Source organism: Magnetospirillum sp. UT-4, assembly GCF_902729435.1.
Taxonomy (GTDB): Bacteria; Pseudomonadota; Alphaproteobacteria; order Rhodospirillales; family Magnetospirillaceae; genus Magnetospirillum.
This window is the reverse complement of the sequence record NZ_CACVCG010000002.1, coordinates 1-112,834: the sequence shown is the minus strand read 5'-3', so window position 1 is coordinate 112,834 and position 112,834 is coordinate 1. Positions and strand designations below refer to the sequence as shown.

The window sequence follows — 112,834 nt, the reverse complement described above, 5'->3', positions numbered from 1 at the left end:
GCCCGGCTTCGACCTGGCGGCGACCATCCGCGCCCTCGACCTGCCGCCGCTGTCGCCCTATGCCGCCGAGGCGCTGGGGGTCCACCTCAGGACCGGTCAGCTGGATGCCGAGGTGGCCATGGCCTCCCGGCGCGGCAGGCTGGACGGCAAGCTCGACCTGACCCTGTCGCAGCTTTACGTGGCCCAGCCCGATCCCCAGTCCAAGCTGGCGCGTCAGGCCGACATGCCGGTCGAGACCGTGCTCGACCTGCTGCGCGACGGCGACGGGCGCATCAAGCTGGCGATCCCGGTGGCCGGCGATCTCGCCAATCCCGATTTCGACCTGTCCGACGCGGTCAACCAGGCCATCGGCGGGGCGCTGAAGACCACCGTCTTCACCACCCTGAAGGTGGCCTTCCCGGTGGCGGCGCTGATCGGGCTGGTCATCGACGAGGCGGAGAAGCCGCATCTGTCGCTGAAGCCGCTGGCCTTCCCGGCCGGCACCGCCCGCCTGGGCGAGCCCGAGCGCGCCCATCTCGACACCGTCGCCGACCTGCTGGGCCAGCGCCCCGGCCTCAAGCTCAACCTGTGCGGCATTGCCGCCCGCGACAGCGACGGACCGGCCCTGCTGGAGGCCCGGCGAGCCGAGGAGAGCGGCGTGCTGGCCCGCCTGCAGCGGCTGGTCGGAGCGCCGCCCGAGGGCGAGGCGGCGGCCCCCGACCACGACCGTCTGGTCCGCCTCGCCGATTCCCGGGCGCGGGCGGCCAAGACCTATCTGGTGGACCAGGCCGGCATCGAGCCGGGACGGCTGTTCACCTGCCGCTCCAAGGTCGAGGATTCGGCACCGCCACGGGTCGATCTGCTGCTGTAGCAGGGGATGAAAATAAACCGGTTTGGCGTCTTCCCACCCCGTGCCGCCGTCGCTTCAACTGGAGCCCACCTTGTGAGGCGAGCCCGGTGGCGGACAGCCCTGGGTCAAGCCCACGGCTGTCCGGTTTAAATTTCGGCTGGCAATTGCCCCCCTCGCCCGCTTGCGGGAGAGGGGGGCGAGCGCCAGCGAGCCGGGGTGAGGGCGGCGCGCGTCGGCGCGCCCAAGACCTGGAGAAACCAGCGCTTTCGCTGTCGCGAAGCGCACCTCGCGGCGCGCACCCTCTCCCTCCCGTCGCTGTCGCGACGGGCCCCTCCCTCTCCCGCAAGCGGGCGAGGGTAATCCTGTCTACTTCGGCCAGCGTCACCCTGGACGCAGCCGTCACCAAGGGCTCCAGAAGGCAATCCGAAATTTAAACCGGACAGCCCTGGGTCAAGCCCGGCCATGACAGAGAATGAATCCTCACCGCCCCTTGGCGGCGGTGATGAAGGCGCGGATCTTGTCCGGGTCCTTGATGCCGGGCGCGCTTTCGACGCCGGAGGAGACGTCCACCGCCCGGGCTCCGGTCTGCCGGATCGCCTCGGCGACGTTGCCGGCATCCAGGCCACCGGCCAGCATCCACGGCAGCGCGCAGGAAAACCCCTTGAGGATGGACCAGTCGAAGCGGACGGCGTTGCCGCCGGGCAGGTCCGATCCGGCCGGCGGGCGGGCGTCGAACAGCAGGCGGTCGGCCACCGGCAGGTAGGGATCGGCGGCGGCAAGGTCGCCGGCCCCCCCCAGCGGAATCACCTTCATCACCGGCAGCCCGTATTCCAGGCGCACCTGCTCGATGCGCTCGGGCGTCTCGGTGCCGTGGAACTGCAGCAAATCGAGGCGGACCTGCGACACCACCCGGTCCAGCAGGGCATCGTCGGCATCGACGAACAACCCGACCTTGACCGCGTCCTCGGCGATCTGCGCCAGTTCGCCCGCCCAGTCGGGCTCGACGTTGCGCGGGCTTTTGGAAAAGAACACCAGCCCGACATAATCGGCGCCGGCGTCCATGGCGGCTTCCATGCCGTCGGCCTCGGTCAGCCCGCAGATCTTCACCTCGACGGTCATGCCAGCTCCTCGGCGATGCGCCGGGCCGCCTCGGCCGGGTATTGCGCCCCGGTGATGGGGCGGCCGATGACCAGGATGTCGGCACCCCGCTCCAGCGCGTCCCGGGGCGTCATGATCCGCTTCTGGTCGCCGGCCTCGGCCCAGGCCGGGCGGATGCCGGGCACCACCAGGGTCATGTCGCTGCCGACCATGGTGCGCACCGTTTCCACCTCGTGCGGCGAGCAGACCAGGCCGTCGATGCCGGCGGCCTGGGCCAGCACCGCCAGCCGGCGCACCTGGTCGAGCACGCTGCCGCCGAAGCCGACCGCCTCCATGGCGGGCTGGTCGATGCTGGTGAGGATGGTCACCGCCAGCACCTTGGTCGGCGGCCGACCGGCGGCGGTCGCCTCGGCCCGCGCCGCATCCACCGCCGCCTTCATCATGGCGAAGCCGCCCGACGCGTGGATGGTGGTGTAGCGCGGCGCCAGCCGGGCCACCCCCTTCATCGCCCCGGCGACGGTGTTGGGGATGTCGTGCAGCTTGAGGTCGAGGAAGACCGGCAGGCCCAGCGCCGCCACCGCCTCGATGCCGGCGGGGCCGTTGGCGACGAAGAACTCCAGGCCCAGCTTGACCCCGCCCACCAGGCCGGACAGGCCGGCGGCGAGCTCGGCCGCCTGGGCGACGTCGGTGGTGTCGAGGGCGACGTAGACGGGATTGCTCATGACTGTCCCCGGGTTCGAGGCAAAGGCGGGAGGAAGGTCAGGCGGCGTGATGATCGGCCGGCGGCAGGATTGGCGGCGACGTCACGGGAGCCTGGGCGGCGGCCAGCTGGCGCTCCAGGCTTTCGGCGCGGCGCTTCTCGGTGCGGGCGCGGGCGCGGGCGCCATGGCCGCCGGCCCAGGCCAGCAGCACGCCGGCCGCCAGGCCGATGGCCAGGGCGCCCAGCACCGCCAGATAGACCGGCAGGTCGAGCACCCAGGGCAGCGGCCAGAAATCCAGACGCACGTCGTGGCGGTTGGCGACGGCGAAGGTCACCACCACCACGGCGACGGGCAGGGCGAGCAGACGCGCGACGACGCGCACCTCGGGCCTACTCGCCGTCGTCGGCGTTGAGCCGCTCGCGCAGCTGCTTGCCGGTCTTGAAGAAGGGGACCACCTTGCTTTGCACCGCCACCTGGGCGCCGGTGCGGGGATTGCGGCCCTGGCGGGCGTCGCGGCCCTTGACCGAAAAGGCGCCGAAACCGCGCAGTTCGACCCGGTCGCCACGGGCCAGCGCACCGGCGATCTCATCGAAAATGGTGGTGACGATGCGTTCCACGTCGCGCTGGTAGAGATGGGGGTTCTTCTCGGCCAGGCGGGCGATCAGCTCCGACTTGGTCATGTCCGGCTCGTCCTTGGTGAATTCGTGACCATCAAGCCTGCCCAAGCGTCGTCGCGGAGTCAAGGCAAGCCGTTGCGGTGAAATGATTTTTCACAAAAGAAAAGGCCCGCCCCCGGCGGGACGGGCCTTTCCGGTAACGACAGGCGGAGAAGGATTACTTCTCTTCCTGGGCCTTGCGCATGGCGGCACCCAGGATGTCGCCCAGGCTGGCGCCCGAGTCGGAGGAGCCGTATTCGGCCATGGCCTGCTTCTCCTCGTCGATCTCGCGGGCCTTGACCGACAGGGTGACCTTGCGGCTGCCCTTTTCGATCATGGTCACCTTGGCGTCGAGCTTCTCGCCGACGGCGAAGCGCTCCGGCCGCTGCTCCGAGCGGTCACGCGACAGCTCGGCCTTGCGGATGAAGCCGCTCATGCCCTCGACCTGGACCTCGAGACCGTTCTCGGTGACCTGGCTGACGGTGCAGGTGACGACGTCGCCCTTCTTCATGGAGGCGACGGCGTCCTGGAACGGATCCGAGGACAGCTGCTTGATGCCTAAGCTGATGCGCTCCTTGTCGACATCGACGTCGAGCACCTTGGCCTTGACCATGTCGCCCTTCTTGAACTCGCCGATGGCCTGCTCGCCCGACTTGTCCCAGGCCAGGTCCGACAGGTGGACCATGCCGTCGATGTCGCCCGGCAGGCCGATGAACAGGCCGAACTCGGTGATGTTCTTGACCTCGCCCTCGACCAGGGTGCCGGCGGGGAACTTCTCGACGAAGAACTCCCACGGGTTGGACAGGCACTGCTTGAGGCCCAGGGAGATGCGGCGCTTCTGCGGATCGACGTCCAGCACCATCACTTCGACTTCCTGCGAGGTCGAGACGATCTTGCCGGGGTGGACGTTCTTCTTGGTCCAGCTCATCTCGGAGACGTGGACCAGACCCTCGACACCCGGCTCCAGCTCGACGAAGGCGCCGTAATCGGTGATGTTGGTGACGCGACCGACGAACTTGGCCTGCACCGGGTACTTGGCTTCCACGCCCTCCCACGGATCGGCGTCGAGCTGCTTGATGCCGAGGCTGATGCGCTGGGTCTCGGGGTTGAAGCGGATGACCTGGACCTTGACGGTCTGGCCGATGTGCAGCGCCTCGGACGGGTGGTTGATGCGCTTCCAGGCGATGTCGGTGACGTGCAGCAGGCCATCGACGCCGCCCAGGTCAACGAACGCACCGTAATCGGTGATGTTCTTGACCACGCCTTCCAGCACCTGGCCTTCCTTCAGATTCTCGATCAGCTCGGAGCGCTGCTCGGCGCGGGTCTCTTCCAGCACGGCGCGGCGCGACACCACGATGTTGCCGCGCGAGCGGTCCATCTTGAGGATCTGGAACGGCTGCGGGGTGCCCAGCAGCGGGGTGATGTCGCGCACCGGGCGGATGTCCACCTGGGAGCCGGGCAGGAACGCCACGGCGCCGGAGAGATCGACGGTGAAGCCGCCCTTGACGCGGCCGAAGATGATGCCGTTGACGCGCTGGTTGGCTTCGAAGCTCTTCTCCAGCAGGGTCCACGCCTCTTCGCGCTTGGCCTTCTCGCGGGACAGCACGACCTCGCCGTTCTTGTCCTCGTAGCGCTCGACGAACACCTCGACGGCGTCGCCGGCCTTGATCTCGGGGGCGCGGCCGGCGGTGGCGAATTCCTTCAGGGGCACGCGGCCTTCCGACTTCAAGCCGACGTCGATGACGGCGAAGTCGTTCTCGACACGCACGATGATGCCCTTGATGACAGAGCCTTCGAACGAATTGCCGAGTCCGAGAGTCTCGTCCAGCAGGGCGGCGAAGTCCTCGGCCTGGGCCATGGCAGCGGTAGACATTAAGGGGGATTCCTTTCGTTACGTCTTTGTCTGGCCAACCGGTTGGTTCCGGCGGTCTTTAACCAATTCCGATAAAACGACAGACCGCCCCCACGCCGGTGCCGGCGGGGGCGGTCTTCGTCAGGCGACCTGTCTAAACCTTGGACCGGATAAAAGCAAGGGCCGCGGCGAAGGCCTGGTCGGCATCCATATCCGAGGTATCCAGGACGTGGGCGTCGGGCGCGGCGGCCAGGGGGGCGACCGCGCGCGCCGAATCGCGGGCGTCGCGTTCGGTCATGTCGGCCAGCACGGTGGCGAGATCGGTGGCCTGGCCGCGCCCCTGCAATTCCTTGAGGCGGCGCATGGCCCGGGTCTCGGGGCTGGCGGTGACGAACAGCTTCGCGGGCGCGTCGGGACACACCACGGTGCCGATGTCGCGGCCGTCCAGCACCGCGCCGGCGGCCCCCGGCGGGGTGGCGGCGAAGCCGCGCTGGAACGCCAGCAGGGCGGCCCGCACCGCCGCGATGGCGGCGACCTTGCTGGCCGCCTGGGCCGCCTGATCGCCGCGCAGGTCGGCGGCCTCCAAATCGGCCGGCTGCAGCGATTTCGCCACCGCCTCGGCCATCCCGGCATCGGCGGGATCGCCGCGCAGCCGCACCACCTTCATGCCCACCGCGCGGTAGATCAGGCCGGTGTCCAGGTAGTCATAGCCCAACTCGGCCGCGAGGCGCCGGGCCAGTGTGCCCTTGCCGGCGGCTGCGGGGCCGTCGATGGCGATGGTGATGGACATCTGCTTCGTTCCTAGCTGGGGAAGAACCACAGAGGCACAGAGACACAGAGAAATTTATTTCTTCTCCTTCTTTGTGCTCCCTCTGTGCTCTCTGTGCCTCTGTGGTGAAATCTAATCCGCGACGATGTCTGAAATGGCCCCCCCCAGCCCGTTCATCAGGTCGACGAAGCCGGGGAAGCTGGTGTCGATGGCCTCGGCGTCGTCCACCGCCACCGGCTCGGCGGCGGCCATGCCCATCACCAGGAAGCTCATGGCGATGCGGTGGTCGAGGTTGACGGCGATGGTGGCGCCGCCCGGCGGCGGCGCGCCGGTGCCGTGCACGACCAGGGTGTCGCCCTCGGCCTCGGCCTTCACCCCGCAGGCGAGCAGGCCGTTCATCACCGCGGCGAAGCGGTCGCTTTCCTTCACCCGCAGCTCGGACAGCCCGAACATGCGGGTGGTGCCCATGGCGAAGGCGGCGGCCACCGCCAGAATGGGGTATTCGTCGATCATCGAGGGGGCGCGGGCGGCCGGCACATCGACGCCGCGCAGGGCCGAGGCGCGCACCAGCAGGTCGGCCACCGGCTCGCCGCATTCGTCGCGCATGGCGTCGAAATGGATGTCGGCGCCCATCTCGCGCAGGGTCTGGTAGAGGCCGGTGCGCAGCGGGTTCATGCCGACCCCGGAGAGGCGAACCTCGGAGCCCGGCACCAGCAGCGCCGCCACCGCCGGGAAGGCGGCCGAGCTGGGATCGGCCGGCACCACCACCCGCCGCCCGGTCAGTTCGGGGAAGCCGGCGACGGTGACGGCGCGGCCGCCGCCCTCGGCGGCCTCCACCTCGACCTGGGCGCCGAAGCCCCGCAGCATCAGTTCGGTGTGGTCGCGGGTCGGCTCGCGCTCGATCACCGTGGTCTCGCCGGGGGTGTTGAGCCCGGCCAGCAGGATCGCCGACTTGACCTGGGCCGAGGCGACGGGAAGCTCGTAGACCAGGGGCATGGGCGATTGCGCCCCCACCACCGCCATGGGCAGCCGCCCACCCTCGCGCCCGACGAAGCGCGCGCCCATGCGCGACAACGGTTCGGACACCCGCTTCATGGGGCGCGAGCGCAACGAGGCATCGCCGGTGAACACGGTGGTGAAGGGATGGGTGGCGACCAGGCCCATCATCAGCCGCGCCCCGGTGCCGGAATTGCCGAGGTCGAGCACGTCGGCCGGCTCCCTCAGGCCGCCCACGCCACGCCCCCACAGCCGCCACGCCCCGTCATCGAGGCGCTCCACCTCGGCGCCCAAGGCGTGCATGGCGGCGGCGGTGCGCAGCACGTCGTCGCCCTCCAGCAGACCCTCGATGCGGCTTTCGCCCACCGCCAGCGCGCCGAACATCAGGGCGCGGTGCGAGATGGACTTGTCGCCGGGCACCCGGGCGGTGCCGGCCAGCGTCGCGGGGCGGCGGGAAACGAGCGGTCTGGACATCTTCTCTCCGAAAAGCGGGCGGCGCCGGAATCCGGCCCGGCGGGGCTGGCGCCTTTTTCGTTTTGACACACGGGGGCGAACATGGCAAATGCCCCCAACCGGCTTCGTCTTCTTCGGAGCGGACACCGGACGCGAACGAGGTTTAAGGAGGACTTGACGTGGCCAAGCCGGAATGGGGACACAAGCGGACGTGCTCGAGCTGCGGCTGCAAGTTCTACGACATGACCCGCACGCCGATCATCTGCCCCAAGTGCAACGCCACCGTCGAGCCCGACATGCCCTTCAAGGTCCGTCGCGGCGGCAGCGCCGCCGCGGCCGCTGCGGCCGCCGCCGCCGAAGCCAAGGCCGCCGCCGCCCCGGCCGCGGTGCGCAAGGCAGAGGACCTGCTGGAAGGCGACGACCTGGTCGCCATCGAGGACGACGAGGACCTGGTGGAAGGCGACGACGAGGCCAGCGACGAGGACGAGAGCGGCCTGATCGAGGACGCCTCGGACCTGGGCGAGGACGACGACGACATGGCCGAGGTCATGGAGCACATGGACGAGGAAATCGAGGACGAGGTCTAGCACCCGGCCCCGCCGCGGGCAGGCGTTTTTTACGCTTGACCGGCCGGGGCGAAATTCATATGTTCCGCCTCCTGTCGTCGGGTCCCAACCCCGACGGGACAAGTTTCCGGGGCCATAGCTCAGTTGGGAGAGCGCTTGAATGGCATTCAAGAGGTCGTCGGTTCGATTCCGTCTGGCTCCACCAAGATAGAAAACCCCGCCGGGTGACCGGCGGGGTTTTTTGGTGTTGGAGCACGCTGCGGAAAAAATCCGTTCCAGCATCCCGACTCACCTGTCCGTCATGCCCGGGCTTGATCCACGGCTGTCCGGTTTAATTTTCGGAACGCCTTTCGAAGCCCTTGGTGACGGCTGCGTCCAGGGTGACGCTGGCCGCAGTAGACATAATTTCCCTCGCCCGCCAGCGGGAGAGGGAGGGGCCCGTCGCGACAGCGACGGGAGGGAGAGGGCGCGCACCGCCAGGTGCGCTTCGCGACAGCGAAAGCGGCTGTCTCTCCAGGTCTTGGGCGCGCCGACGCGCGCCGCCCTCACCCCGGCTCGCTGGCGCTCGCCCCCCTCTCCCGCAAGCGGGCGAGGGGGGCAATTGCCAGCCGAAATTTAAACCGGACAGCCGTGGGTCAAGCCCGGCCATGACGAAACGAGCGGAAGGACGAAATTTCCGGCTCGCGGGTCAGCGCGGCGAGCAGCAGAGAGGTGTCGAGGGAATTCAATACCGGTCCTCGTCGCGCATGCGGCGGACCATGTCGGCCGCCGGCTCGGGCTGCTCCGGCATGGCGGCGGTCAGGGCCTGCAGCTCGGTCGGGCTCACCGGCCGGAGGGCCGGCTCCGCCGCCTCCAAACGCGCCACCGGCTTGCCGTGGCGGGTGATTGAATTCATGACCGGCCTCATGACCAGATAATTGGTCAAATCTAGCACGACGGCGCCGCCCGCGACAATCGCGTGGCGGTCGGCTACCCTTTTTCCATGCCCGCCTTCCACCCCATCCCCGACACCCTGCCGGCCGTGCCCGGGGCCTATGTGCTGCTGGTCGAGCTCGCCGAACCGGCCGCCGGGCTGACCGCCGGGCGCTATCTCTATTGCGGCAGCGCCAAGGGGCCGGGGGGCATCCGGGCGCGGGTGGGGCGGCACATGCGCCGGGGCAAGGCTTTGCGCTGGCACATCGACCGGCTGACCGAGGCCGGGCGGGTACTGGGGGCCTGGGTGTTTCCCGGCGGCGACGAATGCGCCCTGGTGGCGGCGCTGTCGCATCTGCCGGTGCCGGTTCCCGGCTTCGGCGCCAGCGATTGCCGCTCCTGCCCGGCCCATCTGCTGGCCTGGCCCGAGGGGGCCGAACTGGCGTTCAGGCGTCCAGGGCCGCCCTGAGATCGCCGTCCGGCGCCGGACCGTCCCAGCCGTCCAGACGGACCAACTCGGCCAGCTTGAGGCGCTGGCGCCAGCCCTTGGCTTCCAGCTCGGGGCCGGGGCGCAGGCCGCTGACATGGCCGATGCACAGATAGGCCACCGGCACGATGGTTTCGGGGATGCCCAGCGCGGCGCGCAGGGCGTCGGGCCGGAAGATGCTGACCCAGCCCACCCCCAGCCCCTCGGCGCGGGCCGCCAGCCACAGATTCTGCACCGCGCAGACGGTGCTGTAGAGGTCCATCTCCGGCATGTGGGTGCGCCCCAGCACCACCGGCCCGGCGCGGTCGCGGTCGCAGGTGACGCACAGGTTCACCGGCGCATCCAGGATGCCCTGCAGTTTCAGCGAGCGGTAGAGGCCCTGGCGGTCCTCGGGGAACATCAACGCCGCCTCGGCGTCGGCGGCGCGGAAGGCGTCGTGGACGCGCCGCTTCACCGCCGCGTCGCGCACCACCAGGAAGCTCCACGGCTGCATGAAGCCGACCGAGGGGGCGTGGTGGGCGGCCACCAGCAGGCGGGCCAGCAGCTCGTCCGCCACCGGGTCGGGCAGGAACTCGCCGCGGGTGTCGCGGCGGGTGAAGATGGCGCGGTAGAGGGCGGCGCGCTCGGCGTCGGAAAACCGGTCGGCCGGCAGCATTTCGGCTTCTTCCATGGAAACATCCTTCGCCGCGGAGGATGCCGTTCTAGCGCAGGCCACCCGTTCGGTCCAGCCCGGGCGGGTGTGGTCAGACCAGTTGGGCGGCGCTAGGATGGGGCCATGACGACCAAGCTCACCACCCTCATCTTCGACGTCGACGGCACCCTGGCCGAGACCGAGGAGGCCCACCGCCAGGCCTTCAACCGCACCTTCGCCGAATTCGGCCTGCCGTGGGATTGGGACCAGGCCCTGTACAAGGTCCTGCTCAAGACCTCGGGCGGCAAGGAGCGCATTCGCGCCTTCGTCCAGGGCCACGACCCGACCCGGCTTGACGCCGGCCTCGACGACCTGATCGCCGCCCTGCACAAGCGCAAGACCGCCCTCTATACCGAGACGGTGGCGGCCGGCGGGGTGCCGCTGCGCCCCGGCATCGCCGCGCTGATCGAGCAGGCCCGCGCCGCCGGCCTGACCTGCGCCGTCGCCACCACCACCACCCGGGCCAACGTGCTGGCGCTGCTGGACGGCGCCACCCTGGGCGCCGGCCACGACTGGTTCGCGCTGATGGCGTGCGCGGACGACGCGCCGGTGAAGAAGCCGGACCCGCAGGTCTACACCTTCGTCCTCGACAGCCTGGGGCGCGATCCGGCCGAATGCCTGGCCATCGAGGATTCGCGCAACGGCGTCCGCGCCGCTTTGGCCGCCGGCCTCAAGGTGGTGGTGACCCGCAGCGCCTATACCGACGAGGACGACGTCACCGGCGCCCTGGCTGTGTGGCCGGACCTGGGGGGCGTCACGCTGGACGATCTGCGCGGCTTGCACGCCAGGGCCTAGAGCGCGATGACATTAGGTCGGCGCACGGGGTGCGCCGACCTAATGTCTGAATCCGCCTCTAGGGTCCGTACTCAATTAGGGTGTGGCCTGCGCCGAGACGAATTTACCCTCCCGGTGCGGGAGGTGGTCTAAAATCCTATCTTCGCCCCCTGAATCGGCTGGCGGTCCGTCCCCCATGTCTGAGGCTCGGCGCCGGCCAGCCCGGCGCAACCCTCGACTGGGACATGCCGTGGGGCGGACCGCCAGCCGATTCAGGGGGCGAACATGGGGTCTACCGGTTCTTGAAGGCGGGGCTGCGCTTCTCGACGAAGGCGGACATGCCTTCCTTCTGGTCGTCGGTGGCGAAGGTGGAGTGGAACAGGCGGCGTTCCAGCTTGACGCCCTGGGCCAGCGAGGTCTCGAACACGGCGTTGACGCATTCCTTGGCCATCAGCACCGTCGGGCGGCTCATGGAGGCGATGCGCTCGGCCACCTTGATCGCCTCGTCCAGCAATTCGCCGACCGGGACGATGCGGCTGACCAGACCGGCGCGCTCGGCCTCGGCGGCGTCCATCATGCGCCCCGTCAGCACCATCTCCATGGCCTTGGCCTTGCCCACCGCGCGGGTCAGGCGCTGGGTGCCGCCGGCGCCGGGAATGATGCCCAGGGTGATCTCGGGCTGGCCGAACCGGGCGTTCTCGCCGGCCAGAATGAAATCGCACATCATCGCCATCTCGCAGCCGCCGCCCAGGCAATAGCCGGCCACCGCCGCCACCACCGGCTTGCGGCAGCGGGTGACGCGCTCCCAGCCGTTGGTGATGAAGTCTTCCAGATAGGCGTCCATGTAGGACTTCGACGCCATCTCCTTGATGTCGGCGCCGGCGGCGAAGGCCTTGTCCGAGCCGGTCAGCACGATGGCGCCGATCTCGTCGTCGGCCTCGAAGGCATCGAGCGCCCGGCCCAGCTCGGCGACCAGCGCGTTGCACAGGGCGTTCATGGCCTTGGGCCGGTTCAGGGTGATCAGGCCGACCGGGCCGCGGGTCTCGACGATGATGTTCTCGTAGGGCATGGACCTCTCCCGGGTCATTCGGGTGAAATGGAATAGTGAACCACCAGCAGGCGCCCGTCGGGGCGAGCCTCCAGGCGGAGGATCTCGGTGTCGCGGCGGTATTCGGCGTCTGACACCCGGCTCCAGCCCAGCTGCGGCAGGGTGGCGCCGTAGAACGACAACACCTCGGCCGCCTGGACCGGTCCCTTGGCGTAGGCCTCGACGATGCGCCCCTGGGGGGTGTCGAAGGCCACACCGACGCCTTCGATCTCGGCGAGGCCGGGGGCCAGCGGCAGGTCCTCGAGGGCGGCCAGGAATCCTTGCGCGCGGGCCGGGCCGAAGACCAGAACCGGGAGGAGCGCGAGGGCGCCGAGGATGATGCGACATCTCCGCATGGCGAATAGGCCTATAGCATCAACGCTGCTTCTTGGCACAGTAGAAAGTGGACCGTCCGGCCTGGACGATGCGCCGGACGCCGCCGGTCCGGGCGACGTCGCAGACACAGCCCGGGCAGGCCGCACCCTCGCGGTCGTAGACGGCGAAGGAATGCTGGAAATATCCCAGCTCGCCGCTGGGCCGCACATGATCCTTCAGTGACGAGCCGCCGGCCGCCACCGCCTCGGTCAGCACCGCCTTGACGGCCGGCACCAGCCGGGCGATCTCGGCCGGCTTCAGCGAACCGGCGCCGCGGGTCGGCAGGATGCCGGCGCGGAACAGGCTTTCCGAGACATAGATGTTGCCCAGCCCGGCCACCAGGGTCTGATCCAGAAGCGCCACCTTGATGGGCGTCGCCTTGCCGGCCAGGCGGGCGGCCAGCACGGCGGGCGTGAAGGCGTCCTCCAGCGGCTCCGGCCCCAGCCCGGCCAGCAGCGGATGGGCGTCGAGGGCGTCGGTCCGGCACAGATCCAGCAGGCCGAAGCGGCGCGGGTCGCGGTACACCACCAATCCGCCGTCGTCGCTGTGGAAGTCGATGTGGTCGTGGGGCCCGGGCGGCGCGTTGCGCCCCGGGGCGATGACCATGCTGCCGCTCATCCCCAGATGGCCCAGCATCACCAGCCCGCCATCCAGCCGCACCACCAGATACTTGGCGCGCCGCCCCACCGCCTCGACCAGCCGTCCGGCCAGGCGCTCGGCGAAGCCCTCGGGCAGCGGCTTGCGCAAGGTCTGGCGGCGGCACTCGACGCGGGCGAAGCGGCGGCCAAGCCACACCGCGGCAAGGCCCCGGGCGACGGTCTCGACTTCGGGCAGCTCGGGCATGGGGGAACAGTGGCCGAGGTTGCGGAGTGTGTCAAAGGGGTCTCGCCTGTCCCGCCCACTTCCGCTATCGTGCCGCTCCATGACCGACGACCAGCGGCCGGGCCAGCCCGGCACCACCCATTTCGGCTTCAAGACCGTGCGCGAGGACGAGAAGGCCTCGCTGGTGCGCGGCGTGTTCGATTCGGTGGCCGCCAAGTACGACCTGATGAACGACCTGATGAGCGGCGGCATCCACCGCCTGTGGAAGTCGGCGTTCCTCGACTGGTTGCGGCCGCAGGGCAACCAGACCCTGCTCGACGTCGGCGGCGGCACCGGCGACATCGCCTTCGGCTGGAAGAATCGCGGCGGCGGCCCGGCCATGGTCTGCGACATCAACCGCGAGATGCTGGCGGTGGGCCGCGACCGCAGCTATGACCGCAACCTGATCGGCAATCTCGGCTGGATCTGCGGCGACGCCGAGACCCTGCCGGTGGCTGATTCGTCTGTCGATCGCTACACCATCGCCTTCTGCCTGAGGAACGTCACCCACTGGGACCGCGCCATCGCCGAGGCCTACCGGGTGCTGAAGCCCGGCGGCCGCTTCATGTGCCTGGAATTCAGCAAGGTGCAGCTGCCCGGCCTGCGCGAGGCCTATGACGTCTATTCCTTCCAGGTGCTGCCGCGCATCGGGCAGATGGTCACCGGCAACCGCGAGGCCTACCAATACCTGGCCGAATCCATCCGCCGCTTCCCGCCGCAGCAGGAGATGGCCGAGATGGTGCGCGCCGCCGGCTTCGAGCGGGTCGAGGTGCGCAACCTGTCGGGCGGCATCGCCGCCATCCACTCGGGTTGGCGCCTGTAGATGATCCGCGCCGCGCGCAACCTGCACCGCCTGTTCACCATCGCCCGCGTGCTGGCCCGCCACGACGCGCTGGAGGTGGTCGATCTGCCGGTGGCCGCCTTCGCCTCGAAGCTGTTCCGCCTGGGCCAGCCGCCGGTGCACGAGGGCCGGCCGGGCCAGCGCCTGGCCGCCGCTCTGGTCGAGCTGGGTCCCACCTTCATCAAGCTGGGCCAGGCCCTGTCCACCCGCGCCGACCTGCTCGGCGAGGAGATGGCGGCCGATCTGTCCGAGTTGCAGGACCGCCTCGCCCCCTTCCCCGCCGCGGAGGCGCGGCGCATCGTCGAGACCGAGCTGGACGCCCCGCTGGCCGAGATGTTCCTGTCCTTCGACGACCAGCCGGTGGCGGCCGCCTCCATCGCCCAGGTCCATTTCGCCATCACCGCCGACGGCCAGGAAGTGGCGGTCAAGGTGCTGCGCCCCGGCGTCGAGCGGGCCTTCGCCCGCGACCTCGACCTGCTGCGCTGGCTGGCCGAATGGGCCGAGTTCACCCAGCCCGGGCTGCGCCGCCTGAAGCCGCTGGAAAGCGTCGAGACCTTCGCCGAATCGGTCCAGCTGGAAATGGACCTGCGCTTCGAGGCGGCGGCGGCGGCCGAACTGGCCGAGAATTTCGCCGGCGACGAGACCTTCCGGGTACCGAGCGTGGACTGGGTGCGCACCGCCCAGCGGGTGCTGACCCTGGAGCGGGTGGCCGGCATCCCGGTGGACGAACGCGACGCCATCGTCGCCGCCGGCCTCGACCTCGACGCGGTGCTGAAGAAGGCGGCCGAATCCTTCTTCAACATGGTCTTCCGCGACGGCTTCTTCCACGCCGACATGCATCCCGGCAACCTGTTCGTCGACAGCGACGGCAACCTGGTGGCGGTGGATTTCGGCATCATGGGCCGGGTCGATGAACGGACCCGGCGGTTCCTGGGCGAGATGCTGCTGGGCTTCCTCAACGGTGACTACCGCCGCGTCGCCGAGGTCCATTTCGAGGCCGGCTTCGTGCCGGCCGACAAGAGCGTCGACAATTTCACCCAGGCCTGCCGCTCCATCGCCGAGCCGATCATGGGCCGGCCGCTGCACGAGATCTCCATCGCCCGGCTGCTCGGCCAGATGTTCCAGGTCACCGAGCAGTTCGCCATGCAGACCCAGCCGCAGCTGCTGATGCTGCAGAAATCCATGCTGGTGGCGGAAGGGGTGGGGCGCACCCTCGACCCCTCGGTCAACATGTGGGAACTGGCCCGGCCGCTGATCGAAGGCTGGATGATCGACAATCTGGGGCCGCAGGCGCGGGTGAAGTCCACCGTGGTCAACGCCGTCGGCGCCCTGGAGCGGCTGCCGCGCATGCTGGCCGAGACCGAGAAGGCCTATACCGCCATGATGAACGGCGGGCTGAAGCTGCATCCCGACACAGTCAAGGCCATGCGCGGCGAATCGGGGCGCCGCTCGGCGCCGGGCTGGGTCCCGTGGGTCCTGGCCGCCATCCTGGCGGCAATGCTGGTGCTGAAATAGCCCCGACGGCAACCCCGCCGCCGCGCCATCGTCCGCGGCGGGCGCCGCCCCGCTCCGGTGGGACTCAGGGGGCGGAGAAGAACGCGCGGCCGATTTCGGCGATCTCATCCACCGCCGCCGCCAGCAGGCGGGCGCCGTGCTCCGGCTTGGCCAGCGAGGGGTCCGAACCGATGCGGCCATCGGGGAAGCGGGCGCGGAAATCGGCGGCCGAGTGAAACGGTGCCCGCGCCGCGATGCGCGGCTTCAAGACCCGCGCGTCGGCGGTCTCGGGGAACAGGGACCAGGTCACCGCCACCTCGGGCGGGGTGGCATGGCTGCCCACCGCGTCGCCGTACAACTCGGCCGACAGGCGGTCGATGCCCGCCAGCTCCCACCAGTTCACCAGACGGGTGCGGAAATCGGGGCGCGGGCTCCAGCCGTCCAGCACCATCTGGGTCTCGGCGAAGGCCGCCGACAGGGTGGCGGCGTTGCCGCCGTGGCCGTTCACCACCAGCACCCGGGCGAAGCCGTGGCGGGCCAGCGACAGCAGGCAATCCTCGAGCAGTGCCAGCAGGGTCGAGGGCTTCAGCGTCATCGAGCCGGGAAAGGCCATGTGGTGCTGTGCCATGCCCACCGGCAGGGTGGGCGCCACCATGGCCTCCAGCCGCTCGCCGACGCCCCGGGCGATGGCCTCGGCGCACAGCGCATCGGTGCCGATCAGGCCGGTGGGACCGTGCTGCTCGGTCGAGCCGATGGGCAGGACGACCGCATTCGAGCGGGCGAGATAGGCCTCCACCTGGGGCCAGGTGCACAAATGCAGCCGCATGGGCTCCTCCGTCTGCTTCCACCTTGTCCCACGACCGTGCCCCGCTTGCCTAGCCCGCGAAGGAGGTACCGGAAGGAACATAACGAACTTTTCATTTTGCGCGGGCGGCGAACATTGTAATAATTGATCCCCACAACATCTTGTGGCAGGGAGGGGTTATGGACGATATCGATTGCGCAGCGGAGCGGGTCGAGGCTTTCAATGAAGTGGCCCTTAAGGCGGTGCTGTCGCGCATGAGCGGCCCCGCCTCCACCGGCATCTGCAAGGCCTGCGGCTGCGATATCGAGGCGGATCGCCTGCGCGCCAACGCCTTCGCCCGCCATTGCCGGGAATGCGCCGACGAAATCGAGGCGGAAACCCAGCGCAAACGCCGCTGCGGCCCGCGCTGAGCGGCCGCCACAATGAGGAAAGCCGTCCCGGGGGGGACGGCTTTTTTCATGCCCGAAGGGATCGGGTCCGGCGATGGGCCACCGAAAACTACCGCGCCCCGAAGGCCGGGGCGGCAGCGGCGGCCGGGGCGGCGGCGCCGGCCCGGGTGGTGGCGTAGATGCCGCGCTGCTCGGGCACCGGCTTGAACTTGTCGGAGATGCCCAGCACCGTCTCGGCGCCGCCGAGATACAGGAAGCCGTCGTCGGGCACCACCCGGCTGATGTTCTCCAGCACCCGGCTCTTGGTCGGCTGGTCGAAATAGATCAGCACGTTGCGGCAGAACACCACGTCGAACTGGCCCAGCGTCTTGAGGTCGTGCAGCAGGTTGTACTCGCGGAACTGGACCATGGCCCGGATGGCCGGGTCGATCTGCCACATCTCGGCGTTCTTCTTGAAGTACTTCACCAGGAACTGGATGGGCAGACCGCGCTGCACCTCGAACTGGGAGTACATGCCGGCCTTGGCCTTTTCCAGCATCTCGGTGGAGATGTCGGTGCCGACGATCTCGATCTTCCAGCCCGACAGCCTGGCGGTTTCCTCCTTGAGGATCATGGCCAGGGAATAGGCTTCCTGGCCCGACGAGCAGGCGGCGGACCAGATGCGGAAAGTCTTCTTGGCGGCGCGGGCGGCCAGCATGGCCGGCAGGACCAGGTCCTTGAACTGGTCGAACGGCTTGATGTCGCGGAAGAAGAAGGATTCGTTGGTGGTCATCGCCTCGGTGACCTCGCGCAGGAGGTCCTCGCCGGCGGTGCGCAACGAGCCCACCAGATCGTCCAGGCTTTTCAATCCGCGCTTGCGGGCGACGGGGGTGAGACGCGATTCCAGCAGGTAGGCCTTGTCGCGGGTGATCACCAGGCCCGAACGGTCCTTCAGAAGCTTGGCGATGAAATCGAAATCCTCGGGCCGCATCTCTTCAGCGCCTCGTCGCCAGCTTGATCATCCACGGTGCGATGTCGTTCAGGGGCAGCACCGCCGAGCAGATGCCGGCCTGGGCCGCCGCGCCGGGCATGCCCCAGACGACGCTGGTTGCTTCGTCCTGGGCGATGACCGTACCGCCGTTCTGAACCACCACTTGCCCCCCCTTGGCCCCGTCGGCGCCCATGCCGGTCAGGATCGCCGCCAGCACCCGCTTGCCGTAGGCGGTGGAAATGCTGCGCAGCATGGGATCGACGGCGGGGCGGCAGAAATTCTCGGGCGCGTCCTTGGTCAGGCGCAGCACCCGGTCGGGACCGCGGGTCTCGACCAGCATGTGGAAGTCGCCCGGCGCGATGTAGACCCGCCCGGGCCGGATGACCTCGCCGTCCTGGCCCTCGCGCGCCTCCCACCCCGACACCCGGCTGATGTGCTCGGCCAGGATGGTGGTGAAGGTGGCCGGCATGTGCTGGGTGATCAGGATCGGCTGCTTGACGGTGCCGGCCCGCATGGTGCCGAGCACGTTGAACAGGGCCTGCGGGCCGCCGGTCGAGCTGCCGATGGCGATCACGTCGGGCGGTTCCGGCGTGTGGGTGCGCAAGGTCGGCGGCGTCACCGGGTGCAGCAGCGAAACCTTGGCCGGGGCGGGCGTGGCGGGGCGCGGGGCGCCGGGAGCGGCAGGGGCCTGGCGCGCCTTGCGGTTGGGGTCGCGCTGGCGGGCCTGGCCCAGGGCGCGCACCTTGCCCAGCAGTTCCGACTTGAAATCCATGCCGCCGGCCAGATCGCGGGTGGCGGTGGGCTTGGGGATGTAGTCGGCGGCCCCCATCTCGAGGGCGCGCAGGCTGACGTCGGCGCCCTTCAGGGTGAGCGTCGATTGCATGATGATGCGGGCGCCGGGATCGATCTTCAGCAGCTTGGGCAGGGCGGTGAGGCCGTCCATGATCGGCATCTCGATGTCGAGCAGGATGACATCGACGTCCTGGCGCTCCAGCGCCGAGCAGGCCATCTGGCCGTTGCCGACCGAGGACACCACGGCGATGCCGGAATCTTCCTCGAGGATGCGGGTGACCAGGCCGCGCACCACCGCCGAATCATCGACCAGCATCACCCGAATCTGGTCGCGGGCGGCGCTGGCGGCGGAAGTGGCGGTATCAATGGGCATGAACAGGGAATCCTTGACCGGTACGCGCGGCCTAGAGCAGCCCGACCTGCGAGAACTTGGCCTGCAGGATCTCGCTGTCGAACGGCTTCATGATGTACTCGTTGGCGCCGGCCGTGATGGCTTCCTGGATGTGCTCGATGTCGTTCTCGGTGGTGCAGAACACCACCACCGGCTTCTGGCCGCCGGGCAGCTTTCTCAGCTCGCGCAGGAATTCGATGCCGTTCATCACCGGCATGTTCCAGTCCAGCAGCACGGCGTCGGGCATGGACGCCTTGCACTGGTCGAGGGCCTGCTGTCCGTCCTCCGCCTCGGCGGTAGTGAAGGTCAGCTCGTGCAGGATCTTCCTGGCCACCATGCGGATGACCTTGGAATCGTCGACGATCAGACAGGATCTCATGCCCTCTTTGCCTCCAACTGGCGAAAACGTCGGCCGTGGGCCGCCGACGCCTGCTCGATCATATCCCCTCGAAAGGGCCGTTACTATTCGTTCTTATTGAAATCCAGAAGCTTGCCGACATCGAGGACCACCAGCAGCTTGTCGTCCAGCCGGTAGATGCCGGCCGAGAACTCGCGCCACATATGATCCAGGGTCGGCGGATTGCGTTCGAACTTGACGACCGGCAGCGACAACACCTCGCCGACCTGATCGACCATCAGGGAATACAGTTCGCCGTTCTGGTCGCACACCACGCTCATGCCCGAATGGTCGCCCGAGGTGCCGGGCAACCCCAAGCGCAGGCGGACGTCGATGGCGGTGACGATGCGCCCGCGCAGGTTCAGCGACCCGGCCACCTCACGCGGGGCCAGGGGGATGCGGGTGATCTTCTGCGGCCCCAGGACGTCCTGGACGGTCAGCACCGGAATGCCGAACATCTGGCCGTCGATGAACATGGTCACGTAATCCTGGGTCTCCTGGGCAGCCAGCTCGGCGCCAGGACGCTTGGTGGCGGGGACGATCTGGTTCATGCGGCACCTTTGAGGGTGGCGAGGGTCGTCGCGATGGTCTGGAGCAGCGAGTCACGGTCGAACTTGGCGACGTAGTCGTTGAAGCCGACCATGCGTCCGCGTTCGAAGTCCTTCTCGGTGGCGTGGCTGGACAGCGCCACCATGGGGGTGGCCTGCCAACGCCCTTCGGAGCGTACCGCCACAGCGAAGTCGAAGCCGTTCATGCCCGGCATCTCGATGTCGCTGATGATCATGTCGAAGTCGTGGCCATGCTCGCGGAGCGCCAGCGCCCGGTCCGGCGCCTCGACGGAGATCACGTCGTAGCCGGCCACCGACAGCAGCGGTGTCAGCAGGTTGCGGAAGAACGGGCTGTCATCGACCAGCAGGATGCGCGGGTTGGGCGCTTCCTCGGTGGCGTATTCCTTGTCGGGCCGGCCGAACCAGTCGCCGAAGGCCTGCGGCAGGTAGTAGCCGGCGTCGATGATGGTGGTGGCCTTGCCGGCGATGACCGCGGTGCCGATGACGCCGGGATTGTGGGCGGTCAGCTCCACCTTCAGGCGATCCTCGATGATGTCGACGATTTCGTCGACCACCAGGCCCATGGTGCGGTCGCGGTCCGAGAACACCAGCACCGGCTGGCGGCCCTCGCCACGGAACTGGCTGCTGCCGTCGATGGCCACCAGCGGCATCAGATGCCCGCGGTACTGCACCATCGGCTTGCCGTGGCTGTATTCGATGGTGGCGCCGTCGATCTCCTCGAGGCGGGCGACCAGGGCCAGCGGCACCGCCTTGAGGTCGTCGCCGCCGGCGCGGAACACCAGCAGAGAGGTCTTGGTGTCGCCGTGCAGTTCGCGCACCACCGCCTGTTCGGTGCCCTGGCTGCCGCCGCCCATGATGCCGGATTCGCCGGTGGCGCCGGCGATGCCGTTGGGGTCGAGGATCATGATCACCGAGCCGTCGCCGAGGATGGTGTTGCCCGAGAACATGGAGATGTGGCGCAGGATCGGGGCCACCGGCTTGACCACGATTTCCTCGGTGTCGAAGACGCGGTCGACGATGATGCCGAAGGTGTAGGTACCGACCTGGGTGACGACGATGAAGGTTTCCTCGTTGCCGCCGTCGCCCAGGCGCAGCAGGTTCTTCAGGGAGACCAGCGGCAGCAGCCGGTCGCGCAGGCGCAGCACCGGCGCGTTGTTGATGGTCTCGATGCCGTGCTCGGAATTGTTGGTGACGCGCACCAGTTCCAGCACGCTGATCTGCGGGATGGCGAAGCGCTCGCCGGCCGCTTCGACGATGAGCGCCGAGACGATGGCCAGGGTCAGCGGGATCTTGATGACGAAGGTCGAGCCCCGGCCCGGCTGGCTCTTCAGCTCGACGGTGCCGCCGATCTTCTCGATATTGGTGCGCACCACGTCCATGCCGACGCCGCGGCCCGACACGCTGGTGACCTTCTCGGCGGTGGAGAAGCCGGCCTTGAAGATGAACTGGTAGATCTGCTGGTGCGGCATGGTGTCCAGCTCGGACTCGGTGGCCAAGCCGTTGGCGACGGCCTTCTGCTTGATCCGGTCCAGGTTGAGGCCGCGGCCGTCATCGGAGATCTCGATGATGATGTGGCCGCCCTCGTGGAAGGCGTTCAACACCACCTTGCCGATTTCCGACTTGCCCGCCGCCTTGCGCTCCTCGGGCCCTTCCAGGCCGTGATCGGCGGAGTTGCGCACCATGTGGGTGAGCGGGTCCTTGATCAGCTCGAGCACCTGGCGGTCCAGCTCGGTCTCGGCGCCCAGCATCTGCAGGTCGATCTTCTTGTGCATTTCGACCGACAGATCGCGGACGATGCGCGGCAGCTTGGCCCAGGCGTTGCCGATGGGCTGCATGCGGGTCTTCATCACCCCTTCCTGGAGGTCGGTGGTGATGTGGGACAGGCGCTGCAGCGGCGCGGTGAATTCCGAATCGTCGCGGCCGCGGACCATCTGCAGCAGCTGGTTGCGGGTCAGCACCAGCTCCGAGACCAGGGTCATCAGGTTCTCGAGCAGCTCGACGTTGACCCGGATGGTCTGGGCGGCGACCGCCGATTCCTTGGCTTCGCCCAGGGCTTCGCCGGAAGGCTTGTTGGCCACCGCCGGCGGCGCCGCGGCGGCGGGCACTGGCACACTGGCCTTTGGCGGCTCGGGGGCCTTTGGCGGCTCGGGCGCCGGGGCCGGCGCCGGTTCAGCGGCAGCGGCGGCAGCGGCGGACGCCGCCTTGGCGGCCTCCTCCTTGGCGCGTTCCTTGGCCATCTCGGCCAGCATGTCGACGTCGGACGCCGCCTTCTTGCCGGCGGCATAGGCGGCCTCGACCTCGGCCAGCAGATCGGCGGCGACCGGGAATGAGGGCTCCTCGGCGGCCGGTGCGGCGGCGGCGGCGGCGGCGGCCTCGTACTTGCCCTCGGCCATGGCGTTCAGCTTGGCGATGAGGTCGCCGTCCTCGCCCTCGGGCTCGCACTCGTTCTGCTCCAGGTGGCCCAGGATCAGCTTGATGCGGTCGATGGCCTGCAGGATCAGGGTCACCGCGGTGGGGGTGACCTCGAGCTCGCCGTCGCGGAACTTGCCCAGCACGTTCTCGGAGGCGTGCGCCACATGCTCCAGGCGCGGCAGGCCGAGGAAGCCGCAGGTGCCCTTGATGGTATGGACCAGACGGAAGATGTTCTGGAGGATGGCCGGCTCGGGGTTCTGTTCGAGCTTGACCAGTTCGACGTCGAGAACGGAAAGGCTTTCCGAGGTCTCGGTCAGAAATTCGCTGAGGAGATCATCCATGGCCGACTCCAGCTTCACACATCTATCCGCTGCCGGACGCTACAATTCGCAACCATACGCTCAAATCACACGGGCAGCGAATTCGACTAATAACACGGTCGGATAGGGTTTAGAAGGACCCACGCCGCCGACACATTACTTTCCCACAGCCGACGCCGCCACCGACAGCGTCACGCCGCCCGAATCCACCGCGACCCGCAGGCCGCCGGCACCCTCCGCCAGGGCGCGGGCGAACAGCGCCTGGGCGGCGCGCGGGCCGGCGGGCGGCTTGTCTTCCAGCAGCACCTCGCGCGCCTCGTCGCCCAGCAGCGCCCGCTCGCCGGCGGCGGTGACGGCCAGTCCGGCGCCGTCGGCGCGCACCGTCAGGCGGCCGCCGCGCGGCAGGGCGTCGCGGCCCAGCAGCAGCAGGTTGAGCAGCAGGCGGGCCTCGGCGCCACCCAGGGCGGGCGGCTCCACCCGCCAGTCGAGGGCGAGGCCGAAGGACGGCCCGGTGGTCAGGGTGGCGAGATAATCCTCGACCAGATCGCGCAGCCGTTCCGCCGGTTGCGGCGTGCTGGCCGCCGGACCGAGGGCGGCGCGCAGCAGCTTGAGGCGGGTGGCGGCGCCGGCGGCGCTGGCGGCGACCAGCGCCACCGTCTCCTCATCGACCTTGCCGCCCAGATCCTCGAACAACTCGGCTCCGGCCGCCGCCGCCCCGACCGGTCCGGACAGGTCGTGGCAGACGCGGGCGCACAGCAGTTCGGCAAGCGACAGGGAATCCATCCGCGGGCGAATCTTTCTTTCGATGGCTGGACCAAAGTATCAGTGATCATACCGCCTGCGAAGACTCAATTCCGCCCGCGCCGGGGCGCGCGAAAAGCGAATCAGCGCACCGTGTCGAGCCAGGCCTGGGCCATCAGGGCGTGCCACAGCTCGCTCTGCCAGCTCTTGCGGCCCGAGCGGTGGTCGCGCCACATCCCGGCGATCAGCCCGGCATCGAGCAGGCCCTGGCGCTTCAGCCGGTCCTCGGACAGCAGGTCGTCGGCCCAGTCGCGCAGGCCGCCGGCCAGCCAGCGCCCGACCGGCACCTCGAACCCCATCTTGGGCCGGTCCACCAACTCGCGCGGGACGTAGCGGTAGAGCACGTCGCGCAGCACCGCCTTGCCGACGGCGCCGTCCATCTTGAAGCCGGTGGGCAGGCTCCAGGCGAAATCCATCACCGCGGCGGCGAGGAAGGGCAGCCGCGCCTCCAGCGAAGTGGACATGGTGGCGCGGTCGGTCTTCACGCACAGATCGTCGGGCAGGTAGGCCAGGGCGTCCAGCACCATGGTCGCCAGCGCCGGATCGGCCAGCACGCTAAGGGGCAAGGCCTCGCCGTCGAACACGGTGGCGGCCGCGCCCGCCCCGGGTACCGGCGCCGGCATGCCGCGCCATCGCGAATAATGCAGCCCCAGCAATTGCGGCTGCGAGCCCGCCGCCAGGGTCTCGGCCGCCTTGGCCAGGCGGTAGCCGGGATAGGAGCGGCGCTTGCGCCCGAACCGCAGCGCGGCCCCGGCCACGGCATTGAGCGGAGCCGCCGGCACCAGGCCGAGCAGCCCGGCGGCGAACCGGCGCAGCGGCGCCGGCACCCGCTCGAGCCGCCGCCAATCCCTGGGGATCGAGCGGTAGATGCCGTAGCCGCCGAACAGCTCGTCGGCGCCGTCGCCCGACAGCGCCACCGTCACCGCGCGCCGCGTCACCTGGGCCAGCAGGCAGGTGGGCAAGGCCGCCGGGTCGGCGAAGGGTTCGTCCCAGATGTGGGCCAGCGCCGGCACCAGGGCCAGCGCCTCGGCCTCGCCGATGCGCACCTCGGTGTGGCGGGTCCCCAGATGGGCGGCGACGATGCGGGCATGCGGGCTCTCGTCGTAGCCGGCCTGGTCGAAGCCGATGGTGAAGGAATGCACCGGTGTCGCCGACTGGCGCTGCATCAGCGCCGCCATCAGCGAGCTGTCGATGCCGCCCGACAGGAACACCCCCACCGGCACGTCGGCCTGCATGCGCAGGCCCACGGATTGGCGAAGCAGCTGGTCCAGCCGGTCGGCCGCCTCCGCCCGGGTGCCGGTGAAGCTGCCGGCCAGGGCCGCCGCCCGGTCCATGGCCGACCAGTAGGGGCGCAGGCGGCGCTCGGGACCGCGGATCGACAGCACCGAGCCGGGCGGCAGCTTGCGGCACGAGCGGTGGATGGTGTGTGGGGCGGGAATCCAGCCCAGCCGCATGAACAGGGCGAGGGCATCGCGGTCGATGGCGCCGTCGAAGCCGGGATGGCGCCGCAGCGCCTTCAGCTCCGAGCCGAACACCACGCTGCCGCCGGCCTCGGCCCAATACAGCGGCTTCTCGCCGATGCGGTCGCGGGCGAGGTGCAGAATGCGCTCGGCGCGGTCCCACAGGGCGATGGCGAACATGCCGTCGCAGGCGGCCAGGGCGGTCTCGATCCCCCAGCGCGCCACCGCCTCCAGCAGCACCTCGGTGTCGGAATGGCCGCGCCAGGGATGGGGCTCCAGCCGCGCCCGCAGCTCGGCGTGATTGTAGATTTCGCCGTTGAAGACCACCGCCCAGCGGCCATCGGCCGAATCCATGGGCTGGTGCCCCTGCGGCGTCAGATCGAGGATGGCGAGGCGGCGGAACCCCAGGGCGATGCCGGCCGCGTCGTCGGCCCAGGCGCCGTCGTCGTCGGGGCCGCGATGGACCAGCGTGGCGGCCATCTCCCGCACCGTCGCCAGCCGGTCCGGGGTGCGCGCGTCGATGTCGAGGAATCCGGCGAAACCACACATGGCGGCGACAGTAGCGGCGAGCCGGCGCAGGGGCCAGAGCGTTTTTCAAGCCCACTTCTGTCCGGTTTAATTCTCGGCTGGCCCATGCCCCCTCGCCCGCCTGCGGGACCTTTGCGAAATCCGGGCCGGGGACGCCTAATCCTTCGAGACAGCCCTACGGGCTTCCTCAGGATGAGGCTTAATACTTTGAAATCATTAAAGCCCTCATCCTGAGGAGACCGCGCCAGCGGTCGTCTCGAAGGACGCGGCCGACACCAAGGGCTCCCGAAGGCTCTCCGAAATTTAAACCGGACAGAAGTGGGTCAAGCCCGGGCATGACGGACCATCTCGACAGCCTAATGTGAATCGCCGCCGCCGGCAGACGGATGCTTGACCTTGTGGACCAGCGGCATCAGCGCCAGGCCGAAGGCGAAGATTCCGGCCATCAGCATCAGCACGTCGGCGAAGGCCATGGTGGTGGCCTGCTGGCGGGCCAGGTTGGTCAGCACGGTCAGCGCCGCCCGGTCGGGATCGCCGGGGATCAGGGTCGCCATGCGCTCGGCCAGGCTGGACAGCCGGGTCACCGCCTCCAGGTTGCCGGCGGTGACCGATTCGGCCAGGCGGGCGTAGTGCAGCGCGAAGCGGTCGCCCAGCACGGTGGTGATGGTGGCCAGGCCGATGGCTCCCCCTAAGTTGCGCATCAGGTTGTAAAGGCCCGAGGCGTTCTGCACCTCGGTCGCCGGCAGATGCCCCAGCGCCACCGCGTTGATGGGCACGAAGCAGAACATCAGCGACATGCCGCGCACCGCCTGGGGCAGGAACAGCTCCCAATAGCCCCATTCGCTGGTCAGGGTGTGGTTGAGCCACAACCCGGTGCCGAACAGCGTCAGCCCCATCGCCAGCATCAGCCGCAGGTCCATGTGCCGGGCCAGGTTGCCGGCCAGCGGCGCCGACAGGAACTGGAACAGGCCGGTGACCATCATGGTGATGCCGATCTCCAGCGCCGAATAGCCGCGCACCCGCCCCAGGAACAGCGGCAGCACGTAGACCGAGCCGTACAGCCCGATGCCGATGACGAAGCTGTAGAAGCACCCCACCGAGAAGTTGCGGTCGCGGAAGGCGCGGATATCGACCACCGGATTGGCCACCTTCAGCTCGCGCCACAGGAAGGCGATGCCGGCCGCGGCGCTGACCAGGCTGAGGACGGCGATCTTCGGCTCCTCGAACCAGTCGTCGCCGGGGCCTTCCTCGAGCACGTATTGCAGGGTGCCGAGGAACACCGCCACCAGCACGATGCCGGCCACGTCGAAGCCCTTCAGCATCTCGAGGCGCGGCCGGTCGACGCGGACGAAGGCGAACACCAGGGCGGCCACCACCAGCCCCGGCACCACGTTGATCAGGAACAGCCAGTGCCAGCTCAACACCTCGGTCAGCCAGCCGCCCAGGGTGGGTCCGAGGGTCGGCGCCATGGTGGCGGTCAGCCCGATCACCACCGAGATGGCGGCCTGGCTGCGCGGCGGGAACAGCATGAAGCTGGTGGCGAACACGGTGGGGATCATGGCCCCGCCCAGGAAGCCCTGGATCGCCCGGAACACGATCATCGATTCGATGTTCCAGGCGAAGGCGCACAGCACGCTGGCGCCGGTGAAGGTGAGGCAGCTGGCGAGAAACAGCCAGCGGGTCGAGAACACCCGCGCCATCCACCCCGACAGCGGGATCATCACCACCTCGGCGATCAGATAGGCGGTCTGCACCCAGCTGATCTCGTCGGCCGAGGCCGACAGCCCGGCCTGGATCTGGGCGATGGAACTGGCGACGATCTGGATGTCCAGGATCGCCATGAACATGCCCAGGATCATGGCGAAGAAGCCCAGCTTGTCGCGCCACGAGGGATCGCGGTCCTCGGGGCGGACGGAAAAGCGGGGATCGGCCGCGGCGGTCACGGGATCGGGCCGGTGCGCACCCGCACCACCGCCGACAGCCCCGGCGCCAGACGCCCGTCCAGGGGATGGCCGGCGGGCAGGCCGATGCGCACCGGGACGCGCTGCACCACCTTGGTGAAGTTGCCGGTGGCGTTCTCGGGCGGCAGCAGGCTGAACTTGGCCCCCGAGGCGGGCGAGAAGCTGGCCACCCGGCCCTCGACCACGGTGCCGGGGAAGGCGTCGAATTCCAGCAGCGCCGACTGGCCCGGTCGCATGGCGGCCAGCTGGGTCTCCTTGAAATTGGCATCGACCCACAATCCGGCCAGCGGCACCACCGCCAGCAGGTGCTGGCCGGGCCGCACATACATGCCGGCCCGCGCCACCCGGTTGCCGATCACCCCGTCCATGGGGGCGCGGATGGTGGCGCCGTCCAGGTCCGAGCGGGCCAGTTCGAGCTGCGCCCTGGCCTGCTCGAGCTGCGCCGCCGCCACCGCGCGTTCGGATTCCAGGACCGCCAGCTGGCGCTCGGCCTGGGTCGCCTGGGCGCTGGAGCCCTTCAGCCCGGCCTCGGCCTTGGCCGCCTCGGCGGCCTGGGCGTCCAGGCGCTGGCGGCTGGCGAAGTCCGACGACGCCAGCTGCCGGGTGCGCTCGAGATCGGCGCGGCTGCGGGTGACGTCGGCCCTGGCGGCGGCGATGCCGGCCCCGGCCTGGGCCATGGCCGCCCGCTGAACCGCCGCCCGGTCGTCGAGCTGCTCCAGCGCCGCCTGGCGTGCCGCCACCACCGCCTCGGCCTCGGCGACGCGGGCGGCGAAATCGCGGGGATCGATGCGCACCAGCACGTCGCCGGCCTTCACCGCCTGGTTGTCGCCCACCTCCACCGCCGCCACCAGCCCCGCCACCTTGGGCGCCAGGTTGGTGATGTCGCCCTCCACATAGGCGTCGTCGGTGGTCTGGACCAAGCGCCAGTCGGCGTACCAGCGCCAGCCGGCGAAGGCGGCGGCGGTCAAGGCCAGCAGGGCGACGACGGCAGGGAGGCGCTTCTTCATGGCCGCATCCTGAGAAAACTGAACTGAACGGTTCAGTATTAATATTACTGCGCTGCGAAATCAAGTCCGCCCGCGCCTGTCCCTGCCTGCGGTTGTGCCCGGCCCGCGGGCGAGATAGTCTGGGCGCCGGGACAGCGACGGGGGAAACCGATGCGCGGCAAGTCCGCCCTGGCTTTGGCGATGGTGCTGCTGACGGTGCCGGCGGCGGCGGCCGAGCGGCTGCAGGTGCCGCAGCTGGCCGGCTGGAAGGTGGTGACCGGGGTGGTCGACCGCGCCGGCGAGGCCACCGACCTGATCCCCGCGTCCGAAACCCCCGAGACCTGGACCCGGCGGGCCACCGTCCAGGGCTTCCGCGGCGTCGGGCTGACGGTGGCCGGGTTCCTCGACCAGGTGGTGGCCAAGACCGCCGAGGTGTGCGACGGCGCCGCCGCCGGGCCGGCCAGCCTGGGCACCGTGTCCGGCGCCGAGGCGGGTTCGCGCACCGTCGCCTGCGGCAGCTACAAGGGCGACGGCCGCGGCAGCTACACCCTCTATTACGCCATCCGCGGCCGCGAGGCCTTCTACGTGGTCAGCCGCTCGTGGCGCGGCGCCCCCTTCGCCGTCGGCACGGTGCCGGTGCCGGCGCCGGAGCTGGCGGAATGGGCGGCGTGGGTCCACGGGCTCGACCTGTGCGACACCCGCGACGCGAACCGGCCGTGCCGTTGATCCCCAGTGTGGCGATTCTGAAATCAGCAGCACTGTGCCTGTTTCAGAATCACCACACAATTCAACACGGTAGTGGCCTGCTTATCCCCGAATTTCGCCATGCGAAATTCGGGGGCAGGACACTAGCAAGCGGGCCGGAATTGGCGTAAAGAAAGCGGGCCCGGGGTAAGGCAAGGGTTGTGGACCGGTGGACGCTGCGATCTCGGACTTTCTGGACGGCTTGTTGCGCGAGTGCCGCGATCTGGCGGAGGACTGGCGCCACCGGCGTCCGCCCGGGCTCGACGCCCGCCTCGCCCGGCTGACCTGCTGGACCGCGCTGGCCCGCGCCCTGCCGGCCGATCTGGACGGCCCCAACGGCCCGCGCATCGACTTCGAGCCCGCCACCTATCGCCGCCTGTGGGGCGAGGCCCGCGCCCTGACCCTGCTGGCGGCCAGCGGCCGCCCCGAAGCCGGGGCGGTGCCGGCCTTGGTCGAGCGCCTCTACGCCGCCATGGCCAGCCGCTTCGAGCCGCAGGTGGCGTGGAACCATCCCGATGCCCGCGACGCCGTGGCGGCCTGGGCCGAGCACCACTTCGCCGGACCCGAATCCGATCCCGCCCGCGCCGCCGCCGCCTATCTCGACTTCGTCCGCCTGGCGCCGCTGTCGTGGGGTGACGAGGCAATGGCGGCGTTGCTGGCCGCCGTCCTGGCCGGGCCGAAGGGCGCCCCGATGCTGCTGGTGCTGACCTATGCCGAGCGGGCCGAAGAGGGCTACCGCCATGCCCTGGAAGCCGGCCTCGACGGCGACGTCGCCGCCTGGATGGCGTTCTACCTGGGCCAGGCCCGGCGGGTGCTGAAGCGGCTTCCCGCCCTGGCCGAGGGCACCGAGACCCTGCGCCGGCGCTGGGTCGATCTGTTCGCCCGCGCCCCCATCGAGACCTCGGCCGGCGAAACCCTGGCCGAGGTGCTGACCGCGCTGCCGGTGATCACGCCCGCCTTCATTCCCGATACCGGCACCCCCGGCGAGGTGCTGCGCGACGCGCTGATCATGCTGGTCGCCGCCGACGACGCGGTGGAACTGCTGCTGCCGGGCCAGGGCTTCACGGTCCTGCCGCGGGCGCTGCGCCTGCTGGTCCGGTAGGACGGGAAACGTCGGGCGCAGGGGACGCATCCGAGAGATTGCGCGGAAAGGTCATCACGAAGCGGGCGCCGGGACCGGGGCCGGGCTCCAGAGCGACATGGCCGCCCATGGGGCCGGTGACCAGGTTGTAGACGATGTGCAGCCCCAGCCCGGTGCCGCCCGAGCCGCGGCGGGTGGTGAAGAAGGGGTCGAACACCCGGCCGCGGAATTCCTCGGGAATGCCGCTTCCGTCGTCGCCGTAGGTCAGCCGCACCGTGTCGCCCTCGCCCGCCTCGGCGGCGATGGTGAGCCGGCCGGACTGGCCCTCGTCATAGCCGTGCACCACCGAATTGAGGATCAGGTTCGACAGCACCTGCGACAGCGCGCCGGGATAGCCGTCGATTTCGAGCCCGGGCGGGCAATCCACGCCGATCGCGTGACCGGCCTGGCGCAGCCGCGGCCCCAGGCTGACCAGGGTTTCGTTGATGGTGTCGGCAAGATTGAAGCGGCGCCGCTCGGAGGTGGTGCGATCGACCGCCACCTGCTTGAAGCTGCGGATCAGCTCGGCCGCCCGCTCGCAATTGGCCTGGATCAGCCGGGCGGTGTCGTCGGCGGTGGCGAGGTAGCGTTCGAAATCGTCGACGGCGATGTCGTCGGCCTCGAACATCCGGCGCAGCCCGGCGGTGGCGTCGGACAGGTGCGAGGCGCAGGACAGCGCGATGCCGACGGGGGTGTTGATCTCGTGGGCGACGCCGGCCACCAGGGCGCCCAGCGAGGCCAGCTTCTGGGCCTGCACCAGGGTCTCCTGGGCTTCCTTCAGGCGGGCCAGGGCCTCCTCGGCCTCGGCCCGGCGCCGCGCCAGCTCCTGGTTCAGCTGGTTGAGCTGGGCATGCTGGCGGTCGCTCACCCGCACCAGCCGGCGCTGCTCGCGCACCGAACGGGAATAGGCGTCGGTCAGCGCCGCCAGCCCGTCGCGCAGGGCGGGATCGGCGGCGGTGTCCAGCCCGGCGCGCAGCTGCTCGGCGGCGGCCAGGGCGCGTTCCTCGGCATCGAACAGGTTGAAGTCGGCGGCCTTGGCCACGGGGTCAGGCCGCCGCCGCGGCCACCAGATTGAAGGACACGTGCTCGAGGTCTTCCGAGAAGTCCTCGCCGAACTCCTTCATGGTGTCGTCGTCGGGGGTGAAATGCCAGTTGACCTCGATGCGCACGCCGCGGGCGGCGGCGGTCTCCATCATCTGGAACATGTTCATCAGCGCCTTGGCGCTGGAGCTGTTGAAATAGATCAGCTCGAAATCGAACCGGAGCGAACGGCCGTCGGCGCGGCCCAGGAAATCGTCCAGGGCGGCGAAGACCGGACCGAAGACCGCCGAGGCGTCCTCGGGATAGGATTCCCCCCTCAGCGACAGCACGCCGGCGTCGAAATCGAAGTCGACCTCGGGGGAACGTTCGGTGGCGGCGATCCTGAAACTGTCCATGCACCCCTCAGATGGAAACTTTGAGGCAGAAGAAGTGACGCTCGGCGTCGATACGGTCGAAGTCGAACTCGATGGGGGCGCTGGCGCGGCGGGCGATCTCGATCAGGCCGATGGTGGCGCCCTTGCTCTGTTCCTCGGGCGGCTCGCGCAGCTGTTCCTTGTAGTAGGCCTTGATGGCGTCCTTGTCCATCCCCTGCAGGTGGGCCAGGCGCTCGCGCAGGCGCGGCACGTCCTCCTCCAGGATGGTATTGGCGCAGACGATGAAGAAGTGGCCGTCCTCGCGGCCGATGGTGACCATGCCCGAGGACAGCTCGATGGCCTTGCCGATGTCGCCCTGCACCTTCTCGGCGGAATAGCGGATGATGTTCTGGGCCTGCTCGATGAATACCGAGAACACCTTCTTGACGGTGTTCACGTCGGTCTCGTCCAGGGTCATCTTCTGCCTGAGCGCGTCGCCCAGGGAATAGAGGATGCCCTCGGACATGTATCCCGAGAACGAGAACACGATCCCCTTGGCGTCCAAGTCCGCCTTGAATGCGCGATAGCCATGGGCAAGCATGTCCGCACCCTCGATCCGTCAGCCCTCTCCGGGCTCCCCCACCTTAGCAACCCTGGTGCGGGGGCTCAAGCCGATCCCCCACCGGTCTTGCCCAGACGCAGCGTGAAAATGGCGCCGCCGCTCGGAGCGTTGCCGGCGGCGATGCTGCCGCCGTGCAGCTCGGCGATCTGGCGGACCATGTGCAGGCCGATGCCCGATCCCGGAATCAGGGTGGCGTTGGCGGCACGGTAGAAGCGGTCGAAGATGCGCCCGAGATCGCCGGCGGGAATGCCGATGCCGTGGTCGCGCACGCCGATCACCGCGCCGTCGGGCCCCGAACGGGCGGTGATCTCGATCGCTCCCTCGGCGGAATACTTGACCGCATTGCCGATCAGGTTGTTGAAGACCATGGCCAGCAGGCTGGGATCGCCCCAGGCCGGCAGGGCCGCGGGGGCGTCGAGGCGGAACTCGCGCTCGGGGGCGGCGGCACGGTGATGGTCCACCGCCGCCGCCAGCATCTGGGCCAGGTCGATGGCCTGCGGCTGCGGCACCAGCCGTCCGGAATCCAGTTGCTCGTCGGCCAGGCAGGTGTCGATCAGTTCGATCAGCCGGCGCACCGCGCCGCGCACGGTGTCGAGCCGGGGCAGCATGCCGGTGTCGCCGCGCTCGGCGCGCAGGGCCAGCATCTGCGCCGCCGAATCGATGATCGCCAGGGGGGTGCGGAATTCGTGGCTGACCATGGACAGGAACTGGCGCAGGCGACCCTTGGCCTCGGTCTCGCTGGCCAGGGCGGCCTCGACCTCCGCCTTGGCCTCGGCCAGGTCGGCGGTGCGCGCCACCACCTTGCCCTCCAGCGAGGCATTGAGCGCGGTCAGCTCGGCATTCAGGCGGGCGATGGTGACCAGGTCGCGCCACGCCCGCACCGCCCCCACCAAAGCGGTGAACAGCTTCTGCGCCGTGAGCTCGGCCTTGCTCTTGTAATCGTTGACGTCGTAGCCGATCACCACGTCGCGCTCGGGGGCCTCGCCGGGCTGGCCGGTCCTGAGGATGATGCGCAGGGTGCGGTTGCCCAGATCCTCGCGGATGTGGCGGACCAGCTTCAGGCCGGCATCCGGGGTTTCCATCACCACGTCGAGCAGCACCACCGGGATGTCGTCGCGCCCGGCCAGAAGAGAGGCCGCCGCCGCCGCGGAATGGGCCGAGAGCACCTCGAAGCCGCGCCCGTCCAGCTCGAAATCGCGCAGCAGCACGCGGGTCATGGCATGGACCTGATCGTCGTCATCGACCACCAGCACCGGCCAAGGTGGCGGCGAAGGCGTAGCCGATGCCGTGCACCGCCTCGATGGGAAGGTCGCGCCCCAGCGTCTCGGCGCCCTTGGCGCGCAGGCGGCGGACCATGGAATCCACCGAACGGTCGCCCGGGTCCCACTGGCGCTTGCCCAAGGCCTGGAATACCGCGTCACGCGACACCGGCTCGCCCGGGCGGTCCACCAGCAGGGCGATGAAGGTGCGCTCGTTGGCGGTCAGCTTGACCATGCCGCCATCGGGGCCGACCAGCGCCCAGGCCACCTGGTCGAAGACCCAGTCGCCGGTTGCCGCCGGGGTGAACGGCGACGGCGAGGCCGGGGCGGGCGACGGCGCCGGTGCCTTCAGGCGCCGCGCCAGGGTGCGCACCTGCGCCTCCAGCTCGCGCAGCTCCACCGGCTTGACCATGTAGACATCGGCCCCCACCTCGAGCCCGACCACCCGGTCGACGTTCATGCCCCGCGCCGTCAGCATGATGATGCCGACCTCGGACGCGTCGCGCAGGCGCTTGGCGATGGAAAAGCCGTTCTCGCCGGGAAGGTTGACGTCAAGGATGACGATGTCGCAGCCGCCGCCGGTCCAGACGCGGTCGAGCTCGGACCCGTCGCCGCAGCCTGCGGCTTGATGGCCGCAGCCGGACAGGTACTCGACCATGTCCGCCCGCAGCGATGCTTCGTCCTCGACAACGATTATCCGGGCCATGCCTTCCCACCCCGAAACCGCACGTATCCTACGGTAGATCGGTCGCCCATGTGTGGACAATATGCATGCACGGTTTGTCACGGGTCGGGGCGCCGGCGGCGCCTCGCCGCGATCCCACAGCTTGGGCGCCTCGCCGCGTTCCTACAGCTTGGGCACCACGATGCGTTCCACCAGCTTGACCAGCAGGCGGTCCATGCGCGCCGCCCAGACCGGATCCGCATCGATCAGCTCGCGGCAGCGGCGGAAGGCGCGCAGCACGGTGGTATGGCTGCGGCCGCCGAACACCCGCCCCAGCTCGGGCAGCGAGCACGAGGTCAGCAGGCGGGCGTAGTACATGGCGGCGATGCGGGGCTTCCACAGGCGGTGGTCGCGCGAGTGGGTCATCATCTCGCGCTCGGACAGGCCGAATTCGGCGGCGACGGAGGTGATCACCTCGACCACGAAGGGATCGCTGACCCGGTAACGCAGCGGCGCGCTGGGGCGCATCTCAACAAGAGCGAGCGACATCTGGGAACCCCCTTCAACACGGCATCTTTGTAGTAATTGTGCGCATGTGCGCTTGCAGCACCACCCGCAACTTGAAGCGGGTTGTGACGGGATGTGTTCGGGTCTTTGAACGGAAATTGAAAATCCTGAACGGATTATGACGCGCCCAGCAAGCGGTCGGCGGCCGCCACCAGGGCGGCGCGGGTCCCGGCCTCCATGGCCGAGTGGCCGGCATCGGGGATCACGGTCAGCCGCGCCTCGGGCCAGGCCCGCGCCAGATCGGCGGCCGAGACCGGCGGGCAGATGACGTCGTAGCGGCCCTGCACCAGTTCGGCCGGCAGGTGGGCGATGCGGTCCATGCCGTCGAGCAACTGGCCGGGGGCGAAGAAGCCGTCATGGACCATGTAATGGCATTCGATGCGCGCCATGGCCAGGGCGGCCCCGGCATCGGCCTCGGGCATGTCGGCATGGGGGATGAGGCGGCAGCAGGCCTCCTCGTAGGCGCACCACGCCCGCGCCGCCGCCAGATGGACGTTCGGGTCGGGATCGACCAGGCGGCGATGATAGGCGGCCAGCACCCCCTCGGGATCGCCCGCCACATGGGCGGTGAAGCGGCGGTGCGCCTCGGGGAAGAAGCGGCCCATGCCGTCCAGGAACCACTCCACCTCGAACCGGCGGAACAGGAAGATGCCGCGCAGCACGAAGCCGGTGACGCGGCCGGGATGGGCCTGCCCATAGGCCAGCGCCAGGGTGCTGCCCCACGACCCGCCGAACAGCAGCCACGATTCGATGGCGAGGTGGCGGCGCAAGGCTTCCATGTCGGCGATCAGATGGGCGGTGGTGTTGGCGGTCAGCGACGCCTGCGGCCGCGACCGGCCGCAGCCGCGCTGGTCGAACAGCACGATCTTCCACCGCTCGGGGTCGAAGAAGCGGCGATAGGGCGGCGCCGTCCCGCCGCCGGGGCCGCCATGGACGAACAGTGCCGGCCGGCCGCGCGGATTGCCCGACATCTCCCAATAGAGCTGGTGGCCGTCGCCGACCGGCAGCATCCCGGAGGCGAAAGGCTCGATGGGCGGGAAGAGATCCATGCGCATGACGCGTCCGTCGGGGCGGGGGGGGCCATTGTGCTGGGGTTGACGTTCCCGCGCAACCCGCCTAAACCGCCCGCCATGGATGTTGACCTGTTCGACTTCGAGCTGCCCCGCGCGCTGATCGCCGAGCGCCCCGCGACCCCCCGCGACGCCGCCCGGCTGCTGGCGGTGGACGGCGACACCTTGGCCGATTGGCGGGTGCGCGACCTGCCCGGCCTGCTGCGGCCCGGCGACGTGGTGGTCAGCAACGACACCCGGGTCATCCCCGCCCGCCTGCAGGGCCGTCGCGGCGAGGCCGGCATCGAGGTCACCCTGCACCAACCCATCGCCCCCGAGTCCTGGGCCGCCTTCGCCCGCCCGGCCAAGAAGCTGAAGCCCGGCGACACCATCGTCTTCGCCCCCGGTTTCGCCGCCGAGGTCACCGCCAAGGGCGAGGCCGGCGAGGTCGCCTTGCGTTTCGATCGCGGCGGCGCCGACTTGATGGCGGCGCTGGAGCAATGGGGGCGGATGCCGCTGCCGCCCTATATCCGCAAGGGCGAGGCCGACGAGCGCGACCGCGCCGACTACCAGACGGTATTCGCCGCCCGCGCCGGCGCGGTGGCCGCCCCCACCGCCGGGCTGCACTTCACGCCCGACCTGCTGGCCGCCATGGACGCCGCCGGGGCGCGGCGCCTGACCGTCACCCTGCATGTGGGGGCCGGCACCTTCCTGCCGGTGAAGGCCGCCGACACCCGCGACCACCGCATGCATTCCGAGCACGGCGTGATCACCCCCGAGACGGCCGCCGCCATCAACGCGGCGCGGGCGGCCGGCGGCCGGGTGGTGGCCATCGGCACCACCGCGCTGCGGCTGCTGGAAAGCGCCGCGGCCGAGGACGGCACCGTCCACCCCTTCGATTCCGCCACCGACATCTTCATCACCCCCGGCTACCGCTTCCGCGCGGTGGACGTCCTGATGACCAACTTCCACCTGCCGCGCTCGACCCTGTTCATGCTGGTCGCCGCCTTCGCCGGGCTGGAGCGCATGAAGCGGGCCTACGCCCACGCCATGGAATCCGGTTACCGCTTCTATTCCTACGGCGACGCCTGCCTGTTGAAACTGGAAAACCCGCCGCGCATCGGCTAATATGCACGGAGGTAGCAGGCGCCGGGGTGCCACCCGACGCCTGCCGCTCCTAGGCTTTGGTCACTGTCAGACGCACGAGAGTGCGCCAGAACCGGACTTGGAGCACCAGGAGAAAGCGCATTTTCGTCATGCTCTTTCCTCCTCAGACGGCGGCCCGGCCAATTCCGAGCCGCCGTCGTCATTTTGTGCCCCCGCTGCCGTTCCCACAAGTTTCAGTATGCAATCCAGCATGACCGCCGCCTTTTCGTTCGACCTTCTCGCCACCGACGGCGCCGCCCGGCTGGGGCGCATCCACACCGCCCACGGTGCCGTCGATACCCCGGCCTTCATGCCGGTGGGCACCGCCGGCACGGTCAAGGCCATGCTGCCGGCATCGGTGGCCGCGACCGGGGCCCAGATGGTCTTGGGCAACACCTACCACCTGATGCTGCGCCCGGGGGCCGAGCGGGTGGCGCGCCTGGGCGGGCTGCACCGGTTCATGGACTGGTCCGGCCCCATCCTCACCGATTCCGGCGGTTTCCAGGTGATGAGCCTGGCCAAACTGCGCAAGCTGACCGAGGAAGGGGTGGCCTTCCAGTCGCATATCGACGGCTCGAAGCACCTGCTGACCCCGGAACGCTCCATGGAGATCCAGCGCCTGCTGGATGCCGACGTCACCATGGCCTTCGACGAATGCACCCCGTTCCCGGCGACGCCGGACCAGGCGGGGCAAAGCATGCGCCTGTCCATGCGCTGGGCGGCGCGCTCGAAGGAGGCCTTCGTCGAGCGTCCCGGCTACGGCCTGTTCGGCATTGTCCAGGGCGGTATCTACCCCGATCTGCGGGCGGAATCGGCGGCGGCGCTGACCGCCATGGGCTTCGACGGCTACGCCGTGGGCGGCCTGGCGGTGGGCGAGGGCCAGGAGCTGATGTTCGCCACCCTGGAAACCACCACGCCGCTGCTGCCCGCGGATAAGCCCCGCTACCTGATGGGGGTGGGCAAGCCCTCGGACATGGTCGGCGCGGTGCTGCGCGGCATCGACATGTTCGACTGCGTCATGCCGACCCGGTCGGGGCGCACCGCCCAGGCCTTCACCCGCCGCGGCACGGTGAACCTGAGGAACGCCCGCCACCAGGACGATCCCCGGCCGCTGGACGAGGAATGCGGCTGCCCGGCCTGCCGCCGCCATTCGCGGGCCTATCTGCACCACCTGATCCGGTCCGAGGAGATCCTGGGACCGATGCTGCTGACCTGGCACAACATCCAGTATTACCAGGACATCATGCGGGGCCTGCGGGCCGCCATCGCCGAAGGCCGCGCCGCCGCCTTCGCCGCCGCGATGCTGGCGGCCGAGGCGGCCGGCGACATCGAGCCCTTGTGAAAGGACGACCATGACCGACAGCGACCGCGAAGCGCGAATACTGAAGATGGTCGAGCGGTTCTACGACATCGGCAACGCCGACCCCATCCTCGCCCCGGTCTTCGCCGCCGCCATCCACGACTGGCCCGACCACATCCGCATCGTCGCCGATTTCTGGTCCCATGCCCTCTACGGCACCGGCCGCTATCAGGGCAGCCCCTTCCCCGCCCATCTGCGCCTGGATTTCCCTTACGAAGCCTTCGCCGCCTGGCTGGCGGCCTTCGCGCAGGCGACGTCGGAGGTGTTGACCCCCATGGAGGCGGAAACCGCCATGGGCCGGGCGCGTCACATGACCCACAGCTTCACCGTCGGCCTGTTCCCCTATACCGGCGCCGACGGCACCCCGGCGCGCAAGCCGGCGGCGGGGTGATCAGACGCTGAGCCGCGTCGGCCCCTGTTCGTCGGGGCGCAGGTCGATCCAGCGGCCGCCGGCCTGGAAGGCCACGCTGCCCTTGGTCCCCACCAGCTCGGACGAGTCGGTGAAGATGGCCATGATGTCGCGCCGGACCCGCTCGGGCAGCGGCTCGCCGGTGCGGATGATGAGGTCGAACAGCTTCTCCTCGCGCCGCACCAGTCCGTCCATCTGCAGCCGGCCGAAGCAGCTGAGATCGAAGTCGATGACGAAGCGCTGGTCGTTGCCGGCGGTGCCGGCGCCGTTTCGCTTGTCGTCGCCGGCGCCGCGCACGTACAGGCGCACCGGCTCGATGGGTCCGCCGCCCATGAACGGCAGGGTGTAGGCCCGCCATTCGCCGCCGCCGGCCGGGCGGCCGCCTTCCGCCGCCAGGCCGTCGAGGTCGGACTTGACGCGGTCGGCGAGATCGCGCCGCCCCGCCTTGTCGAGGGCGCGGGCGGCGCCATCGCCGAACAGGGCACGGGTGTCGCCGCGCTGGACGGCGCCGGCGAACACCGCCAGCCCGGCGGCCAGACGCGGCCCGGCCTGGGGAATGGTGCGCAGCAGGGTCTCCAGCCCCTGGCGGTCGTCGCCGGCGGACAGCACCCGCACCGCCTCGTCCATGGCCGGCCAGCCGGCGGCGGTCAGGCCCTCGGGGCGGGCCGGGCCGGGTGCCGAAGGCGGCGGCGGCAGCGGCGGCCCGACCACCTCGAGCTTCAGCGCGGTGCCCGCCGCCAGATCGGCATGGGTGGGCAGGGCCAGGGTGCCGATGGCGGTCTGCACCACCGCCTGGCCGCCGGGCGGATGGGCGATCACCGTGCCGGACAGCACCGGCGGGGCGGAGGCCGGGGAAATGGGGGCCGGCGGCGGCGTGCCGGTGGCCGGAGGCGGTGCCTGCTGCGTCACCGGCGGACCGGCCGGGGCCGGGGCCGGGGCCGATGGTGACACGGGGGCCGGACCCGGCGCCGGAGCGGCGGCGGCCGCGGCGGCCTGGGGCACCACCCCGGCGATGCGGACGGTGAGCTGGGTCCCGGCCGGCAGATCGGGCGGCAGGAAAGCGGTGGCGGCGCCGGCCGGCGGCGCGGCGGCCGGCGTGCCGGGGGGCGACGGCGCGGCGGCGGGGCGGATCACGGTGGCGGTGATGCCGGCCGGCGCGGCGGCGGCCGGAACCGTCACGCCCGGCATGGTCACGCCCGGCGCCGCCTGGGACGCGGCAGGCGTGGCGGCGGCGGGCGAGCCGGCGGCGTTGGTGGCGGCGCCCGCGGGCAGCAGCAGCCCGGGCAATCCCGGCAGGGTGCCGGCGCCCACAGCCGGCATGCCCGGCAGCAGCGCCCCGGCCAGCGGCCGGCCGTTGATGGCCAGCAGGCGCAGCTGCGGCTCGCCGCCCTGCAGCGAGGTCTGCAGCAGCAGGCGCGCGCCCTCGGGAATGGGCGGCAGGACCTGGCCGGGCAGCGCCTTCAGCTGCACCGGTCCGGCGGCGGTCTGGGCCAGGATGAGTCCCTTGGCGGCGCGGGCGGTGGCCAGCGCCTCCAGGGTTGTGCCGGGCGGCATTTCCAGGCTGCCGGACTTCAGCGCCAGCGCCACCACCGCGCCCGCCGAACCCGCCTGGGTGAGCGGGACCGGGGGAGCGGCGGGAGGCGGCACCGACGACATCGGGCGCCCCGTCAGCGCGCCGGGTTCAGCAGGCGCTCGACGATGGCCTCGACATCGGCGGCGGCCTCGGAATTGGGCGAGCGGATGAGGATCGGGGTCTGGTTGCGGATGGCCTCGCGCACCTTGAGGTCGCGCCGGATCACCCCGGCCAGGGGCGGGCTGATCTTGAGGAAGCCCTCGCAGGCCTTGAGCAGGGTGTTGTAGATGCGCTCGCCCTCGCGGGTGGAATTGGCCATGTTGACGACGATGCGCATGTCGCTGCCCGGCCGCTCCATGTGGGTGACCTTGATGAAGGCATAGGCGTCGGTCAGCGAGGTCGGCTCGTCGGTGGTGACCACCATGATGGTGCCGGCCTGCTGGGCGAAGTTGCGGGTGGTCTTCTCGACGCCGGCGCCGAGGTCGACCACCACCTTGTCGTATCCGCCCGACAGCACCACCAGGTCGTCGCCCAGCATCTGCAGGCGCGACAGCGGGATGTTGGCCAGCGTGCCCGAGCCGGAGCGGCCGGCCAGGATGTCGAAGCCGGCCTCGGGGAAGTTGACGGTGGCCTGGTTCAGCGTCAGCCGCCCGGCCACCACGCTGCCGAGGTCGGTCTTGGGCATCAGGCCCAGCTGGATATCGACGTTGGCGAGGCCGAGATCGCCGTCGAACAGCAGCACCTTGCGCCCAGCGCGGGCCAGGGCGTGGGACAGGGTGATGGCGAACCAGGTCTTGCCGACGCCGCCCTTGCCCGAGGCCACGGCGATCAGGTTCTTGCCGCGGAGCCGCTGGGCCGGACGGGGGGCCAGGGAGGGGGCTTCGGATGCCGTCGTCATGATACGGTTGCCTCGTCGGTCCAGAAGGTTTCGTCGCGGTGTTCGGGGGCGGCCGCCTGGGGCACGATCAGGCGGGCCAGCGAGATGGCGGAGATGGGCGACAGCCCGTCGGCCACGTGCGGGCTGGAGGAGACGTCGCACATGGCGAGCTGGCCGGCCTCGGCGCAGGCCAGCATGGCGCCCAGGCGGCGGGTGGTGTCGAGGCGGCTGGTGAACAGCCGGGCGGCACCGACGGCGGCGAAGGCCTCGCCCATCTCGCCCGCCTCGGCGACGTCGCCGCCGGCCGCCATCACCATCACCGGCTCGACGTCGGCGGCCTCGGTCAGCGCCTGCAGGTAGTCCATGTCGGTCTGCTTGAACGGATTGAGCCCGGGCGAGTCGATCAGCACCAGGTCGAACATGCCCGCCGCCGAATCCACCGCCTTGCGCAGCGCGTCGGGGCCGCGGGCGCGCACCAGCTCGATCTGCAGGATGCGGGTGAAGGCGGCCAGCTGCTCGACCGCGCCGGCGCGGATGTTGTCGCAGGTGATGATGCCGACCTGGCGCTGCTTCAGCACCGAGCGCGCCGCCAGCTTGGCCACCGCGATGGATTTGCCCGAGCCCGGCGGCCCCACCAGCATGAACGGGCGCGGCGCCGAATGCTCGGGCAGATGGGCGAAGGAGAAGCCGGCCTCCAGCGCCGCGGCGCAGGCCAGCGTCGGGTCGGGAATCCCGGCGGTGCGGGCGGCGTTGGTCAGCCGCTCGACCAGACGGGGCGGCAGGCCGTGGGTTTCGAGGGCGCCCTTGACCGCCTCGGCGGCGGACGAGGGCACCTCCGCCTCCAGCATCTCGGCCACCGCCAGGTCGGCATCGGCGGGCTCGAGGGCGGCGGTGATGCGCACCCCCTTGGACCCGGCGGCGCGCTGGGTCGAGACGATGATCGCCTCGTCGCCCAGTTCCAGGCGGACCATCTCCATGGCCTCGGCCATGGTCGGCGCGGTGAAGGATTTCAGGCGCATTGGGCAGCCCCCATCGCGACGGCCCTCGTCCTTCGAGACGCTTCGCTCCTCAGGATGAGGGCCTTTAACGCAGCCTCATCCTGAGGAGGCCTCGAAGAGGCCGTCTCGAAGGACGAGGCGGGGGCAAAGGTCGACGTCGTCATATCTGCCCCAGCGTCTTGATCTTGGCCTTGGGATGGATTTCCGCCTGGCTCATCACCACGGTGACGGGGCGGAAGCGTTCGATGATGGAGCGCACGTAGGGGCGGATCATCGGGCTGGTCAGCAGCACCGGGGTCTCGCCCTGCATGGCGAAGCGCTCGAAGGTCTGGCGGGTGCGGTTGATGAACTCCTGCAACTGCGACGGCGGCATCGACAGCTGCTTCTCGTCGCCCTGGCCGACCAGCGATTCGGCGAAGGCTGCCTCCCATTCCGGCGACAGGGTGACCAGCGGGATGAAGCCGGCGGGGCCGGTGTTGTTGTCCGAGATCTGGCGGGCCAGGCGGGCGCGCACGTGCTCGGTGATCATGGCGACGTTGCGGGTATGGCCGCAGGCTTCCGACACGCCCTCCAGGATGGTCGAGAGGTCGCGCACCGAGATGCGCTCGCCCAGCAGGTTCTGCAGCACCCGCTGCAGCCCGCCGATGGTGATCTGGCTGGGGATCAGCTCGGCGACCAGCTTCTGGTGCTCCTTGTCCAGCTCGTCCAGCAGCTTCTGGGTCTCGGCGTGGGACAGCAGCTCGGACATGTTGTCGCGGATCACCTCGGTGATGTGGGTGGTGATCACGGTCGGCGGATCGACCACGGTGTAGCCGCGGAACAGGGCCTCCTCGCGGTTGGTGGCATCGACCCACATGGCCGGCAGGCCGAAGGTGGGCTCCTTGGTCTTCTCGCCGGGCAGGGTGATGTCCTCGCCGCGGGGGTCCATCACCAGCAGGTGGTTGGGGCGCAGGTCGCCGCGGCCCGATTCCACTTCCTTGATGTAGACCACATAGGTGTTGGCCGGCAGCTGCATGTTGTCCTGGATGCGCACGCTTGGCATGACGAAGCCCATTTCCGACGCCATGGCGCGGCGCAGGGACTTGATCTGGTCGGTGAGCTTGACGCCCTTGGGGTTGTTGATCAGCTGCAGCAGGCCGTAGCCCAGTTCCAGCCGCACCATGTCGATCCTGAGCGCCGTGGCGATGGGTTCCTCGGCCACCGGCGCGGCCTGGCGCGACCGTTCCTCGGCCTCGACCGCCTCGCGCTCGGCCTTGGCGCGCTGGGATTTGTCGAGGAAATAGGCCGACACCCCCATGCCGATTCCCAGCATGGCGAAGGGCAGGAACGGCATGTTGGGCACCACCGCCATCAGCCCGATCAGGCCGGCGGCGGTGCCGATGGCGCGCGGATAGCCGCCCAGCTGGGTGGCCAGGGCGCGGTCGACGGATTCCTGCACGCCGGCCTTGGTCACCAGCATGCCGGCGGCGACCGAGACCAGCAGCGCCGGAATCTGGGTGACCAGGCCGTCGCCCACCGTCAGCTTGGTGTAGATGTCGGCGGCCTGTGAAAACGACATGCCGTTCTGCGCCATGCCGATGATCATGCCGGCGATGACGTTGATGGCGGTGATCAGCAGGCCGGCGACGGCGTCGCCGCGGACGAATTTCGAGGCGCCGTCCATGGCGCCGAAGAACTGGCTTTCCATTTCCAGTTCCTTGCGCCGCGCCTTGGCGGTGGGCTCGTCGATCATGCCGGCCGAGAGGTCGGCGTCGATGGCCATCTGCTTGCCCGGCATGGCGTCCAGGGTGAAGCGGGCGGCGACCTCGGCGATGCGGGTCGAGCCCTTGGTGATGACCACGAAATTGACGATCACCAGGATGGCGAAGACGATGATGCCGATGACGAAATTGCCGCTCATGATGAAGCTGGCGAAGGCGGCGATGACCTGGCCGGCGCCCTCCTCGCCCTCGTGGCCGTGGGCCAGGATCAGGCGGGTGGAGGCCAGGTTGAGGGCCAGGCGGATCAGCGTGGTGAGCAGCAGAACGGTGGGGAACGAGCTGAACTGCAGCGGCTTCTCGATGAAGATCGAGACCATCAGCACCATCACCGAGACGGTCAGCGACAGCGCCAGGCCGATGTCCAGCGCCCACGGCGGCAGCGGCAGGATGAGCACCGCCATGATGACGATGACGCCCAGCGCCAGCATGACGTCGCCGCGCCTGAGCGCGGAATTGAACCGCCCCCACGCTTCGCGCGCCTGACCGGCGCCGCCTTGCGCTGCTCCCTCGGCCATGATCGTCCCCTAGCCGCCCGCCGCGTTGGTCACGACACCGCCCTTTCCTCTGCCCCGGAAGGCGGCGGCACCGGCACGCCCTCGTCGGCATAAAGCTTCAGCTTGTTCCTCAGCGTGCGGATCGAGATGCCCAGGATGTTGGCCGCGTGGGTGCGATTGCCCAGGCAATGGGACAGGGTGTCGATGATGAGGTCGCGTTCGACCTCGGCCACCGTCTTGCCGACCAGACCCGAAGTGCCGGCCCCCGCCACCACCGAGGCGGCGGTGCTGGCCACCTGGGCCACCACCGGGTCCTGGCCATGGCCCCCCCCGCCCAGCGGCGCGCCGGTCAGCAGGATCGCCTCGGGCCCGATCTCGGCGCCCGAGGCCAGCAGCACGGCGCGGTGCATGGCGTTCTCGAGCTCGCGCACGTTGCCGCGCCAGCCGTGCCGCACCAGCATCTGGCGCGCCTCGGCCGACAGCGGCCGGGCCGGCAGGCCGTTGACCTCGGCATATTTCTTGGTGAAGTGCTCGGCCAGCACCGGAATGTCGAGCGGGCGCTCGCGCAGGGACGGCAGGGCGAGATTGACCACGTTGAGGCGGTAATAGAGGTCCTCGCGGAAGCCGCCCTGGCGGACGTAATCCTCGAGGTTGCGGTTGGAGGTGGCGACGATGCGCACGTCCACCTTGACCGGCTGGCTGCCGCCGACCCGGTCGATCTCCCGCTCCTGGATGGCGCGCAGCAGCTTGGCCTGCAGGCGCACGTCCATTTCCGAGATCTCGTCCAGCAGCAAGGTGCCGCCGCCGGCTTCCTCGAACTTGCCGATGCGGCGCGCCACGGCGCCGGTGAAGGCGCCCTTCTCGTGGCCGAACAGCTCGGATTCCAGCAGGTTCTCGGGGATGGCGGCGCAGTTGACGGCGACGAAGCGGCCCTTGGCGCGCGGCGACTTGTTGTGGATGAAGCGGGCCATCAGCTCCTTGCCGGTGCCCGATTCGCCGGTGATCAGGATCGAGGCGTGGCTGCCCGCCACCTGCTCGGCCAGCTTCATGGTCTGGGCCATGCGCGGGTCCTTGAACACGATGGCGTGGCTGTCGGCGGTGACGGCGGCCAGCACCGCGGCGATCAGCTCGGCGTCGGGAGGAAGCGGGATGTACTCCTTGGCGCCGGCCTTGATCGCCCGCACCGCCGCCGAGGCGTCCGAGGCGATGCCGCAGGCGATGACCGGAATGTTGATGCGTTCGGCTTCCAGGCATTCGATCAGCTTGCGGACGTCGCGGCGGACGTCGATCATCACCAGGTCCGCGCCCTGCGCGCGCAGCGCCTCCAGCCCCTGCTCGACGTCGTCGGCGATGGCGACCTTGGCGCCGCGGGCCATGGCGATCTGGCTGGCGGCGCCGATCTGCCCGTCCATGGCGCCGATGATCAATAGACGCATGCGTCAATCCCCCGTCCGTCGGCCGCGGCCCGTCAGCCTCGGTCCGTCTTGATGATTTCGGTCATGGTCACGCCCAGGCGATCCTCGACCACCACCACCTCGCCGCGGGCGACCAGGCGGTTGTTGACGTAGATGTCGATGGCCTCGCCGACCTTGCGGTCCAGCTCGACCACCGCGCCGCGGCCCAGCTTGAGCAGCTGGTTGACCTGCATGTGGGCCTTGCCCAGCACCGCCGACACCTGCACCGGGATGTCGTAGACCGCCTCGAGATCGCGCGCCGAGCGCGGGCCGTCCATGTCGCCGGAAGGCTGCGGCTCGTCGCCCTCGGTCTTGAAGTCGTTCAGGTCGAAATCGGCCATCCCACTGTCCTCCTCGCGCCCGGACCCTTACGTCCCGGCGAATTCATCATGCACGCATTCGGCGTCGATGCCCGCCTCGGGCTGCGCCAGGGCGCGCTCGACGCAGGCCTCGATATCGGCCAGCAGGCGGGCCTGGTCGCGTTCGGCGCCGCCGTCGGTCCATTCCACCCGGGCGTCGCCGGGGGCCAGGCGCATGTCCGCCTGCACCACCACGCGGCCCTCGAATCCCTGGCCCTCCGCCGCCTCCTCCAGTCGCGCCCGCACCGGCTCGACCAGCGGCTCGGCGACGCGGACGATGATGCGCGGTTCGTCCAGGATGTGGGCGACCACCTCCTGCACCACCTTGGCCACCTCGTCGAAGGCGTGCTTCTCGCACGCCGCCGGCAGCATCTTCTTCAGCACCGCCATGGCCACCCGCACCGCGTTGCGGGCGTTGAGGTCGTTGGCGTCCTCCTGCTGGCGGAAGACGATCTCGAACTGCCCGGCCAGGGCGGCCATGGCGTTGGCGACGATCCGCTGGGTCGCCTCGGTGGCCTCGGCCAGGCCGTGCTGGCGGCCCTCCTCGAAGGCGGCCTCGCGGGCGAAGTTGAGCTCCTCCTCGGTGAAGGTGGGCGGCGGCGGCAGCTCCTCCTCGGGCTCGGCCGCCAGCGCGTCCAGCTCCGCTTCCATTTCGTGCTGCGGCCGCTGCTGCGGCGGCGGCTGGCCGAAGTCGAGGTCGAACATGTATTTCCTGTATGCCATCGGTTAGTACACCAGCTCGTCTTCCTCGCGGCCCTCGGAAATGACGATCTGGCCCGAGGCGGCCAGCTCCTTGGCCATGACCACGATGAGCGCCTGGGCCTGGTCGACGTCGCGCAGGCGCACCGGACCCTGGGCCTCCATGTCCTCCTTCAGCATCTTGCCGGCGCGCTCGGACATGTTCTTGAAGAACATGTCCTTGATGGCGTCCGAGGCGCCCTTGAGGGCCATCGCCAGCTTGTCCTTCTCCACCTGGCGCAGCAGGGTCTGGACGCCGCTGGCATCCAGGCGCACCAGATCCTCGAAGGTGAACATCAGCGCCTTGATCTTCTCGGCCGATTCGCGGTTGCGCTCTTCCAGGGCGCTCATGAAGCGGTTCTCGGCGTTGCGGTCCAGGTTGTTGAAGATGTCGGCCATCATCTCGTGGGCATCGCGGCGCTGGGTGCGGGCCAGGTTGGTCATGAATTCGGTGCGCAGGGTCTTTTCGACGCCGTCCAGCACTTCCTTCTGCACCGCCTCCATGCGCAGCATGCGCATGATGACTTCCATGGCGAAGTTCTCGGGCAGGATGGCGAGCACGCGGGCGGCGTGGTCGGCCTTGATCTTGGCCAGCACCACGGCGACGGTCTGGGGGTATTCGTTCTTCAGGTAGTTGGCCAGCACCGCCTCGTTGACGTTGCCCAGCTTGTCCCACATGGTGCGGCCGGCGGGACCGCGGATTTCCTCCATGATGGTGGAGACGCGGTCCTTGGGCAGCGACTTCAGCAGCAGCCGTTCGGTGCTCTCCATGGAGCCCACCAGCGAGCCGGTGGAGGACAGCTGGTCGGCGAATTCCACGAACAGGCGCTCGACCAGGTTGGACGACACCGTGCCCAAATTGGCCATGATCTGGGAGAGTTCCTTGATCTCCTCGTCGGCCATCATCGAGAACAGCTTGGAGGAATGCTCCTCGCCCAGGCTCAGCATCATCATCGCCGCCTTCTGCGGGCCGGTGAGCGAGCGGTAGTCCTCCTTCATGCGGGCCATGGCACGCTCCTCCTACTGAACTCAGGCTTCCTGGTACAGCCAGCTGCGGATGATCGCCAGCGCTTCCTCGGGGTGCTTGTCGACGATCTCGCCGATCTTCCTGATGGACGAGGCCTTGACGCGGCCTTCCACCTTGTCGATGTCGATCAGCTCGTCGGCGATCACCTCTTCCTCGCCGCCCAAGGCGGGGGCCGGGGTGGGCGGGGCGCCGGGGCCGGTCAGCTGCGGCACGCCGGCGCCCTCGGCGGTCAGCAGGCGCCGCCCGTCGGGGCCGACCTGACCCTGCATGCTCTCGATGGCCCGGCTGATGAGCGGGCGCAGCACCAGCAGCAGGAACAGGATGGCGACCACCGACAGGCCGAGGTTGGAGGCCATCTTCTCGACGAAGTCGCGGCGCATGCCGAAGATGAACTCGCCCGGCTCCTCGGCGGCGTACTGTTCCTCGCCGCCGGCGAACTGCATGGAGATGACCTTGACCTGGTCCTGGCGGTCGCGGTCGAAGCCGATGGCGTTGCGCACCAGGTCCTCGAGCTTGGCGATCTCCTCGGGGGTGCGGTCGCGGTAGGTCTTGGTGCCGTCGGCGGCGACGTCGTAGACGCCGTCCACCAGGACGGCGGCGGTGACGCGGCGGATCTCGCCGATCTCGCGCACCACGTTCTTGACCTTCTTGGAGATCTCGTAGTTGACGGTCTCCTGGCTCTTGGCCGCCTTCGAGGACGACTTGGCCCCGGACGAGGCGGCGCCGGGATCGGGCAGGTTGTTGGTGACCGAGACGTTGGGCTGGTCGCCCTCGGAGCTGCTCTCGTCCTCGTTGACCGTGACCTGGCTGCGCACCACGCGGCTTTCGGGGTCGTAGGTCTCCTCGGTGGTGACGGCGCGCGACAGGTCCATCTCGACCGACACCTCGGCGCGCACGCGGCCCGGACCGAGCGAGCGCTCGAGCATGCTCTCGACGGTGCGGGCCAGCCGGCCCTCGGTGTTGAGCTTCAGCTCCTCGGCGGTCTGGGCGGCGACCTCCTGATCGTTGTCGAAGCCCTTGGCCAGCAGCGTGCCCTTGTCGTCGATGATCGAGATGCGGCTGGGCTTCATCTTGGGCACGGCGGCGGCGATCAGGTGCTGGATGGCGGTCACCTGGCCGCGCTCGAGCCGGCCGGTGCCCTTCATCTTCAGGATCACCGAGGCGCTGGGCTCGTTGGCCTCGCGGGCGAAGGCCTCGCGCTTGGGCAGCACCAGGTGGACGCGGGCGCTCTTCACCCGGTCGATGGCGCGGATGGTGCGGGCCAGCTCGCCCTCCATGGCGCGCACGTAGTTGATGTTCTGCTGGAAGCTGGTGGTGGCCAGGGCGTCCTGCTTGTCGAACAGCTCGTAGCCGGCGACGCGGCCCGTCGACGGCATCGCCTGCTCGGCCATCTTGACCCGCAGATCCATCTTGCGGTCCTTGGGCACCCACACCTCGGTGCCGTCCTTGCGCACCTCGTAGGGGACCTTCTCGGCCGACAGCTTGTCGACGATGGCCTTTGAATCGGCCAGGTCCAGCTCGCCGTAGAGCAGCTCCATCTGGGGCGCGGCGACCCGGCTCATCAGATAGATGAAGAACCCCAGGATCGAGACGCCGACGCCGGCGATCGCCGCCAGGCGCATGGGCCCCAGGCCGCGCATCATCTGCAGGAACGCGTTCACGTCGATACCATCCGAGCCGCCAGTCACCGGGGCGTACGCCCACACGGTGCCAGCCTATTCCCCGCAAGATTTATGGATGGTTAATGGGTCGGCAAGAATTGCCTATCGGGCGCCCCGAACGGGCGGATTCTCCACCCGGCATAGACGGCACGGGGATTGCTTGAACCAGGCGCGAAGCATCCAAGATTGAAGCCCGATGACCACCGCCGCGCAGGACCCCAAAGGCTATTACGCGACCCTCGGCATCGCCCCCGGGGCGGGGCTCGACGCCATCCGCGCGGCCTATCGCAGCCGGGTCAAGCTGGTCCACCCCGACCGCGACCCCAGCGCCGCCGCGCGTGAGGAATTTCAAGAGCTTGTCGAGGCCTACCGGGTGCTGAAGGACGGCGTCTACCGGGCCGAATACGATTCCACCGGGGTGCCGCCGCTGATCGACGACGGCGACGACTGGCCGGCCCATCCCTATGCCTGCTCGACCTGCGGCAAGGTCACGGCGCAGCCCCGCTACGTCATCTTCCACTGGGTCAAAAGTTACCTGGTCTGGGTCCGGCGCGGCCGCACCGAGGGAATTTTCTGCCGGGACTGCGCCGACCTGGCCGCGGTGCGGGCCAGCACCGCCAGCTGGGCCTGGGGCTGGTGGTCGCCGCCCGGACTGGTGCTGACGCCGCTGGCCCTGGTGCTGAACATGCTGGGCGGGGTCAAGCCGCGCCACGTCAATGCCCGGCTGCTGATCCGCCAGGCCCGCGCCTTCCTGGCGCTGGACGAGTACGAGCTGGCGCGCGGCCTGGCCCGCCAGGCCGAGGCCTTCGCCCATCGCAGCGTGCACCAGCGCCAGGTCGAGGAGCTGCAGCGGATCACCGGCATCGACGGGCGGCGGCTGAGGGACCGCTGGGCGTTCTGGGCCGGCGGCGCCTTCGCCGCCCAGGCGCTGCCGCTGGCGGCGCTGGCGGCGGTGCTGGTGCTGGCCGGGCTGATCGCCACCAAGCCGTGGGACCAGCCGGTGGCCACCGCGCCGGCCGGAATCGTGGTCGAGGCGGCCGGCATCGGCGACATCCGCCATGTCGCCGTCGACGACCTCAAGCTGCGCCAGGCGCCGCTGGAGGGGGCGCCGGTGCTGACCCTGCTCGACCGCTTCACCACCGTGCAGGTGATCGGCCTGCAGGGCGACCCGGAATGGGCCGAGGTGCGCTCGCCGGCCGGGGTGGTGGGCTGGGTGCAGCGGCGCGCCCTCTATGCCGGCCCCGGCTCGCTGCACAAGCACGAATGGTGCGCCGCCAATCTGGGCAGCCCGCCCCAGGGCGGCGAGGCGCTGGTGCGCCGCGCCACCGGCGAGCACCGCCTGCTGATCCACAATGACAACCGCCGCGACGCGGTGGTCAAGCTGAAGACCGTGGCCGGGGTGACGGTGGCGTCGTTCTACGTGCCCGCCACCCACCATATCGGTGTCGGCGGCATCCCGGACGGCACCTTCCGCATCGAGTTCTCGACCGGAACCAAGTACTCGCGCGCCTGCGGCGTGTTCACCGGCGAGGCGGCGGCGGGGCTGATGCCGTTCACCCTGAGCTACAAGCAGGTCACCGCCTACCGGCCGCGCACCATCCCCGAGATCTCGCTGCTGGCCGCCCCCACCGACCCGCGCCGGCCGCAACCCCTCGACCTCGACCGCTTCGCCGAGGATGACTGAAATCAAGCAGAAGCGTGGAGACACAGATAAACACAGATGATTTAGAACAGATTTTTTATCTGCGTTTATCCGTGTTCATCTGTGTCTTGAAAACCTAGGTCTTCAGCCTCCCGCCTCGGCCTCGTAACGCTTGAGCTTGCGCCACAGCGAGGCGCGGTCGATGCCGAGCACGCGGGCGGCGACGGTCTGGTTGCCGCCGACCTCTTCCAGGACCCACAGGATGTATTCCCGCTCCCGCTCCTCCAGCGTCTGCAGCCGGTTGCTGCGGGCCTGGGCCGAGGCCGAGCGGATGCTGGGGGGCAGGTGGCGGGCCTCGATGGTGGCGCCGTCGCACACCGCCGCCGCACCGCGCACGATGGTGTCGAGCTCGCGGACGTTGCCGGGATAGTCGTAGCCGGCCAGCAGTTCCAGCGCGTCGTCGGAGATGGCGGCGATGGGGCGGCCGGTCTCGGCGGCGGCGCGGGCGAGGAAATGCAGGGCCAGGGCCGGGATGTCCTCGCGCCGCTGGGCCAGGCTGGGCAGGGTCAGGGTCACCACCTTGAGGCGCAGCAGCAGATCGGGGCGGAACCGCCCGGCCTTGGCGAAGTCGTCGAGGTCGGCGTTGGTGACCGCCACCACCCGCGCCGCCGCCCCTCCCTCCTCGCCGTCCAGGGCCAGGGCGAGGCGGGCCTGCAGGGCCGGCGGCAGCGCCTCGACCTCCTCGATCAGCCGCGTGCCCTCGAGCTGCCGCTCGCGGCCGAACAGCAGCGCCTCCAGCGCCGCCTCGTCATGGGCGGTGCAGCGCACCAACTGGAACGACGCCTCGGGATGGGCGCCGGTCTGGTGGAGGAAGCGGGCCAGGGCGCGCCGGCCGCTGCCCGCCTCGCCGACGATCAGCACCGGGCAGTCCAGCGGCGCCACCTGGGCAGCGGTCTGCAGCAGGCGGCGGACCAGCGGCACGGCGGTGATGAAAGCCTCCTCGCCGGCCTTGGCCTCGGCCAGCGAGGAGAGCTGGCGGCGGCGGCGCACCCGGTCCAGGGCCTCGGCGACGACGCGGCGCACCTCGTCCAGGCGGTAGGGCTTGGCGACGTAGCTGAAGGCGCCGGCGCGCATGGCCTCGACCGCCGAATCGACGGTAGCGTAGCCGGTCACCACCACCACCTCGGTCTCGGCATTGGCCTCGCGCGCCGCCTTCAGCACCTGCATGCCGTCGACCTTCTCCATGCGCAGGTCGGTCAGCACCACGTCGAAGCTCTCGCGCCCGATCAGCGCCAGCGCCGCCTGGCCGCTGGAGGCGCCGCTGACCTGGTAGCCGGCCTTCTTCAGGACGTGCTCCAGGTTCTTCAACGCCACCTTCTCGTCATCGACGACCAGCAGGCGTCCTTGGCTTTCCATCTCACTCCCCAACTGCCGGTTGGACCGCCATACTGTTGTCGCCAAGGGGCAGCCGGATCAAGAACGACGTTCCTTGTCCGGGGGTGCTGGTGACGGTGATGCGGCCGCCGTGCTTGGCAATGATGTCGTGGACGATGAACAGGCCCAGTCCGGTGCCCTTTCCCACCTCCTTGGTCGAAAAGAACGGCTCGAAGACGCGGGCGAGTTCGCGGTTCTTGATGCCGCAGCCGTTGTCGCTCACCTCGATCAGGGCCTCGCCGCCCTCCTCGCGGGCACGGATGGCGATGCGTCCGCCGGGGCCGATGGCCTCGGCCGCGTTGCGCACCAGGTTGATCAGGGCCTGCTGCAGGCGCCGGTTGTCCGCCGGCACCGTGAATTCGGCGGGAATGTGAACGTCGATGGCCGCCGACGCGGGAAGCGAGGCGCGCACCAGCGCCAGCGTCTCCTCGACCAGCGGCCCCAGCGGCACCGGCTGCTTGCGGGCGGCATGGCTGCGTCCGAGGTCGAGCACCGACGCGACGATCCGCCGGGCGCGTTCGGTCTGCTCGTCCATCTGGGCCAGATGCTCGCGCACGAATTCCGGATCGGGCTGCTGCTCCTCGATCAGGATCTGGACGGAACTGGAGATGTTGGACAGCGGGTTGTTGAGCTCGTGGGCGATCCCCGAGAGCATCACCCGGAGCGAGGCCAGCTTCTCGGAATCCAGGTGCTCGCGCACCGCAGCCAGCGGGCGGGTGACGTTGTGGCGCAGCAGGTAGCCCGTCGCCACCAGCATGGACAGGCAGCCGACGATGATGCCCAGCACCCACATGCGGTTACTGCCCGTGGCGCGGTGCAGGGCGGCCCGCCGGCTGGCCGCCAGCTGTTCGGTCGCCACCGTAAGGGCCTTGCCCTCGCCGCGCAGGGCCGCTTCGTTGGCGGCGCCGGGAGCTGCCGCGCAGGCATCCAGCGCCTGAACGTAGAGGGCGAGGCGGGCGCGAAGCTGATCGGGCAGGCCGCTGCCGTCGATGCCGGACAGGGTATCGGCGTGCTCGACCAGCAGGCCCGCCACCGTCTCGCCCAGGGAACGGCTCTGCTGCAGGTCGCCGCCGTCGCGATAAAGCAGGTAGTTCTTCTCGAACCGGCGCATATCGGCGACCGCATCGACCACCGCGGCGATGGCCTCCTCGGCGGCCATGGCGCGCTCGACCCGCCACAGCTCATAGGCGGCAAGCAGGGACAGGCCGACGACGAAGGCGGCGACCGCGGCGAAGCCGACGATGATCTTGTGGCGAAGCGAGTTCACCATGCCATGGTCGCATGCCCCCCCGAAGGGCGGCAAGCAGGGTCACCACGAACAGGGCGCCGGGGGTTCGGGGCGCAAGAAATGCGTTTCATTTCCCCCCATGATGGAGATGCGAGATGCATCGTCATGGGCTGGTTCAATCGCCGCCCTCGCGCCGCACGCGGATGCGGGAGCGGGCCTCGACCAGTTCGCGGCCCATCTTGCGGATGTCGTGCAGCAGGGTCTCGACCACCAGGATGACCAGATCCGGGGTGCGGTTGAGCTGGGCCTTCAGCGCCGCCTTCGAGATGGCCAGGCAGGTGGTGTCCTCGATGGCGCGGGCGGCGGCCATGCGCGGCTCGCCGTCGATCAGCGCCATCTCGCCGAAGACGCCGGCGGCGGCGACCTCGCCCAGCCGCACCGGCTGGCCGCCCACCTCCTTCTCGATGGCGACGCGGCCGCGCTGGATGACATAGGCCTCGTCGCCGGGCGCGCCCTCGGCGAAGATGCTCTCCCCGGCCTTGAAATGGCGGTAGAGGATGCGGTCCGAGCCGTCCTGGCGGTCGGCAAGCTGCGCCTCGGCCTGGGCGCGGCGCACCATGGAATGGGCGACTCCCGGCGGCACCGCCACCAGCGGCGGCGGCGCCGGCAGCGGCGGCGAGGTGCGGCGTTCGCCCTGGTCGGGGGGCACCAGCGCCACCGTGCGCCGGCAGGGGCCGACATAGGACTCGGCGGCGACGAAGGGGCGCGGGTTGACCAGGGCGTCGCGCAGCCGGCGATACAGCGATTCCGCCGAGGCCGGCTTGACCAGCAACTCGGTGATGCCGGCCGCCCGCGCCGCCGCCACCGCCGCCGGCTCGGCGGCCTCGGACAGCATCACCACCGGCACCGCCGCCCGTCCGGCGACCCGGCCGCGACGCAACGAGCGGGTCAGTTCGGTGCCGCCCGCCGGCGCCACCTCGGCGTCGACCAGCACCACGTCGATGCGTTCGGCCTCCAGCGCCGCCACGGCGGCATCGCCGTCGGCGGCCTCGACCACCCGGCGGACCCCGAAGGATTGCAGCGCCGAACGCAGGAAGGCGCGGCCATAGGCGTTGCCGTCGACCACCAGCACCGTCACCGGCCCGAAATCGATATCGACGATCATCGCGTCCCCCTCGCCGTATACCCGCCGACTTGTGTTCTAAACCCGAATCCCAGCGCGGCCAAGGGGCTGGCCGCTTGACGGCGGTCAAGGTGGAGGGCTATGACCGTTTGGAGAATCCCGGCCGACTTTTGGGGAAGCGTTGGAACCATGATGGAAGCGCAGTCGCGGCCCGGCCTTCGGCCCATGACCCCGCCGTTCACGCCGGTGCTGCTGCTCGGCCTCGCCCTCGGGCCGGTGCGCCCGGCGCTGCTGCAGCCGGTGTTCGACGCCCTGCTGCGGCTGGTGCGCCGCCGCCACCCCGACATCCTGGAGCGGATGGAGCCGTTCGCCGACCGCCTGGTCTGCATCGACCCCATCGACCTGCCCTTCGCCCTGCTGCTGGAGCCGAAACCGGCCGAGCCCAGCCTGACGGTGCGCCGCTTCGTCGATCCCGACGAGGTCCACGCCACCATCCGCGGCCCGCTCGAGACCCTGATCGCCCTGGCCGAGGGCAAGGTCGACGGCGACGCGCTGTTCTTCTCGCGCCAGCTGGTGATCGAGGGCGACACCGAGGTGGTGGTGGCGCTCAGGAACGCCGTCGATGGCGCCGGCATCGATCTGGTGGCCGATTTCGCCAGCCTGTTCGGCCCGCTGGCCCGCCCGGCCGAGCGCGCCGCGGCGGCGGCCCTCGACCTGGCCGGAAGCCTCCGTTCGGGCGTCGAGACGGTGCGCCAGGCGCTGATCGGGCCGGCGTTGCAGAGCGCCCAGTCCCAGGGCGCCCGCCTGGCCGAGCTGGAGGCCGAGGTCAAGGCGCTGCGCAAGGCGGCGCGGCGGGGGCTGGCGTGATGGCGGAGCTGCGGCGCCCCGAACTGGTTTGCCCCGCCGGCACCCCGGCGGCGCTGAAGAGCGCGGTCGATGCCGGCGCCGACTGCGTCTATGTGGGCTTCCGCGACGAGACCAACGCCCGCAACTTCCCCGGCCTCAACTTCAGCCGCAAGGAGCTGGAGGAAGGCATCGCCTATGCCCATGACAAGGGCGCCAAGGTGCTGGTGGCCATCAACACCTTCCCCCGCGCCGGCGAGCCGGAGCTGTGGCACCAGGCGGTGGCCGATGCCGACCGCCTGGGCGCCGACGCCGCCATCCTGGCCGATATCGGCCTGATCGCCCACGCCGCCCACCGCCATCCCGGCCTGCGGCTGCACCTGTCGGTCCAGGCCGCCGCCTCCAACCCCGATTCCATCCGCTTCTACGCCGGGCGCTTCGGGGTCAAGCGGGTGGTGCTGCCGCGCGTCCTCACCGTCGCCGAGATCGCCGCCATCAATCCCCAGATCGCCCCGGTCGAGACCGAGGTGTTCGTGTTCGGCGGCCTGTGCGTCATGGCCGAGGGGCGCTGCGCCCTGTCCTCCTACGCCACCGGCCAGTCGCCCAACATGAACGGAGTGTGCTCGCCGGCCAGCCACGTGCGCTACGTCGAGAGCGCCGGCGGCACCACCTCGCAGTTGGCCGGCTTCACCATCAACCGCTTCGGCGCCAACGAGCCGGCCGGCTATCCCACCCTGTGCAAGGGCCGCTTCATCGCCAACGGCACCGCCAGCTACCTGTTCGAGGAGCCGACCTCGCTCAACACCCTGGGCATGCTGCCCGACCTCATCAAGGCCGGGGTCACCGCCTTCAAGATCGAGGGCCGCCAGCGCGGCCGCGCCTATGTGGCGGCGGTGGTGCAGGCCTTCCGCGCCGGCATCGACGCGGCCATGGCGGGACGGCCGCTGCCCGACATCGATCTCGACCGCATCACCGAGGGCGGCCGCCAGACCACCGGCGCCTATGAGAGGGCGTGGCGATGAACGGCGACCGGCCGCTGTCCCCCGCCCACCTGACGCTGGGTCCGGTGCTGTTCAACTGGGCGCCCGAGGCCCTGCGCGACTTCTATTTCCGCATCGCCGACGAGGCCGACGTGGATACCGTCTGCGTCGGCGAGGTGGTGTGCTCGAAGCGCACGCCCTTCTTCGCTCCCTTCCTGCCCGAGGTGATCGAGCGCCTGGCCGCCGCCGGCAAGGAAGTGGTGCTGTCCTCGCTGGCCCTGATCATGACCGGGCGCGAGGCCGAGCAGGCGCGCGAGCTGGCGGCCGGCGGCGGCTGGCTGGTCGAGGCCAACGACGTCTCGGTGGCCGGCATGCTGGCCGGGCGGCCCTTCGCCGTCGGCCCGCTGGTCAACGTCTACAACGAGGGCACCCTGGCCTATCTCGAATCCCTGGGCGCCATCCGCACCTGCCTGCCGGCCGAGCTGCCCGCCCCGGTGATCGGCACCCTGGCCAAGGCGGCGGCCGGCGAGATCGAGGTCCAGGCCTTCGGACGCATCCCGCTGGCCATCTCGGCCCGCTGCTACCACGCCCGCTCGCGCAAGCTGGCCAAGGACGGCTGCCAGTACGTCTGCGCCGAGGACCCCGACGGCATGGCGGTCGACACCCTGGACGACGAGCCGTTCCTGGCGGTCAACGGCACCCAGACCATGTCCTACCATTACCTCGACCTGCTGGGCGAGCTGGCGGCGTTGCGCGCGGCCGGCGTTCGCCGCTTCCGGCTGTGGCCGCAGATGGTGGACATGGTGGCGGTGGCCCGGCTGTTCCGCGACACCATGGCCGGCACCGTCGATCCCGACGATTCCTGCGCCCGCCTCGCCACCCTGTGCCCGCGGGCCGAATTCGCCAACGGCTATGTCCACGGCCGCGAGGGCCACCTGATGGTCGAGGCCGGAAGGTAAACTGGCAGTCTTGTGACGGTGCCGCGTCCCCGGCATACTAGGCCCCGGGGCACAGCCCGATCCCGCGCCGTGGATTTGCGCGGGCGACGGCGTCGCATCGGGGAACGGAGATGGCAGCGGCCGGCAGCGCGGACGACACGGAAAGCACCGTCGTCAAGTTCGAACACAAGTTCTTCCAGTCCTTTGAGGACCTCTACTTCCGCCTGACCGATGTCGGCGAGGCGGTGGCGGTGGTCAAGCTCGCCGACAACGAGGCCATTCTGGGCTTCGACGGCATCAAGCGCGAATTCGGCCTGACCGCCGAGACCGCCGATGGCCGCATGCTCGACAAGGTGGCCGAGGGCCTGGCCTTCGTGCGCGGCCTGCGCATCGGCGACGAGCTGCCCAAGGAAATCCTGACCCGCGAGGCGTCGTGGGAACCCACCGAGCGCCACCGCCGCATCGCCCACCAGCGCCTGACCATGCAGTTGGTCACCTGGCTGACCGGAAACGAGCACATCTTCACCTCGCCCGAGGAGTTGATGCAGGTGGCCGAGGACCCGCAGGTCAAGAAGAACATCAGCCTCGCCTTCTCCGAGGCGGCCGAGGAACTGGGCCTGGGCCGCGACAACCGCGAGGAGGTGGTGAAGTACATCGAGGCGCTGGCCAAGGAGCTGGCCTATATCGAGGCCGAGCGCGACCTTTTCGCCGAGGTCAAGAAGGTGGACGAGAAGGTCCAGGGCTTCCGCCGCCTCTATTCGTCCGACCGCGGCATGATCGAGACCACCGACCAGGTCGCCCGCCTGTCGCAGCGGGCGCTGAAGGTGTTCCAGGACTATTTCGACCAGGTCGACGCCCAGACCGGCGAGATCCTGGCCATGCTGAAGAACATCGACAACCAGGTCGACTACATCCGCTCGGTCCGCGACGAACTGTTCCGCCGCCTGCTGCCCTGGGAGGACATCGTCCGCGTATGGAAGTCGATCTTCGTGGTGCGCTCGGACGATAACATCCTGCGCATCCGCGACCTCTACCAGTTCCTGGCGCCGCGCTTCATGCAGGTCAACGACTGGGTGCTGGTGACCAAGCGCGGCTTCGAGAAGAAGAAGAACATCGGCGGCGTGCTGCGCTGGTAGGCGGGGTCCGACGGCAAGCCGGCGTTTTTCCGCCCCCCGTCAGGTCGATGGACCGAGGCGCGGCAGCGACACCATGAAGCGGGTGCCGCCGTCCGAAGCCGGCTCGATCCAGATGCGTCCGTGGTGGTGCTCGACGATCTTGCGGCAGATGGCCAGGCCCATGCCGTTGTCCTCGACCCACACCAGCCACTGATCGGCCTCGGCCCGGCAGCCCACCGCGATGCGGCGCGGGCGGTCGTCGCGGTGGCGGCCGGTGCGCGAATAATCCAGCAGGTCCAGGATCAGGCGCAGGCAGCTGGTCACCATGCGCAGCGGCTAGAGCCGGATGCTATCAGGTTGAATCCGCCTCTAAATCAATAAATTAGAGTGCGATTCAGACATTAGGTCGGCGCACCCCGTGCGCCGACCTAATGTCATCGCGCTCTAGCGCAGGTGGTGCGAGGCGACATAGGCGGACTGTTCCAGCTCGGAATTGATGCGCGCCAGTTCGGTGGCCGCGCTTGACCTCGGTCCAGCGGTCGAAGGAGCGCCGCGGCAGGCTGAGGGCGCCGGGCCTGTGCACCGGCTCGCGGGCACAGACGTCGCCACCCGGACCGAGCAGGGCGTGATTCGGCGATGGCACACCACCGCCGCCGTTTCACATCCATTTACATAACGATGGTATTATATTCGGCCGAGGCATCCGCATTGGGGGAGAAGGGCAGATGGCCATGCTTTCACGCCGCACCGTCGTCACCGGCCTGACCGCGCTTCCGCTTGCCGCGGCATTGCCGTTCCCGGCCCGGGCGGCCGACGAGCTGCTGATCTTCTGCGGCATCACCATGGTCAAGCCGATCAAGGAGATCGCCGGCCTGGTCGAGGCCCGCCACGGCACCCGCTTCACCATCAGCCAGGGCGGTTCCGAGGATCTGTACTCGGCGCTGAAACTGGCCCACCAGGGCGACATCTACTTTCCCGGCGCGGCGTCCTACCGCCAGCAATTCCTGGGCGACGGGCTGCTGGGCGAGGCGGTGCCGGTGGGCTACAACGTCGCCGCCCTGATGGTCGCCAAGGGCAACCCCAAGCGAATCAAGGCCGATATCGGCGAGTTGCTGCGCCCGGATCTGGCGGTGGTGGTCTGCAACCCCGAGACCGGCAGCATCGGCGCCGAGACCAAGCGCATCCTCGACCGGGCCGGCACGCTCGACAAGGTGATGGCGCGCTCGGTCTTCCTCGCCACCGATTCGCGCAACCTGATCCAGGCCATGAAGAACCAGCAGGCGGACCTGATCCTGAACTGGCGCGCCACCGCCTTCTTCCCGGAGAACCGCGAGATCGTCGACGTCATCGACCTCGATCCGGCGATCTCCCAGCCCAGCAAGCTGGAGCTCAACCTGCTGACCTTCTCGAAGAATCCCGATGGGGCGCGCCGCTTCATGGCGCTGGCGGCCTCGCCCGAGGGACAGGCGATCTTCCGCCGGCACGGATTCCTCGACGCCGCCATGCGCGGCGACACCTAAGGCGGACCTCGGCGGATGACGGACACGACCGGGTTCCACCCGCTGGCCCGTCTCGGGCTGATGCTGCTGTCGTTCCTGATCGGCTTCATCCTGCTGATCGGGACGCATCTGGTGTTCTCGGAACTGATCGAGGAGCAGGACCGCTCGAGCCGGAACGAGAAGGCGCGGCTCGCCATCGGCGAGCTGATCATCCAGGACATCGCCCGCATCGAATCCAGCATCTACCGGCTGGCCACCATCACCAATCCGCAAAGTCTCGACCTCGCCCGCGACGAGACCAAGGCGCAGATCCTGGCCATGGGCCGCCGCCTCGACGTTCTCGAGGACGGCGGGACGGTGGTCGAGGTGATCCGCCTGAACATGGAGGACCGGGAGGAAATGTCCCGCTCCATCCAGTACGCCGTCCCGGAGGTCCGCCAGGGCGTGCTGCTCGAGATCGTCGAGCTGCGGCCCAAGCTGTTCGAACTCGACCGTCGCGTGAACGCGCTGAACGCCATGCTGGTCGAACGCAACCGGCTGCTCGCCGAGGGCGCGGCGCTCGAGGCCATGGCCCGGGTCCAGACGGAACTGCGCAAGTTCTCGTCGCAGCTGCTGCGCATGCGCGAGAATGCCGGCCGGCTGTTCTTCCAGGCCAGCGAGCGCCTGGAGGCGCTGGAGGCCGAGATCGCCTCGCGCAAGGCCCGCTACCGCATCATCGAGATGGCCATGGTCGCCGCCACCATCCTGGCGGTGCTGGCCCTGGCCGCACTGGTGTCGAAGCAGATCCTGGACGCCAACGCCACCCTGGGCAGCACCATCGACGATTTGCGCCGGGCCAAGATCGACGCCGACGCCGCCAGCCAGGCCAAGTCGGAATTCCTGGCAACGGTGAGCCACGAGATCCGCACCCCCATGAACGGCATCATCGGCATGACCAGCCTGCTGCTGGACACCGAGCTGTCGCGCGACCAGGCCCATTACGCCAACACCGTCCGGGTGTCGGCGGAATCGCTGCTGTCGATCATCAACGACATCCTGGACTTCTCGAAGATGGAGGCCGGCAAGCTGGAATTCGAGGTGACCAGCTTCGAGCTGGCGCCGCTGGTGGAGGGGGTGGTCGATATCCTGGCGCCACGGCTGCGCGAGAAGGGCATCGACCTGGCCTATGCCCTGCCCTCCGGGTCGGACGGCCTGTTCCTGGCCGATGCCGGCCGGCTGCGCCAGGTGCTGCTCAATCTGGCCGGCAACGCGGTGAAGTTCACCGATGCCGGCGGCGTCGCCATGCTGTTCGACCTGGCCCCAGGCGTCGCCGGCGTGCCGCTGCTGACGGTGAACGTCCGCGACACCGGCATCGGCATCCCCGAGACGGCCAAGGCCAGGCTGTTCGGGACCTTCACCCAGGCCGAGGCGTCGACCTCGCGCCGTTTCGGCGGCAGCGGCCTCGGCCTGGCCATCTGCAAGCGCCTGGTCACCGCCATGGGCGGCCATATCGGCTTCGACAGCCGCGAGGGCAAGGGCAGCACCTTCTGGTTCGAGGTGCCGCTGCCCCGGCATGACGGGCCGGCGAGCGTCCCGGCGCAGCCGCCCCTGGCGGGCGCCCGGGTGCTGGTGGTGGAGCCGCTCGACCTCGCCCGCGAGACCCTGGAACGGCAGCTCGCGACCTGGGGCGCCGAGGTGGTGGCGGCCCCCGACGCCGCCGCCGCCGCCGCCCTGGTGCGGACGGCGCGCGAGCGCGGCGCGGCGGTGGACGCGGTGCTTTGCGCCCATCCCCTGGCCGGCATGACCGCCCTCGACTTCGCCGCCGTCCTGCGCGCCCACCCCGCAACCCGGGCGCTGCCGGTGCTGCTGGCCAGCGCGGTGCCGCCCGCCGACATCGTCGCCGCCGCCGCGTCCGCCACCATCGCCCAGGTGATACCCAAGCCCATCCGTCAGGCCTCGCTGCTGGCGGCGCTGCTGTGCGCCCTGGGCCGCGGCACCGTGGCGGGCGGCGGCGGCCCGGCGCCCCAGGCCGAGGAGGACGTGCCACCGGCGCAACCGCTGCGCATCCTGGTGGCCGAGGACAATGCCATCAACCAGCAGGTGGCGGTCGGGCTGCTGACCAAGCTGGGCCACCGCGCCGACGTCGCCGGCGACGGTGGCGAGGCGGTCGGCCTGGTCGCCTCGGGCGACTACGACCTGGTCCTGATGGACATGCAGATGCCGCGCGTCGACGGGCTGGAGGCGACCCGCCAGATCCGCGCCATGGCCGGGGCGAAGGCGACGGTGACCATCATCGCCATGACCGCCAACGCCATGGCCGCCGACCGCGACGCCTGCCTGGCGGCGGGCATGAACGACTTCATCGCCAAGCCCATCGACCGCCGCCGCCTGGCCGCCACCCTGCAGCGCTGGGGCGAGGGCGGACGCCCGCCGCCGCCGCCGCGGCCGGACAAGGCGCCGGCGGCCGAGGCCGACGACGGCGACATCGACATCGACATCGAGCCCGAGGTGGATGGGGAGGCCCAGGACGAGTTGTGCGACGCACTGGGGGTGGAGGACTTCCGCGACCTGCTGAAGCGCTTCCGCGACGGCCTGCCCGGCCGCGTCGCCGCCATCGAGACGGCGGCCCAGACGCCCGCCGCCCTGGTGCCGGCCGCCCATGCGCTGAAGGGGGCGGCGGTCAATCTCGGCTTCATCCGGCTGTCCGGGCATTGCAGCCGCATCGAGGCGGCGGCCCGGGACGGTCAGCCGGCGAGCGCCGAAACCATCGCCGAACTGAAACGCCTGGCCGGGCGGGTGCAAGCGGCCATCAGCCGGCCGGTTTAGCCACACCCATCCGGGTGACGACGATCAGCAGGTCGTCGCCGCAGGACTCGACGCTTTCCAGGAACCGTTCGCCGATATGGGCGGCCAGGCCGGGCCCGCCCGGCCACTCGCGCACCCGTTCGGCGACCCAGGCCTGGACCTCCTCCTCGGGCGGATCGCCGGGGAAATGCTCGATCAGCGCGTCGCTGAACCACACCACCCGGTCGCCTGGCGCCACCGCGACCTCGCGGTGCTGGCGCGGCGGCGATTCCAGCAGACCGAACGGCAGGCCCGAGAGGTTCAGCAGATCGACGCCGCCGTCCTCGCGCACCAGGACGGCGTCGCGCAACCCGCCCGAGACCCATTCGATGCGGCCCCGCGCGGCATCCAGCACCACGGCGACGGCGGCGACCAGCCCGGGCAGATCGCGCCGCAACAGCTTGAGCCGGCGGTCGAGATGGGCGGCAACCGCGACCGGATCGTCGATGAAATGGGGCGGCGGCAGCAGCAGCGTGTGGACGCCGAAGGCCCGCACCGCCGCGGCGATGCCGTGGCCGGAAACGTCGGCCAGCAGCATGGCGGCGCGGCCGTCGGGCAGCGGCCACAGATGCCACAGATCGCCGCCGATGGTGGTGCAGGGGCGGATGAACCAGTCGGCGTCGATGCCGGCGGCGGCCAGCCCGGCCAGGGTCTCCTGATGCGGCATCAGCGCCTTGGCCACCAGCCAGGCATCGGCCAGCTCGCTTTCGACGCGGGCCTGGTAGGCCCGCAGCTCCCGCGACATGCGGGCGTTGGCGGCATGCACCCTGACCCGCGCCACCAGCTCGCGCGCCTCCAGCGGCTTGGAGATGATGTCGGTGCCGCCCGCCCCGAACGCGTCGAGCCGGTCCTGGCGGTCGGTCAGCGCGGTCTGGAAGATCACCGGCAGCTCGGCCAGGGCGGGCGTGGCGCGGATGTGGCGGCACACCTCATAGCCGTTCATGCCCGGCATCATCACATCCAGCAGCACGCAATCGGGGACGGTGGCGGCCATCACCGCCAGCGCCTCCTCGCCGCCGCCCACGGCGATCACCCGGCCGCAGCCGGCCCGCTGAAGGATCTGGGTGATGAGGGCGCGGTTGATCTCAAGATCGTCAACCACCAGCACGGTGACGCCGTCCAGGCCCGGCTGGGCGGACGGGATGCGCGACGAGGGCGACGAGGGCGACGACACGGGGAACTCCGGCGGGTCAGACGGCGGGAGAGTAGCACCACGGCGGCGCGGGCGGAATGCCGAGGCTGGCGCATGGGTGGGACGACGGCAAAGGGGGTTTGCCGATCGGCGCCGCTCGCCTATAACGGTGGAATCCTTGCCGCCGGTTAGGGGATCTCGCGTGAGGACGTCCGTCTGGGTCGCCGTCGTCTGCCCGCCCACAAGGCGGGTGCTGGTCGCCAAGCGCGCCCAGGTGGCCCGCAATGCCGGAATGTGGAACTTCTTCGGCGGCGGCCTCGACCGCGGCGAGGTGCCCCTGCGCGCGGCGCGGCGCGAGCTGCACGAGGAGGCCGGGCTGCTGGTGCCGCCCAGCCGGCTGGTGCCGCTGGGCGCGGCGGTGACCACCGGCAAGCGCAACCTGCTCTACGGCCTGTCCCTGCCCGAGGAATTCGAGCCGGTGCTCAACGAGGAGAGCGACGAGGGCCGCTGGCTGCGCCTGACCGAACTCAAGTCGCACCATCCCCTGCACGAACCCACCCGCTACCTGGTTCACCATGTCGAGGCCTGGCTGCTGTCCCTGGGCGGCGGCCGCGCCGTCATCGGCACCGCCCCGTCCACCCTGGGCGGCGGCGAACGCCGCGTGGCGGCCGGCCTGGGAACGGCGGCCGGCCCGGGATCGGCCTGACGTGGACGAAAGCGCCCCCGGCTTCTACGGCAGCTATGCCAGCTACAAGGGCTACGTCACGCCCGCGCTGGGGACCAAGCAGATGCGCCGCTTCGACGCGCTGGTGTGGGACCCGGGCGAATGCCGGGCGGACATGCGCTTTCTCGAGATCGGCTGCGGCACCGGCGCCTTCCTGGCCTATCTGGCGGCCAAAGGCTGTGGCGAGTTCCTCGGCATCGACCACGACCCGGCCCTGGCCGCGGTGATCCCCGAAACCGCCCGCGACCGCTTCCGCTGCCAGGACCTGCGCCAGGCGCTGAGCCAGGCCGGCCCGGGAAGCCTGGATCGGGTGGTGGCGCTGGACGTGCTCGAGCATTTCACCCCCGACGAGGCGCTGGATCTGGTGGCGGCGGTGGCCGGGGCGCTGGCCCCGGGCGGGCGGATGATCGTCAAGGTCCCCAACGCCGCCTGTCCGTGGGGACTGCAATACCAGTTCGGCGACCTCACCCACCGCACCGCCTTCACCCCGCTGTCGCTGCGCCAGCTGGCCGACGCCGCCGGCCTGCGGATGATCGCGGCGCGCCCGGTGCGCCAGGGCTCGCGCCGGCGGCTGTTCACCGACGCCCTGGTCCATCGCTTCCTGTCCTGGGCGCTGCTGACCCCGCCGGAGATCTGGACCGCCAACCTGGTGGCGGTGTTCGAGGCGGGGGAGTAAGGGGACAAGGGGAATTCCCCCCATCCAAAACAGAATCGCCCCGCTGCCCGGGACGTAAGTCCCGGGGCGGGGCGATAAAACCCGTGCCTTCGCCGTCAGATGATGGCGACGGTGTCGGCCTGCGGACCCTTCTGGCCCAAGGTGGTGGTCACGCGGACCCGCTGGCCGCTTTCCAGCGCCTTCAGGCCCGAGCGCTCCAGCGCCTTGATGTGGACGAACACGTCCTTGCCGCCTTCATCGACCTGGACGAAGCCGAAGCCCTTCTCGGCCGAGAAGAACTTGACCGTGCCCTCGACCGTCTGGCTGGGGCCGCGATCGGCGCGCGGGGCGCGCGGAGCGGTGGCGGCGGCGGTCGAGCTGTCGATCTCGTGCACCATGACCACCTGCGGGCCGCGGTTGCCCTGGCCGAGATCGCACACGATGGTGGCGCCTTCGGCGATCTGGGTCATGCCGGCACGCTCGAGCGCCGAAATGTGCAGGAACGCATCCGGGGTACCGTCGGCCGGAGCGACGAAGCCGAAGCCCTTCGAGGCATTGAACCACTTCACGGTGGCGGTCACATTCGCCTGGGTCACCGCCTGGCGGTCGAAGCTGCTGGGTGCAGCCATGCGCGGGGGACGCGGCTCGTAGCCGCCCATGTCGCCGCCAAAGTCGTCCCGCCGTCCGCGATCCCGCGAGCGGCCACCATGATTATCTCGGTTCCATGCCATGTGTCGTTCTCATCGATAGAAAAAAAACATAACCCACGCTCACGCGTGGGTCATCCCGGCCCTTGCCAAATGGCGCGAAGCACGGTCTGAACCTATATCATTACCCGAGAATCTCGCCTGCGCCTAGGGGCTTGCGACGAATCCCCCGGAATCGCCCTATTATTTTTCGATGACGGCCGCCGCGTCCGCCTGCCGCCGGGGTTGATCTGATTCGATCATCCGCTTGTGCAGCCAACGGATGATGGCCACCGTGATGATCGCCGAAAACACCACGTCGGACAGGAAGTGCCCGCCCTGGGCGATGCGCACGAATCCCACCATCATGCCGAACCCTAGGGCCGCCGCCACCGCCGCCGGACGCCAGGCGGGCGGTGCCAGCAGCGCCACCGCCACCGGCCAGAACCCCAGCGCGCCGTGACCCGACGAGAACGAGCAGTTCCTGTCGCACTGGTCCGACAGCACCAGCGGCGGCACGAAATAGTTTTCGCCGCCGAACTCGCGGATGGTGGACGGGCGCGGCCGCCCCCACGAATCCTTGAGGATAAGGTTGACCACCAGCCCCGGACCCAGCGCCATGGTCAGGGCGAGATAGGCGGCGACCCGGCCGGTGATGCCGAAGATGGCCTCCTTCAGCCACAGCCCCGCCGCCCACACCACGCCGACATAGCCCAGGCCGGCGAACAGGAAATAGGGCATGGAGCGGCGCACCCATTCGTAGAAGGGCTCGCTGCGGGCGGGAAACATCTTGCGTTCGGGCAGGTAGAACCAGCCCGACACCGTGAGGTCGATCTGCGGCAGCAGGATCAGCGGCACCACCAGCGCCGCCGTCCAGCGCCAGGGATGGGCCTCGATGGAGTGCCACAGGCGCGCCAACGGGTTGGTCATCGGTCGTATCCCTTGAACCCGGCCAGCCGCCAGACCGTCAGGTCGCGGGCATAATCGGCATGGATGGGGACGTGGATGTCGGCCAGCTTCTCGACGGTGGCGAAGCGCCGGGGCAGGTCGCCCGGGAGCAACGAATCCTCGGTGACGAAGATGGTCTCGGCGGCGCCGGCTTCCAGCCGGGTGGTCTGGTCGAAATGGTCGCGGACGGCGCCGGTGGGGTTCCACTTGACCGCGTCGAAGGGATGCGGCCGGACGTAATAGGTCAGCGTCGCCAGCACCTTGCGTTCGTCGGCCAGCAGCCGGGCGCCGGGGTGGGCGGCCAGGATGGCGGAGACCTGACGGCCGACCTCGTCCCAGCCCTTGATCCGCTTCTCGATGTCCCAGCGAGCGCTGTCGGGCAGCCCCAGCACCGGGCGCAGGGCGTCGAGATTGACCACCAGCCCGGCCGCCGCCAGGTGCAGCGCCACCGAAAGCGCGGCCAGGCGCGGCGCCCGCGCCGCCAGCCAGGCCGACACCAGCAGGGTGGCGGCGACATAGGCCGGCGCCGTCCAGTTGGCGTTGGCGCGCGACAGCAGGCTTTCGGCGGTCATCACCGCCAGCACCGGCAGCGCGAAGGCGGCGAGCAGGCGGACGCGGCGGTCGGCCCCGGCGCGGAAGGCCGGCACCAGCGCCGCCGCCAGCACGGCGATCAGGATGGGGCCGAACACCGCCGCCTGGCCGAGGACGAATTCCGCCAGCTTGTCGGGATGGAACAAGCTGCCGCCCAGATTGGCGTTGTCGCGGGTATGGGCGTAGGAGACGAAGCCGTTGGCGGCGTTCCACAGCCCGTTGGGGGCGTAGACCAGCAGCCCGAGGCCGAGCGCCAGCCACGGCCCGCCGCCCCGGAGCAGCCGCCGCGCCTCGCGGTCCCAGGCCAGCCAGACCGCCAGCGACAGCACGAAGAAGGCCATGGCGTATTTGGCCAGCAGGCCGATGCCGAAGGCCAAACCGAGCAGCACCCACCAGCGGTTCGGACCGGGGCCGGCGCGTTCGGCCTCGACCAGGAACAGCAGCGCCGCCGCCCAGGCCAGCAGCAGGAACGGATCGGTGGTGATGACCAGGGACGACAGCGACACCGCCGGCAGCGAGATCCACGCCGCCCCCGCCCAGGCCCCGGCGCTGCCGCCGAACAGCCGCCGGCCCAGGCTCACCAGGACCAGGGCGGTGCCGAGATGGGCCAGGGCCGAGCCCAGCTTCACCGCCCCCTCGCCGTCGCCGAACATGGCGGTGGTGGCGGCGATGACCCAGGCCACCAGCGGCGGCTTCGAGTAGTAGCCGAGCTGCAGGGTCTGCGCCCAGGCCCAGTACTGCGCCTCGTCGAACGACAGGTTGGGCGGGTCGAAGGCCAGCAGCGCCAGGCGCCACAGGGTGACCAGGACGATCAGGCCGTAGGCCAGGGTTTCGGCGCGGCGGGACGGGGCGGCCACAGACATGGGCTGAGGGATTATCATCCCGCCGGAGGGAAGGCAATTGTCAAGGCCGGGGCCGCCCCCCCTCAGGCCGCATCCGGGGTCTTGGGCAGCGCGAACGAGAAGGTGCTGCCGGTGCCGGGCTGCGATTCGACCCAGATGCGGCCGCCGTGGTGCTCGCAGATCTTGCGACAGGCGGCCAGGCCGATGCCGGTCCCCTCGTACTGCTCGTGGCTGACCAGGCGCGAGAACACCCCGAACAGCCGGCCGATCTCATTCTCGGCGATGCCGATGCCGTTGTCGGTCACCGAGATCACCCAGTGGTCGCCGCCGTCGCGGCACGCCACCGCGATCGCCGGCGGCGCGTCGGGGCGGCAGAACTTCAGCGCGTTGGCGATCAGGTTCTGGAACAGCCGCTCCATCTCGGCCTCGGAGCCGATGACGGCGGGCATGGATTCGGGCAGGGACACCGTCGCCTCCGCCGCCTCGATGTCGGCGCCCAGCCCCTGCACCGCGCGGTCCAGCGCCACTGCCAGATCGACCTCGGCCGGACGGACCCCCTCGCGCCCGATGCGGGAATAGTCCAGCAGGGCGACGATCATGCGGTCGAGGCGGGAGGCGCCCTTGACCACGAAATCCAGCCACTCCTTCTCTTCGGCGTCGCAGCGGTCGCCCAGCTTGCGGGCCAGCAGGGTGACGAAGCCGCTGATGGTGCGCAGGGGCTGACGCAGATCGTGCGAGGCGACATAGGCGAAATGTTCGAGCTCGTCGTTGGAGCGGCGCAGCTCCATCTCCATGGTCTTCTGGCGGGTGATGTCATCGACGACCCAGACGATGCCCAGATCCGGCGCGTCCGGATTGATCATCCGGGCGGCGACGTGGACCCAGAGGCGGGGGCCGTTGGCGCGCTCGATCTCCAGATCCGCCCGGAAGGTCTCGCCGGCCAGCAGCTGCGGATAGGCGGCGCGGCCGATCTCGTCGTACTGGGCGTCGGAGCGGTAGATGGCCCGGGTGGTGTTGCCGATCAGCTGGTCGCGGCCGAGGCCGACCATGGCGCAGAAGGTGCCGTTGACCTCCCGCACGGTGCGGTCGGGGGCCAGGATGATGATCCCCGCCGGGGTGTTGTCGAGGATGGCCTGCATCTTGGCGGCCAGGTCGTGGACCTCGTGCTCGCGCCGACGGCGGTCCACCAGGCTGTCGCGGAAGGCGATGACCGCGTTGGCCATCCGGCCGATCTCGTCGGTACGGGCGCTGGGCGCCTGCGCGATGCCGACATTCCCCGCCGCCAGGGCCTGCAGGTCGCGCTGGATGTGGCCCAGCGGGCGCAGCAGGCGGATGATGATGACGTAGAGCGCCGCCAGCCCGACCACCAGCGCCACCCCGCCGGCCGCCAGGGACAGCGTCATGCGCCGCTCGGCACGGGCGGCGTGGGCGGCGGCGAAGGTCGCGCTCTCGGTGGTGGCAGCCTTCAGGAACCCGGCGATGGAATCCAGCGCCGGCACCGCGGCGCGGGTGTACTCGGCGGTGGTGACCGGCGGCGGCCCGCCGTCCCGCGACGCCTTGATGACGGCGTCCTCGACCGGCCGGAAGCGCCGGAAGAATTCGGTATCGACCGCCGCCAGCGCCTCGGCCAGCCCGGTGCTGCGGGTCAGCTCGACCTCGCGCCGCAGCGCATCCCAGGCGGCGTCGCCGCGCCCGCGCAGGGCCATGGAATCGGCCAGGGTGGCTGCGTCCAGCGGCTTGCCCGCCAGGGCGGCGGCATAGCGCGACGATTCCAGCCCGACCGCCTCGCGCAGGTCGAAGGCCAGCAGCTTGATGCGGCTCAGGTCGCGGAAGGCCGGCAGGAAGCGGTCGCGCTGCTGCGCGGTGGCGGCGACCAGCCCGGTGATGTCCTTCAGGAAGGCGGTCAGGGCGCCGACCCACCGCTTCGCCAGATCGGGCGGGCGCTGCTCGCGCGGCAGCGCCATGGCCGCGTCGGCTTCCAGCCGCAGCGCCGCAACCCGGCGATGGCCGTCCTGCACCGCCGCCAGGTCCGGTCCGCCATTGTCGCGCAGCAGGGCGAAGGCGGCGGCCAGGCCCTCTTCCGAGGCCTGGCGGCGGGCCGCCAGGAAGGCGCGATTGTCGTCGCCCACCGGGCCGGCGGCGGTCAGCACGACATTGGTGCGGCCGCGCTCGAAGGCCAGGTTCTGGGCCGCCTGCAGCAGATTGTCGACGGTGGCGTTGACCACCAGCATCTCGCGGGCGCCCTGGTGCTGGGCCCACTGGCCCGACACCTCGCGGGCGACGAACACCGCCACCACCGCCACCAGTGCCGCAACCAGGATGGTGACCAACACCCGCGACGAATATCGCAGTTTCGTCCAGACCACTGTGCCGACCCCCAAAGCCGCCCTGTCCCGGGCGGCCTCCCGTGTATCCCGAATGCTATACGCCCGTGCCCCGATGGGGAAGCGCCAAGCTGTGCGTTCCGCCTCAGTCGTGGCTGCGGTGCATGGCGAAGGCGATCTTGTCCACATAGGCCAGGATCAGCGCCGAGACCACGAAGGCGAGGTGGATCACCACCAGCCACAGCAGCTTGTCGTTGGCGATTTCCTGGGCGTTCACGAAGGCCTTCAGCAGGTGGATCGACGAGATGGCGACGATGGAGGCGGCCACCTTGATCTTCAGGGTGCCGGCATCGACCTTGCCCATCCACGACAGCTGGTCGCCGCCGCTCGCCGCCTCGATGCGCGAGACGAAGTTCTCGTAGCCCGACAGCACCACCATCACCACCAGGTTGGCGACCAGAGCGAGGTCGATCAGGCCCAGCGCGGTCAGCACCAGATCCGCCTCGGTCATGGCCGGCAGGCGCGGCACCAGATGGACCAGCTCCTGGAGCAGCTTGAAGCCGAATGCCAGCAGCAGCAGCGTCAGCCCGACGTAAAGCGGGGCCAGCAGCCAGCGTCCCCAGAACAGGAACCGTTCGATGGTGGTCTCGACCAGGCCGGCGGCCGGGTTCCGTTCGTGGGACATGGCCTCCCCCTTCTCGTGGCGCGGCCACCTTGTACCCCAGGTTGCGCCGGCGCGGAAGGGGGAGGCGAGGCCCTCAGTCGCGGTCCATGTCCTCGACCAGGCCGCGGATGCGGGCGCGCATGTCGCTCAGCTGCAAAGACAGCCGGGTCAGCACGTCGGCGACGGCGTCGGCCTTGCGGGCGAAGGCCAGCTGCTCGGCTCCGTCCGCCCGCACGGATCGGGCGCCGGACTCGATGCGCGACAGCAGCAGCGTGGACATGCGCGCGGCGTTGGTGAGACCGCGCAGATGCCAGGTCAGGGAATTGGCGTCCAATGCGGGAAAGGGCACCACGGTGCCAGGAGAAGCGGTCATTCCAACCCTCCCAGACCCCTCGTGTCCCACCCCCGAAATCCGCAGGACGAAATTCGGGGATAAGCAGGCCACGACTTTGTTGAACCGTGTGGTGATTCTGAAGTTCGCAACCTGCTGCGAATTTCAGGATCACCACACCACGAGCCGGGATCGGCTCGGTTCGGGATATGTGGGGCGATGATCGCGGTTTGTCGCCGAAATGTCAAATTACACCCGGTCGCGCCGGGGTCCGTGCCGCCATGCAGGAATAACGTGGGACGGTTTAACGATTCGGTCGCGGTCCCGACATCGGCCTGCCATGGACTCCCGCTAGAGTCGGCCCGCTTTCCGTATGGGATGGATGGCAGGAGGCGGACGATGAAATCGGTGAAGATCGGAGCGCTGATCACGGTGCTCGGCGCGGTCCTGGTGGCCACCCTGATCGGCCTGGTGGCGACCAGCGTGGTGACCATCGAGCGGCTCAAGGTGGGCGGCCCGGTCTACGGCCGGATCGTCGATGTCAAGGATCTGGTGGCCGACATCCTGCCGCCACCGGCCTACATCATCGAGTCCTACCTGGAAACCACCCTGGCCCTGAACGATCCGGCCTCGGCTCCGGCCCGGGCCGAGCGCCTGAAGGTGCTGCGCCAGGATTACCAGACCCGCCAGGCCTTCTGGTCGGCCCGCGAGATGGACCCGGTCCTGCGCGAGAAGCTGACGGTGGGGTCCCATGCCTTCGTCGAACGGTACTGGACCGAACTCGAGGGCACCTTCCTGCCCGCCCTGGCGGCGGGCGACGACGCGGCGGCGCGGCAATCCTACGGCGAGCTCACCCGGCTGTACGGCCAGCACCGGGCGGTGGTCGACGACGTCGTCGCCGGCGCCAACCGCCTGGGCGCCGAGACCGAGGCCTATGCCGCCGGCCAGGTGTCGGGCCTGACCGCCCTCGAATACGCCGTCGCCGCGCTGGCCCTGGCGCTGGCCCTGGGCGGCGTCGCAGTGCTGATGCGCCGCGTCATCCGGCCGCTGGTGGCCATGACCGGCACCATGGTCGAGCTGGCCGGCGGCCGTCTCGAGGTGGACATCCCCGGCCTCGGGCGCGGCGACGAGATCGGCGCCATGGCCGGGGCGGTCGAAATCTTCCGCCGCAACGCCGTCGAGCGGCTGCGCCTGGAGGCGGCCGAGAAGGAGGCGATCGCCCGCCGCGCCCGCCGCCAGGAGCGCATGGACGACCTGACCCGGGTGTTCGACCAGGCCGTCGTCGCCGTCATGGGAACGGTGGCCGAGGCCGCCGCCCGCATGGGCGAGCTGGCCCAGGCCATGAGCGCCGGGGCGGACGAGACCGAACGCCAGTGCGCCGCGGTGTCCTCGGCCACCGAGGAGGCCAGCACCAACGTCGCCACCATCGCCGCCGCCGGCAACCAGATGACGGCGGCGATCCAGGAGATCTCGGCCCAGGTCAGCCGCTCGGCCACCATCTCGGCCAGCGCCGTCGAGGAGGTCACCGCCACCAACCACAAGATGGAGGCCCTGGCCGCCAGCGCCGCCCGCATCGGCGAGGTGGTGGGCCTGATCAACGACATCGCCGGCCAGACCAACCTGCTGGCGCTGAACGCCACCATCGAGGCCGCCCGCGCCGGCGAGGCCGGCAAGGGCTTCGCCGTGGTCGCCAACGAGGTCAAGGCGCTGGCCAACCAGACCGCCAAGGCCACCGGCGAGATCGGCGCCCAGATCCAGGCCATCCAGGCCGAGACCCACGGCGCGGTGGACGCCATCCAGCGCATCACCGGGGTGATCAACGAGATGAGCGAGATGGCCTCGGCCATCGCCGGCGCCATCGAGGAACAGGGCGCGGCCATGCAGGAAGTGGTGCGCAACATCGATTCCGCCGCGGTCGGCACCCGCGAGGTGGCGGCCAACATCTGCGACGTGGTGGAAACCGCCGGGCGCAACGGCGCCATGGCCCACCGGGTGGAGACGGCGGCGCGCCAGCTGCTGGGCGAGAACGACAGCCTGCGCCGGTCGGTCGAGGACTTCCTGGGCGGCGTCCGGGCGGCGTGAACCGGAAAGCGGAAGGCCCGACTTCGTAAAAAGCCGGGCCTTCCTTCGGGTGGATTGGTCGAGGTCGGGGAACCGCTTCCGCCGCTTTCGCGGCCTTGGCTGTTTCCCAGCCCTTTCCGCTCCATCCATGACAGGGAGATGGGGCGTGCCGGACCGGGGCGCCATCACCCCGAGGCGGTATGCCTAAAGCCGCGAATCCTTCAGCAGCGGTTCCAGCACCGTGCGCAGGATGGATTTCTGGCCGACGATGACCGAGGCGGTGCCGACCATGCCGGGGCGGATGGCGTGTTCGCGGCCCCTGCCGTCCTTCAGCCGCGACTGGTGCACGGCGATCACCGCCTTGTAATAGGTGGCGCCGGTGCGGGCATCGTCGAGGGCGTCGGCGCCGACCATGGTGACCTCGCCGTCCAGGCTGCCGAAGCGGAACGGGTCGAAGGCGGTGAGGCGGACCGAGGCCGGCAGGCCGGTGCGGACATGGCCGATATCCTGGGGCGGAACCCGGGCCTCGACCACCAGCACGTCGTCCAGCGGCACGATGTCGAGCAGGGTGTCGCCCGGCTTGGCCACCTGGCCGACGCTGGTGATGGCGCTGAACTTGACGATGCCGTGGACCGGCGAACGCAGCTCGCTGCGCACCTCGCGGTCGCCGGCCACCGCCATGGTCATGCCGAGGGCGCGGATCTCGTTCTCCACCTTGGCGATCTCGTCGAGCACCCCGGCCCGCCAGCCGCGTTCGAACTCGGCCAGCTTGGCTTCCGATTCGCGCAGCTGGGCGCGCAGGCGCTCGACCGATTCCCTGATGGTGGCGCGGTCGCCCTGCAGCGTCAGCTGCTCGCGTTCCAGGCGCATCACCTCGTCGCGGCCGGCGACGCCGGCTTCCAGGGCGCGGGTCTTGATCGCCATCTCCTCGGCGATCTTGGCGACGGTGCGCGACAGGCCGTCGCCCCGGGTCTCCATCTCGACGATCTCGCGGCGGCGACGCTCGATCTCGCGGCTGATCACGGCGATCTGATCGGTGCGGTGGGCCAGGCGCTCGCTGTGGACGGCGACCTCGCGGCGCATGGTGTCGGCATCGACCTTGACGTCGGCCGGCCAGGAAATGGCGGCGGTGCCGGCCAGGTCGGCCTGCAGCCGGGCGACCCGGGCCTTGGCCGCCGACCACCGCGCCCAACGCTCGGCGTAGTCCTGGGCGCCCTGGGAATTGACCAGGCGCAGCAGCACCGCGTTCTCCTCGACCTCGTCGCCCTCGCGCACCAGGATCTCGCGCACGGTGCCGCCCTCGTAATGCTGGATGTGGCGGACCTGGCTGGAGGGCTCGACCCGCACCGGCACCGCCACCACATCGTCGATGTCGAGCACCGCCGCGCCGCCCAGCAGCACCGCGAAGGTCAGGGCGGCCCACACCAGCAGGGCGGTGGCCGAGGCCGGGGTGAGCCTGGGCGCGGTGCCGAACACCGGATCGCGGAAGGCCGAGGCGGCGGCGCTGACAGTGCCCTTGCGCGGCGTTTTCCGGGTCATGCCCGCACCCCCGCCCGCGCCGCCTCGACCGCGCCGAGGCGGCCGCGATTCATGGCGACGGTGCGCCGCGCCAGGGTCAGCACCGCGGCGCGGTGGCTGATCAGCACCAGGGTGCGCCCCTGCGCGATCTGGTCGAGCACCCCGACGACGCGGCGCTCGCTGGCCTCGTCGAGGCCGTTGGTGGGCTCGTCCAGGATCATCACCGGGGCCGGGCGCAGGCAGGCGCGGGCCAGGGACAGGAACTGGCGCTGGCCGCCCGACAGGTTGCGGCCGCCATCGGCGACCTCGAATTCCAGGCCCATGCCCGGCGGCATCACCTGCTCGGCGCCGAGGGCGGCCAGCAGCGCCACCATGGCCTCGTCGGACAGGGTGCCGTCCAGGGACAGATTGTCGCGCACCGTGCCCGAGAACAGCAGCGGCGTCTGCGGGCAGGTGGTGACGTGGCGGCGCAGATCGGCGGGGTCGAGGGCGGCGAGATCGACGTCGTCCAGGCGCACCCGCCCCTTCTCGGGCGTCAGCATGCCGGTGAGCAGCTTCTCCAGCGTGCTCTTGCCCGAACCGGGCGGGCCGACCACCGCCAGCCGCTCGCCCGGGGCCAGCGTCAGCGAGACCTCGGACAGCGCCGGATGGGCGGCGCCGGGATAGCGCACCACCACCGCCTCGACCGTCACCCGGCCCTCGGCGGTGGGCTTGTGCACCAGTTTGCCTCGTCCCCGCTCGGTCGGCCGGCTGGTGGCCTCGCGCACCGATTTCAGCGCCACCAGCGCGGCGATGCCCTGGGGCACCACCGCCAGGATCTGCATGGTGGCGCCGGTGAAGCGGGTGGCCAGCATGGTGGCGGCGATGATCACCCCGGCCGACATGCCGCCCTGGATGGCCTCCCAGCCGCCCAGGCCGACGGCGCCCAGCACGGCGAGATTCTGCGCCAGCAATCCCAGGTGCCCGCGCCAGGCCGCCAGGGTGCGGATGGCCCGTGTGGTGGCGGCATGGGCCAGCGCGGCATGGCGGAAGCGCGCCTGCAGCAGGGCCGAGGCGCCGATGCGCCGCGCCGCCTCGGGGTCGGCGAAGGCCTCCCAGCTGGCCTGGTTGCGCCGCGCCGAAGCCGCCGACAGCGAGCGCTGCAATTGCCGCTGGCGGTGCAGCGTCAGCAGGTTGAGGGCGGCGATCAGCAGGTTCATGGCCACCACCGCCGCCGCCACCATGGGGTCGCACAGCAGCAGCCCGATCAGGAACAGCCCGAGGAAGGGCAGGTCGGCCAGCAGCGATACCGCCGCCGCGCCGAAGCCGTCGCGGATGGTGTCGTAATCCTGCAGCAGCCGCAGCAGCTGGCCGGGCGGCGGCGTCGCCCCCTCGTAGCGGGTGGCCAGCACGCGGCGATGGGTGGCGGTGGCCAGGCGGATGTTGCCGGCATGCAGCGCGTCCTCGACGAACAGCGCCCGCAGGCGGCGGAACGCCTGCTCGAACAGCGCCGCCGCGGCGAAGGCGGCGGCCATCACCAGCAGGCTGCGCAGCAGCCCGTGCGGCAGCACGCGGTCATAGACCTGGGCCGAGAAGATGGGGGCGGCCAGGGCCAGCAGATTGGCCAGCAGGCCGGCCAGGGCGGCCCGCCACACGGTGGGCCGCCACGAGGCGAGCAGCGCCCCCAGCGAGGTCGGCACCTGGGTCTCGTCCTCGTCCAGGCGCGGGCGCACGAACAGCACCGGGGCGGCGGCCAGGCCGGGGATGCGCCGGCTCAGGACCAAAGCGCCCTCGGCGGTGAAGGCGATGCAGGGCATCAAATCGTCGGGCAGGGCGCCGGGATCGGCCACCATCTCCACATGGGCGGCCAGGCCGAAGCGCTCCAGCGCCTCGGTCCAGGCCTGCTCGAACCCCTCGGCGCGGCTGGCCCGCACCGCCTCGGCGAGGGCGGTGGGCGACACCGGCTGGCCCTGCTGGCGCAGGCACTGCGCCACCACCTTGGCGTCGCGCTCGACGCGGTCGGCCTTGGGTTTCATTCCCGCCCCTTGGCGCCGCAATCGGGGGCGGCGGGGGCCAACTGGGCGCAGATGCGGGTGGCCTCGGCGGCATCGGCGGCGGTGGCGAACAGGCGCACGAAGCGGCCGCGCGAACCCAATTCGACCGGCTTCATCATCGGCTCGCCGGAGAGGGCCGGATTGCGCTGGCGCAGATCGGCCCAGACCTGGGCGGCGCGCGCCTCGTCACGGTACGAGGCGAGGTAGACCAGCTGGCGCGGAGCGGCGGGAACCGGCGGCGGCTGGATGATGGCCGGTTCCGGCATCGGCGGGGGTTCGAGGGCGGCCTGGGGAATCAACGCCATCGGCGGCGGCGCGGGTGGCGCCGGCGCCGGCATCTCGACCACGGTGGCGACCGGCTCGGGCGGCGGCGGCATCTCGACCACCACGGCCGGCTCCGGCGGCTTGGGTTCCGGCGGCTTCACCATCTCGACGGGCGCCGGCTCGGGCGCCTTCGCCATCTCGACCGGCGCCGGCGCCGGCACATTGATTTTGGGTTCCGGCGCCTTGGCCACCGACGGCGGCTCCTGCAGCGGATTGCGGCCCAGCGCCGAATCCCGCTTGGCCCGCGCCCCCTCCAGGTCGGAATAGATGAGCAGGCGGCGCAACGAGGACAGGGTGCTGGCGGCCTGCGCCTTCATCTCCTCGATCTCGCTGCCGCTGCCGGTCTTGCGGGCGTCGCCCGACAGCTTCCTCAGGCGGCCATCGACCTCGGCCATCTGCTCGGTGAGGCGGAATTCGCGGTAGGCGTGGCGGTACAGGCTGTCGGCCACGTGCACCTGGGTCATCACCGCCATGGCGGTGGCCATGCGCCGCGCCCGGGTGATCTCGGCAGTGGCCTTGGCGTTGCCGATGCGCCGCGGCGCGCTGATCAGATCCGACAGGCTCCACGCCACCTTGAGGCCGGCATCGGCCCACATGGAATTGCGGACGAACGAGCTGGAATCGAAGTGGCCGCCCAGGAACGGGCCGATGCCGGGCACCGTCTTCAGCATCTCGGCGCGCACTTCGTCGACGTCGATGCGGAACTGGCTCTCGTCCACCCGCAGCTCGGGCCGGCCGGCCAGCGCCTCGGCGACCAGGGCGTCCATGTCGGAGCCCGGCTCGCGCACCGTCAGGCCGCCATCCTCCTCCTCCAGCTCCACCAGCCGGAAGCCGGCCGACGAGGTCAGACCCATCAGGCCGGCCAGCTCGGCCCGCGAGGTGGCGGTCTGGCGCTGCATCTCGGCGATCTGGCGCAGGTTGTCGATGATGGCGCGCTGGTGATTGAGCAGCTGCTTGGGATCGCCCACCTGCGCCACCTCGGCGGCGCGGGCCTTGTCGACCGAGTCCTGCAGCCGGTTTTCCAGCGCGCGGTAGCGGCGCTCGGCGGTCTCGTTGACCACCGCCCGCCAATAGGCGATGCGCACGTCCTGGACCAGCACGTGGAGGGCGCGGCGGCGCTTCTCGCCGGCGATGATGGCGCGGTCGTCCTCCTCGCCCGAGCGCAGCACCGCCAGCCCGAGATCGACCATGTTCCACGACAGCGACAGATCGGCGGTGGTCGAGGCGCGGTCCTCGGAGGTGCTCCAGTCGTCGGAGGTGACCCCGGTGCCGGTATCCTTCGAGGTGGTCTCCTTGACCCGCGAGCGCACGGTGGCGGCGCCGCTGAGCGACGCCTGCGGCAGCATGGCGTAGCGGGCGAGCTGGGCCTTGCCGGCGGCCAGCTCGGTCTCCATGGCCTTGACCCGCAAATCGAGGTTGTGGGTCACCGCCAGGCGCACCGCGTCATCGACGGTGAGCGCCCGCGCCGCCAGTTCGGCCGGCAGCTCCTGGCGATGGCGGGCCAGGGCGGTGGACAGGTCGCTCAGCGGCTCGGGCACGGCACAGGCGGCGAGGCCGAGACCGGCGCAGGCCAGCAGGGCGACACGGGAGACGCCGGAAAAGCGCGACAAGGGACAACTCCTGAACCGCGAACGGACCGAAAGTATGGTAAGGATTTCTATACGGATAAGTTAACATAATGCCAGCTGGTTCAGGCTTTGCGTTGATAACCTGCCTTAACCGGGGCAGAATAGGCTCCCAAAGGGTCCGCGACGTCGGACCCGTTGATGCGTCAGGGCAACCAGAATGGCAGACCCGCGTTCGCAGGCACCGGCTTCCACCGCCAGGATCGGCTGGATCGAGACGATCCGGGGCGACGCCACCGTGCGCCACGCCGACGGTCGCGTCGAAATCCTGAAGAAGGGCGACGCCCTGCTGCAGGGCGACACCGTCAAGACCACAGACGGCGCCGAGATCGGCATCGTCTTCATCGACCGCTCGACCTTCCATCTGGGCTCGGGCGGCGAGGTCACGCTGGACGAGTTCGTCTTCGATCCCACCGCGCCGCAGAATGCCACCGCCACCCTGTCGCTGCTGAAGGGCGAGTTCTCGCTGGCCTCGGGCCAGGTCGCCCATGCCGCGCCCGGCGCCCAGAAGATCGTCACCCCGAGCATGACCATCGGCATCCGCGGCACCACCGTGGCCGGCGAGGTCGCCGCCGACGGCTCGGTGTCCATCGCCCTGCTGCCCGACCGCGGCGGCACGGTCGGCGAGATCGCCCTGACCTCGGCCGCCGGCGAGACCGCGGTGGTCAGCGCCCCCGGCCAGGGTGTCTCGGGCTTCTCGGGCGGCGCCATCCAGGTCGCCGCCGTCGATCCCGGCCGCTTCGCCGCCGCCGCCGCCGCCCTGCCCCCGCCCGACGCGCCGCCGCCGCCGGCCATGCAGAACGTCCCCACCGCCCCGGCCCAGCCGCAGGCCCCGGCCGGCCCGGAAAAGGCCCCGGCGGCCGAAGCCAAGGCCGAGGGTGCCGGCGGCGAACCCAAGGGTGAACCGAAGGGCGAGGCCAAGGCCGAGCCCCAGGCGGCCGAGCCCAAGCCGACCGAACCTCAGCCGACCGAACCTCAGCCGACCGAACCTCAGGCGGCCGAGCCCCAGGCGGCCGAGCCCCAGCCGCCGCCGCCGCCGCTGCTGGCGCCGGACCCGGTGATTCAGGTGGAGCCGCCCCCACCGCCGCCGCCGCCACCACCGCCACCGCCGCCACCGCCGCCGCCGCCGCCGCCACCACCGCCTCCTCCGACGCCGGACCCGACGCCGCAGGAGACCGGCCGGGTCATCGACGGCTATGTCGATGGCGCCACGGTATTCCGCGATGCCGATGGCGACGGCGTGTTCGATGCGGGCGAGACCTCGGCCACCACCGCCGCGGACGGCAGCTTCTCCATCGCCGCCGGCAGCGGCAACCTGGTCGCCACCGGCGGCACCGACACCGATACCGGCCAGCCGCTGGCCATGACCCTGACCGCCGCCCAGGGCTGGGCCATGATCACGCCGCTGACCACCCTGGCGGTGGCCATGAATCCGGGCGATCCGGCGGCCGGCATGGCAGACGTGAAGACTGCGCTGAACCTGCCCAACGTCGATCTCGGCAGCTACGACCCGGTGGCGGAGCTATCGGGGGCGTCTCCCACCACCGCCAAGGCGGTGCTGAAGGCCGGGGTGCAACTGGCGACCACCGTCTACGTGCTCGAGGACGCCATCAACGCCTCGGCCGGGCCGGGCAGCGTCACCGCCGGCGATGTCATGGACGCCATCGCCACCCAGGCGGCCCTGCTGGGCGCCGGCTTCGACCTGGAGGACGCGGCCAGCCAGACGGCGGTGGTCAACCAGGTGGTGAGCGACACCAGCATCACCCTGCCCGACCCGGCCGCCAATATCGGCGCCCTGGCCGCCAACGCCCAGGCCACCATCGGCGACGCCTTCGCCGCCGACACCTATACCGGCGCGACCTCGGCGGCCTTTCTGAGCGGCTCGTTCACCTCCAGCCTGGGCACCCTGGTCGGCATCGACATCTCCAACGCCGCCGACGTGGCGGCCAACCTGGCGACCCTGAGCAGCGCCGGGCTGACCCAGTTCACCCTGACCAGCGGCAGCGGCACCCTGACCGCCGCCGACGCCGCCGGGCTGCACTTCACCCCGGCCGGCGGCGCCATGACGGTCACCGACAGCGTCGCCAACATCACCACCTACGCCGCCCAGTTCGACGGCATCTCGGTGGTCGATCCCAACATCGCCAGCGCCAGCTTCGACGCCGACACCTACACGCTGCTGGCCGACGTGCTGACCAATTCCGGCGGCACCCTGACCGTGACGGTGGATGCCACCCATGCCCTGACCGGCGGCGTCTCGATCGCGGCGGTGGATACCATCACCGGATCCGCCGGCAACGACGTGCTGAACGTGGCGGCGCTGGGCGACACCATAATCAACCTGGGAACCGGCAACGATTCCTTCTACGCCGTCACCCAGAGCGGCTATGGAATCATCACCGTCGATGACTGGTCGGCGGCCGATTACATCTCGGTCGGCAGCTTTTCCGGCCCGACGGCCAGGCTGGTGTTCAACCAGACGGCGTCGGTGGACACCGCCGACAACACCATCTTCGAGGTCATCAATTTCGAATTCATGGGCAGCGGCGCCAGCACCTTCACGGTGGACAACGCCTATGTCTCCGGGCTGGGCACGCCGTGGGTGGCGGTCTGGCAATCGGGCACCGGCACCCTGACCATCGATGCCAGCGCCCTGGCGGTCGGGAATTCCGCCCTGGTGGCGGTCGGCGACGGCACCGGCGCGGTGGCCTTTACCGGCGGCGCCGAGGTCGACAAGGTCGATTACAGCGCCAGCGCGACGCCCATCGTCGCCGACTTCACATCCGGCACGGTGACGCGCGGCGCCACCACCGACACCATCAGTGCGGTAGAGGTGATCGATGGCACCACCGGCGCCGATTCCTTCGAATTCGACGGCAGCGCCCCGGCGGAGGTGTCCGGCGGCGGCGGCGCCGACTACTACCTGTTGACCGGCCTGGGACCCCAGACCGTCAGCATCCACGGCAGCGGCGGCAGCGGCACGCTGTATGTGGCCATCGCCGACCACGGCGACGACTACGCCTTCGACTCCATCGAGTACGACGGCAGCGATTACATCATCAACATGACCGGCGGCAGCGCGGTGATTGTGGACCCGGGCAGCGGCTTCAACATCGAGGGCCGGGCGCTGGTCGGGGCCGGCGCCGAGACCGGCGCCAACGACATGGTGGTGGCGAAGGCCGGCGACACCGCGCTGCTGGGCGGCTTCGGCGACGACACGCTGGTCTGGGTGTCGGGCGTCGCCACCATGGACGGCGAGGCCGGCACCAACGAGGCCGATTTCCGCAAGGCCACCAACGCCGTCACCCTCGACCTCGGCACCGGGACCGGCACGGTCGGCAGCGATGCGGTGACGGTCAGCAACGTCACCACACTCATCGGCGGCAGCGGCAACGACGCGCTGACCGGCGGCACCGGCGACGAGCGGTTCCAGGGCCGAGGCGGCAGCAACGTCATCGACGGCGGCACCGGCATCGACACCGTTTCCTACACCGACCGGGCGGCGGCGGTGACGGTCAACCTGGGCACCAGCAGCGCCATCCATGCCGGCGGCACCGACACCCTGACCAACATCGAGGTGGTGGTCGGCTCGGACTTCGCCGACAACATCACCGGCGACGCCAATGCCAACACGCTGTCCGGCGGATACGGCAACGACGCCCTGTACGGTGCCGTCGGCGCCGACTCGCTGGAGGGCGGGGCCGGCGACGACGTCCTCTACGGCGAGGACGACAACGACACTCTCGACGGCGGCATCGGCGACGATACTTTGGTCGGCGGCGCCGGCAACGACACCCTGACAGGCGGCGAGGGCGACGACAGTTTCACCGGCGGCACCGGCGCCGACCAGTTCGTCATGGAGCATCCCTCCACACTGCAAAGCGACACCATCACCGATTTCTCGGTGGCCGACGGCGACACCATCGCCAACGCCTATGCCTCGCCCGGGGCCTATCGGCTGGACTCGGCCACGGAAATGGTGGCCCTCGATACCGGCTACCTAGGCACCATCATCTTCGGCGTCGGCAGCGACAACATGACCACGGCCGAGTTCAACAACTCGTTCGGCGTCAATTCCGGCTCGCTGATGTCCGAGATCGACAATTCCGCCGGCCTGACCGGCACCACCTATTCCGACCTGCTGGTGCTGGCCGGCACCACCGCGGGCAAGGTCGCCGACGGTGGTGCCGGCTACGACGTCATCCAGGACTTCTCGGGCAATTCCAACACGCTGTCGGGCGGCGCCGGCGACGACCTGCTGCAGGGCGGGGCCGGCGACGACCAGCTCACCGGCGGCAGCGAGGCCGACACCTTCGTCCTCGACATGGTGGGCAAGGATACGGTCACCGACTTCGCCGTCGGCTCCGACGTGCTGGCGCTGTCGGATGCCCAGTTCGGCCTGGGCTCCAGCGGCACCCTGGCGGCGTCGGATTATGTCGAGGCCGGCAACGCCAATGCCATGAGCGCCACCTTCCACGATTACGGCGGCACCGGCGACGGCATCATCGCCATCGACGACGGCGGCGGCGGGCTCGACATCTGGTACACCACCAGCATGGAAAACGCATCGACCGCCAATTCGACCCAGATCGCCCATCTGGACAGTGTCGATACCTCGGCGATCGACAACACCAGCTTCCAGCTGGCGGTCTGATTTACAATCCGTTCAAACGCACCTGGAACTGTGTTCATCCCACATACCCTATGGTATAGGCTGTTCGGATAGGCGACGGGGTCGGGCATGGGGTTCCTTCGCGGCTTCGGCATTCGTGCCAAGCTCATTCTCATCTTCGTGGTGATCAAGGTCATCCCGCTGCTGGTGCTGGCGCTGTTCGCCTGGCAGGGGCAGCAATGGCTGGCGGCACGGGTGTCGGAAAGCGTGGTCGGCATGACCCGCAACATGCGCGACACCATCGACCTGGTCGCCAACACCACCACCCAGTCGGCCATCAAGGCGCTGGACGATTCGGCGCGCGAGGCGCTCGAGCGGCTGACCACCGACACCGCCCGCACCGTGGCGCAATTCCTGTACGACCGCGACAAGGACGTGCGCTCGGCGGCGCGGGTGGCGCCCTCGGCCGAGGCCTACCGCCAGTTCCTGGCCGAGCGTACCCGCGCGGTGGAACGCCACCATCCGTGGGTGCTGACGCCCGACGGCGCCAAGTGGGTGCCGGGGCCCGAGGCGACGCCGCGCTACGACCTGCCGGCGGTCGAGCCCTCGGTCGAGGACAACCGCAAGAACTTCAACTACCGCCCGCCCGAGGATGTCGGCCTCACCTTCGAGAAGCCGCTGTTCCTGGAGATGACCTTCATCGGCCTGGACGGGCGCGAGAAGGTGAAGGTCACCACCTCGCCGCTGATGGCGCCCGAATTGCGCGACGTGTCGCGGCGCGAGAACACCTTCGTCAGGGCCGAGACCTACTACGCCGCCCTGAAGGCGCTGAAGCCGGGCGAGATCCACGTTTCCGACGTCATCGGCGCCTATGTCCCCAGCCGCGTCATCGGCCCCTACACGCCGAAGGCGGCGCAAGCGAAGGCCATCGCCTTCGAGCCCGAGCAGGCCGCCTTCGCCGGCACCGAGAACCCGGTGGGCCGTCGCTTCCAGGGCCTGGTGCGCTGGGCCACCCCGGTGGTCGAGAGCGGCAAGGTGACCGGCTGGGTGACGCTGGCCCTCGACCACGACCACCTGATGGAGTTCACCGACCACATCCTGCCCACCGGCGACCGCTATTCGCCGATTCCGGACGCCGCATCGGGCAATTACGCCTTCATCTGGGACTACAAGGGCCGCTCGGTGGTCCATCCGCGCCACTACTTCATCACCGGCTACGATCCCCAGACCGGCGACCCGGCGGTGCCGTGGCTGGATGCCGACCTGCACGCCCAGTGGAAGGACAGCGGCAAGCCCTATGCCGAATTCATCGCCACCGCGCCGACCTTCCATGAGCAGTCGCTGAAGAAGAAGGGCGCGGTCGAGCTGGTGAAGTCGGGCAATCTCGGGCTGGATTGCCGCTACCTCAACCACGCGCCGCAATGCATCGGCTGGATGAACCTGACCAGCCAGGGCGGCTCGGGCTCGTTCGAGATCTTCTGGAGCGGGCTGTGGAAGCTGACCACCGCCGCCACCATCCCCTATTACACCGGCCCCTACGCCAAGTCGCCGCGCGGCTTCGGCTTCGTCACCATCGGCGCCAATGTCGATGACTTCCATGCCGCCGCCACCAAGGCCAAGGCCGAGACCGACGCGGTGGTGGCCCAGCGCGACCTGGAACTGCAGGCCAATCTGGACAGCGTCATGGCGCTGATCTCGACCCAGGTGGCCGACATGGCCCGCCAGCTCACCGGCTCGACCCTGGTGATGACCGTCATCGTGGTCGGCATCGCCATCTGGATGGCCTCGTTCCTGACCCGCCGCATCACCGCCATGGTCCACGGCATCCGCCATTTCCAGCAGGGCGACCTGTCCCACCGCCTGCCGGTCCACGGCCAGGACGAGATGGCCAACCTGGCCCAGTCCTTCAACGCCATGGCCGACAGCGTGCAGGAGTCCATCGTCACCCTGCAGGACGCCAAGCACCGGGCCGAGGAAGCCAGCCGCATGAAGAGCGAGTTCCTGGCCAACATGAGCCACGAGCTGCGCACCCCGCTGAACGGCATCATCGGCTTTTCCGAGCTGATCCGCGACGAGGCCGGCGACGACGAGACCCGCGAGAACGCCGACATCATCGAGCGGTCGAGCCGGCACCTGCTGGAGTTGGTCAACTCGATCCTCGACATCGCCAAGATCGAGGCCGGGGCGATGGCGCTCAACGCCGTCGAGACGCCGCTGGCACCGCTGGTCACCGAGGTGGCGGCGGTGCACCAGCCGGTGGCGGCGGCCAAGGGCATCGGCTTCGAGGCGGTGCTGGCCGGGGATCTGCCCGCCACCATCGCCACCGACCCGCTGCGGCTGCGCCAGGTGCTGCACAATCTGCTGAACAACGCCGTCAAGTTCACCACCCAGGGCAAGGTCGGGCTGGAGGTCGCCGTCGGCGAGCAGGGCATCGTCTTCACCGTCGCCGATACCGGCCCCGGCATACCGCCCGAGATGCAGGACGCGATCTTCGAGAAGTTCCACCAGGGCGACGCCTTCCTGACCCGCTCCCACGGCGGTACCGGCCTGGGCCTGACCCTGGCGCGCAACCTGGTGCAGCTGATGCACGGACGCATCGGCGTGCGCTCGACGGTGGGCGAAGGCACCGTGTTCGAGGTGGTCCTGCCCATCGCAGCACAGGAGGAGAAGGGGTGAAACGGGCATTGGTGGTCGACGACAACGATGTCAACCGCGTCCTCGCCTGCCGTCTGCTGGGCAAGGCGGGCTGGGAGATGGCCGAGGCCGAATCCGGCGAAGCCGCGCTGGCGGCGCTGGCGGCCGGCCCCTTCGCGCTGATCCTGCTGGACGTCAGCATGCCGGTGATGAGCGGCGAGGAGGTGTGCGCCCGCATCCGCGCCGAGGGGCTGGGCGGGGACGGGATGAAGGTGGTGGCCTACACCGCCCACGCCATGCCGGAGCAGGTTCGCGCCCTGCTCGATATCGGCTTCGACGCCGTCCTGTCCAAGCCGGTGTCGCGCGACCGTCTTGCCGCCACCCTGGCCGAGCTTGGCCTGTCGTGAGGTCCGTAATGAACGCCGTCCTGCGCATCCTGATCCTGGCCGTCGCCTTGTGGGCCGGCCATCCCGCCGCCGCCGCCGAGCCGCCCAACCCGGGCGGCGTACGGGCGCTGACCCTGAAGGCCGCCGCCCTGGTCGAGGCCCAGGGCCTCGACGCGGCGCGCGAGGCCTTCCTGGCCGATGGCGAGTTCAAGCACGGCGAGATCTACGTCAACGTCATCGACACCAACGGCACCTGGCTGATCTATCCGCCCCACCCCCGGAACGCCGGCAAGTCGGTGCTGAACGTCAAGGATGCCAACGGCAAGCTGCTGGTGCGCGAGATCGTCGCCACCGCGCTGGACAAGGGCGAGGGCTGGGTCGAGTACCACTGGCTGAACCCCGCCACCAACCGCATCCAGCCCAAGCAGACCTTCGTCAAGCACGTCCCCGCCCGCGGCGTCATCGTCTATATCGGGCTGTACCGGTAGGCGGGCGGCCCCCGCCGTCATCGCCGGGCTTGACGAAAAAATGGTTCTTCACGGACTGGCGGGGAGTCCTAAACCATAATGGACGTCGTCCCCGCGCAGGCGGGGACCCAGGGGTGCACCGACACCGTGTCCGCGACTCCTGGGTTCCCGCCTGCGCGGGAACGACGGGTGGCGCTTTCGGACCTACTCCCCGCCAATCCGTGATGAACCGAAAAAAAGGGGGGCGGCGGCCGCGTTTCGCCTCGCAGCTCGGGGCCCGGCGAGGGCAATCTAAAACGTCTCGGAATTGGTGACCTCGACCGCCTGCCAGACCATGCCGAGGACGCGGTCGATCTCCTCGACGGTGGCGTCGTCGGCGACCTGCGGCAGCGGCATGTCGATGCCCTCGGCCTCCAGCAGCTCGCGCGCCTGGGCGAAATAGAAGTCGCGGTATTCGGCGGTGGTGCGGAAGCGGGCGTTGAAGGCGCGGTCCACCGCCTCGCGCAGGGCCAGCAGCTCATCCTGCTCGGCGGCGGTCAGCATGCCCTCGCGGGCCAGCAGCTCGGCCTGGCGGGTGCGTGCCTCCTCCAGGCGGGCGCGCCAGTTGGCATCGTGGTGGGGCATCAGGCGGATCGTCGCGGCTACCATGGGCGAAGCATAATCGGCCCCAACGGCGCTGTCACCCCACCGGCGCCGTCACCCCGGCGGCGGCACCCGGCCGCGCCACGGCAGCAGCGCCGGCACCCGCGCCCGGTAGTCCAGGTAGGCGCCGCCGTACAGGGCGACCAGCTTGCGTTCCTCGGCCCAGGTGCCGAGGAGCAGGTACAGGCTGCCCCACACCGCCGTCGCCAGCCCCAGCGGATTGAAGGCGCCGCCCCACAGGATGAGGAAGCCGGCGGCGTAGAGCGGGTGGCGGACATAGGCGTGGGGACCGTCCAGCCGCAGGCCTTCGTCCTCGCTCTCGCCCCTCAGCTGGGCCAGGCCGCCCAGCCGGCCGAGGTCATAGAATCGGGCCGCCCACAGCAGCAGCCCCCAGCCGACCAGGTGAACCACGCCCATGCCCGCCGCCAGCCAGCCCGGCAGCGCGAAGGCCGGGCGGTCGCCCAGGGCGAAGCCCCCCACCGCCATCACCAGCGCCACCTGCAGCACCGCGACGATATTGTATGCAAGACGGTAGCGCCGCCCCAGCCACGGGCGCAGCCTGCGCTTCACCGCCGGCAAGGCGAGGCCGGAATGGCCGAGGGCGAAGGCGGCCCAGGCCAGCGCGTAGGCCAGGTGGGCGCTCACCCGTCATCCTCGTCGTCGAGGCCGCCGCGGTCGATCACCGCCACCAGGCGGGCGGCGCCGAACTTGCCCGAAACATCGAGTTCGGCCGCCTTGGCCAGCACGGCGCGGCCATCGGCGGTCAGGCCCTGGCGGGCCAGGCAATAGCCCAGCCCCACCAGCGCCTGCAGGTACAGGCGCGGCCACGGCTCGATGCGGCCGAAGCCGGCATCATTGGGGCGCACCTCGGCCCAGTCGGGCGGCAGCTGCAGGCGGCGGGCGGCCAGGGCCAGCACCGCGCGGGCCTGCTCGACGGCCTCGTCATAGCGGTGGCGGTAGAAATGGAACTTGTAGGCGCCGATGCGCGCCGCCAGCGCCTCGGGCGCGGCGGCGACAGCGGCCTCCACATGGGCGGCGGCGGCGGCCTCGTCGTGCCACAGGCCGGCGGCCAGGGTGAGCGCCGCCCGTGCCGGCTCGGGGATGTCGAGCGGCAGGCCGGGGGAATCGTCCTCGATCATGGCGGGACCTTGCGGGTTGCGAAGCGGCGGCGGACCCCCACCTTGTAGCGCGATCCGGCGCCCGGGTCGATTCCCGCTTGACGCCCCGGAGCGGCGCAACTATAAACGCGCCTTCGATTTTGCGACGAACCCTTGCCCACAGGTTTTGATCCATGGCCCATCATAAGTCGGCTAAGAAGCGCATCCGCCAGACCGAGCGCCGCACCGAAGTCAACCGCGCCCGCGTCAGCCGCATCCGCACCTTCGTCAAGAAGGTCGAGCTCGCCATCGCCGGCGGCAATACCGAGGAAGCCCGTTCCGCCCTGATGGCCGCCGAGCCCGAGCTGATGAAGGGCGCCCAGGCCGGCGTGCTGCACAAGAACACCGCTTCGCGCAAGGTGGCCCGCCTGGTCGCCCGCGTGAAGGACATGAAGCCGCTGGCCTGACCGGCGGACATCTCCGCGTTCCGAGGGGGCCGCGCCACTGGCGCGGCCCCCTTGTTTTTGCGAGTCCGGCGGGATTCCCGGCAGAGCCGGAATGCAAGCGAAAAATTTCATTCGTTCCCGATCCGGTCCTGTTGTCAGTAACGGAGGGCGCCGCTAGAGTCCGATCCCTCCCGGCACCATTGAAGAAAATTGCAAGCAATTTTACGGAAGTATTCGAGTTATTCTAAAAGCTTCAAACTTATATTTGTCGCGCACCCATATCTTTTGTCATGCTTTGGTATTCGTTTTCTGATTCTGGTTTACTTGCTTAGGTCAGAGGGGTATTCCTGAACGGTCGGAACGGTCCGCTGGTGGCGGCCGCACCGGCCGCGGATGCGGCATCGCGCCGGTCCGCGAAGGCCTGCCCGATATGGAGGGGGGAATGTCGTCTGTTCGGTGGAGCCGGGTCCGGCTCAAGAGTCGTCTCCGACGCCAAGACTTCGCTGTGCGTCAGGTGGCTTGAGAGCAGACTTCGGGGGCTTGAAATGACCAATTCCGAGTGGGATCGCATCGTGGGGCGCCTGCGCGACGAAGTCGGCGACGCCGCCTACCGTTCCTGGCTGCGCCCCATCACCTGCCAGGGGGTGAACGACGGCTCGGTGCGCCTCGGCCTGCCCACCCGCTTCATGCGCGACTGGGTGGCCACCCACTACGCCGAACGCATCCGCAGCCTGTGGGGTGCCGAAAATCCCGCCATCCGCGCCGTCGAGGTGGTGGTCGAGGGGACCCGGTCGGCTACCGCCCTCGCCCCGGCCCCCGGTTCTGCGCCGGCTCCGGCGCCGCAATGCGCCGCGCCGGCCAAGGTCATCCCCATGCCCCAGCCCGACACCGACGACCTGGGGGCGCAGCTCGACCCGCGCTACACCTTCCGCAACTTCATCGTCGGCAAGCCCAACGAATTCGCCCAGGCCGCCGCCCAGCGCGTCGCCGAGGCCCGGGCGGTGTCGTTCAACCCGCTGTTCCTGTACGGCGGCGTCGGCCTGGGCAAGACCCACCTGATGCACGCCATCGCCTGGCACATCCGCGAGCACAACCCCGAGCGCCGGGTGCTGTACCTGTCGGCCGAGAAGTTCATGTACCGCTTCATCCGGGCGCTGCGCAGCCAGGACACCATGTCGTTCAAGGAGCAGTTCCGCTCCGTCGACGTGCTGATGGTCGACGACGTCCAGTTCATCGCCGGCAAGGACGCGACCCAGGAGGAGTTCTTCCACACCTTCAACGCCCTGGTCGACCAGGGCCGCCAGATCGTGATCTCGGCCGACAAGTCGCCGTCGGACCTGGAGGGCATGGAGGAGCGGCTGAAGTCGCGCCTCAATTCCGGCCTGGTCGCCGACATCCACGCCACCACCTACGAACTGCGCCTGGGGATTCTGCACTCGAAGGCCGAGCAGATGGGCGTGGTGGTGCCGCAGAAGGTGATGGAATTCCTCGCCCACAAGATTTCCAGCAACGTCCGCGAACTGGAAGGGGCGCTGAACCGCGTGGTCGCCCATTCCCAGCTGGTGGGCCGCGCCATCACCCTGGAAACCACCCAGGAGGTGCTGCACGACCTGCTGCGGGCCTCGGACCGCCGGATCACCATCGAGGAGATCCAGAAGCGGGTGGCCGAGCATTTCAACATCAAGCTCTCGGAGATGTCCTCGGCGCGGCGCTCGCGCCAGGTCGCCCGGCCGCGCCAGGTCGCCATGTACCTGGCCAAGCAGCTGACCAGCCGCAGCCTGCCCGAGATCGGGCGCAAGTTCGGCGGCCGCGACCACACCACCGTCATGCATGCGGTGAAGAAGGTCGAGGAGCTGAGGGATTCCGACCACAACTTCTCCGAGGACGTGGAACTGCTGCGGCGCATGCTGCAGGGATGACCCCCGGGCGCGCGGGCATGTGATCATCACCCCGAATCCGCTTTGAGGCCCCGGCGCCTGTGATATACTGGCGGACCCTGCCGCAAGGGGGGGAGCAGGCATCAAGAACCGGATCGTCCACAACGCCATGAAGCTGACCATCGAGCGCGCCCAGCTGCTGAAGTCGCTGGCCCATGTGCAGAGCGTCGTCGAACGCCGCAACACCATCCCGATCCTGTCCAACGTCAAGCTCGAAGGCCGGCCCGGCTCGCTGTCGTTGAACGCCACCGACATGGACCTCGACATCGTCGAGACGGTCGCCGCAGACGTGGCGCGCCCGGGCGCCACCACCGCCCCCGCCCACACCTTCTACGAGATCGTGCGCAAGCTGCCCGAGGGCAGCCAGGTCGAGCTGGAATACCAGGCCGAGGACGGCCAGCTGACGCTGCGCTCGGGCCGTTCCAAGTTCTCGCTGGCCTGCCTGCCGGTCGAGGACTTCCCCGTCCTGTCGGGCGGCGAGCTGCCGCACACCTTCGTGCTGTCGGCGGCCGAGCTGAAGACCCTGATCGACCGCACCCGCTTCGCCATCTCGACGGAAGAGACCCGTTATTACCTGAACGGCATCTACCTGCACGGCGCCGCCGGCCCCAACGGCGACGTGCTGCGCGCCGCCGCCACCGACGGCCACCGCCTGGCCCGGGTCGAGATCACCCTGCCCGAGGGGGCCGCCGGCCTGCCCGGCGTGATCGTGCCCAGGAAGGCGGTCAACGAGATCCGCAAGCTGATCGACGAGACCGAGGCCGAGATCACCGTGTCGCTGTCCGAGACCAAGCTGCGCTTCGCCTTCGGCGACGCGGTGCTGACCTCGAAGCTGATCGACGGAACCTTCCCCGATTACGAGCGGGTGATCCCCGCCGACAACGACAAGATCCTGGACGTCGACGTGGAAAGCTTCGCCAAGGCGGTGGACCGCGTCTCGGCCATCTCGACCGAAAAGAGCCGGGCCATCAAGCTGGCCCTCGAGAAGGGCACCGTCACCCTGTCCGCCTCCAGCCCCGAAAGCGGCAGCGCGGTCGAGGAGATCGAGGCCCAGTTCGAGGCCACGCCGCTGGAGATCGGCTTCAACTCGCGCTATCTGCTCGACATCCTGTCCCAGGTGGAGGGCGACACCGCCCGCTTCGCCATGGCCGACGCCGCCAGCCCGACGGTGGTGCGCGACCTGGCCGATGCCAGCGCCATCTACGTGCTGATGCCGATGCGGGTGTGACCACGGACCCGGAGGACGCCCAGGACGCGTCGCGCCGGCTGGCGGTGCGGCGCCTCACGCTGACCGATTTCCGCTGCTATCCGTTCCTGCGCCTGGAGGCCGATCCGCGGCCGGTGGTGCTGACCGGGGCCAACGGCGCCGGCAAGACCAACCTGCTGGAGGCGCTGTCCTTCCTGACCCCGGGCCGCGGCATGCGGCGGGCGACCCTGTCCGAGGTGGCGCGACGCGAGGCCCAGGATGGCGCGCCGTGGGCGGTGGCGGCGGTCCTGGACGGCCCCGGCGGGCCGGTGGAGATCGGCACCGGGCGCGAACCCGGTTCGGAACGGCGAACGGTCCGCATCGGCGGTAGCCCCGCCAAGGCCCGCGAGCTGGACGGCATCGCTTCGGCACTGTGGCTGACCCCGGCCATGGACCGCCTGTTCACCGAGGGGGCCGGGGGGCGGCGGCGCTTCCTGGATCGCCTGGTGTTCGGCCAGGACCACGGCCACGCCGCCGCCGCCGCCGCCTACGAGCACGCCATGCGGGAACGCACGCGGCTGCTGAAGGCGGGAGGCGGCGACGCCGCCTGGCTGACGGCGCTGGAGGACGCCATGGCCCGCCACGGGGCGACCATGGCGGCGGCCCGCAACGCCGCGGTGGCGCGCCTGGATGCGGCCTGCGCCGAAGCGGTGGGGCCGTTCCCGGCGGCCCGGCTGGCCCTGGCCGGCGAGGTCGAGGGCTGGACCGCCGAAGGCGGTGCCGCCGCGGCCGAGGACCGCCTGAGGGCCGCCCTGTTTCGCGCGCGCGCGCGAGACGAGGCGGCGGGGGCGGCCACCATCGGCCCGCATCGCACCGATCTGGCGGTGCGGCATGCGGGCAGGGATTTGCCGGCCGGGCAATGCTCGACCGGCGAGCAGAAGGCGGTGCTGGTGTCCATCGTCCTGGCCCAGGCCCGCGTGCGCACGGCCCTGTCCGGCCTGGCGCCGCTGCTGCTGCTGGACGAGGTGGCGGCGCACCTGGACGCCACCCGGCGCGCCGCCTTGTACGACGTGCTCTCGGGCCTCAACGCCCAGAGCTGGATGACCGGAACCGACGAACGCACGTTCGAAAGCTTCGGCGAGAGGGCCCAGTATTTCCGCGTCGAGAGTGCGACGGTAGTTAAGAATGATTTTTTGCCCACAGATGAACACCGATAAACACAGATAATCGACGAGTGTTTTTCTATCCGTGTTTATCTGTGTTCATCTGTGGGCAATGACAGGAAGGTTTAAGAGACCATGACCGAGCCCATGACCCAGACCCCCGAAGCGGCCGAGGAATACGGCGCCGGATCCATCCAGGTGCTGCGCGGCCTGGAGGCGGTGCGCAAGCGTCCCGGCATGTATATCGGCGACACCGACGACGGCTCGGGCCTGCACCGCATGATCTACGAAGCGGTGGACAACGCCGTCGACGAAATCATGAACGGCTATGGCGACCGCTGCGAGGTGGTGCTGAACGCCGACGGCTCGATCCGGGTGTCCGACAACGGGCGCGGCATCCCGGTCGACATCCATCCCGAGGAAGGCGTCTCGGCGGCCGAGGTGGCGCTGACCAAGCTGCATGCCGGCGGCAAGTTCGACCAGAATTCCAACCGCATCTCGTCGGGCCTGCACGGGGTCGGCATCTCGGTGGTCAATGCCCTGTCCGAATGGCTGGAGCTGCGCATCTGGCGCCAGGGCAAGGAACACTTCATGCGCTTCCGCATGGGCGAGCCGGAATCCCCCCTGGCGGTGGTCGGCGCGTGCGGCGACCGCACCGGCACCGAGGTGATGTTCCTGCCCTCCAAGGGCACCTTCTCGCACACCGATTTCGACTTCGCCACCGTCGAGCACCGCCTGCGCGAGCTGGCCTTCCTCAACAGCCGCGCCACCCTGACGCTGCGCGACGAGCGCCATCCCGAGATCCGCGAGGCGCTGCTGCACTACGACGGCGGCGTCCAGGCCTTCGTGCAGTGGCTGGACCGCTCGAAGGAAGCGCTGCATGCCCCCATCCTGGTGGCGGCCGAACGCGAGGTGGTGCGGGTCGAGCTGTCGATGGAATGGACCGACAGCTACCACGAGACCTGCCTGTGCTTCACCAACAACGTGCCGCAGAAGGACGGCGGCACCCACCTGGCCGGCTTCCGGGCGGCGCTGACCCGCACCGTCAACAAGTACGCCAATGAATCGGGCATCGCCAAGAAGGAGAAGATGGCGCTGTCCGGCGAGGACATGCGCGAGGGCCTGACCTGCGTGCTGTCGGTCAAGATGCCCGACCCCAAGTTCTCCAGCCAGGCCAAGGAGAAGCTGGTGTCGTCCGAGGTGCGTCCGCTGGTCGAGGCGATCGTCGCCGACAAGCTGTCCGAATGGTTCGAGGAGCATCCGCAAGAGGCCCGCAAGATCGTCGGCAAGGTGGTCGAGGCAGCCGCCGCCCGCGAGGCGGCGCGCAAGGCGCGCGAGCTGGTGCGCCGGCCCAGCGGCCTCGACATGGCCACCCTGCCGGGCAAGCTGGCCGACTGCCAGGAGCGCGACCCGGCGCTGTCGGAACTGTTCATCGTCGAGGGCGATTCGGCCGGCGGCTCGGCCAAACAGGGGCGCAACCGCGCCAACCAGGCGATCCTGCCGCTGAAGGGCAAGATCCTCAACGTCGAGCGCGCCCGCTTCGACAAGATGCTGTCCTCGGCCGAGATCGGCACCCTGATCGCCGCCCTGGGCACCGGCATCGGGCGCCCCAGCGAAGGCGATTCCGACCCGGCGGGCTTCAACATCGCCAAGGCCCGCTACCACAAGATCATCATCATGACCGACGCCGACGTCGATGGCAGCCACATCCGCACCCTGCTGCTGACGTTCTTCTTCCGCCAGATGCCCGAGATCATCGAGAGGGGCTATCTCTACATCGCCCAGCCGCCGCTCTACCGCGCCAAACGCGGGCAGTCCGAGGTCTATCTCAAGGACGAGCGGGCGCTGGAGGAATACCTGATCGACGGCGGCCTGTCCGACGCCGTGCTGCGCCTGGGCGCCAAGGACGGCAAGGGCGGCGCCCAGGTCGGCGGCGCCGAATTGCGCGCCCTGACCGAGCAGGCGCGCGGGGTGCGCGGCCTGCTGGGGCCGCTGTCGCGCCGGGTGCCCATGCGCATCGTCGAGCAGGTGGCCATCGCCGGGGCGCTGAACCCCGCCCTGCTGACCGACGCTGCCGCCGGCACCGCCATGGCCGCCGCCGTGGCGACCCGGCTGGACGCGCTGGAGGCGGTGATCGAGCGCGGCTGGCAGGGCGAATGGGTGGAAGGCGACGGCTGGCTGTTCCGCCGGACCTTGCGGGGCGTGTCCGAGACCCACGCGGTGAATTCCGCCATCGTGCGGTCGCAGGAGGCGCGCCGCCTGATGGAGCAGGCGGCATCCCTGCGCGAAGTGTTCGCCGACGCCGCCACCCTGCTGGTCAAGGACCGCGAAGTCCCGATCAGCGGCCCGGTGGCGCTGCTGTCGGCGGTCATGGACCAGGGCAAGAAGGGCATCAACTTCCAGCGCTACAAGGGCCTGGGCGAGATGAACCCGGAACAGCTGTGGGAAACCACCCTCGACCCCGCCGCCCGCTCGCTGCTGCAGGTCCGCGTCAACCACGCCGACGACGCCGAGGAGGTGTTCTCCACCCTGATGGGCGACGTGGTCGAACCGAGGCGCGAATTCATCCAGACCAACGCGCTGAAGGTGGCGAATCTGGACGTGTAGTGGAAGGGGCGCAATGGGGCGATCAGAGAGCATTATCTCGCTGGTGCAATTGGCCCCGGAGCAATTTCCTGCTTCATCACAACTGCACGGCTACGCCGAAGATCTCGCCAATATCCTCAACGAGGACGAGGAACTTGGGTTCGCGCTGGGGCGGACCAAGCATGCCCCTCAGGAAACCGCCCAGACCGTTCTCGCGCATGCCCGAAAGTGGTGCGTCAAGCACGACGCCATCTTCTTTGCAGTCGTTCACGACCAGCGGGCGGCAATCGGCACTATCAGCCTGAGCCACATGGATCTGCAGAGCAGGACCGCGAGCATCGGCTACTGGATCGGGACACGCTTCCAGGGGCACGGCTACGGAGGGGCGGCCTTCCGTAATCTGGTTGCGTTCGCCCGGACACTTGGCGTCCGTTTGCTATCCGGGCAGATCGGGGCCGCCAATCATGCATCCCGACAAATCTGGGAGCGCAATGGCGCAGAGATCGTGCGCGACGGCACCACGCTGAAGGCCACTCTCCTCATTGAACCGTAGGCGAACGGGGCGTTTCCAGTCGCATCCCCGTCAAGTTGTTCCGTATATGTTCTTGACAAGGGCGTGAGGAATATATACCCTTATGGCGCTGGGATTGCTGCCAGCCCCTGGAATGGAGATGTGTCCCAATGTCCTGGTTCAAGCTGAAGGAGCCCATGGGCTCGAGTTATCGCGTCGATCCTGTCGACATCAAGAACACCAAGCGCGCGCTGAACGTGCTTGGCTATTACAACGTCCCGTCCCATCGCGGCATCGACGATTGGACCGATGACGCGATGTTCGATGGCATCCGCCGCTTTCAGAAGGCCAATGGCCTGAAGGTGGACGGATTTATGCGCCCGGGCGGCCCCACCGAACTGGCTTTCAATCGACTCATCCAACGCCAGTCCGTGGGTTCGCCCCGCTTCGCCAATATCGGCGACATCGAGCTGGCGAGCATGTGTGCCTGTACGGCGAGCGACGACAATCCGTGGGGCTCCGGCCCTGACGACGATCTGCGCTTCTGAGCCGGATGCTATCAGGTTGAATCGCGAGGCGATCCAACCTGATAGCATCCGGCTCTAAGATCAAGGACTTAACTGACGCCGCTTTGCACGTTATCTGTCACCCGACACGTGAGGCATGACATTTGTACCGAGAAGCAATTTAACTGATAACGCCCTCTAGGATTTCTGCGCCTTTCCGGGCGGCGTCGTCCTCCCTTCTTACGAAATCTCACATGAGGCCTGCGGGGGCCTGTCACCCGACATTCAGGCCTTCACCGCCGCCAGGAATTGCTGCACCTCCTCGCGCAGGCGGCCGGCGTGGCCGCCCAGGGATTCGGCCGAGGCGGCCACCATCTGGGCGGCGTGGTCGGCCCGCTCGGCGGCATGCAGCACGTCGGCGATGTTGGCGGTGACGCTGTCGGTTCCCTGCGCGGTGTCCTGGACGTTGCGGCTGATCTCGGCGGTCGCCGCCTCCTGTTCCTCCACTGCCGCCGCCACCGCCGACGAGATCTCGTTGATGCCGTCGATGCGCGAGACCACCAGGCGGATGGCATTGGCGGAATCCTGGGTCACCCGCTGGATGCCGCCGATCTGCTCGACGATCTCCTCGGTCGCCTTGGAGGTCTGGTTGGCCAGGTTCTTGACCTCGTTGGCGACCACCGCGAAGCCGCGCCCGGCCTCGCCGGCGCGGGCCGCCTCGATGGTGGCGTTGAGGGCCAGCAGGTTGGTCTGGGCGGCGATGCCCTGGATCAGCTTGACCACCTCGCCGATGCGGGCGGCCGAACTCAGCATGCCTTCCACCAGGCCGTTGGTGCGCTGGGCATGCTCCACCGCTTCGCGGGTGGCGCCGGCCTGGGCGTGAACCTGGCGGGCGATCTCGCGGATCGAGGCGGTCAGCTGCTCGGTGGCGGCGGCCGCCGACTGCACCCGTCCGGCGGCGTCATGGGCGGCGTCGGCGACCACGCCGCTGCGCGACATGGTCTCGCTCACCACTTCGGTCATCACCCCGGCCGAGTCGAGCAGCCGCCCCGACCCGTCGGACACCTCTGCGACGAAGGCCGACATGCGGGCGTCGAACGCCGTGATGGCCTGTTCCTTGCGCAGCATGGCCTCGACCCGGGCCTGGCTTTCCACCCAGCCCTCGGCGCCGGTCAGTTCCGAGGCGATCAGCTTCTCCTTGAAGAACTGGACGGCGCGGGCCATATCGCCCAGTTCGTCGCGCGCCCCCTGGCCGGGGACGTCGACGGTGCGGTCGCCCTCGGCCAGGCGGTTGGTGCAGCCGGTCAGCGCCAGCAGCGGCGGCACGATGCCGGCGACGATGACCATGGCGCCGACCACCACCGCCGCCACCACCAGGCCGAGGAAGGCGGCCAGGCCCCACAGGGTACGGGAAAGCTCGCCCAGGCGGCGCTCGGCGCCGGCGATCAGGGCGGCGGCGGCCTCGTCCTCCAGCGCCTTCATCTGGTCGATGCGCACGGTGGTGGCCTTGAACCACTCGGGCGCCTTGATGTCGCCGGTGGTGCCGGTGAACGGGCTGGCGATGGCGACGTCGCGCCATTGCGCCACGCCCTTCTCGGCCTCGCTTTGCTGCAGCTTCAGCAGCCCGGCGATCAGCGGCGGCGCGGCCAGGCGGCGGAAGCTGTGGAAGAAGGCGCTCTGCTCCGCCCACAGCTCGACCAGGCGGCGGTGCAGGGCCGGCGCGAACTGGCCGGCGGCGAAGCCGGCGGAACCGACCGCCCGTTCCTGTCCGGCGCGTTCCTTGGCGTTGATGATGGCGGTGTAGGCGGCCATCTCGCGCACCGTCTCGGGCTCGTCGGCCATGTGCACCAGCGCCTCGACGGCGGCGATCTGGTTGGCGATGGCGCCGGTGTAGAACTTGATCGCCTGCGGCGGCGGCATGGACAGGGCGGTCACGCCCTCGCGGGTGCCGCCCAGTCCGTCGAGGTCGGCCAGCGCCACCGTCACCTGGCGGGCGATGTCGGGAGCCAGCTTCGGCAGCGCCGCGGTGGCGGCGGTGCGGAAGGCGGCCAGCCGGGTGTCGGTGGCCTGGCGCTGGTCGCCCAGCTCCGGCCCGAACTGGGTGCCCTTGCTGCCCAGGAACAGGGCCGAGGCGCCGCGTTCCTTCTGCATTTCGTGGATCAGCGCGCTGCTGACGGTGCCCAGGCGGGCGAGGTCGAGAATGGCGGTCTGGCGTCCCACCCTGGCCGCCGAATCGGCCAGCGAGATCGCCGCCATGCCGAGGATGACCAGCAGCGGCACCGCCACCAGCAGCATGATGCGGGTCTTGAGGCGCAGCACGTCGGTCCGCCGCGCCAGGATCGACAGCAAGCCGCGACGGCGGTGGTGGCCGGCGACGTCGGCCACCCCCTTCTCGCGGAAGAACTCGCGCATCTTGAGGTCGTTTCCGACCACGTGGTTGATGAACCACGCCTTGAGGAAATCGAGGACGGCGCGGGCGGCGCGCTCGTCGGTGCCGAGCATGCGCTCCAGCTCGCCCAGCTTCTCGGCGGTGGTGCCGTGCTGGTCGGCATGCTCGTCGAAGCCGGGATAGCCGGTCCGGCGCAGCAGATCCTCCTCGCGGGCAAAATGCTCCTGGACGTGGCGGCGCAGGCTTGCCATGGCCTGGCCCAGCACCTGGGCACCACGGTGGTTCTCCACCGCCTCGTGCAGGGTGTTGATGAGGTCGACGATTTCGCGGTGATCGGCGTCGAGAACCGATACGCCGACCGACAACTCGTCGGTCCACGCCAGAAGCGCCATCGGGTTCCTCCCATGTCGTCCGGTGATTAAGACCCGGTTACCCTTTTTATTGGGTAAAGAGGATATCACATTCGAAACTGGCCGGAAGGCCGGCCGGGCTATTCCTTATGGATGGGAAACCTCAGCTTTCCTTGGGCTGGCGGGTCCGGAAGGCCTCCAGCATCGCCGTCTTGACGTCGGACGAGCGGGCGTCGGGGAAGGAATCGGCGAGGATGTCCCAGACCCGGCCGTTGTTCAGCACCTCGCGCCCGAAGGTGTCGAGGTCGGCGGCATTCTCGTCATCGAGCATGGCGCCGATGATGGCGGTCATGCGGTCGCGGTTGGCCTGGTCCATGGCGGGTCCTTGTGGTCGGCGTCGGCCCAGCCTACCTTGGGCATCCCCCCGTCCGCCACAAGGACCTGTCATGACCGCACCCGCCGCCATCGGTTTCGTCACCGTCTCGGACCGCGCCTCCAGCGGGGTCTACCAGGACCTGGGGGGCCCGGCCATGCAGGAGTGGATCGGCAAGGCGCTGACCTCGCCGTGGCGGGCGGTGGCGCGCCTGATCCCCGACGAGCAGGCGGTGATCGAGGCGGTTCTGCGGGAACTGGCCGATGTCGAGACCTGCGCCCTGATCGTCACCACCGGCGGCACCGGCCCGGCGCCCCGCGACGTCACCCCGGAAGCCACCGAGGCGGTGTGCGAGCGGATGATGCCGGGCTTCGGCGAGCTGATGCGGGCGGTCAGCCTGACTATGGTGCCCACCGCCATCCTGTCGCGCCAGACCGCCGGCATCCGGGGCCGCTCGCTGATCGTCAACCTGCCGGGCAAGCCCAGCGCCATCGCCGATTGCCTGGCGGCGGTGATGCCGGCCATCCCCTATTGCATCGACCTCATCGGCGGTCCGTTCCTGGAAACCGACCCGGCCTTCTGCGCGGCGTTCCGGCCCAAGCAGAAGTAGCCACTTGACCGCGCTCAAAGTGCTCGCGCCCGGCGCCGCGCCATAAACGCCGATCGGCACCGGCAGGAGAGCGGCGGCAATGCGGGCGTGGGCGATGGTGGTGGTGGCGGCGATGCTGGCCGGACCGGCGGCGGCGGATGCGCCGGCTCCGGTGACGCTGCCCAACGGCAAGACCTGGACCTATGACGCCGAATCGGGGCGCGACATCATGCGCACCTGCGCCGCCTGCCACGGCGAATACGGCGAGGGCGGCGGCGGCGGGGTCTATCCGCGCCTGTCGGGGATGCACCCCGACTACCTGGCCGAGCAGCTGCGCCGCTTCAAGTCGCGGGAGCGCGAGAACATTCCCATGATCCCCTACGCCACCGAGCGCGAGCTGCCCGAGAAGGACGTGCTCGACGTCTCCCATTACCTGGCCGCCATCAAGCCGCCCCGGCACCCGCCTTCCGACGCGGTGGCCATGGACGCCTTCGAGCGCCTCAAGCTGGCCAAGCAGGCGGTGCAGATCCCGCGCGAGCCCGGCGATGTCGAGGCCGGGCGCAAGCTCTATGACGGCGAATGCATGGAATGCCACGGCCGCGACGGCCAGGGCCGGGTGAGGAAGCCGCCGCTGGCGCAGCAGCACGTCAAGTACCTGCGCGCCCAGATCGACCTGTTCCTGACCGGCCGCCGCCCGCACGACGACGTCGACGAACTGATCCGCCCCAAGACCGAGGCCGACTGGCGCAATCTGTGGGCCTATGTCTCGACCTTGGATGATTGAGGTTTGCCCTTGGAGCACGTCTCGTGCGCAGGCGCTTCCACCGCGATCGGCAACACGGATGGGCACGGATGCCACGGATGGGGGTGATGACGCGCGTCGCGCGCCAAGCCCCCCAAAATCCGTGCCCATCCGCGGCCGGCGCAGCCGGTATCCGTGCCATCCGTGTTGCCATGGATGACTGCCAACGGCTTGACCGGACAGGCGTGGGCTTGACCCGCCCATGACAATGGACTGTGCTTCGGGTTTCAGGCTCGACGCTCCGAGCTTGACGCTTCGCCCAAGCTTCCATATGTCACGGATGGATTACGAAGAAAGGTCCGTCCGGCCATGGCCGTGCTTCCCATCCTGACCGCTCCCGATCCCCGCCTGAAGCAGAAGGCGGCCGCCGTCGCGGCCGTCGACGACCAGGTGCGCCGGCTGATGGCCGACATGTTGGAAACCATGTACGACGCCCCCGGCATCGGCCTGGCGGCGCCCCAGATCGGGGTCGGCAAGCGGGTGATCGTTCTCGATATCGGCAAGTCCGAGGAGGACCGTTACCCCATCGAGATGGCCAATCCCGAGATCGTCTGGGCGTCGGACGACGACAATTCCTATGAGGAAGGCTGCCTGTCGGTGCCCGAGCACTACGCCCAGGTGGTGCGTCCGCGCGCCGTGCGGGTGCGCTATCTCGACCGCCAGAACGAGATCCGCGAGATGGAGGCCGACGGCCTGCTCGCCACCGTGCTGCAGCACGAGATGGACCACCTGGACGGCGTCCTGTTCATCGACCACATCTCGTCGATCCGGCGCAACATGATCCTGCGCAAGCTGCTGAAGTCCAAGAAGGAAGCGGTGCCGGTCCGGTGAACTACCGCCTCGCCTTCATGGGAACGCCGGACTTCTCGGTGCCGATCCTGGCGGCGCTGATGGAGGCCGGGCACGACGTCGCCTGCGTCTATTCGCAGCCGCCCCGCCCGGCGGGGCGCGGCCACAAGGAACAGCCGACCCCGGTCCACGCCTTCGCCGCCGCCCGCGGGCTGGAGGTGCGCACGCCGAAATCGCTGAAGGGGGCCGAGGCGCAGGCCGAGTTCGCCGCCCTGGACCTGGACGTGGCGGTGGTGGCGGCCTATGGCCTGATCCTGCCCAAGGCGGTGCTGGACGCGCCGCGCCTGGGCTGCCTCAACGTCCATGCCTCGCTGCTGCCGCGCTGGCGCGGCGCCGCCCCCATCCAGCGCGCCATCCAGGCCGGCGATTGCGAGACCGGCGTCACCATCATGCAGATGGACGAAGGCCTGGACACCGGCGCCATGCTGCTGATGGAACGCCTGCCCATCACCGCCACCACCACCGCCGCCGGCCTGCATGACGCGCTGGCGGCCATGGGGGCGCGGATGATGGTCGATGCCCTGGCCCGCCTGCCCGACCTGGTGCCGGTGCCGCAGCCGGCCGAGGGCATCACCTATGCCGCCAAGCTGGCCAAGGACGACGGCCGCCTCGACTGGAGCCGCCCGGCGGCCGAGCTGGAGCGCCAGGTGCGGGCGCTGAACCCGTGGCCGGGGGTGTGGTGCGAGCTGGCCGGCGAACGCCTGAAGGTGCTGGCCGCCGAAATAGCGGATGGACGAGGCGCCCCCGGCACCGTGCTGGACGATGGCCTGAGCGTGGCCTGCGGCGCCGGCGCCCTGCGCCCGACCCGGGTCCAGCGCCCGGGCAAGGCCCCCATGAGCACGGCCGAGATGCTGCGGGGATACGCGGTGCCCAGGGGCACGGTGCTGGGGTGACCGGCGAGGGAATGATCCGCCAAATGCCGGATGCAACCTCTCCGCGGCTTGGGTACACTCGTTCCATGATGACCGTGCCGGACTCGCTGCTGCAGACCATCATCGAGGTCTATGCCCCTCGGCGCATCGTGCTGTTCGGCAGCCAGGCCCGCGGCGACGCCGGCCCCGACAGCGACCTCGATCTGGTGGTGGTGCTGGACGACGATGCGCCGCCGGAAGCGCTGTCGTGGCGCAACCGCAATGCCGCCCGCAAGGGCTATGCCGGAGCGGTGGACATCGTCCCCTGCCGCGAAAGCGTGCTGGCGGAGCGCGCCCTGGCCGCCGGCTCGTTCGCGGATACCATCCTCCGCGAAGGCCAAGTGATCTATGAGCGGCATTGATGCCCGGCGGGGCGAGGCCGCCCGCTGGTTCGCCAAGGCCGGCGAGGACCGCCGCTCCGCCGAGCTGTTGCTGGCGGACGACCCGCCCCTGCTCCACCCGGCCGCCTTCCATTGCCAGCAGGCGGGCGAGAAGCTGATCAAGGGGCTGCTGGTCGCTGCCGGGCAGACCATCCCGAAGAGCCATGATTTGTGGCGGCTGGCCGCTCTGGCGGTGCCGCTTTATCCCCAGCTCGCGGCCGACATCGAGGCCGTGTCCGATTTCACGCCCTGGGGCACCGGCACCCGCTACCCCGACCTGGAAGCGGATCTCGGCATCGTGCCGCAGGATATCCGCGACGCCCTGGACCGGCTGAAACGGTTTCACGGCAACGCCATGACGGTGGTGGATTGACCCGACAGGCTTTCTGGCATGCCCCGCTACAAGCTTCTGATCGAATATGACGGCGGCCCCTTCGTCGGGTGGCAGCGCCAGCGGGCCGGGCTGTCGGTGCAGGGGGTGCTGGAGGCGGCCATCGGGCGCTTCTGCCAGGCCGAGGTGACCGTGCTGGCGGCGGGGCGGACCGATGCCGGGGTTCATGCCGCCGGGCAGGTGGTGCATGTGGACCTGCCGCGCGACTATCCCGCCGACACCGTGCGCGACGCGCTGAACTTCCACATGAAGCCGCATCCGGTGGCGGTGCTGGCGGCCGAGGCGGTGGGCGACGATTTCCACGCCCGCTTCTCGGCCACCGGGCGGGCCTATCTCTACCGCCTGCTCAACCGCCGCGCCCCGGCGGTGCTGGAGCGCGGACGGGCGTGGTGGGTGGCGACGGCGCTGGATGCCGGGGCCATGGCCGAGGCGGCGCGCCATCTTCTCGGCCACCACGACTTCACCACCTTCCGCGCCTCGGAATGCCAGGCGAAAAGTCCGGTGAAGACGCTGGACCTGCTGGAGGTGAGCCGCGACGGCGATCTGATCCTGATCCGCGCGGCGGCGCGTTCGTTCCTGCACCACCAGGTGCGCAACATGGTCGGCACCCTCAAGCTGGTCGGCGAGGGCAAGTGGCGCCCCGACGACGTGCGCGCCGCGCTGGCGGCCCGCGACCGCGCCCGAGGCGGCCCCACCGCCCCGCCCGAGGGGCTGTACCTGACCGCAGTGCGCTACTGACCCGTCACCACCTTGACCATGTAGCACGCCACCTCGCCGTAGCCCGGCAGGAGGCCGCATTGGTGGCGGTGGAAGTCGTGGCGCTCCCAGAAGCGCCAGCTGCCGCTGACCGCGGTCAGCGCCATGCGGTCGAAGCCGTGGGCGCGGGCCACCGCCACCAGCATCTCCACCATGGACTCGGCGAGGCCCTGGCCGCGGGCATCGGGCAGCAGGGCCAGATCGTGCAGGTACAGGCAGTCGGGGGCGTCCGGCAGCTCCAGGATGCTGTCCAGCAGCGGCACCTGGCCCAGCCGCCAGGGATGGCTGAAGCAATAGCCGACCCGCTCGGTTCCGGCCGCCGCGGTGAAGCAGCCGGCGGGAAAGCGCACCAGCCGGCTGGCGAAGGCGCGGCCCGATTCGGGGTGGTCGGGGTGGACCCGCTCGGCGATCTCCAGCACCGCTCCCAGGTCGCCCGAACTCATCGGCCGCCACCCGGCCTCGCGCGCCACGGCCTCAGCCCCCGGCGACGCGATCGGTCACCGCGTTGGTGAGGCCCGACAGCAGCACGTCCAGCAGCACGATGCCGGCGGCGGTGGGCAGCCCGACGTCGAGCGCGACATGGGCGATATAGGCGCGATAGACCAGCAGGATGACGGTGATGCCCTGGACCAGCATCAGCAGCACCGGATGGGGCATCAGGGTGACGGCGGCCGCCGCCGGCAGCAGCACCGCGATCTGCACCACCGCCGACCAGTTGTAGGCGGCGATGTAGCGCATATAGGCGGGCCAGCGGTCCAGGCTGTCGGCGACCACGATCATCACCAGGGGAAAGGCGGTCCAGTCGATGACGTAGGCGATGGCGTGGGCGAGGCCGATGCGGAAGGTGAAATCCTCGCCGAACCCGCCGCCCAGCAATTGCAGGGCCACGAAGGCCGGCGCCACCAGCACCGCCGCCCAGAACGAATGCCAGTACCCGGCGGGCGAGCCGTCGATGCGCTGCAGCCCCTGGGGCCGGCGCCGCGCCAGCTCCCAGGCGCCGGAAACGCCCGCGGCGACCACGTTCCAGCGAATCATCCCGCCAGGCGCTCCAGCACGCCCTGGTAGATGCGGGTCAGCGCCTCGAGGTCGGCCACCGGCACGTTCTCGTCCACCTTGTGCATGGTCTGGCTGACCAGGCCGAATTCCAGCACCGGGCAATGGTGCTTGATGAAGCGGGCATCCGAGGTGCCGCCCGAGGTGGACTGCTCCGGGGTCAGGCCGGTGACCGCGCGCGCCGCCTCGGTCACCGCCGCCGACAGCGGCCCGGGCTCGGTCAGGAAGCTCTCGCCCGAGATCTCCACCGCCATCTCGTAATCGCCGCCGATGCCGTCGCAGGTGCGCTTCACCCATTCGGTCAGCGAGGCGCCCGAATGCAGGTCGTTGAAGCGGATGTTGAAGCCGGCGCGGGCCTGGCCGGGGATGACGTTGGTGGCCGGATTGCCGACGTCGATGGTGGTCAGCGCCAGGGTCGAGGCCTGGAAATGGGCCGAGCCGTGATCCAGCGGCGCGGCGGTCAGCGCGCGCAGCATGTCGAGCAGGCGCGGAATCGGATTGTCGGCGAGGTGGGGATAGGCGGCGTGGCCCTGGGTGCCGAACACCGTCAGCCTGACGTTCATGGAGCCGCGGCGGCCGATCTTCATCATCTCGCCCAGGCGGGTCGGGTTGGTGGGCTCGCCGACCAGGCAGCAATCGAGCGTTTCGCCGCGCGCCACCAGCCAGTCCAGCACCTTGACGGTGCCGTCCACCGCCGGGCCTTCCTCGTCGCCGGTGATGAGGAAACTGATGGAGCCGGCCGGCTCGCCCGCCTCCAACCGGCGCGCCACCGCCGCCACGAAACAGGCGATCGCCCCCTTCATGTCGGCGGCGCCGCGGCCGAACAGGCGGCCCTCGGCCACCGTCCCGGAGAACGGATCGAGGGTCCAGGCCCCGCCCGGCGGCACCACGTCGGTATGGCCGGCGAAGCAGAAGTTCGGCCCCTTGGCGCCGCGCCGGGCATAGAGGTTGCGGATCAGCGGCCCGCCGGTGGCCGAATCGACGGCATGGCAGGCGAAGCCCAGCCGCTCCAGCCAACCGCCCAGCAGCGCCATGGCGCCGGCATCCTCGGGCGTGACGCTGGGCCGGCGGATCAGCTCGGCGGCAAGGGCGACGGGGTCCTTCAGGTCGATCACGGCGGATCCTCGAACATTGGCTTCGTCGCATTCGGGCCTCATCCTGAGGAGCACCCCTGGAAGGGGTGCGTCTCGAAGGGCGAGGCCCGCCGCGGGATGTCCGTGGCCCGCCCCATCCTTCGAGACGCCTGCTTTCGCAGGCTCCTCAGGATGAGGCTACGGAGAGATCAATCGCGCAGCAGCTCGTTGATGGAGACCTTGGAGCGGGTCTTCTCATCGACGCGCTTGACGATGACCGCGCAATACAGGCTGGGGCCCATTTCGCCGTTGGGCATGGGCTTGCCCGGCATGGCGCCCGACACCACCACCGAATAGGCGGGAACGCGGCCGTACATCACCTCGCCGGTGGCGCGATCGACGATCTTGGTCGACTTGCCGATATAGACGCCCATGGACAGCACGGCGCCCTGCTCGACGATGACGCCCTCGGCCACCTCGGCCCGCGCCCCGATGAAGACGTCGTCCTCGATGATCACCGGGCCGGCCTGCAAGGGCTCGAGCACGCCGCCGATGCCGGCGCCGCCCGAGATGTGGACGTTGCGGCCGATCTGGGCGCACGAGCCGACGGTGGCCCAGGTATCGACCATGGTGCCGGACCCCACATAGGCGCCGACATTGACGAAGCACGGCAGCAGCACCGCCCCCGGGGCGATGAAGGCGGGCCGGCGCACCACGCAGCCGGGCACGGCGCGGAAGCCGTGGGCGCGGAAGGTGCCCTCGTCCCAGCCCTCGAACTTGGTGGCGACCTTGTCGAACCAGGTGGCGCCGTTGGGGCCGCCGGGGATGGGGCGCATGTCGTTGAGGCGGAAGGACAGCAGCACGGCCTTCTTCAGCCACTGGTGGGTGACCCACTGGCCGTCCACCTTCTCGGCCACCCGAAGATGCCCGGTGTCGAGCATGCCCAGCGCGGTCTCGACCGCCTCGCGCACGGCGCCGGTGGTCTGGAGGTTGACGCCGTCGCGCGCCTCCCAGGCGTCATCGATGGTCTTTTGCAGGTCGGCGAAGCTCATGGTCCCCTGTCCACTGTCGAGATTGGAATATCTGCCGCGCACCATAGCGCGTTGTCAGGTCAAGTCAAAGCTGCCCATCGGGGCGGGCCAAGGCGAAGCCGCCCTAAGGGCAGGCGCCCTCCAGCCACGCCACCAGATCCTCGGTGACGTGGTGGACGTGGGCCAGGTCGTCCTCGTCCTGGCTCACCACCTTGAAGTCGGGGTGGTTGTCCTGGCGCACCCACACCGTGGTCATGCCGATGGCCGCCGCCGGCTTGAGGTTGCGGTGGATGTCCTCGACCATGGCCGCCCGCGCCGGGTCGATGCCGAAGCGATCCACCATGGCGCGGTAGCAGGCCGGGTCGGGCTTGGGCACATAGGCGGCGGCGGCGATGTCGAAGATGCCCTCGAAACGGCCGGCGATGCCCAGGCGCTCCATCACCTTGACGGCATGGGCGGCGGAGCCGTTGGTGAAGATGAACTTGCGTCCCTTCAGCCGGGCCAGCGCCGCATCCAGGGCCGGGGCGGCGTCGAGCACGGTGTGGTCGATGTCGTGGACGTAATCCAGGAATTCGTCGGGCTCCAGCCCGTGCACCAGCATCAGCCCGCGCAGGGTGGTGCCGAACTCGCGGTAATAGCGCTTCTGCAGGGCGAAGGCCTGGTCCAGCGGCATCCCCAGCCGTGCCGCGATGAACTGGCGCATGCGCACGTCGATCTGCGGGAACAGACTGGACGATGCCGGGTACAGGGTATTGTCGAGATCGAACACCCACGCCTCGACATGGGCGAAGCCGTGGGGGCGGAATTCGGCGGCGGTCTGCGGTACCATGGGCAAGCTTTACCCGAGCGGCGGTGGGCTGCACAAGCGTCCTCACTTTCCGCATCGTTAACCCCGCTTCGTTATGGTAAGCAGGCAATCGTTGGAGCGGGCAGGGAAGTGAGCGGGGCAATGAGCGCGTCGCCCGACAGCAGGCGTGGCCGTCAGGTCGAACCGGGTCTCCGGTCGGTGGTGCTCGGCCAGGGCGGGCTGGCCGCCTATCCCGGCGCCGCGGTGGTGCTGTCCCGCAACGGCGCCGTGGTGGCCGCCAACGAGCGCGCCGAGACCCTGCGCGCCGCCCTCGCCGCCGGTCGGGTGCCGGGCCTGGAGCGGCTGCTGGCCAGCGCCGCGGGCGATGTCCGGATCCAGGTCGAGACGCTGCCGGCGCCCGGCGGCGGCTCGGTGATCCTGGAGCTGGTGGCGCTGCCCACCGACGACAACCACACCCTGCTGCTGGGCCGCGACATCACGCTGGAGCGCAACCTGCGCGCCGCTTTGGTGGAATCGCGCCAGCGCTACAAGGACCTGGTCGAGATCAGCTCGGACTTCGCCTGGGAGGTCGGCCCCGACGGCCGCTTCGCCTTCGTCAGCCCCAAGGGGGCGCTGGGCTTCTCGGCGGACGAGCTGGTCGGGCGCGAGCCGGCGGATTTCGTCGCCTCCGCCGATGACAGCCAGGGCACCTCGCCGTTCTCCGCCACCATGCCGGTCGAGGACGTCGAGATGTGGATGAACCAGAGCGACGGCAGCCAGGCCTGCCTGCTGTCCTCGTCGACGCCGCTGTTCAACGAGGCCGGGGAATGGACCGGCGCCCGCGGGGTGTGCCGCGACGTCACCCAGGAGCGCCTGCGCGACGCCGCCCTGTCGCGCGCCAACAACCGCGAGCGGCTGCTCAGCTACATCGTTCGCACCATCCGCGACGAGGTCGATCCCTCGGACACCCTGCGCGCCGCCGCCGAGGCCACGGCGCGGGCGCTCGGCGCCTCGGGCTGCCAGATCTTCCGCATCCTGGGCGATGAAGGCCGAACCTTCCAGCCCGCCGCCCAGTTCGGCACCTGGGGCGACGACAAGGCGGTGCTGGCCGCCTTCGCCGCCGCCGACCATTTCGACGACGACCTCAAGGGCTGGCACGTGCTGGCCACCGTCAGCCGCTACCGCCACGACATCAACGGCGCGGTGATCCTGTGGCGCGACCCCACCCGTCCGGGATGGGGCGACGACGACCGGCTGCTGATCGACGACGTCGCCAACCAGGTCGGCCTCGCCAACGAGCAGATCGGCAACCACGAGCGCATCCTCAGGCTGTCGCGCACCGATTCGCTGACCGGCCTGTTCAACCGCCGCGCCTTCTTCGAGGAGATCGCCCGGCGCTTCCAGCGCCTCGCCCGCGAGCACCGGCCGGCGGCGCTGATCTATGCCGACCTCGACAATTTCAAGGCGGTCAACGACATCCACGGCCACCAGGCCGGCGACAACGCGCTGCTGGTGGTGCGCGACCTGCTGCTGCAGCACACCCGCCCCACCGACATCGTCGCCCGCCTGGGCGGAGACGAATTCGCCATCTGGCTGGAAGGCGCCGAGGAGCGCATCGCGGTGGACCGCTGCCAGGCCATGTTGAACGCGGCCGTCGCCTTGGAGCGGCTGTCGGGCAGCCCCGACAAGAAGCTGGCCATCTCGCTGGGCGTGGCGGTGCACGGCGGCCCCAGCGGCGAGAGCCTGGACGACCTGGTCGCCCGCGCCGACAAGGCCATGTACACGGTCAAGCGCGAGGGCAAGGGCTCGTGGCGCCTGGCCCCGCCGCCGCCCGCATCTCCAGCCGTGGCGGGGTAGCCCCATGGTGGTCGGGATACTCAAGCGCCTGCTGGGCTCGAACCGCAACGTCGGCTACGAGGAGGCGCGCGAGCTGGCCGCCCACGCCGATCCCCAGGTGCGCGCCGAACTGGCGGGGCGTCGTGACCTGCGGCCCGAGATCCTCTATTTCCTGGCCGAGGACGACAATGCCGAGGTCCGGCGCCAGGTCGCCGCCAACCACCAGACACCGCCCCAGGGCAACCTGCTGCTGGCCGGAGACCGCGACGAAGCGGTGCGCTCCGATCTGGCCGGCAAGATCGCCCGCCTCGCCCCCGGCCTCACCGCGCACGAACAGGACCGATTGCGCCGCACCACCTACGAGGCCATCGAGATGCTGGCCCGCGACAGCCTGCCCAAGGTGCGCGAGATCCTGGCGCAGGCGCTGAAGGACGTGGCCGACGCCCCGCCCGAGGTGATCCGCCGGCTCGCCCGCGACGTCGAGATCGCGGTGGCCGGTCCGGTGCTGCAATTCTCGCCGGTGCTGACCGACGAGGACCTGCTGGAGATCATCGAGGGCGGCCCGATCCCCGGCGCCCTGGCCGCCATCTCGCAGCGCGCCCAGGTCAACGTCCGGGTGGCCGACGCCATCGCCGCCACCGAGGACATCGACGCCATCGCGGTGCTGCTGGGCAACGCCTCGGCGCAGATTCGCGAAGAGACCCTGGACCGCCTGATCGACCGCGCCGTCGACATCGAGGACTGGCACAAGCCGCTGGTCAGCCGGCCGGTGCTGCCGGCCAAGGCCGCGGTCAAGCTGGCCCGCTTCGTCGCCGCCAACCTGTTGCAGACCCTGGCCGAACGCAACGACCTCGACCGCGAGAGCACGGTGGCGGTGGCGGCGGCGGTGCGCCGGCGCCTCGACGAGATGGAACTGGGCGGTCCGGCCAAGGCCGAGGCCAAGAAGGCGGCCGACGATTCCGCGGCCATGGTGCGCGCCCGCCAGCTCCACGCCGAAGACAGGCTGGACGAAAGCACCATCGACGCCGCCCTGGCCGGCAACGAGCTCGCCTTCGTCACCGCCGCCCTGGCGGTGCTGGCCGACCTTCCGGTCGGCGTGCTGCGCAAGACCATCCAGACCCAGAGCGCCAAGGGCATCGTCGCCATCACCTGGAAGGCCGGCCTGTCCATGAGCCTGTGCGTCCAGCTTCAGGCCAAGCTGCTGCGCCTGCCCCAGGCCCGCATCGTCCGCGGCCGCGAAGGCGCCTTCCCGCTGACCCCCGACGAGATGGTCTGGCAGCTGGAATTCCTCAGCGAGTAAGCGGTTTTTTTGGTTCATCGCGGATTGGCGGGGAATCCTGGCCTTAGAGCCGGATGCTATCAGGTTGAATCGCGAGGCGATCCAACCTGATAGCTGAATCCGCCTCTAAATCAATAAATTAGAGTGCGATTCCCCGCGCGGGCGCATGGGCGCCGACTTACGTCATCCCGTATCCGTAGCCTCACCCTGAGGAGCCCCCTTGGGGGCGTC

General features: G+C 69.9%; 104 protein-coding genes and 1 tRNA gene (1 of these 105 cut by a window edge). 43 read left to right on the top strand and 62 right to left on the bottom strand.

The annotated features are described in order from the left end of the window. Positions 1-850 carry the end of a DUF748 domain-containing protein gene (locus MTBUT4_RS00525; protein ID WP_173977705.1) on the top strand. 1,625 nt of this gene lie to the left of the window's left edge, so only the last 850 of its 2,475 coding nucleotides appear in the window; its start codon lies beyond the left edge, outside the window; it ends in the stop codon at positions 848-850. A gap of 459 nt (positions 851-1,309) precedes the next feature. Here the strand turns inward: MTBUT4_RS00525 and MTBUT4_RS00520 are convergent, their stop codons facing one another. From MTBUT4_RS00520 to aroA, 7 genes are all read right to left on the bottom strand, one after another. Next, positions 1,310-1,948 (bottom strand): phosphoribosylanthranilate isomerase, encoded by a 639-nt coding sequence (locus MTBUT4_RS00520; RefSeq protein ID WP_173977704.1) that lies wholly within the window; start codon positions 1,946-1,948, stop codon positions 1,310-1,312. Next, positions 1,945-2,649, bottom strand: a complete 705-nt coding sequence (pyrF, locus tag MTBUT4_RS00515; protein ID WP_173977703.1) for an orotidine-5'-phosphate decarboxylase — start codon at positions 2,647-2,649, stop codon at positions 1,945-1,947. The genes MTBUT4_RS00520 and pyrF overlap by 4 nt, the downstream gene beginning before the upstream one ends. 37 nt (positions 2,650-2,686) lie before the next feature. Further along, positions 2,687-3,010, bottom strand: coding sequence for a LapA family protein (locus MTBUT4_RS00510; protein WP_173977702.1), 324 nt, complete (start codon positions 3,008-3,010; stop codon positions 2,687-2,689). A gap of 7 nt (positions 3,011-3,017) precedes the next feature. Then, on the bottom strand, positions 3,018-3,308 hold the full coding sequence (gene ihfB / locus MTBUT4_RS00505) for an integration host factor subunit beta (RefSeq protein WP_173977701.1): 291 nt from the start codon (positions 3,306-3,308) through the stop codon (positions 3,018-3,020). Positions 3,309-3,462: 154 nt separating this feature from the next. Beyond that, on the bottom strand, positions 3,463-5,157 hold the full coding sequence (gene rpsA, locus MTBUT4_RS00500) for a 30S ribosomal protein S1 (protein ID WP_173977700.1): 1,695 nt from the start codon (positions 5,155-5,157) through the stop codon (positions 3,463-3,465). 133 nt (positions 5,158-5,290) lie between these two features. Beyond that, positions 5,291-5,926, bottom strand: a complete 636-nt coding sequence (gene cmk, locus MTBUT4_RS00495) for a (d)CMP kinase (protein ID WP_173977699.1) — start codon at positions 5,924-5,926, stop codon at positions 5,291-5,293. 111 nt (positions 5,927-6,037) lie between these two features. Further along, positions 6,038-7,375, bottom strand: a complete 1,338-nt coding sequence (gene aroA / locus MTBUT4_RS00490) for a 3-phosphoshikimate 1-carboxyvinyltransferase (protein ID WP_173977698.1) — start codon at positions 7,373-7,375, stop codon at positions 6,038-6,040. Between the two features lie 158 nt (positions 7,376-7,533). On the opposite strand from aroA, the gene MTBUT4_RS00485 reads away from it, so the two are divergent. Together MTBUT4_RS00485 and MTBUT4_RS00480 are read left to right on the top strand one after the other, a co-directional pair. After that, complete coding sequence (locus MTBUT4_RS00485; protein ID WP_173977697.1) at positions 7,534-7,941, top strand: TIGR02300 family protein; 408 nt, start codon at positions 7,534-7,536, stop codon at positions 7,939-7,941. Positions 7,942-8,049: 108 nt separating this feature from the next. After that, a tRNA-Ala gene (locus tag MTBUT4_RS00480) sits at positions 8,050-8,125 on the top strand. 519 nt (positions 8,126-8,644) lie between these two features. Here MTBUT4_RS00480 and MTBUT4_RS00475 read toward each other — a convergent pair. Then, positions 8,645-8,815 carry a hypothetical protein gene (locus MTBUT4_RS00475; RefSeq protein WP_173977696.1) on the bottom strand — a complete coding sequence of 57 codons (171 nt, stop codon included), beginning with the start codon at positions 8,813-8,815 and terminating at the stop codon, positions 8,645-8,647. An 87-nt stretch (positions 8,816-8,902) separates the two neighbouring features. On the opposite strand from MTBUT4_RS00475, the gene MTBUT4_RS00470 reads away from it, so the two are divergent. Beyond that, positions 8,903-9,301, top strand: a complete 399-nt coding sequence (locus tag MTBUT4_RS00470; RefSeq protein ID WP_173977695.1) for a DUF123 domain-containing protein — start codon at positions 8,903-8,905, stop codon at positions 9,299-9,301. On the opposite strand, the gene bluB is transcribed toward MTBUT4_RS00470, so the two are convergent. After that, entirely contained in the window at positions 9,279-9,989 is a 711-nt protein-coding gene (gene bluB, locus MTBUT4_RS00465; protein WP_173977694.1) for a 5,6-dimethylbenzimidazole synthase, read from the bottom strand. The two genes, MTBUT4_RS00470 and bluB, sit on opposite strands and share 23 nt — an antisense overlap. A gap of 105 nt (positions 9,990-10,094) precedes the next feature. Between bluB and MTBUT4_RS00460 the strand changes: the two genes are divergently transcribed. Further along, positions 10,095-10,805: an HAD-IA family hydrolase gene (locus tag MTBUT4_RS00460; protein WP_173977693.1), complete on the top strand. Its 711-nt coding sequence runs from the start codon at positions 10,095-10,097 to the stop codon at positions 10,803-10,805. Positions 10,806-11,076: 271 nt separating this feature from the next. Here the strand turns inward: MTBUT4_RS00460 and MTBUT4_RS00455 are convergent, their stop codons facing one another. Genes MTBUT4_RS00455 through mutM form a run of 3 tightly spaced genes read right to left on the bottom strand, consistent with a single transcriptional unit; the run spans position 11,077 to position 13,089 of the window. After that, a complete protein-coding gene (locus MTBUT4_RS00455) occupies positions 11,077-11,853 on the bottom strand; it encodes an enoyl-CoA hydratase (protein ID WP_173977692.1) in 777 nt (258 codons plus the stop codon). Positions 11,854-11,867: 14 nt separating this feature from the next. Continuing rightward, a complete protein-coding gene (locus tag MTBUT4_RS00450) occupies positions 11,868-12,227 on the bottom strand; it encodes a hypothetical protein (protein WP_173977691.1) in 360 nt (119 codons plus the stop codon). A 19-nt stretch (positions 12,228-12,246) separates the two neighbouring features. After that, the gene (gene mutM, locus MTBUT4_RS00445) at positions 12,247-13,089 is read right to left on the bottom strand and encodes a bifunctional DNA-formamidopyrimidine glycosylase/DNA-(apurinic or apyrimidinic site) lyase (RefSeq protein WP_173977690.1); all 843 of its coding nucleotides are present in this window, start codon (positions 13,087-13,089) and stop codon (positions 12,247-12,249) included. A 79-nt stretch (positions 13,090-13,168) separates the two neighbouring features. Between mutM and ubiE the strand changes: the two genes are divergently transcribed. Together ubiE and ubiB are read left to right on the top strand one after the other, a co-directional pair. Next, complete coding sequence (ubiE, locus tag MTBUT4_RS00440) at positions 13,169-13,930, top strand: bifunctional demethylmenaquinone methyltransferase/2-methoxy-6-polyprenyl-1,4-benzoquinol methylase UbiE (protein WP_173977689.1); 762 nt, start codon at positions 13,169-13,171, stop codon at positions 13,928-13,930. Then, complete coding sequence (gene ubiB, locus MTBUT4_RS00435; RefSeq protein ID WP_173977688.1) at positions 13,931-15,463, top strand: 2-polyprenylphenol 6-hydroxylase; 1,533 nt, start codon at positions 13,931-13,933, stop codon at positions 15,461-15,463. Positions 15,464-15,527: 64 nt separating this feature from the next. Here ubiB and MTBUT4_RS00430 read toward each other — a convergent pair whose 3' ends face one another. Next, complete coding sequence (locus tag MTBUT4_RS00430) at positions 15,528-16,268, bottom strand: creatininase family protein (protein WP_173977687.1); 741 nt, start codon at positions 16,266-16,268, stop codon at positions 15,528-15,530. 158 nt (positions 16,269-16,426) lie between these two features. Between MTBUT4_RS00430 and MTBUT4_RS00425 the strand changes: the two genes are divergently transcribed. Further along, on the top strand, positions 16,427-16,657 hold the full coding sequence (locus tag MTBUT4_RS00425; protein ID WP_173977686.1) for a TraR/DksA C4-type zinc finger protein: 231 nt from the start codon (positions 16,427-16,429) through the stop codon (positions 16,655-16,657). An 88-nt stretch (positions 16,658-16,745) separates the two neighbouring features. On the opposite strand, the gene MTBUT4_RS00420 is transcribed toward MTBUT4_RS00425, so the two are convergent. From MTBUT4_RS00420 to MTBUT4_RS00380, 9 genes are all read right to left on the bottom strand, one after another. Further along, the gene (locus MTBUT4_RS00420) at positions 16,746-17,606 is read right to left on the bottom strand and encodes a protein-glutamate O-methyltransferase CheR (RefSeq protein WP_173977685.1); all 861 of its coding nucleotides are present in this window, start codon (positions 17,604-17,606) and stop codon (positions 16,746-16,748) included. Between the two features lie 4 nt (positions 17,607-17,610). Further along, on the bottom strand, positions 17,611-18,771 hold the full coding sequence (locus MTBUT4_RS00415; protein ID WP_254434678.1) for a chemotaxis response regulator protein-glutamate methylesterase: 1,161 nt from the start codon (positions 18,769-18,771) through the stop codon (positions 17,611-17,613). A gap of 31 nt (positions 18,772-18,802) precedes the next feature. Next, complete coding sequence (locus tag MTBUT4_RS00410) at positions 18,803-19,168, bottom strand: PleD family two-component system response regulator (protein ID WP_173977684.1); 366 nt, start codon at positions 19,166-19,168, stop codon at positions 18,803-18,805. Positions 19,169-19,251: 83 nt separating this feature from the next. Continuing rightward, positions 19,252-19,737: a chemotaxis protein CheW gene (locus MTBUT4_RS00405; protein WP_173977683.1), complete on the bottom strand. Its 486-nt coding sequence runs from the start codon at positions 19,735-19,737 to the stop codon at positions 19,252-19,254. After that, positions 19,734-22,508 (bottom strand): chemotaxis protein CheW, encoded by a 2,775-nt coding sequence (locus MTBUT4_RS00400; protein WP_173977682.1) that lies wholly within the window; start codon positions 22,506-22,508, stop codon positions 19,734-19,736. Before MTBUT4_RS00400 ends, MTBUT4_RS00405 begins: the two co-directional genes overlap by 4 nt. Before the next feature lie 135 nt (positions 22,509-22,643). Continuing rightward, positions 22,644-23,270, bottom strand: coding sequence for a histidine phosphotransferase family protein (locus tag MTBUT4_RS00395; protein WP_173977681.1), 627 nt, complete (start codon positions 23,268-23,270; stop codon positions 22,644-22,646). Between the two features lie 101 nt (positions 23,271-23,371). Continuing rightward, positions 23,372-25,297, bottom strand: coding sequence for an asparagine synthase (glutamine-hydrolyzing) (gene asnB / locus MTBUT4_RS00390; protein ID WP_173977680.1), 1,926 nt, complete (start codon positions 25,295-25,297; stop codon positions 23,372-23,374). Positions 25,298-25,632: 335 nt separating this feature from the next. Then, positions 25,633-27,219 (bottom strand): DHA2 family efflux MFS transporter permease subunit, encoded by a 1,587-nt coding sequence (locus MTBUT4_RS00385; protein ID WP_254434677.1) that lies wholly within the window; start codon positions 27,217-27,219, stop codon positions 25,633-25,635. Continuing rightward, positions 27,216-28,244, bottom strand: a complete 1,029-nt coding sequence (locus tag MTBUT4_RS00380) for an HlyD family secretion protein (RefSeq protein WP_173977679.1) — start codon at positions 28,242-28,244, stop codon at positions 27,216-27,218. Before MTBUT4_RS00380 ends, MTBUT4_RS00385 begins: the two co-directional genes overlap by 4 nt. Before the next feature lie 150 nt (positions 28,245-28,394). On the opposite strand from MTBUT4_RS00380, the gene MTBUT4_RS00375 reads away from it, so the two are divergent. Together MTBUT4_RS00375 and MTBUT4_RS00370 are read left to right on the top strand one after the other, a co-directional pair. After that, the gene (locus MTBUT4_RS00375; RefSeq protein ID WP_173977678.1) at positions 28,395-28,949 is read left to right on the top strand and encodes a hypothetical protein; all 555 of its coding nucleotides are present in this window, start codon (positions 28,395-28,397) and stop codon (positions 28,947-28,949) included. 187 nt (positions 28,950-29,136) lie between these two features. Next, positions 29,137-30,069, top strand: coding sequence for a hypothetical protein (locus tag MTBUT4_RS00370; RefSeq protein ID WP_173977677.1), 933 nt, complete (start codon positions 29,137-29,139; stop codon positions 30,067-30,069). Here the strand turns inward: MTBUT4_RS00370 and MTBUT4_RS19770 are convergent. From MTBUT4_RS19770 to pip, 7 genes are all read right to left on the bottom strand, one after another. Continuing rightward, on the bottom strand, positions 30,029-31,129 hold the full coding sequence (locus tag MTBUT4_RS19770) for a sensor histidine kinase (RefSeq protein ID WP_173977676.1): 1,101 nt from the start codon (positions 31,127-31,129) through the stop codon (positions 30,029-30,031). The genes MTBUT4_RS00370 and MTBUT4_RS19770 overlap by 41 nt on opposite strands. A gap of 4 nt (positions 31,130-31,133) precedes the next feature. Next, a complete protein-coding gene (locus tag MTBUT4_RS00360) occupies positions 31,134-31,523 on the bottom strand; it encodes a DUF1987 domain-containing protein (protein WP_173977675.1) in 390 nt (129 codons plus the stop codon). A gap of 7 nt (positions 31,524-31,530) precedes the next feature. Further along, positions 31,531-32,082 (bottom strand): SiaB family protein kinase, encoded by a 552-nt coding sequence (locus MTBUT4_RS00355; RefSeq protein ID WP_173977674.1) that lies wholly within the window; start codon positions 32,080-32,082, stop codon positions 31,531-31,533. A gap of 65 nt (positions 32,083-32,147) precedes the next feature. Continuing rightward, entirely contained in the window at positions 32,148-33,350 is a 1,203-nt protein-coding gene (locus MTBUT4_RS00350) for an ATP-binding protein (RefSeq protein WP_371737382.1), read from the bottom strand. Then, positions 33,340-34,068, bottom strand: a complete 729-nt coding sequence (locus MTBUT4_RS00345; RefSeq protein ID WP_173977673.1) for a response regulator transcription factor — start codon at positions 34,066-34,068, stop codon at positions 33,340-33,342. The genes MTBUT4_RS00350 and MTBUT4_RS00345 overlap by 11 nt, the downstream gene beginning before the upstream one ends. 141 nt (positions 34,069-34,209) lie before the next feature. Next, positions 34,210-34,575, bottom strand: a complete 366-nt coding sequence (locus MTBUT4_RS00340; protein ID WP_173977672.1) for a helix-turn-helix domain-containing protein — start codon at positions 34,573-34,575, stop codon at positions 34,210-34,212. Between the two features lie 134 nt (positions 34,576-34,709). Then, positions 34,710-35,642 carry a prolyl aminopeptidase gene (gene pip, locus MTBUT4_RS00335; protein ID WP_173977730.1) on the bottom strand — a complete coding sequence of 311 codons (933 nt, stop codon included), beginning with the start codon at positions 35,640-35,642 and terminating at the stop codon, positions 34,710-34,712. An 81-nt stretch (positions 35,643-35,723) separates the two neighbouring features. On the opposite strand from pip, the gene queA reads away from it, so the two are divergent. From queA to MTBUT4_RS00320, 3 genes are all read left to right on the top strand, one after another. Then, positions 35,724-36,770: a tRNA preQ1(34) S-adenosylmethionine ribosyltransferase-isomerase QueA gene (gene queA / locus MTBUT4_RS00330; RefSeq protein ID WP_173977671.1), complete on the top strand. Its 1,047-nt coding sequence runs from the start codon at positions 35,724-35,726 to the stop codon at positions 36,768-36,770. 229 nt (positions 36,771-36,999) lie between these two features. Continuing rightward, entirely contained in the window at positions 37,000-38,130 is a 1,131-nt protein-coding gene (tgt, locus tag MTBUT4_RS00325) for a tRNA guanosine(34) transglycosylase Tgt (protein WP_173977670.1), read from the top strand. A 10-nt stretch (positions 38,131-38,140) separates the two neighbouring features. Next, positions 38,141-38,539: a group III truncated hemoglobin gene (locus tag MTBUT4_RS00320; RefSeq protein ID WP_173977669.1), complete on the top strand. Its 399-nt coding sequence runs from the start codon at positions 38,141-38,143 to the stop codon at positions 38,537-38,539. On the opposite strand, the gene MTBUT4_RS00315 is transcribed toward MTBUT4_RS00320, so the two are convergent. The 9 genes from MTBUT4_RS00315 to fliF all read right to left on the bottom strand — a co-directional run bounded on the left by MTBUT4_RS00315 (position 38,540) and on the right by fliF (position 49,498). Next, the gene (locus MTBUT4_RS00315; protein ID WP_173977668.1) at positions 38,540-40,213 is read right to left on the bottom strand and encodes a DNA polymerase III; all 1,674 of its coding nucleotides are present in this window, start codon (positions 40,211-40,213) and stop codon (positions 38,540-38,542) included. A gap of 11 nt (positions 40,214-40,224) precedes the next feature. Next, on the bottom strand, positions 40,225-41,028 hold the full coding sequence (locus tag MTBUT4_RS00310) for a MinD/ParA family protein (RefSeq protein ID WP_173977667.1): 804 nt from the start codon (positions 41,026-41,028) through the stop codon (positions 40,225-40,227). Continuing rightward, positions 41,025-42,026, bottom strand: a complete 1,002-nt coding sequence (locus MTBUT4_RS00305) for a GTP-binding protein (protein WP_173977666.1) — start codon at positions 42,024-42,026, stop codon at positions 41,025-41,027. Before MTBUT4_RS00305 ends, MTBUT4_RS00310 begins: the two co-directional genes overlap by 4 nt. 139 nt (positions 42,027-42,165) lie before the next feature. Continuing rightward, a complete protein-coding gene (flhA, locus tag MTBUT4_RS00300; protein WP_173977665.1) occupies positions 42,166-44,280 on the bottom strand; it encodes a flagellar biosynthesis protein FlhA in 2,115 nt (704 codons plus the stop codon). 29 nt (positions 44,281-44,309) lie between these two features. Next, positions 44,310-45,695, bottom strand: a complete 1,386-nt coding sequence (locus MTBUT4_RS00295) for a sigma-54 dependent transcriptional regulator (RefSeq protein WP_173977664.1) — start codon at positions 45,693-45,695, stop codon at positions 44,310-44,312. 32 nt (positions 45,696-45,727) lie between these two features. Then, entirely contained in the window at positions 45,728-46,054 is a 327-nt protein-coding gene (gene fliN, locus MTBUT4_RS00290; protein ID WP_173977663.1) for a flagellar motor switch protein FliN, read from the bottom strand. 27 nt (positions 46,055-46,081) lie between these two features. Then, a complete protein-coding gene (locus tag MTBUT4_RS00285; protein WP_173977662.1) occupies positions 46,082-46,795 on the bottom strand; it encodes a FliH/SctL family protein in 714 nt (237 codons plus the stop codon). A gap of 3 nt (positions 46,796-46,798) precedes the next feature. Further along, positions 46,799-47,818, bottom strand: a complete 1,020-nt coding sequence (gene fliG / locus MTBUT4_RS00280; protein ID WP_173977661.1) for a flagellar motor switch protein FliG — start codon at positions 47,816-47,818, stop codon at positions 46,799-46,801. Positions 47,819-47,839: 21 nt separating this feature from the next. After that, complete coding sequence (gene fliF, locus MTBUT4_RS00275; protein WP_173977660.1) at positions 47,840-49,498, bottom strand: flagellar basal-body MS-ring/collar protein FliF; 1,659 nt, start codon at positions 49,496-49,498, stop codon at positions 47,840-47,842. A gap of 196 nt (positions 49,499-49,694) precedes the next feature. Between fliF and MTBUT4_RS00270 the strand changes: the two genes are divergently transcribed. Continuing rightward, positions 49,695-51,182 (top strand): DnaJ domain-containing protein, encoded by a 1,488-nt coding sequence (locus MTBUT4_RS00270; RefSeq protein ID WP_173977659.1) that lies wholly within the window; start codon positions 49,695-49,697, stop codon positions 51,180-51,182. A 102-nt stretch (positions 51,183-51,284) separates the two neighbouring features. Here MTBUT4_RS00270 and MTBUT4_RS19370 read toward each other — a convergent pair whose 3' ends face one another. The 3 genes from MTBUT4_RS19370 to MTBUT4_RS00255 form a co-directional block, all read right to left on the bottom strand. Further along, positions 51,285-52,556: a sigma-54 dependent transcriptional regulator gene (locus MTBUT4_RS19370; RefSeq protein ID WP_173977658.1), complete on the bottom strand. Its 1,272-nt coding sequence runs from the start codon at positions 52,554-52,556 to the stop codon at positions 51,285-51,287. A gap of 1 nt (position 52,557) precedes the next feature. Beyond that, positions 52,558-53,844: a sensor histidine kinase gene (locus tag MTBUT4_RS00260; protein WP_173977657.1), complete on the bottom strand. Its 1,287-nt coding sequence runs from the start codon at positions 53,842-53,844 to the stop codon at positions 52,558-52,560. A gap of 133 nt (positions 53,845-53,977) precedes the next feature. Further along, positions 53,978-54,967: a cyclic nucleotide-binding domain-containing protein gene (locus MTBUT4_RS00255; RefSeq protein WP_173977656.1), complete on the bottom strand. Its 990-nt coding sequence runs from the start codon at positions 54,965-54,967 to the stop codon at positions 53,978-53,980. A gap of 147 nt (positions 54,968-55,114) precedes the next feature. Here MTBUT4_RS00255 and MTBUT4_RS00250 point away from each other — a divergent pair, with 147 nt between their 5' ends. The 4 genes from MTBUT4_RS00250 to MTBUT4_RS00235 all read left to right on the top strand — a co-directional run bounded on the left by MTBUT4_RS00250 (position 55,115) and on the right by MTBUT4_RS00235 (position 58,822). Further along, positions 55,115-55,792 (top strand): SCP2 domain-containing protein, encoded by a 678-nt coding sequence (locus MTBUT4_RS00250; RefSeq protein ID WP_173977655.1) that lies wholly within the window; start codon positions 55,115-55,117, stop codon positions 55,790-55,792. Beyond that, positions 55,792-56,790: a peptidase U32 family protein gene (locus MTBUT4_RS00245; RefSeq protein WP_173977654.1), complete on the top strand. Its 999-nt coding sequence runs from the start codon at positions 55,792-55,794 to the stop codon at positions 56,788-56,790. Before MTBUT4_RS00250 ends, MTBUT4_RS00245 begins: the two co-directional genes overlap by 1 nt. Then, positions 56,787-57,707 (top strand): U32 family peptidase, encoded by a 921-nt coding sequence (locus tag MTBUT4_RS00240; RefSeq protein ID WP_173977729.1) that lies wholly within the window; start codon positions 56,787-56,789, stop codon positions 57,705-57,707. Before MTBUT4_RS00245 ends, MTBUT4_RS00240 begins: the two co-directional genes overlap by 4 nt. 110 nt (positions 57,708-57,817) lie before the next feature. Further along, complete coding sequence (locus MTBUT4_RS00235; protein WP_173977653.1) at positions 57,818-58,822, top strand: hypothetical protein; 1,005 nt, start codon at positions 57,818-57,820, stop codon at positions 58,820-58,822. A 39-nt stretch (positions 58,823-58,861) separates the two neighbouring features. Here the strand turns inward: MTBUT4_RS00235 and MTBUT4_RS00230 are convergent, their stop codons facing one another. Further along, entirely contained in the window at positions 58,862-59,128 is a 267-nt protein-coding gene (locus MTBUT4_RS00230; protein WP_173977652.1) for an ATP-binding protein, read from the bottom strand. 398 nt (positions 59,129-59,526) lie between these two features. Between MTBUT4_RS00230 and MTBUT4_RS00225 the strand changes: the two genes are divergently transcribed. Continuing rightward, positions 59,527-60,321: a substrate-binding domain-containing protein gene (locus tag MTBUT4_RS00225; protein WP_173977651.1), complete on the top strand. Its 795-nt coding sequence runs from the start codon at positions 59,527-59,529 to the stop codon at positions 60,319-60,321. 15 nt (positions 60,322-60,336) lie between these two features. Next, the gene (locus MTBUT4_RS00220; protein WP_173977650.1) at positions 60,337-63,105 is read left to right on the top strand and encodes a response regulator; all 2,769 of its coding nucleotides are present in this window, start codon (positions 60,337-60,339) and stop codon (positions 63,103-63,105) included. Here the strand turns inward: MTBUT4_RS00220 and MTBUT4_RS00215 are convergent. After that, entirely contained in the window at positions 63,089-64,297 is a 1,209-nt protein-coding gene (locus MTBUT4_RS00215; RefSeq protein ID WP_173977649.1) for a response regulator, read from the bottom strand. The two genes, MTBUT4_RS00220 and MTBUT4_RS00215, sit on opposite strands and share 17 nt — an antisense overlap. 160 nt (positions 64,298-64,457) lie before the next feature. Here MTBUT4_RS00215 and MTBUT4_RS00210 point away from each other — a divergent pair, with 160 nt between their 5' ends. Beyond that, positions 64,458-64,961, top strand: a complete 504-nt coding sequence (locus MTBUT4_RS00210) for an NUDIX hydrolase (protein WP_173977648.1) — start codon at positions 64,458-64,460, stop codon at positions 64,959-64,961. Position 64,962: 1 nt separating this feature from the next. Further along, positions 64,963-65,655: a cyclopropane-fatty-acyl-phospholipid synthase family protein gene (locus MTBUT4_RS00205; protein ID WP_173977647.1), complete on the top strand. Its 693-nt coding sequence runs from the start codon at positions 64,963-64,965 to the stop codon at positions 65,653-65,655. Between the two features lie 95 nt (positions 65,656-65,750). On the opposite strand, the gene MTBUT4_RS19765 is transcribed toward MTBUT4_RS00205, so the two are convergent. The 6 genes from MTBUT4_RS19765 to MTBUT4_RS00175 all read right to left on the bottom strand — a co-directional run bounded on the left by MTBUT4_RS19765 (position 65,751) and on the right by MTBUT4_RS00175 (position 72,062). After that, the gene (locus MTBUT4_RS19765) at positions 65,751-66,263 is read right to left on the bottom strand and encodes a cold-shock protein (RefSeq protein ID WP_305792094.1); all 513 of its coding nucleotides are present in this window, start codon (positions 66,261-66,263) and stop codon (positions 65,751-65,753) included. Between the two features lie 261 nt (positions 66,264-66,524). Beyond that, complete coding sequence (locus MTBUT4_RS00195) at positions 66,525-67,250, bottom strand: phosphatase PAP2 family protein (RefSeq protein WP_173977645.1); 726 nt, start codon at positions 67,248-67,250, stop codon at positions 66,525-66,527. Next, positions 67,247-68,722, bottom strand: a complete 1,476-nt coding sequence (locus tag MTBUT4_RS00190) for a glycosyltransferase family 39 protein (protein ID WP_173977644.1) — start codon at positions 68,720-68,722, stop codon at positions 67,247-67,249. Before MTBUT4_RS00190 ends, MTBUT4_RS00195 begins: the two co-directional genes overlap by 4 nt. Positions 68,723-68,784: 62 nt before the next feature. After that, positions 68,785-71,067 (bottom strand): ATP-binding protein, encoded by a 2,283-nt coding sequence (locus MTBUT4_RS00185; protein WP_173977643.1) that lies wholly within the window; start codon positions 71,065-71,067, stop codon positions 68,785-68,787. Between the two features lie 103 nt (positions 71,068-71,170). After that, the gene (locus tag MTBUT4_RS00180) at positions 71,171-71,710 is read right to left on the bottom strand and encodes a TIGR00645 family protein (protein WP_173977642.1); all 540 of its coding nucleotides are present in this window, start codon (positions 71,708-71,710) and stop codon (positions 71,171-71,173) included. A 73-nt stretch (positions 71,711-71,783) separates the two neighbouring features. Next, a complete protein-coding gene (locus tag MTBUT4_RS00175; RefSeq protein ID WP_173977641.1) occupies positions 71,784-72,062 on the bottom strand; it encodes a hypothetical protein in 279 nt (92 codons plus the stop codon). A 357-nt stretch (positions 72,063-72,419) separates the two neighbouring features. Between MTBUT4_RS00175 and MTBUT4_RS00170 the strand changes: the two genes are divergently transcribed. Beyond that, entirely contained in the window at positions 72,420-74,102 is a 1,683-nt protein-coding gene (locus tag MTBUT4_RS00170) for a methyl-accepting chemotaxis protein (protein ID WP_173977640.1), read from the top strand. Between the two features lie 183 nt (positions 74,103-74,285). Here MTBUT4_RS00170 and MTBUT4_RS00165 read toward each other — a convergent pair whose 3' ends face one another. From MTBUT4_RS00165 to MTBUT4_RS00155, 3 genes are read right to left on the bottom strand one after another with little or no spacing between them, the layout of a single operon-like run. Next, the gene (locus MTBUT4_RS00165; protein ID WP_173977639.1) at positions 74,286-75,620 is read right to left on the bottom strand and encodes an HlyD family type I secretion periplasmic adaptor subunit; all 1,335 of its coding nucleotides are present in this window, start codon (positions 75,618-75,620) and stop codon (positions 74,286-74,288) included. After that, positions 75,617-77,614 carry a peptidase domain-containing ABC transporter gene (locus MTBUT4_RS00160; protein WP_173977638.1) on the bottom strand — a complete coding sequence of 666 codons (1,998 nt, stop codon included), beginning with the start codon at positions 77,612-77,614 and terminating at the stop codon, positions 75,617-75,619. Before MTBUT4_RS00160 ends, MTBUT4_RS00165 begins: the two co-directional genes overlap by 4 nt. Continuing rightward, a complete protein-coding gene (locus MTBUT4_RS00155) occupies positions 77,611-79,566 on the bottom strand; it encodes a TolC family protein (RefSeq protein ID WP_173977637.1) in 1,956 nt (651 codons plus the stop codon). Before MTBUT4_RS00155 ends, MTBUT4_RS00160 begins: the two co-directional genes overlap by 4 nt. Before the next feature lie 175 nt (positions 79,567-79,741). Between MTBUT4_RS00155 and MTBUT4_RS19760 the strand changes: the two genes are divergently transcribed. From MTBUT4_RS19760 to MTBUT4_RS00135, 4 genes are all read left to right on the top strand, one after another. Next, the gene (locus tag MTBUT4_RS19760) at positions 79,742-84,235 is read left to right on the top strand and encodes a FecR domain-containing protein (RefSeq protein WP_173977636.1); all 4,494 of its coding nucleotides are present in this window, start codon (positions 79,742-79,744) and stop codon (positions 84,233-84,235) included. Positions 84,236-84,322: 87 nt separating this feature from the next. Beyond that, positions 84,323-86,869: a HAMP domain-containing sensor histidine kinase gene (locus tag MTBUT4_RS00145; protein ID WP_173977635.1), complete on the top strand. Its 2,547-nt coding sequence runs from the start codon at positions 84,323-84,325 to the stop codon at positions 86,867-86,869. Further along, positions 86,866-87,234 (top strand): response regulator, encoded by a 369-nt coding sequence (locus MTBUT4_RS00140; protein ID WP_173977634.1) that lies wholly within the window; start codon positions 86,866-86,868, stop codon positions 87,232-87,234. Before MTBUT4_RS00145 ends, MTBUT4_RS00140 begins: the two co-directional genes overlap by 4 nt. An 8-nt stretch (positions 87,235-87,242) precedes the next feature. Beyond that, positions 87,243-87,701, top strand: coding sequence for a cache domain-containing protein (locus tag MTBUT4_RS00135; RefSeq protein WP_173977633.1), 459 nt, complete (start codon positions 87,243-87,245; stop codon positions 87,699-87,701). A gap of 270 nt (positions 87,702-87,971) precedes the next feature. On the opposite strand, the gene MTBUT4_RS00130 is transcribed toward MTBUT4_RS00135, so the two are convergent. Genes MTBUT4_RS00130 through MTBUT4_RS00120 form a run of 3 tightly spaced genes read right to left on the bottom strand, consistent with a single transcriptional unit; the run spans position 87,972 to position 89,461 of the window. Beyond that, entirely contained in the window at positions 87,972-88,328 is a 357-nt protein-coding gene (locus MTBUT4_RS00130; RefSeq protein ID WP_173977632.1) for a hypothetical protein, read from the bottom strand. A 48-nt stretch (positions 88,329-88,376) separates the two neighbouring features. Next, entirely contained in the window at positions 88,377-88,967 is a 591-nt protein-coding gene (locus tag MTBUT4_RS00125) for an isoprenylcysteine carboxylmethyltransferase family protein (RefSeq protein ID WP_173977631.1), read from the bottom strand. Next, entirely contained in the window at positions 88,964-89,461 is a 498-nt protein-coding gene (locus tag MTBUT4_RS00120; RefSeq protein WP_173977630.1) for a hypothetical protein, read from the bottom strand. Before MTBUT4_RS00120 ends, MTBUT4_RS00125 begins: the two co-directional genes overlap by 4 nt. A 152-nt stretch (positions 89,462-89,613) precedes the next feature. On the opposite strand from MTBUT4_RS00120, the gene rpsT reads away from it, so the two are divergent. The 7 genes from rpsT (at position 89,614) to MTBUT4_RS00085 (ending at position 97,796) form a co-directional block, all read left to right on the top strand. Next, positions 89,614-89,886: a 30S ribosomal protein S20 gene (gene rpsT / locus MTBUT4_RS00115; protein ID WP_173977629.1), complete on the top strand. Its 273-nt coding sequence runs from the start codon at positions 89,614-89,616 to the stop codon at positions 89,884-89,886. Between the two features lie 524 nt (positions 89,887-90,410). Then, a complete protein-coding gene (gene dnaA, locus MTBUT4_RS00110; RefSeq protein WP_173977628.1) occupies positions 90,411-91,784 on the top strand; it encodes a chromosomal replication initiator protein DnaA in 1,374 nt (457 codons plus the stop codon). 127 nt (positions 91,785-91,911) lie between these two features. After that, positions 91,912-93,030, top strand: a complete 1,119-nt coding sequence (gene dnaN / locus MTBUT4_RS00105) for a DNA polymerase III subunit beta (protein WP_173977627.1) — start codon at positions 91,912-91,914, stop codon at positions 93,028-93,030. Next, positions 93,027-94,205: a DNA replication/repair protein RecF gene (gene recF, locus MTBUT4_RS00100; protein WP_173977626.1), complete on the top strand. Its 1,179-nt coding sequence runs from the start codon at positions 93,027-93,029 to the stop codon at positions 94,203-94,205. The genes dnaN and recF overlap by 4 nt, the downstream gene beginning before the upstream one ends. A gap of 81 nt (positions 94,206-94,286) precedes the next feature. After that, a complete protein-coding gene (gyrB, locus tag MTBUT4_RS00095) occupies positions 94,287-96,758 on the top strand; it encodes a DNA topoisomerase (ATP-hydrolyzing) subunit B (RefSeq protein WP_254434674.1) in 2,472 nt (823 codons plus the stop codon). Between the two features lie 13 nt (positions 96,759-96,771). Beyond that, entirely contained in the window at positions 96,772-97,290 is a 519-nt protein-coding gene (locus MTBUT4_RS00090) for a GNAT family N-acetyltransferase (protein WP_173977625.1), read from the top strand. Positions 97,291-97,418: 128 nt separating this feature from the next. Further along, entirely contained in the window at positions 97,419-97,796 is a 378-nt protein-coding gene (locus tag MTBUT4_RS00085) for a peptidoglycan-binding domain-containing protein (protein ID WP_173977624.1), read from the top strand. 243 nt (positions 97,797-98,039) lie between these two features. Here the strand turns inward: MTBUT4_RS00085 and MTBUT4_RS00080 are convergent, their stop codons facing one another. Beyond that, entirely contained in the window at positions 98,040-100,535 is a 2,496-nt protein-coding gene (locus tag MTBUT4_RS00080) for a bacteriohemerythrin (RefSeq protein WP_173977623.1), read from the bottom strand. Positions 100,536-100,656: 121 nt separating this feature from the next. Then, complete coding sequence (locus tag MTBUT4_RS00075) at positions 100,657-100,869, bottom strand: hypothetical protein (protein WP_173977622.1); 213 nt, start codon at positions 100,867-100,869, stop codon at positions 100,657-100,659. Between the two features lie 70 nt (positions 100,870-100,939). On the opposite strand from MTBUT4_RS00075, the gene mog reads away from it, so the two are divergent. The 7 genes from mog to truA all read left to right on the top strand — a co-directional run bounded on the left by mog (position 100,940) and on the right by truA (position 105,526). Further along, positions 100,940-101,476 (top strand): molybdopterin adenylyltransferase, encoded by a 537-nt coding sequence (gene mog / locus MTBUT4_RS00070; RefSeq protein ID WP_173977621.1) that lies wholly within the window; start codon positions 100,940-100,942, stop codon positions 101,474-101,476. 79 nt (positions 101,477-101,555) lie between these two features. Further along, entirely contained in the window at positions 101,556-102,239 is a 684-nt protein-coding gene (locus tag MTBUT4_RS00065) for a c-type cytochrome (RefSeq protein WP_173977620.1), read from the top strand. A gap of 327 nt (positions 102,240-102,566) precedes the next feature. Further along, positions 102,567-103,088, top strand: a complete 522-nt coding sequence (gene def / locus MTBUT4_RS00060; RefSeq protein ID WP_173977619.1) for a peptide deformylase — start codon at positions 102,567-102,569, stop codon at positions 103,086-103,088. Positions 103,089-103,105: 17 nt separating this feature from the next. After that, a complete protein-coding gene (fmt, locus tag MTBUT4_RS00055; RefSeq protein WP_173977727.1) occupies positions 103,106-103,999 on the top strand; it encodes a methionyl-tRNA formyltransferase in 894 nt (297 codons plus the stop codon). A 65-nt stretch (positions 104,000-104,064) separates the two neighbouring features. Beyond that, positions 104,065-104,379 carry a nucleotidyltransferase domain-containing protein gene (locus tag MTBUT4_RS00050; protein WP_173977618.1) on the top strand — a complete coding sequence of 105 codons (315 nt, stop codon included), beginning with the start codon at positions 104,065-104,067 and terminating at the stop codon, positions 104,377-104,379. Continuing rightward, positions 104,366-104,770 carry a HEPN domain-containing protein gene (locus MTBUT4_RS00045; RefSeq protein ID WP_173977617.1) on the top strand — a complete coding sequence of 135 codons (405 nt, stop codon included), beginning with the start codon at positions 104,366-104,368 and terminating at the stop codon, positions 104,768-104,770. Before MTBUT4_RS00050 ends, MTBUT4_RS00045 begins: the two co-directional genes overlap by 14 nt. Positions 104,771-104,788: 18 nt before the next feature. Beyond that, positions 104,789-105,526 carry a tRNA pseudouridine(38-40) synthase TruA gene (gene truA / locus MTBUT4_RS00040; RefSeq protein ID WP_173977616.1) on the top strand — a complete coding sequence of 246 codons (738 nt, stop codon included), beginning with the start codon at positions 104,789-104,791 and terminating at the stop codon, positions 105,524-105,526. Here truA and MTBUT4_RS00035 read toward each other — a convergent pair. From MTBUT4_RS00035 to MTBUT4_RS00015, 5 genes are all read right to left on the bottom strand, one after another. Continuing rightward, positions 105,520-105,987, bottom strand: a complete 468-nt coding sequence (locus MTBUT4_RS00035; protein ID WP_173977615.1) for a GNAT family N-acetyltransferase — start codon at positions 105,985-105,987, stop codon at positions 105,520-105,522. The two genes, truA and MTBUT4_RS00035, sit on opposite strands and share 7 nt — an antisense overlap. A gap of 31 nt (positions 105,988-106,018) precedes the next feature. Continuing rightward, the gene (locus tag MTBUT4_RS00030) at positions 106,019-106,579 is read right to left on the bottom strand and encodes a hypothetical protein (RefSeq protein ID WP_173977614.1); all 561 of its coding nucleotides are present in this window, start codon (positions 106,577-106,579) and stop codon (positions 106,019-106,021) included. After that, positions 106,576-107,709, bottom strand: coding sequence for a succinyl-diaminopimelate desuccinylase (gene dapE / locus MTBUT4_RS00025; RefSeq protein WP_254434681.1), 1,134 nt, complete (start codon positions 107,707-107,709; stop codon positions 106,576-106,578). Before dapE ends, MTBUT4_RS00030 begins: the two co-directional genes overlap by 4 nt. A 170-nt stretch (positions 107,710-107,879) precedes the next feature. After that, positions 107,880-108,722: a 2,3,4,5-tetrahydropyridine-2,6-dicarboxylate N-succinyltransferase gene (dapD, locus tag MTBUT4_RS00020; RefSeq protein ID WP_173977612.1), complete on the bottom strand. Its 843-nt coding sequence runs from the start codon at positions 108,720-108,722 to the stop codon at positions 107,880-107,882. A gap of 103 nt (positions 108,723-108,825) precedes the next feature. Further along, complete coding sequence (locus tag MTBUT4_RS00015; RefSeq protein ID WP_173977611.1) at positions 108,826-109,530, bottom strand: pyrimidine 5'-nucleotidase; 705 nt, start codon at positions 109,528-109,530, stop codon at positions 108,826-108,828. Positions 109,531-109,650: 120 nt separating this feature from the next. Here MTBUT4_RS00015 and MTBUT4_RS00010 point away from each other — a divergent pair, with 120 nt between their 5' ends. Further along, positions 109,651-111,345: a diguanylate cyclase domain-containing protein gene (locus MTBUT4_RS00010; RefSeq protein ID WP_173977610.1), complete on the top strand. Its 1,695-nt coding sequence runs from the start codon at positions 109,651-109,653 to the stop codon at positions 111,343-111,345. A 4-nt stretch (positions 111,346-111,349) separates the two neighbouring features. Continuing rightward, complete coding sequence (locus MTBUT4_RS00005) at positions 111,350-112,624, top strand: DUF2336 domain-containing protein (protein ID WP_254434673.1); 1,275 nt, start codon at positions 111,350-111,352, stop codon at positions 112,622-112,624. Positions 112,625-112,834: the final 210 nt, after the last annotated feature.

Bases quoted from the DNA above. Each gene is read 5' to 3' on its own strand.
- MTBUT4_RS00520 (WP_173977704.1), bottom strand. From the start codon at position 1,948: ATGACCGTCGAGGTGAAGATCTGCGGGCTGACCGAGGCCGACGGCATG.
- pyrF (WP_173977703.1), bottom strand. From the start codon at position 2,649: ATGAGCAATCCCGTCTACGTCGCCCTCGACACCACCGACGTCGCCCAG.
- ihfB (WP_173977701.1), bottom strand. From the start codon at position 3,308: ATGACCAAGTCGGAGCTGATCGCCCGCCTGGCCGAGAAGAACCCCCAT.
- rpsA (WP_173977700.1), bottom strand. From the start codon at position 5,157: ATGTCTACCGCTGCCATGGCCCAGGCCGAGGACTTCGCCGCCCTGCTG.
- cmk (WP_173977699.1), bottom strand. From the start codon at position 5,926: ATGTCCATCACCATCGCCATCGACGGCCCCGCAGCCGCCGGCAAGGGC.
- aroA (WP_173977698.1), bottom strand. From the start codon at position 7,375: ATGTCCAGACCGCTCGTTTCCCGCCGCCCCGCGACGCTGGCCGGCACC.
- MTBUT4_RS00475 (WP_173977696.1), bottom strand. From the start codon at position 8,815: ATGAATTCAATCACCCGCCACGGCAAGCCGGTGGCGCGTTTGGAGGCG.
- MTBUT4_RS00470 (WP_173977695.1), top strand. From the start codon at position 8,903: ATGCCCGCCTTCCACCCCATCCCCGACACCCTGCCGGCCGTGCCCGGG.
- bluB (WP_173977694.1), bottom strand. From the start codon at position 9,989: ATGGAAGAAGCCGAAATGCTGCCGGCCGACCGGTTTTCCGACGCCGAG.
- MTBUT4_RS00460 (WP_173977693.1), top strand. From the start codon at position 10,095: ATGACGACCAAGCTCACCACCCTCATCTTCGACGTCGACGGCACCCTG.
- MTBUT4_RS00455 (WP_173977692.1), bottom strand. From the start codon at position 11,853: ATGCCCTACGAGAACATCATCGTCGAGACCCGCGGCCCGGTCGGCCTG.
- MTBUT4_RS00450 (WP_173977691.1), bottom strand. From the start codon at position 12,227: ATGCGGAGATGTCGCATCATCCTCGGCGCCCTCGCGCTCCTCCCGGTT.
- mutM (WP_173977690.1), bottom strand. From the start codon at position 13,089: ATGCCCGAGCTGCCCGAAGTCGAGACCGTCGCCCGGGGCCTTGCCGCG.
- ubiE (WP_173977689.1), top strand. From the start codon at position 13,169: ATGACCGACGACCAGCGGCCGGGCCAGCCCGGCACCACCCATTTCGGC.
- ubiB (WP_173977688.1), top strand. From the start codon at position 13,931: ATGATCCGCGCCGCGCGCAACCTGCACCGCCTGTTCACCATCGCCCGC.
- MTBUT4_RS00430 (WP_173977687.1), bottom strand. From the start codon at position 16,268: ATGCGGCTGCATTTGTGCACCTGGCCCCAGGTGGAGGCCTATCTCGCC.
- MTBUT4_RS00425 (WP_173977686.1), top strand. From the start codon at position 16,427: ATGGACGATATCGATTGCGCAGCGGAGCGGGTCGAGGCTTTCAATGAA.
- MTBUT4_RS00420 (WP_173977685.1), bottom strand. From the start codon at position 17,606: ATGCGGCCCGAGGATTTCGATTTCATCGCCAAGCTTCTGAAGGACCGT.
- MTBUT4_RS00415 (WP_254434678.1), bottom strand. From the start codon at position 18,771: ATGCCCATTGATACCGCCACTTCCGCCGCCAGCGCCGCCCGCGACCAG.
- MTBUT4_RS00410 (WP_173977684.1), bottom strand. From the start codon at position 19,168: ATGAGATCCTGTCTGATCGTCGACGATTCCAAGGTCATCCGCATGGTG.
- MTBUT4_RS00405 (WP_173977683.1), bottom strand. From the start codon at position 19,737: ATGAACCAGATCGTCCCCGCCACCAAGCGTCCTGGCGCCGAGCTGGCT.
- MTBUT4_RS00400 (WP_173977682.1), bottom strand. From the start codon at position 22,508: ATGGATGATCTCCTCAGCGAATTTCTGACCGAGACCTCGGAAAGCCTT.
- MTBUT4_RS00395 (WP_173977681.1), bottom strand. From the start codon at position 23,270: ATGGATTCCCTGTCGCTTGCCGAACTGCTGTGCGCCCGCGTCTGCCAC.
- asnB (WP_173977680.1), bottom strand. From the start codon at position 25,297: ATGTGTGGTTTCGCCGGATTCCTCGACATCGACGCGCGCACCCCGGAC.
- MTBUT4_RS00380 (WP_173977679.1), bottom strand. From the start codon at position 28,244: ATGAAGAAGCGCCTCCCTGCCGTCGTCGCCCTGCTGGCCTTGACCGCC.
- MTBUT4_RS00375 (WP_173977678.1), top strand. From the start codon at position 28,395: ATGCGCGGCAAGTCCGCCCTGGCTTTGGCGATGGTGCTGCTGACGGTG.
- MTBUT4_RS00360 (WP_173977675.1), bottom strand. From the start codon at position 31,523: ATGGACAGTTTCAGGATCGCCGCCACCGAACGTTCCCCCGAGGTCGAC.
- MTBUT4_RS00355 (WP_173977674.1), bottom strand. From the start codon at position 32,082: ATGCTTGCCCATGGCTATCGCGCATTCAAGGCGGACTTGGACGCCAAG.
- MTBUT4_RS00345 (WP_173977673.1), bottom strand. From the start codon at position 34,068: ATGGCCCGGATAATCGTTGTCGAGGACGAAGCATCGCTGCGGGCGGAC.
- MTBUT4_RS00340 (WP_173977672.1), bottom strand. From the start codon at position 34,575: ATGTCGCTCGCTCTTGTTGAGATGCGCCCCAGCGCGCCGCTGCGTTAC.
- pip (WP_173977730.1), bottom strand. From the start codon at position 35,642: ATGGATCTCTTCCCGCCCATCGAGCCTTTCGCCTCCGGGATGCTGCCG.
- queA (WP_173977671.1), top strand. From the start codon at position 35,724: ATGGATGTTGACCTGTTCGACTTCGAGCTGCCCCGCGCGCTGATCGCC.
- tgt (WP_173977670.1), top strand. From the start codon at position 37,000: ATGACCGCCGCCTTTTCGTTCGACCTTCTCGCCACCGACGGCGCCGCC.
- MTBUT4_RS00320 (WP_173977669.1), top strand. From the start codon at position 38,141: ATGACCGACAGCGACCGCGAAGCGCGAATACTGAAGATGGTCGAGCGG.
- MTBUT4_RS00315 (WP_173977668.1), bottom strand. From the start codon at position 40,213: ATGTCGTCGGTGCCGCCTCCCGCCGCTCCCCCGGTCCCGCTCACCCAG.
- MTBUT4_RS00310 (WP_173977667.1), bottom strand. From the start codon at position 41,028: ATGACGACGGCATCCGAAGCCCCCTCCCTGGCCCCCCGTCCGGCCCAG.
- MTBUT4_RS00305 (WP_173977666.1), bottom strand. From the start codon at position 42,026: ATGCGCCTGAAATCCTTCACCGCGCCGACCATGGCCGAGGCCATGGAG.
- flhA (WP_173977665.1), bottom strand. From the start codon at position 44,280: ATGGCCGAGGGAGCAGCGCAAGGCGGCGCCGGTCAGGCGCGCGAAGCG.
- MTBUT4_RS00295 (WP_173977664.1), bottom strand. From the start codon at position 45,695: ATGCGTCTATTGATCATCGGCGCCATGGACGGGCAGATCGGCGCCGCC.
- fliN (WP_173977663.1), bottom strand. From the start codon at position 46,054: ATGGCCGATTTCGACCTGAACGACTTCAAGACCGAGGGCGACGAGCCG.
- MTBUT4_RS00285 (WP_173977662.1), bottom strand. From the start codon at position 46,795: ATGGCATACAGGAAATACATGTTCGACCTCGACTTCGGCCAGCCGCCG.
- fliG (WP_173977661.1), bottom strand. From the start codon at position 47,818: ATGGCCCGCATGAAGGAGGACTACCGCTCGCTCACCGGCCCGCAGAAG.
- MTBUT4_RS00270 (WP_173977659.1), top strand. From the start codon at position 49,695: ATGACCACCGCCGCGCAGGACCCCAAAGGCTATTACGCGACCCTCGGC.
- MTBUT4_RS19370 (WP_173977658.1), bottom strand. From the start codon at position 52,556: ATGGAAAGCCAAGGACGCCTGCTGGTCGTCGATGACGAGAAGGTGGCG.
- MTBUT4_RS00260 (WP_173977657.1), bottom strand. From the start codon at position 53,844: ATGGTGAACTCGCTTCGCCACAAGATCATCGTCGGCTTCGCCGCGGTC.
- MTBUT4_RS00255 (WP_173977656.1), bottom strand. From the start codon at position 54,967: ATGATCGTCGATATCGATTTCGGGCCGGTGACGGTGCTGGTGGTCGAC.
- MTBUT4_RS00250 (WP_173977655.1), top strand. From the start codon at position 55,115: ATGATGGAAGCGCAGTCGCGGCCCGGCCTTCGGCCCATGACCCCGCCG.
- MTBUT4_RS00245 (WP_173977654.1), top strand. From the start codon at position 55,792: ATGGCGGAGCTGCGGCGCCCCGAACTGGTTTGCCCCGCCGGCACCCCG.
- MTBUT4_RS00240 (WP_173977729.1), top strand. From the start codon at position 56,787: ATGAACGGCGACCGGCCGCTGTCCCCCGCCCACCTGACGCTGGGTCCG.
- MTBUT4_RS00235 (WP_173977653.1), top strand. From the start codon at position 57,818: ATGGCAGCGGCCGGCAGCGCGGACGACACGGAAAGCACCGTCGTCAAG.
- MTBUT4_RS00230 (WP_173977652.1), bottom strand. From the start codon at position 59,128: ATGGTGACCAGCTGCCTGCGCCTGATCCTGGACCTGCTGGATTATTCG.
- MTBUT4_RS00225 (WP_173977651.1), top strand. From the start codon at position 59,527: ATGGCCATGCTTTCACGCCGCACCGTCGTCACCGGCCTGACCGCGCTT.
- MTBUT4_RS00220 (WP_173977650.1), top strand. From the start codon at position 60,337: ATGACGGACACGACCGGGTTCCACCCGCTGGCCCGTCTCGGGCTGATG.
- MTBUT4_RS19765 (WP_305792094.1), bottom strand. From the start codon at position 66,263: ATGGCTGCACCCAGCAGCTTCGACCGCCAGGCGGTGACCCAGGCGAAT.
- MTBUT4_RS00195 (WP_173977645.1), bottom strand. From the start codon at position 67,250: ATGACCAACCCGTTGGCGCGCCTGTGGCACTCCATCGAGGCCCATCCC.
- MTBUT4_RS00190 (WP_173977644.1), bottom strand. From the start codon at position 68,722: ATGTCTGTGGCCGCCCCGTCCCGCCGCGCCGAAACCCTGGCCTACGGC.
- MTBUT4_RS00180 (WP_173977642.1), bottom strand. From the start codon at position 71,710: ATGTCCCACGAACGGAACCCGGCCGCCGGCCTGGTCGAGACCACCATC.
- MTBUT4_RS00175 (WP_173977641.1), bottom strand. From the start codon at position 72,062: ATGACCGCTTCTCCTGGCACCGTGGTGCCCTTTCCCGCATTGGACGCC.
- MTBUT4_RS00170 (WP_173977640.1), top strand. From the start codon at position 72,420: ATGAAATCGGTGAAGATCGGAGCGCTGATCACGGTGCTCGGCGCGGTC.
- MTBUT4_RS00165 (WP_173977639.1), bottom strand. From the start codon at position 75,620: ATGACCCGGAAAACGCCGCGCAAGGGCACTGTCAGCGCCGCCGCCTCG.
- MTBUT4_RS00160 (WP_173977638.1), bottom strand. From the start codon at position 77,614: ATGAAACCCAAGGCCGACCGCGTCGAGCGCGACGCCAAGGTGGTGGCG.
- MTBUT4_RS19760 (WP_173977636.1), top strand. From the start codon at position 79,742: ATGGCAGACCCGCGTTCGCAGGCACCGGCTTCCACCGCCAGGATCGGC.
- MTBUT4_RS00145 (WP_173977635.1), top strand. From the start codon at position 84,323: ATGGGGTTCCTTCGCGGCTTCGGCATTCGTGCCAAGCTCATTCTCATC.
- MTBUT4_RS00135 (WP_173977633.1), top strand. From the start codon at position 87,243: ATGAACGCCGTCCTGCGCATCCTGATCCTGGCCGTCGCCTTGTGGGCC.
- MTBUT4_RS00130 (WP_173977632.1), bottom strand. From the start codon at position 88,328: ATGGTAGCCGCGACGATCCGCCTGATGCCCCACCACGATGCCAACTGG.
- MTBUT4_RS00120 (WP_173977630.1), bottom strand. From the start codon at position 89,461: ATGATCGAGGACGATTCCCCCGGCCTGCCGCTCGACATCCCCGAGCCG.
- rpsT (WP_173977629.1), top strand. From the start codon at position 89,614: ATGGCCCATCATAAGTCGGCTAAGAAGCGCATCCGCCAGACCGAGCGC.
- dnaA (WP_173977628.1), top strand. From the start codon at position 90,411: ATGACCAATTCCGAGTGGGATCGCATCGTGGGGCGCCTGCGCGACGAA.
- dnaN (WP_173977627.1), top strand. From the start codon at position 91,912: ATGAAGCTGACCATCGAGCGCGCCCAGCTGCTGAAGTCGCTGGCCCAT.
- gyrB (WP_254434674.1), top strand. From the start codon at position 94,287: ATGACCGAGCCCATGACCCAGACCCCCGAAGCGGCCGAGGAATACGGC.
- MTBUT4_RS00090 (WP_173977625.1), top strand. From the start codon at position 96,772: ATGGGGCGATCAGAGAGCATTATCTCGCTGGTGCAATTGGCCCCGGAG.
- MTBUT4_RS00085 (WP_173977624.1), top strand. From the start codon at position 97,419: ATGTCCTGGTTCAAGCTGAAGGAGCCCATGGGCTCGAGTTATCGCGTC.
- MTBUT4_RS00080 (WP_173977623.1), bottom strand. From the start codon at position 100,535: ATGGCGCTTCTGGCGTGGACCGACGAGTTGTCGGTCGGCGTATCGGTT.
- MTBUT4_RS00075 (WP_173977622.1), bottom strand. From the start codon at position 100,869: ATGGACCAGGCCAACCGCGACCGCATGACCGCCATCATCGGCGCCATG.
- mog (WP_173977621.1), top strand. From the start codon at position 100,940: ATGACCGCACCCGCCGCCATCGGTTTCGTCACCGTCTCGGACCGCGCC.
- MTBUT4_RS00065 (WP_173977620.1), top strand. From the start codon at position 101,556: ATGCGGGCGTGGGCGATGGTGGTGGTGGCGGCGATGCTGGCCGGACCG.
- def (WP_173977619.1), top strand. From the start codon at position 102,567: ATGGCCGTGCTTCCCATCCTGACCGCTCCCGATCCCCGCCTGAAGCAG.
- fmt (WP_173977727.1), top strand. From the start codon at position 103,106: ATGGGAACGCCGGACTTCTCGGTGCCGATCCTGGCGGCGCTGATGGAG.
- MTBUT4_RS00050 (WP_173977618.1), top strand. From the start codon at position 104,065: ATGATGACCGTGCCGGACTCGCTGCTGCAGACCATCATCGAGGTCTAT.
- MTBUT4_RS00045 (WP_173977617.1), top strand. From the start codon at position 104,366: ATGAGCGGCATTGATGCCCGGCGGGGCGAGGCCGCCCGCTGGTTCGCC.
- truA (WP_173977616.1), top strand. From the start codon at position 104,789: ATGCCCCGCTACAAGCTTCTGATCGAATATGACGGCGGCCCCTTCGTC.
- MTBUT4_RS00035 (WP_173977615.1), bottom strand. From the start codon at position 105,987: ATGAGTTCGGGCGACCTGGGAGCGGTGCTGGAGATCGCCGAGCGGGTC.
- MTBUT4_RS00030 (WP_173977614.1), bottom strand. From the start codon at position 106,579: ATGATTCGCTGGAACGTGGTCGCCGCGGGCGTTTCCGGCGCCTGGGAG.
- dapD (WP_173977612.1), bottom strand. From the start codon at position 108,722: ATGAGCTTCGCCGACCTGCAAAAGACCATCGATGACGCCTGGGAGGCG.
- MTBUT4_RS00015 (WP_173977611.1), bottom strand. From the start codon at position 109,530: ATGGTACCGCAGACCGCCGCCGAATTCCGCCCCCACGGCTTCGCCCAT.
- MTBUT4_RS00010 (WP_173977610.1), top strand. From the start codon at position 109,651: ATGAGCGCGTCGCCCGACAGCAGGCGTGGCCGTCAGGTCGAACCGGGT.
- MTBUT4_RS00005 (WP_254434673.1), top strand. From the start codon at position 111,350: ATGGTGGTCGGGATACTCAAGCGCCTGCTGGGCTCGAACCGCAACGTC.